The 113,474-nt window shown below is 63.8% G+C and carries 104 protein-coding genes and 2 pseudogenes (2 of these 106 running past the window's edge); 57 read left to right on the top strand and 49 right to left on the bottom strand.

All coding sequences use genetic code 11. The features are described 5' to 3' along the window. Positions 1-398, top strand: partial view of an AraC family transcriptional regulator gene (locus LOY54_RS14065; protein ID WP_195884151.1) — the 3' end only. The gene continues 619 nt to the left of window position 1, outside the view; the window shows 398 of its 1,017 coding nt (coding positions 620-1,017); the start codon falls outside the window, past its left edge; the stop codon is at positions 396-398. Between the two features lie 267 nt (positions 399-665). Here the strand turns inward: LOY54_RS14065 and LOY54_RS14060 are convergent, their stop codons facing one another. The 3 genes from LOY54_RS14060 to LOY54_RS14050 are packed head-to-tail and all read right to left on the bottom strand — an operon-like array spanning position 666 to position 3,392. Next, the gene (locus tag LOY54_RS14060; protein ID WP_195884150.1) at positions 666-1,112 is read right to left on the bottom strand and encodes a cyclophilin-like fold protein; all 447 of its coding nucleotides are present in this window, start codon (positions 1,110-1,112) and stop codon (positions 666-668) included. Between the two features lie 16 nt (positions 1,113-1,128). Then, a complete protein-coding gene (locus tag LOY54_RS14055; protein ID WP_195884149.1) occupies positions 1,129-2,346 on the bottom strand; it encodes an MFS transporter in 1,218 nt (405 codons plus the stop codon). Further along, positions 2,343-3,392: an alpha/beta hydrolase gene (locus LOY54_RS14050; RefSeq protein WP_195884148.1), complete on the bottom strand. Its 1,050-nt coding sequence runs from the start codon at positions 3,390-3,392 to the stop codon at positions 2,343-2,345. The genes LOY54_RS14055 and LOY54_RS14050 overlap by 4 nt, the downstream gene beginning before the upstream one ends. Positions 3,393-3,574: 182 nt before the next feature. Between LOY54_RS14050 and LOY54_RS14045 the strand changes: the two genes are divergently transcribed. After that, positions 3,575-4,468, top strand: coding sequence for a LysR family transcriptional regulator (locus tag LOY54_RS14045; protein WP_195884147.1), 894 nt, complete (start codon positions 3,575-3,577; stop codon positions 4,466-4,468). A gap of 154 nt (positions 4,469-4,622) precedes the next feature. Beyond that, positions 4,623-4,832: a hypothetical protein gene (locus LOY54_RS14040; RefSeq protein ID WP_195884146.1), complete on the top strand. Its 210-nt coding sequence runs from the start codon at positions 4,623-4,625 to the stop codon at positions 4,830-4,832. A gap of 548 nt (positions 4,833-5,380) precedes the next feature. Here the strand turns inward: LOY54_RS14040 and LOY54_RS14035 are convergent. The 4 genes and pseudogenes from LOY54_RS14035 to LOY54_RS14020 form a co-directional block, all read right to left on the bottom strand. Next, positions 5,381-5,683, bottom strand: coding sequence for a hypothetical protein (locus tag LOY54_RS14035; protein ID WP_195884145.1), 303 nt, complete (start codon positions 5,681-5,683; stop codon positions 5,381-5,383). A gap of 823 nt (positions 5,684-6,506) precedes the next feature. Further along, positions 6,507-6,815 (bottom strand): annotated as a pseudogene (locus LOY54_RS14030) (site-specific integrase); the annotation flags it as partial. Between the two features lie 12 nt (positions 6,816-6,827). Further along, positions 6,828-7,562, bottom strand: a complete 735-nt coding sequence (locus LOY54_RS14025) for a hypothetical protein (RefSeq protein ID WP_258610754.1) — start codon at positions 7,560-7,562, stop codon at positions 6,828-6,830. A 261-nt stretch (positions 7,563-7,823) separates the two neighbouring features. Next, positions 7,824-8,057 (bottom strand): hypothetical protein, encoded by a 234-nt coding sequence (locus LOY54_RS14020; protein WP_093382641.1) that lies wholly within the window; start codon positions 8,055-8,057, stop codon positions 7,824-7,826. Positions 8,058-8,202: 145 nt separating this feature from the next. On the opposite strand from LOY54_RS14020, the gene LOY54_RS14015 reads away from it, so the two are divergent. Then, positions 8,203-8,409, top strand: coding sequence for a DUF6434 domain-containing protein (locus LOY54_RS14015; protein WP_093382644.1), 207 nt, complete (start codon positions 8,203-8,205; stop codon positions 8,407-8,409). Here LOY54_RS14015 and LOY54_RS14010 read toward each other — a convergent pair. Beyond that, on the bottom strand, positions 8,345-8,776 hold the full coding sequence (locus tag LOY54_RS14010) for a hypothetical protein (RefSeq protein ID WP_258606770.1): 432 nt from the start codon (positions 8,774-8,776) through the stop codon (positions 8,345-8,347). The two genes, LOY54_RS14015 and LOY54_RS14010, sit on opposite strands and share 65 nt — an antisense overlap. 141 nt (positions 8,777-8,917) lie before the next feature. Next, complete coding sequence (gene lysA, locus LOY54_RS14005; protein ID WP_258606769.1) at positions 8,918-10,150, bottom strand: diaminopimelate decarboxylase; 1,233 nt, start codon at positions 10,148-10,150, stop codon at positions 8,918-8,920. 123 nt (positions 10,151-10,273) lie between these two features. Between lysA and LOY54_RS14000 the strand changes: the two genes are divergently transcribed. The 6 genes from LOY54_RS14000 (at position 10,274) to LOY54_RS13975 (ending at position 14,412) form a co-directional block, all read left to right on the top strand. Continuing rightward, positions 10,274-11,188, top strand: coding sequence for a LysR family transcriptional regulator (locus tag LOY54_RS14000; protein WP_258606767.1), 915 nt, complete (start codon positions 10,274-10,276; stop codon positions 11,186-11,188). 92 nt (positions 11,189-11,280) lie between these two features. Continuing rightward, positions 11,281-12,012, top strand: coding sequence for a molecular chaperone (locus tag LOY54_RS13995; protein WP_258606765.1), 732 nt, complete (start codon positions 11,281-11,283; stop codon positions 12,010-12,012). A gap of 20 nt (positions 12,013-12,032) precedes the next feature. Continuing rightward, on the top strand, positions 12,033-13,025 hold the full coding sequence (locus LOY54_RS13990; RefSeq protein ID WP_258606763.1) for a fimbrial protein: 993 nt from the start codon (positions 12,033-12,035) through the stop codon (positions 13,023-13,025). A 47-nt stretch (positions 13,026-13,072) separates the two neighbouring features. Beyond that, complete coding sequence (locus LOY54_RS13985; RefSeq protein ID WP_258606761.1) at positions 13,073-13,420, top strand: hypothetical protein; 348 nt, start codon at positions 13,073-13,075, stop codon at positions 13,418-13,420. 26 nt (positions 13,421-13,446) lie between these two features. Next, complete coding sequence (locus LOY54_RS13980) at positions 13,447-13,872, top strand: VOC family protein (protein ID WP_258606759.1); 426 nt, start codon at positions 13,447-13,449, stop codon at positions 13,870-13,872. Positions 13,873-13,884: 12 nt separating this feature from the next. After that, positions 13,885-14,412, top strand: a complete 528-nt coding sequence (locus LOY54_RS13975) for a DUF2867 domain-containing protein (protein WP_093382665.1) — start codon at positions 13,885-13,887, stop codon at positions 14,410-14,412. A gap of 10 nt (positions 14,413-14,422) precedes the next feature. Here the strand turns inward: LOY54_RS13975 and LOY54_RS13970 are convergent, their stop codons facing one another. The 4 genes from LOY54_RS13970 to LOY54_RS13955 all read right to left on the bottom strand — a co-directional run bounded on the left by LOY54_RS13970 (position 14,423) and on the right by LOY54_RS13955 (position 16,048). After that, positions 14,423-14,704, bottom strand: a complete 282-nt coding sequence (locus LOY54_RS13970) for a hypothetical protein (protein WP_045201920.1) — start codon at positions 14,702-14,704, stop codon at positions 14,423-14,425. Positions 14,705-14,782: 78 nt separating this feature from the next. Further along, complete coding sequence (locus tag LOY54_RS13965; protein ID WP_258606758.1) at positions 14,783-15,115, bottom strand: DUF2388 domain-containing protein; 333 nt, start codon at positions 15,113-15,115, stop codon at positions 14,783-14,785. A gap of 9 nt (positions 15,116-15,124) precedes the next feature. Continuing rightward, positions 15,125-15,463, bottom strand: coding sequence for a hypothetical protein (locus LOY54_RS13960; protein ID WP_258606757.1), 339 nt, complete (start codon positions 15,461-15,463; stop codon positions 15,125-15,127). A gap of 63 nt (positions 15,464-15,526) precedes the next feature. Beyond that, positions 15,527-16,048, bottom strand: a complete 522-nt coding sequence (locus LOY54_RS13955) for a DUF3016 domain-containing protein (protein WP_258606756.1) — start codon at positions 16,046-16,048, stop codon at positions 15,527-15,529. Positions 16,049-16,133: 85 nt separating this feature from the next. Here LOY54_RS13955 and LOY54_RS13950 point away from each other — a divergent pair, with 85 nt between their 5' ends. Continuing rightward, complete coding sequence (locus tag LOY54_RS13950; RefSeq protein WP_258606755.1) at positions 16,134-16,829, top strand: metallophosphoesterase; 696 nt, start codon at positions 16,134-16,136, stop codon at positions 16,827-16,829. On the opposite strand, the gene LOY54_RS13945 is transcribed toward LOY54_RS13950, so the two are convergent. Together LOY54_RS13945 and LOY54_RS13940 are read right to left on the bottom strand one after the other, a co-directional pair. Next, a complete protein-coding gene (locus LOY54_RS13945; protein ID WP_258606754.1) occupies positions 16,807-17,433 on the bottom strand; it encodes a LysE family translocator in 627 nt (208 codons plus the stop codon). The two genes, LOY54_RS13950 and LOY54_RS13945, sit on opposite strands and share 23 nt — an antisense overlap. 79 nt (positions 17,434-17,512) lie before the next feature. Continuing rightward, positions 17,513-18,322, bottom strand: a complete 810-nt coding sequence (locus LOY54_RS13940; RefSeq protein ID WP_258606753.1) for an AraC family transcriptional regulator — start codon at positions 18,320-18,322, stop codon at positions 17,513-17,515. 174 nt (positions 18,323-18,496) lie between these two features. On the opposite strand from LOY54_RS13940, the gene LOY54_RS13935 reads away from it, so the two are divergent. Beyond that, positions 18,497-19,123 (top strand): LysE family translocator, encoded by a 627-nt coding sequence (locus LOY54_RS13935; protein ID WP_045201937.1) that lies wholly within the window; start codon positions 18,497-18,499, stop codon positions 19,121-19,123. On the opposite strand, the gene LOY54_RS13930 is transcribed toward LOY54_RS13935, so the two are convergent. Further along, positions 19,120-21,348, bottom strand: coding sequence for an autotransporter outer membrane beta-barrel domain-containing protein (locus LOY54_RS13930; RefSeq protein WP_258606751.1), 2,229 nt, complete (start codon positions 21,346-21,348; stop codon positions 19,120-19,122). The two genes, LOY54_RS13935 and LOY54_RS13930, sit on opposite strands and share 4 nt — an antisense overlap. A gap of 79 nt (positions 21,349-21,427) precedes the next feature. After that, positions 21,428-23,773, bottom strand: coding sequence for an autotransporter outer membrane beta-barrel domain-containing protein (locus LOY54_RS13925; protein ID WP_258606750.1), 2,346 nt, complete (start codon positions 23,771-23,773; stop codon positions 21,428-21,430). Between the two features lie 276 nt (positions 23,774-24,049). Between LOY54_RS13925 and LOY54_RS13920 the strand changes: the two genes are divergently transcribed. Further along, entirely contained in the window at positions 24,050-24,310 is a 261-nt protein-coding gene (locus LOY54_RS13920; protein ID WP_045201943.1) for a DUF1652 domain-containing protein, read from the top strand. Here the strand turns inward: LOY54_RS13920 and LOY54_RS13915 are convergent. The 11 genes from LOY54_RS13915 to LOY54_RS13865 all read right to left on the bottom strand — a co-directional run bounded on the left by LOY54_RS13915 (position 24,307) and on the right by LOY54_RS13865 (position 35,801). Continuing rightward, a complete protein-coding gene (locus LOY54_RS13915) occupies positions 24,307-24,582 on the bottom strand; it encodes a peptidylprolyl isomerase (protein ID WP_007932676.1) in 276 nt (91 codons plus the stop codon). The genes LOY54_RS13920 and LOY54_RS13915 overlap by 4 nt on opposite strands. Positions 24,583-24,764: 182 nt before the next feature. Beyond that, the gene (eco, locus tag LOY54_RS13910) at positions 24,765-25,244 is read right to left on the bottom strand and encodes a serine protease inhibitor ecotin (RefSeq protein WP_093382690.1); all 480 of its coding nucleotides are present in this window, start codon (positions 25,242-25,244) and stop codon (positions 24,765-24,767) included. A 57-nt stretch (positions 25,245-25,301) separates the two neighbouring features. Beyond that, positions 25,302-26,072 (bottom strand): 3-hydroxybutyrate dehydrogenase, encoded by a 771-nt coding sequence (hbdH, locus tag LOY54_RS13905; protein WP_093382693.1) that lies wholly within the window; start codon positions 26,070-26,072, stop codon positions 25,302-25,304. 10 nt (positions 26,073-26,082) lie between these two features. Further along, positions 26,083-27,474 carry a GntP family permease gene (locus tag LOY54_RS13900; protein WP_258606749.1) on the bottom strand — a complete coding sequence of 464 codons (1,392 nt, stop codon included), beginning with the start codon at positions 27,472-27,474 and terminating at the stop codon, positions 26,083-26,085. Positions 27,475-27,707: 233 nt separating this feature from the next. Then, the gene (locus LOY54_RS13895) at positions 27,708-29,099 is read right to left on the bottom strand and encodes a sigma-54-dependent Fis family transcriptional regulator (protein WP_258606748.1); all 1,392 of its coding nucleotides are present in this window, start codon (positions 29,097-29,099) and stop codon (positions 27,708-27,710) included. Between the two features lie 29 nt (positions 29,100-29,128). Next, a complete protein-coding gene (locus LOY54_RS13890; RefSeq protein ID WP_045201955.1) occupies positions 29,129-30,151 on the bottom strand; it encodes an ABC transporter permease in 1,023 nt (340 codons plus the stop codon). Continuing rightward, complete coding sequence (locus tag LOY54_RS13885; protein WP_258606747.1) at positions 30,151-31,209, bottom strand: microcin C ABC transporter permease YejB; 1,059 nt, start codon at positions 31,207-31,209, stop codon at positions 30,151-30,153. The genes LOY54_RS13890 and LOY54_RS13885 overlap by 1 nt, the downstream gene beginning before the upstream one ends. After that, positions 31,206-32,990 carry an extracellular solute-binding protein gene (locus LOY54_RS13880; protein WP_258606746.1) on the bottom strand — a complete coding sequence of 595 codons (1,785 nt, stop codon included), beginning with the start codon at positions 32,988-32,990 and terminating at the stop codon, positions 31,206-31,208. The genes LOY54_RS13885 and LOY54_RS13880 overlap by 4 nt, the downstream gene beginning before the upstream one ends. Positions 32,991-33,152: 162 nt before the next feature. Continuing rightward, positions 33,153-33,434 (bottom strand): peptidylprolyl isomerase, encoded by a 282-nt coding sequence (locus LOY54_RS13875; RefSeq protein ID WP_093382710.1) that lies wholly within the window; start codon positions 33,432-33,434, stop codon positions 33,153-33,155. A gap of 93 nt (positions 33,435-33,527) precedes the next feature. Next, positions 33,528-34,589 (bottom strand): 3-deoxy-7-phosphoheptulonate synthase, encoded by a 1,062-nt coding sequence (locus tag LOY54_RS13870; RefSeq protein ID WP_258606745.1) that lies wholly within the window; start codon positions 34,587-34,589, stop codon positions 33,528-33,530. Between the two features lie 546 nt (positions 34,590-35,135). After that, a complete protein-coding gene (locus LOY54_RS13865; RefSeq protein ID WP_045201960.1) occupies positions 35,136-35,801 on the bottom strand; it encodes a response regulator transcription factor in 666 nt (221 codons plus the stop codon). A gap of 161 nt (positions 35,802-35,962) precedes the next feature. Between LOY54_RS13865 and LOY54_RS13860 the strand changes: the two genes are divergently transcribed. Further along, positions 35,963-36,589 (top strand): response regulator transcription factor, encoded by a 627-nt coding sequence (locus LOY54_RS13860; RefSeq protein WP_093382718.1) that lies wholly within the window; start codon positions 35,963-35,965, stop codon positions 36,587-36,589. Here LOY54_RS13860 and LOY54_RS13855 read toward each other — a convergent pair. Together LOY54_RS13855 and exaA are read right to left on the bottom strand one after the other, a co-directional pair. Continuing rightward, positions 36,586-37,224: a pentapeptide repeat-containing protein gene (locus tag LOY54_RS13855; protein WP_045201964.1), complete on the bottom strand. Its 639-nt coding sequence runs from the start codon at positions 37,222-37,224 to the stop codon at positions 36,586-36,588. The genes LOY54_RS13860 and LOY54_RS13855 overlap by 4 nt on opposite strands. A gap of 78 nt (positions 37,225-37,302) precedes the next feature. Then, the gene (gene exaA / locus LOY54_RS13850; RefSeq protein ID WP_093382724.1) at positions 37,303-39,174 is read right to left on the bottom strand and encodes a quinoprotein ethanol dehydrogenase; all 1,872 of its coding nucleotides are present in this window, start codon (positions 39,172-39,174) and stop codon (positions 37,303-37,305) included. Positions 39,175-39,434: 260 nt separating this feature from the next. On the opposite strand from exaA, the gene pedF reads away from it, so the two are divergent. Next, entirely contained in the window at positions 39,435-39,872 is a 438-nt protein-coding gene (gene pedF, locus LOY54_RS13845) for a cytochrome c-550 PedF (RefSeq protein ID WP_045201967.1), read from the top strand. 84 nt (positions 39,873-39,956) lie between these two features. Here pedF and LOY54_RS13840 read toward each other — a convergent pair whose 3' ends face one another. Together LOY54_RS13840 and LOY54_RS13835 are read right to left on the bottom strand one after the other, a co-directional pair. Beyond that, a complete protein-coding gene (locus LOY54_RS13840; protein WP_195884121.1) occupies positions 39,957-41,108 on the bottom strand; it encodes an acyl-CoA dehydrogenase family protein in 1,152 nt (383 codons plus the stop codon). A gap of 16 nt (positions 41,109-41,124) precedes the next feature. Further along, a complete protein-coding gene (locus tag LOY54_RS13835; protein ID WP_045201970.1) occupies positions 41,125-42,195 on the bottom strand; it encodes an enoyl-CoA hydratase/isomerase family protein in 1,071 nt (356 codons plus the stop codon). 339 nt (positions 42,196-42,534) lie between these two features. On the opposite strand from LOY54_RS13835, the gene LOY54_RS13830 reads away from it, so the two are divergent. From LOY54_RS13830 to LOY54_RS13820, 3 genes are all read left to right on the top strand, one after another. Continuing rightward, positions 42,535-43,722: a porin gene (locus LOY54_RS13830; protein ID WP_258606742.1), complete on the top strand. Its 1,188-nt coding sequence runs from the start codon at positions 42,535-42,537 to the stop codon at positions 43,720-43,722. A 152-nt stretch (positions 43,723-43,874) separates the two neighbouring features. After that, on the top strand, positions 43,875-45,038 hold the full coding sequence (gene nosP, locus LOY54_RS13825; RefSeq protein ID WP_258606741.1) for a nitric oxide-sensing protein NosP: 1,164 nt from the start codon (positions 43,875-43,877) through the stop codon (positions 45,036-45,038). Further along, a complete protein-coding gene (locus LOY54_RS13820; protein ID WP_249744351.1) occupies positions 44,968-47,547 on the top strand; it encodes a PAS domain-containing hybrid sensor histidine kinase/response regulator in 2,580 nt (859 codons plus the stop codon). Before nosP ends, LOY54_RS13820 begins: the two co-directional genes overlap by 71 nt. Here LOY54_RS13820 and LOY54_RS13815 read toward each other — a convergent pair. Both LOY54_RS13815 and LOY54_RS13810 read right to left on the bottom strand, forming a co-directional pair. Next, positions 47,525-48,532: an aldo/keto reductase gene (locus LOY54_RS13815; protein ID WP_258606740.1), complete on the bottom strand. Its 1,008-nt coding sequence runs from the start codon at positions 48,530-48,532 to the stop codon at positions 47,525-47,527. The genes LOY54_RS13820 and LOY54_RS13815 overlap by 23 nt on opposite strands. 111 nt (positions 48,533-48,643) lie before the next feature. Further along, complete coding sequence (locus LOY54_RS13810; RefSeq protein WP_093382740.1) at positions 48,644-49,978, bottom strand: MFS transporter; 1,335 nt, start codon at positions 49,976-49,978, stop codon at positions 48,644-48,646. A 161-nt stretch (positions 49,979-50,139) separates the two neighbouring features. Between LOY54_RS13810 and LOY54_RS13805 the strand changes: the two genes are divergently transcribed. Together LOY54_RS13805 and LOY54_RS13800 are read left to right on the top strand one after the other, a co-directional pair. Next, entirely contained in the window at positions 50,140-51,240 is a 1,101-nt protein-coding gene (locus LOY54_RS13805; RefSeq protein ID WP_258606739.1) for a sugar diacid recognition domain-containing protein, read from the top strand. A gap of 110 nt (positions 51,241-51,350) precedes the next feature. Next, complete coding sequence (locus LOY54_RS13800; RefSeq protein WP_258606738.1) at positions 51,351-52,499, top strand: glycerate kinase; 1,149 nt, start codon at positions 51,351-51,353, stop codon at positions 52,497-52,499. 19 nt (positions 52,500-52,518) lie between these two features. Here LOY54_RS13800 and moaA read toward each other — a convergent pair whose 3' ends face one another. Next, a complete protein-coding gene (gene moaA / locus LOY54_RS13795) occupies positions 52,519-53,523 on the bottom strand; it encodes a GTP 3',8-cyclase MoaA (protein ID WP_195884114.1) in 1,005 nt (334 codons plus the stop codon). 341 nt (positions 53,524-53,864) lie between these two features. Between moaA and LOY54_RS13790 the strand changes: the two genes are divergently transcribed. The 3 genes from LOY54_RS13790 (at position 53,865) to LOY54_RS13780 (ending at position 57,440) form a co-directional block, all read left to right on the top strand. Next, entirely contained in the window at positions 53,865-56,189 is a 2,325-nt protein-coding gene (locus LOY54_RS13790) for an FdhF/YdeP family oxidoreductase (RefSeq protein ID WP_258606737.1), read from the top strand. A 169-nt stretch (positions 56,190-56,358) separates the two neighbouring features. Further along, the gene (locus LOY54_RS13785; RefSeq protein ID WP_408980592.1) at positions 56,359-57,054 is read left to right on the top strand and encodes a hypothetical protein; all 696 of its coding nucleotides are present in this window, start codon (positions 56,359-56,361) and stop codon (positions 57,052-57,054) included. Positions 57,055-57,122: 68 nt separating this feature from the next. Beyond that, on the top strand, positions 57,123-57,440 hold the full coding sequence (locus LOY54_RS13780) for a DUF2388 domain-containing protein (RefSeq protein ID WP_258606735.1): 318 nt from the start codon (positions 57,123-57,125) through the stop codon (positions 57,438-57,440). On the opposite strand, the gene LOY54_RS13775 is transcribed toward LOY54_RS13780, so the two are convergent. Beyond that, positions 57,441-58,040: an FMN-dependent NADH-azoreductase gene (locus LOY54_RS13775; protein WP_258606734.1), complete on the bottom strand. Its 600-nt coding sequence runs from the start codon at positions 58,038-58,040 to the stop codon at positions 57,441-57,443. Further along, positions 58,033-58,494, bottom strand: a complete 462-nt coding sequence (locus tag LOY54_RS13770) for a GNAT family N-acetyltransferase (RefSeq protein WP_258606732.1) — start codon at positions 58,492-58,494, stop codon at positions 58,033-58,035. The genes LOY54_RS13775 and LOY54_RS13770 overlap by 8 nt, the downstream gene beginning before the upstream one ends. 87 nt (positions 58,495-58,581) lie before the next feature. Here LOY54_RS13770 and LOY54_RS13765 point away from each other — a divergent pair, with 87 nt between their 5' ends. Continuing rightward, a complete protein-coding gene (locus tag LOY54_RS13765; protein ID WP_258606730.1) occupies positions 58,582-59,973 on the top strand; it encodes a PLP-dependent aminotransferase family protein in 1,392 nt (463 codons plus the stop codon). A 12-nt stretch (positions 59,974-59,985) separates the two neighbouring features. Here LOY54_RS13765 and LOY54_RS13760 read toward each other — a convergent pair whose 3' ends face one another. After that, a complete protein-coding gene (locus tag LOY54_RS13760; protein ID WP_258606728.1) occupies positions 59,986-61,377 on the bottom strand; it encodes an aldehyde dehydrogenase family protein in 1,392 nt (463 codons plus the stop codon). Between the two features lie 103 nt (positions 61,378-61,480). On the opposite strand from LOY54_RS13760, the gene ptrR reads away from it, so the two are divergent. From ptrR to LOY54_RS13745, 3 genes are all read left to right on the top strand, one after another. Beyond that, positions 61,481-62,368 (top strand): putrescine utilization regulator PtrR, encoded by an 888-nt coding sequence (gene ptrR / locus LOY54_RS13755; RefSeq protein ID WP_093382780.1) that lies wholly within the window; start codon positions 61,481-61,483, stop codon positions 62,366-62,368. Between the two features lie 83 nt (positions 62,369-62,451). Beyond that, positions 62,452-62,901: a YMGG-like glycine zipper-containing protein gene (locus tag LOY54_RS13750; protein WP_093382783.1), complete on the top strand. Its 450-nt coding sequence runs from the start codon at positions 62,452-62,454 to the stop codon at positions 62,899-62,901. Between the two features lie 49 nt (positions 62,902-62,950). Beyond that, positions 62,951-63,904 (top strand): Dyp-type peroxidase, encoded by a 954-nt coding sequence (locus LOY54_RS13745; RefSeq protein ID WP_258606726.1) that lies wholly within the window; start codon positions 62,951-62,953, stop codon positions 63,902-63,904. A 3-nt stretch (positions 63,905-63,907) separates the two neighbouring features. Here LOY54_RS13745 and LOY54_RS13740 read toward each other — a convergent pair whose 3' ends face one another. Continuing rightward, the gene (locus LOY54_RS13740; protein WP_093382790.1) at positions 63,908-64,807 is read right to left on the bottom strand and encodes a LysR family transcriptional regulator; all 900 of its coding nucleotides are present in this window, start codon (positions 64,805-64,807) and stop codon (positions 63,908-63,910) included. 212 nt (positions 64,808-65,019) lie between these two features. Between LOY54_RS13740 and moaB the strand changes: the two genes are divergently transcribed. Next, the gene (gene moaB, locus LOY54_RS13735; protein ID WP_258606724.1) at positions 65,020-65,559 is read left to right on the top strand and encodes a molybdenum cofactor biosynthesis protein B; all 540 of its coding nucleotides are present in this window, start codon (positions 65,020-65,022) and stop codon (positions 65,557-65,559) included. A 38-nt stretch (positions 65,560-65,597) separates the two neighbouring features. After that, positions 65,598-66,071, top strand: coding sequence for a GNAT family N-acetyltransferase (locus tag LOY54_RS13730; RefSeq protein WP_258606722.1), 474 nt, complete (start codon positions 65,598-65,600; stop codon positions 66,069-66,071). Here LOY54_RS13730 and LOY54_RS13725 read toward each other — a convergent pair. Continuing rightward, positions 66,062-67,018: a site-specific integrase gene (locus tag LOY54_RS13725; RefSeq protein WP_258606720.1), complete on the bottom strand. Its 957-nt coding sequence runs from the start codon at positions 67,016-67,018 to the stop codon at positions 66,062-66,064. The two genes, LOY54_RS13730 and LOY54_RS13725, sit on opposite strands and share 10 nt — an antisense overlap. A 178-nt stretch (positions 67,019-67,196) precedes the next feature. Between LOY54_RS13725 and LOY54_RS13720 the strand changes: the two genes are divergently transcribed. Continuing rightward, entirely contained in the window at positions 67,197-68,168 is a 972-nt protein-coding gene (locus LOY54_RS13720; RefSeq protein ID WP_258606718.1) for a DNA-binding protein, read from the top strand. On the opposite strand, the gene LOY54_RS13715 is transcribed toward LOY54_RS13720, so the two are convergent. Further along, the gene (locus LOY54_RS13715) at positions 68,153-68,674 is read right to left on the bottom strand and encodes a GNAT family N-acetyltransferase (protein ID WP_258606717.1); all 522 of its coding nucleotides are present in this window, start codon (positions 68,672-68,674) and stop codon (positions 68,153-68,155) included. The genes LOY54_RS13720 and LOY54_RS13715 overlap by 16 nt on opposite strands. Positions 68,675-68,890: 216 nt before the next feature. Between LOY54_RS13715 and LOY54_RS13710 the strand changes: the two genes are divergently transcribed. The 13 genes from LOY54_RS13710 (at position 68,891) to LOY54_RS13650 (ending at position 91,647) form a co-directional block, all read left to right on the top strand. Next, complete coding sequence (locus LOY54_RS13710; protein ID WP_258606716.1) at positions 68,891-69,325, top strand: BapA prefix-like domain-containing protein; 435 nt, start codon at positions 68,891-68,893, stop codon at positions 69,323-69,325. Then, on the top strand, positions 69,301-77,796 hold the full coding sequence (locus LOY54_RS13705; protein WP_258606715.1) for an Ig-like domain-containing protein: 8,496 nt from the start codon (positions 69,301-69,303) through the stop codon (positions 77,794-77,796). Before LOY54_RS13710 ends, LOY54_RS13705 begins: the two co-directional genes overlap by 25 nt. Continuing rightward, entirely contained in the window at positions 77,796-79,070 is a 1,275-nt protein-coding gene (locus tag LOY54_RS13700; RefSeq protein WP_258606714.1) for a TolC family protein, read from the top strand. Before LOY54_RS13705 ends, LOY54_RS13700 begins: the two co-directional genes overlap by 1 nt. Then, positions 79,060-81,231: a type I secretion system permease/ATPase gene (locus LOY54_RS13695; RefSeq protein ID WP_258606713.1), complete on the top strand. Its 2,172-nt coding sequence runs from the start codon at positions 79,060-79,062 to the stop codon at positions 81,229-81,231. The genes LOY54_RS13700 and LOY54_RS13695 overlap by 11 nt, the downstream gene beginning before the upstream one ends. After that, positions 81,221-82,408, top strand: coding sequence for an HlyD family efflux transporter periplasmic adaptor subunit (locus LOY54_RS13690; protein WP_093382819.1), 1,188 nt, complete (start codon positions 81,221-81,223; stop codon positions 82,406-82,408). The genes LOY54_RS13695 and LOY54_RS13690 overlap by 11 nt, the downstream gene beginning before the upstream one ends. A 171-nt stretch (positions 82,409-82,579) precedes the next feature. After that, on the top strand, positions 82,580-83,896 hold the full coding sequence (locus LOY54_RS13685) for an NAD(P)/FAD-dependent oxidoreductase (RefSeq protein ID WP_258597760.1): 1,317 nt from the start codon (positions 82,580-82,582) through the stop codon (positions 83,894-83,896). Beyond that, the gene (locus LOY54_RS13680; RefSeq protein WP_003201555.1) at positions 83,896-84,306 is read left to right on the top strand and encodes a RidA family protein; all 411 of its coding nucleotides are present in this window, start codon (positions 83,896-83,898) and stop codon (positions 84,304-84,306) included. The genes LOY54_RS13685 and LOY54_RS13680 overlap by 1 nt, the downstream gene beginning before the upstream one ends. A gap of 10 nt (positions 84,307-84,316) precedes the next feature. After that, positions 84,317-84,991: a DUF1028 domain-containing protein gene (locus LOY54_RS13675; protein ID WP_258606712.1), complete on the top strand. Its 675-nt coding sequence runs from the start codon at positions 84,317-84,319 to the stop codon at positions 84,989-84,991. Further along, positions 84,984-86,147, top strand: coding sequence for an acetylornithine deacetylase (gene argE, locus LOY54_RS13670; RefSeq protein ID WP_258606711.1), 1,164 nt, complete (start codon positions 84,984-84,986; stop codon positions 86,145-86,147). The genes LOY54_RS13675 and argE overlap by 8 nt, the downstream gene beginning before the upstream one ends. 16 nt (positions 86,148-86,163) lie before the next feature. Next, positions 86,164-87,657, top strand: a complete 1,494-nt coding sequence (locus LOY54_RS13665) for an aldehyde dehydrogenase (protein ID WP_408980508.1) — start codon at positions 86,164-86,166, stop codon at positions 87,655-87,657. 76 nt (positions 87,658-87,733) lie between these two features. After that, on the top strand, positions 87,734-89,173 hold the full coding sequence (locus LOY54_RS13660) for an APC family permease (protein WP_258606710.1): 1,440 nt from the start codon (positions 87,734-87,736) through the stop codon (positions 89,171-89,173). Further along, on the top strand, positions 89,170-90,552 hold the full coding sequence (locus tag LOY54_RS13655; RefSeq protein WP_093382857.1) for an aspartate aminotransferase family protein: 1,383 nt from the start codon (positions 89,170-89,172) through the stop codon (positions 90,550-90,552). Before LOY54_RS13660 ends, LOY54_RS13655 begins: the two co-directional genes overlap by 4 nt. Before the next feature lie 54 nt (positions 90,553-90,606). Next, entirely contained in the window at positions 90,607-91,647 is a 1,041-nt protein-coding gene (locus tag LOY54_RS13650) for an ABC transporter substrate-binding protein (protein ID WP_045200927.1), read from the top strand. Between the two features lie 85 nt (positions 91,648-91,732). Here LOY54_RS13650 and LOY54_RS13645 read toward each other — a convergent pair whose 3' ends face one another. Then, positions 91,733-92,644: a LysR substrate-binding domain-containing protein gene (locus LOY54_RS13645; RefSeq protein WP_045200925.1), complete on the bottom strand. Its 912-nt coding sequence runs from the start codon at positions 92,642-92,644 to the stop codon at positions 91,733-91,735. A 191-nt stretch (positions 92,645-92,835) separates the two neighbouring features. Between LOY54_RS13645 and LOY54_RS13640 the strand changes: the two genes are divergently transcribed. Next, on the top strand, positions 92,836-93,048 hold the full coding sequence (locus LOY54_RS13640; RefSeq protein WP_258606708.1) for a hypothetical protein: 213 nt from the start codon (positions 92,836-92,838) through the stop codon (positions 93,046-93,048). On the opposite strand, the gene LOY54_RS13635 is transcribed toward LOY54_RS13640, so the two are convergent. After that, on the bottom strand, positions 93,045-93,752 hold the full coding sequence (locus LOY54_RS13635; RefSeq protein ID WP_045200921.1) for an MgtC/SapB family protein: 708 nt from the start codon (positions 93,750-93,752) through the stop codon (positions 93,045-93,047). The genes LOY54_RS13640 and LOY54_RS13635 overlap by 4 nt on opposite strands. Positions 93,753-94,211: 459 nt before the next feature. Between LOY54_RS13635 and LOY54_RS13630 the strand changes: the two genes are divergently transcribed. From LOY54_RS13630 to LOY54_RS13605, 6 genes are all read left to right on the top strand, one after another. Continuing rightward, positions 94,212-96,359, top strand: a complete 2,148-nt coding sequence (locus tag LOY54_RS13630; protein WP_258606707.1) for an FUSC family protein — start codon at positions 94,212-94,214, stop codon at positions 96,357-96,359. Further along, positions 96,349-96,549 carry a DUF1656 domain-containing protein gene (locus LOY54_RS13625; protein ID WP_010226052.1) on the top strand — a complete coding sequence of 67 codons (201 nt, stop codon included), beginning with the start codon at positions 96,349-96,351 and terminating at the stop codon, positions 96,547-96,549. Before LOY54_RS13630 ends, LOY54_RS13625 begins: the two co-directional genes overlap by 11 nt. Before the next feature lie 3 nt (positions 96,550-96,552). After that, a complete protein-coding gene (locus LOY54_RS13620; RefSeq protein WP_258606706.1) occupies positions 96,553-97,494 on the top strand; it encodes an HlyD family secretion protein in 942 nt (313 codons plus the stop codon). A gap of 54 nt (positions 97,495-97,548) precedes the next feature. Beyond that, positions 97,549-98,013 carry a sterol desaturase family protein gene (locus LOY54_RS13615; protein ID WP_258606705.1) on the top strand — a complete coding sequence of 155 codons (465 nt, stop codon included), beginning with the start codon at positions 97,549-97,551 and terminating at the stop codon, positions 98,011-98,013. Positions 98,014-98,092: 79 nt separating this feature from the next. Continuing rightward, a complete protein-coding gene (locus LOY54_RS13610; protein WP_213601227.1) occupies positions 98,093-99,010 on the top strand; it encodes a pyridoxal-phosphate dependent enzyme in 918 nt (305 codons plus the stop codon). Then, positions 99,011-99,811, top strand: a complete 801-nt coding sequence (locus LOY54_RS13605) for an AraC family transcriptional regulator (protein WP_258606704.1) — start codon at positions 99,011-99,013, stop codon at positions 99,809-99,811. Positions 99,812-99,824: 13 nt separating this feature from the next. On the opposite strand, the gene LOY54_RS13600 is transcribed toward LOY54_RS13605, so the two are convergent. From LOY54_RS13600 to LOY54_RS13590, 3 genes and pseudogenes are all read right to left on the bottom strand, one after another. Further along, positions 99,825-100,385 carry a TauD/TfdA family dioxygenase gene (locus LOY54_RS13600; RefSeq protein WP_258606703.1) on the bottom strand — a complete coding sequence of 187 codons (561 nt, stop codon included), beginning with the start codon at positions 100,383-100,385 and terminating at the stop codon, positions 99,825-99,827. A 10-nt stretch (positions 100,386-100,395) separates the two neighbouring features. Further along, a pseudogene (locus tag LOY54_RS13595) lies at positions 100,396-100,719 on the bottom strand (TauD/TfdA dioxygenase family protein); the annotation flags it as partial. 25 nt (positions 100,720-100,744) lie between these two features. Next, the gene (locus tag LOY54_RS13590) at positions 100,745-101,653 is read right to left on the bottom strand and encodes a bile acid:sodium symporter family protein (RefSeq protein WP_258597751.1); all 909 of its coding nucleotides are present in this window, start codon (positions 101,651-101,653) and stop codon (positions 100,745-100,747) included. A gap of 126 nt (positions 101,654-101,779) precedes the next feature. Between LOY54_RS13590 and LOY54_RS13585 the strand changes: the two genes are divergently transcribed. Together LOY54_RS13585 and LOY54_RS13580 are read left to right on the top strand one after the other, a co-directional pair. Next, positions 101,780-102,661 carry a Dyp-type peroxidase gene (locus LOY54_RS13585; RefSeq protein ID WP_258606702.1) on the top strand — a complete coding sequence of 294 codons (882 nt, stop codon included), beginning with the start codon at positions 101,780-101,782 and terminating at the stop codon, positions 102,659-102,661. Between the two features lie 152 nt (positions 102,662-102,813). Next, complete coding sequence (locus tag LOY54_RS13580) at positions 102,814-104,715, top strand: potassium transporter Kup (RefSeq protein WP_258606701.1); 1,902 nt, start codon at positions 102,814-102,816, stop codon at positions 104,713-104,715. 8 nt (positions 104,716-104,723) lie between these two features. Here LOY54_RS13580 and LOY54_RS13575 read toward each other — a convergent pair whose 3' ends face one another. The 3 genes from LOY54_RS13575 to LOY54_RS13565 all read right to left on the bottom strand — a co-directional run bounded on the left by LOY54_RS13575 (position 104,724) and on the right by LOY54_RS13565 (position 108,677). Then, positions 104,724-105,980: an MFS transporter gene (locus tag LOY54_RS13575; RefSeq protein ID WP_258606700.1), complete on the bottom strand. Its 1,257-nt coding sequence runs from the start codon at positions 105,978-105,980 to the stop codon at positions 104,724-104,726. 31 nt (positions 105,981-106,011) lie between these two features. After that, positions 106,012-107,076: a sugar phosphate isomerase/epimerase gene (locus LOY54_RS13570; RefSeq protein WP_258606699.1), complete on the bottom strand. Its 1,065-nt coding sequence runs from the start codon at positions 107,074-107,076 to the stop codon at positions 106,012-106,014. Positions 107,077-107,180: 104 nt separating this feature from the next. Continuing rightward, a complete protein-coding gene (locus LOY54_RS13565; protein ID WP_258606698.1) occupies positions 107,181-108,677 on the bottom strand; it encodes a PLP-dependent aminotransferase family protein in 1,497 nt (498 codons plus the stop codon). A gap of 188 nt (positions 108,678-108,865) precedes the next feature. Between LOY54_RS13565 and LOY54_RS13560 the strand changes: the two genes are divergently transcribed. From LOY54_RS13560 to LOY54_RS13540, 5 genes are all read left to right on the top strand, one after another. Then, complete coding sequence (locus tag LOY54_RS13560; protein ID WP_045200893.1) at positions 108,866-109,846, top strand: quinone oxidoreductase; 981 nt, start codon at positions 108,866-108,868, stop codon at positions 109,844-109,846. Positions 109,847-109,859: 13 nt separating this feature from the next. Next, positions 109,860-110,708 (top strand): TauD/TfdA family dioxygenase, encoded by an 849-nt coding sequence (locus LOY54_RS13555; protein ID WP_045200891.1) that lies wholly within the window; start codon positions 109,860-109,862, stop codon positions 110,706-110,708. A 45-nt stretch (positions 110,709-110,753) separates the two neighbouring features. Further along, a complete protein-coding gene (locus LOY54_RS13550) occupies positions 110,754-111,806 on the top strand; it encodes a 3-keto-5-aminohexanoate cleavage protein (RefSeq protein WP_045200889.1) in 1,053 nt (350 codons plus the stop codon). 124 nt (positions 111,807-111,930) lie between these two features. Further along, complete coding sequence (locus LOY54_RS13545) at positions 111,931-113,211, top strand: MFS transporter (RefSeq protein WP_258606697.1); 1,281 nt, start codon at positions 111,931-111,933, stop codon at positions 113,209-113,211. Beyond that, positions 113,208-113,474 carry the 5' end (the start) of a DsbA family oxidoreductase gene (locus LOY54_RS13540; protein WP_258597737.1) on the top strand. It continues 387 nt past the right edge of the window, so the window shows 267 of its 654 coding nt (coding positions 1-267); it begins with the start codon at positions 113,208-113,210; its stop codon lies beyond the right edge, outside the window. Before LOY54_RS13545 ends, LOY54_RS13540 begins: the two co-directional genes overlap by 4 nt.

Genomic DNA, 113,474 nt, shown 5'->3' with positions numbered 1-113,474 from the left:
ACTTCCTGCAGCATTCCATTCTCGGCGCCAGCGACTACCTGCGACAGATGCTGGAGTCTCGTGCAAGGGCGACACTCGCGCAGCTGCAAGACGCAGATACGCTTGCCGGCACGGTGCGTCGCTTGATTCTCGCAAGCCTGCCAGAAGGCGTGAGCATCAAGCCAACCTGCCAGGCGTTGCACGTCAGTCGCACCACGCTCTACCGACGCTTGAAGGAAGAGGGCACCAGTTTCAGCGCGCTGGTGGCGGAGGTACGTCGCGAGTTGTCTGCGGAGCTGATTCGCCAGGGGCTGCCCGTGGCGACGGTCAGCGAGCGGCTGGGGTTCAGGGATACCAGCACTTTCCACCGTGCCTTCAAGCGCTGGTTCGACCGCCCTCCGGGAGCCTTTCGAGACTAGCAGTGGGCTTGCCGCTTTCGGCGCCAATGGCGCGTTAAGCGAGGCGATTGAATTGCCCCTGAAAAGGTAGGTACCTGCGAACCTCAATGCAGGAGACTGGCCTGCTGCGAATCAGTCCGCTTCCGGCCGATTTCTGCACTTCGCGACCGGCAGCTATGGGTCGAAAGCAGCCGGTCATGACTGACCGCTTTTGGCCGATAGCTGCCGCTCGCGACCGGCTACAGTCGGCCAAAAGCATACACTCACGGGGCAGGCTTCGCGCCCCTCCTACTTCACCGAGAAGTGAATGTTCACATCATTCCGGCCTAACGCTTCGGCTAGCTCCTCGGGGCTATCGACACGACCAATTCGGGTGTAGGAGTAGGTCGACTCGAACGTCCGGTAGAAAATCACCAGCGTATCCGCGCCGTACAGCATCAGATCGCCAGTGCGGATCGTACCGGGCCTTACTGCGCGGGCTGGCAGCCGCTGCGGCAGGCTCGCGTATTTCTCGTCGGCATTGAGTTCGCTCATGTCGAGGGTAAGTGGTAATAGCTGTGTAAGTGCTCGTGAGGTCTCGCTATCGTCCAGGGTGATTGTGAAGCGCTGTTCGCCAACGGTCATCCACATACGATCCTCCTTCAGAGTTGTCTCCGCGAATGCGCAGTCACTCAGCATGAACAGCAGGCATAGCCGGATGCCCGAAAGGCAGAAATGTTGGCTGAGCTTATACATCTTGAAGACTCCCACCTCACCTTGGCTGACCCGGCTGCGCACGCATGGCCAGAACGGTAAGGGCCGCGCCAAGCAACAGAATGGCTGCACTTGCAGTAAAGGTGCTCTGGTAGCCGCTGTGGTCGAACAACCAGCCGCCCAGTGTTGAACCCGATGCAATGGCAAACTGCACCACTGCCACCATAAGCCCTCCACCTGCCTCGGCATTATTGGGCATCGCTTGTGCAATCCAGCTCCACCAGCCAACAGGCGCTGCCGTGGCCATCAGCCCCCACAGGCCCAGTAGTATCACCACCGGAACGACCCAGCTACCGGCAGGGATCAGCGCGAGGGCAATCACAGCCATCAGCACTGGAATGGCAATCAACGTGCGATACAGGTACTTTTTCAGCAGTGAGCCGATCAACAGCGTTCCACCCAAACCGGCTACACCGATAACCAGCAGGATCAATGACAGCGTAGTGGCATCGACCAAGGTCACCGTTTCGAGGAAGGGCCGCAGGTAGGTGAACAGCGCAAACTGCCCCATGAAGAAGGCTCCGCAAGCCGCCATGCCGAACGCTATCGAGCGAGTGCCGAGCAGCCTGAAAACACTGGGGGCGGGACTCTTTCGCTGCTGGGCCTTCATGCTCGGCAGGCTGAGCCACTGCCAGACCAGTGCGACGAGCGCCACCGGCACCAGGCAGAGGAATGCCCCACGCCAACCGATTACCGCGCCCAGGTAGCTGCCCAGCGGCGCCGCGATCACCGTAGCCAGGGCGTTGCCACCGTTGAAGATGGCTAGCGCCTTGGGCACCTGATCATCGGGCACCAGGCGCATGGCCGTGGCCGCCGACATTGACCAGAAACCGCCGATGACCACGCCTAGCAACGCTCGTCCCAGCATGTAGAGGGTGAAGCTCGGCGCGAGCGCTACCACCGCGCCGGAGACCGCCATCAGGCCCGTCAGGATGAGCAGAAGCGTCTTGCGATCCATGCTCCCGGCCAGCCAGGTGATCGACAGGCTGGTCAGCACGGCGAACGCACCGGAGATGGCGATTCCTTGCCCCGCAACGCCTTCGCTGACCTGGAGATCCGTTGCCAGTGGCGTCAGCAGACTGACGGGCATGAACTCCGAGGCGATCAGGGCAAAGACGCAGAGCGTCATCGCCAAGACCCCACCCCAGTGACTGGGGCAGGACAGCGGCTGGTCAGTGGCGAAGGCGCCTGGCTGGGCGGCAAGTTTGCTAGTCATGGTGCCTGCCTCGCGGATCGCTTCAGGCCGTTCTGGAAGAACTGGGTGAGCTTGTCGAAAGGAATCAGATTCACCCGGTCATACAGGTCGACGTGCCCGGCGTTGGGGACGATGTAAAGCTCCTTGGGTTCGCCCGCCAAGCGGAAGGCTTCTTCACTGAACTCGCGCGAGTGAGCGTTTTCGCCAGCGATAAAGAGCATCGGGCGCGGGGAGATCGTCTCGATATCCGCGAACGGATAGAAGTTCATGAACTTAATATTGCTGGTCAGCGTCGGGTGGGTGGTCAGCTCTGGGCTGGAGCCCGCCGGGGTGAACTCGCCTCGCGCAGTGCGATAGAAATCGAAGAACTCACGCTGGATCGGGTGGGTATCGTCTGTCAGCTCATGCACGGTGCCGCTGGTGTACTGCGTCTTGCCGCCAGTGAACTCCACGTAGCGCTGCTCGGCTGCGGCGGCGATTGCCTGCTTACGCTGCTCCAGGGTTTGCGAATGCTTGAGGCCGTTGCGATTGGCGGCACCCATGTCATACATGCTGACCGTTGCAATCGCCTTCATGCGCGGGTCGATCTTGGCCGCGCTGATCACGAAGCTGCCGCTGCCACAGATGCCCAGCACACCGATGCGCTGCCGATCCACGAACGCCTGGGTGCCGAGATAATCGACAGCCGCACCGAAGTCCTCCGCGTACATGTCGGGGAGAACGGCGTTGCGCGGGCGGCCCTCGCTCTCGCCCCAGAATGACAAGTCCAGCGCCAGGGTAACGAAGCCTTGCTCCGCCAGTTTCTGGGCATACAGGTTGGAACTCTGCTCCTTCACCGCGCCCATGGGATGGCCCACGATGATAGCCGGGCTGGGTGCGGACTTACCTAAGCTCTTAGGGGTGAACAGGTTGCCCACCACCCTCATCTGGTACTGGTTGTTGAAGCTGACCTTCTCCATGGTCACCTTGTCGCTCTGGAAGAAATTGTCTGCACCGTTGGACATGTCGGCTCCTAAAGCTGTGAATGAGCTGAGCAGAAGGCCCAGGGCTGCAAGAAGTCTGTTCATGGGGGCGTCCTCTTCACGGGTTGAAGATCAATCGCCGAGCGGGCTCTGGCGATTGCATGGGCCCGCTCGCGGGAAAAGGCGCAAGGGGACAGGAGGCATTGTCGTAAAATAAATAGGCCTTGATTAGCTAATTAATGCTTAAAGCCGCTATAACTTCTGCTACTTAATCAGAGGATGGGCACATGCCTCGGCATAACTTCAACGACCTCCAGGCTTTCGTGACCGTGGCTCGCGAAGGTAGCTTCACGCGTGCAGCAGCGCACCTGGGCGTTACCCAGTCGGCCGTCAGTCAGGTGGTGTCAGGGCTGGAGGCACGGTTACAGATTCGCCTGCTCACACGCACCACCCGCAGTGTTTCGCTGACGGCTGCTGGTGAACGGTTAATGGAAGCTATCGGCTACCGCTTCGATGAAATCGAAGCCGAGCTGGATGCCTTGACCGAGCTGCGCGACAAACCGGCGGGCACGGTACGTATCACCTGTGGTGACAACATCATCAAGACGACCTTGCTGCCCAAGCTGATACCCGTACTGGAGGCCTATCCGGATATCAAGCTCGAATTCGATATCAACTACGGCTTCCGTGACATCGTGGCTGAGCGCTTCGATGCTGGTGTGCGCTTCAGCGGGACGGTTGCTCAGGACATGATCGCTGTACGCATCGGCGGCGATCTGCGCATGGCAGTAGTGGCGGCCCCCAGCTATTTCGCCCAGCACCCCATCCCCACGCACCCCAATGATCTGGCTGCGCATCGCTGCATCGATATCCGTTTTCCAACCTATGGTGGAGTGGATGCCTGGGAGTTCGAGCGCAAAGGCAAAAAGCTGAGGGTGAGGGTCGAAGGGCAACTGGTGTTCAACACCACGACCCATATTGCGGACGCAGCCGTCGGCGGCCTGGGAATCGCCTATCTACCCGAAGACGAGTTCGCCCCCCACCTTGAAGAGGGCCGGTTGATTAGTGTGCTAGAGGACTGGTGCGAGCCGTTTTCCGGCTATCACCTCTACTATCCCAGCCGTAGACAACCATCGCCTGCCTTCGCCCTGGTGCTCGAAGCGTTGCGAGTAACGAGGTAGAGCCAAAATGACGGATTGGCTCCATATCTTTTCCTCGATGTCCGCTTTTGGCCGGAAGGTGACACTGGTGGTCATCGCTGATCTGGTTGATCCGTAGCGAAGCCCGAATGGCCGTTGACCTATACTGCTCTGATCAAATAGCCGGAGCAGCAGCGTGAAGAAGACCCTGGCAGGAATTATCGAGGCTGGTGAGCCACTGATACAACAGGCCATTGATGCGCAGCGTCGCTACCAAGCAGCTGTGGACGCTGGCCAGCCAGGAGAGGAAATCGAGCGCCTGCGGCTGGAGGCTGAGTCGCTGTACCAGGCGGTCACCGAATACCAGCTGCGGTCGCTTGGCGGACCTGCGCGCACGCTGCACTAAGCGCTAACCCTGCGGCGGCATTGCACCCCAGTTGGCAGGGCAGCGTGGGTGATGCAGGAACCATCGAACTCAGTCGAGAAACTGGACAAGCTGTTCTCAATTTACGCAGAGACCTCATCGTCGACAAAGCAGCCTTGAGGGCGGCGCAGACGTATATCAGGGAGTCTGCCAGCGACCCTAGGAGGCTCGGGTTTCGCTTTGTCTTTTTGCGGCCAGCTCTTTTTGACGGTTCCTCTTATCCAATCGGTAACCCCACCAGAGTGTGGCAATACCGAAAACGACCAGCAGTGCTATTTGATATATAGGCACTATTTTCTCCTTAAAAAATTAGACACGCAGAAGGATTTGGCAGCGTCGTACAGAATTTTTCCGAAGCGCTCAAGTGCGTGACGAGTGGGCGGCGATTTGACGGGGGCTATCGAAAAGAACTGCGAGCAGGCCTGTGGTGGCCTGCTGCAATATCGCTCAGGAGTGGCGAGAGTAGTAGTGGTTTTCCTGGTTGTTCTTATAGGTTTTTAGGTTACTACTCTCTTTAGGTCGCTGTGTTATTATTCAGATGCGCCTCGGCAGCTCCCGCAGCGCCATCCTTTATAAAGCTCTGACTTCTCAAGGGCTGTAACCAATTCACGACCGCCTATAGTATTTTGGCAGTTGTTATGTTTTTCATTTGGTTTTTTCGTTCCCTCGCATTTTTTTTGCAGGAAGGGGCTTACCACTGCCTGTTGCTTTGACGAAAGCGCTCTAAACCCCTTGTCGACGGCTAGCTGGGCGTAGCTTTGTACGCTTGGCTTTTCACCTTGTAATGCGTTCTGCGCGATAAGGGCCGAGAAAATCTCTCGCTCGATAGTCATTCGTTAATCCTTTATTCAACCAACAAGTTTGCTCGTGCTACTTCTTGTTCTGAGCAATGCGAAAGCATACGTTACCATTGGGTGGGGTTTTAATGAACTGGGTTTCCATCCAGCTATAGAAGGCAAGGCTTCTCATTCTTCGTCAATAAATGTTGTTTTCTTGGTGTTTAGAGTATTTCAAGAGGCCTTTGTTACAATTTATTTCTTGTTCGTTGAAAGGGGGAATTTTAATTTCTGCTTTAATGGGGATAGTGTGGTGAGCGAAATCGCCTGTGTTTCTCGATAGATTTAAGGGTGACGATATTTTTTATGAGCTTCTATTTTTTATAAGAGATGCACTGTGCTAATAGTAAGGGCCGCTATTTTTCTCTTGCGGGCTGTCAACCAAATTCGCACGAAGGAGCTTGGTCTACAGCCCGCTGGTCTACGACACTTCTTGTGGGGGCGGGAATGGCCTTGTCCGAACCGCAGCCCCGTATTTACTGGCGCTTTTCGTAGGAGCGGGCTGCTGATCTTGCTGGATCTGGGCGGCTGTGTTGCGCAGGCTCAACCGGAGGCCCGCTTCGTGCGCGTCGAAGTGCCGGTTCAGGTGCCTTGCCACGCGCCAGATGACGGGGTGCCGACGTGGGCAGTTGCAGGGCTGCGCAAGAACGCCAGAGGAGGGGTGATGCTGATACCAATTTTGATACCAATGGGTGCGCTTGGGTGGGTGCTGATGGGGGATTTCGCCCAATGAAATCAACGCATTGGCACCCGCTAACACCCATGCAGGACTGCATGGTGATGTTAGCGGTGGAGATCAAAGGGCTTACCTATCAATAGCTTATGTGACGTCTTCGCAGCTGCGGACCCATTTCGGACCAATCTGGAGCTTTTCCAGCGCCTGCCAGTCATTGGACGAGTTTATCCAGCGTGCATACGTCGATAAGAGCATCTGCACGCTATGCCCGAGCTGTTGGGCGATAAATGCGGGGTTGAGGCCAGACATTAAGCATATTGTCGCATAGGTGTGACGGCAGTTGTATGGCCGCCGGTAGCCGATCCCCAATTCCTTGAGGATTGGCCGCCATTGGTGATGCAGATCGGAGGTTTGCTGCACACATTCTGCGTTTTTTGACGGCGCAAAGATGTACAGCGGCTCCTGTCAGATTTTCGGTTTTACGTTCTTCGCTTGCTCATCAGACAGTTTCTTGCTTCGATCGGCTTCGGCGTTAGCATCACGCGCAGCCAGCTCGTCAAACATTGATTTGACGTCGATGATGGACACTGTGTAGTGAGGCACCATTTCGTCTGGTTGTTCCGAAGCGCCAACCTGGATGATTTTCCCGCAGGTCGGGCTAAACGATTGCGGCGCCGGAAACGACACACCGGGAATGTTGCTGCTGGCGCTGCGCACGCCCTTGCATGGACCCTCTGAGCTGGGGCCAAAGTACTGTTTCCCGTCGCGGTCGTACTGCCACACAAGGCCGAGCGACATCATCTGGGTAATGTTCGACGGTTTACCGAACTTTTCAGTCAAGGCAGTTTTAAGCGCCTCTGTCTTGATGCGCGACCCGTCTTCGAAGCGTTGAACACGCGCAATGAACCACACTTTCCCAGCATCATTCTGAAGCGCTGCAAACTCGTCAGAAGGCCCCCCCGCATTGCTGAGGCCGGTTCCTTTGAGTCGGTCTGCTGTAACTGCTGTAACGCCGGCTTCCTTGCCGTCACGCAGCATCAATGGCGAAAGCTTGAAGTTTGGGTTTGCCTCTGCAATAGCTTCTTTGGCGACAGCCAACGAGGATCCAAGGGCGACGCCGGAAATGTCATCTGCGGCCAGAACAGCCGTGCAGGTTAACGTGGCGAGAAGGGCGGCGATGCCCGAACGTTGAAAACGCATGAGAAATAGTCCTTATCAAAAATCAGCATACCTGCAAGGTATGCATGCTGCTCCTGTTGCGCAGTGCGGCGTGGCCGCGCCGAATATTAACATCAACCTGCCGTAACAGTGTCAATGCTGGCGCGCATGCAGGGGGCAAGACATCGGCTTCGATGCCAATCTGGTGAAGGCGATTCGGGCGAATCGATCTGGCGGGATAAATCCGAAATTCAAAGCACGCCAGGGCGGGGCCAGGAACAGGAATAAAGGCAAAGGGTGAGGCTAGCGTTGGTCACCGCGCACAGTTACCCTGATGCCCGTGGCCACAATCTCGTACTCCGTCTCGGAAATCTTCTTCACCTCACCGCCGAATTGCATCTCGAAATGCTTGCGGCCCTCATGGCGAACCATGCCGTGAGATGAGCGTTCAACGGTCTCGTCCTGATAAATGTTGATCACGTACTGCACGTTGTCCGTGCCGACACCCATGAGCTTGCCAACATATTTATCTGCCATGTCCGAACTCCTTGCGTGAAGCCTCAAGGTAGCGGGTACTAGCAGATCTATCCACTGCCTTGAACGGTGCGGGTCACCCTGCTGGTGTTTTGTGGCCTGGGCAGTGCTAGGCTTTGGGCGAACCACACCATCCAGGGAACAGGAAATGAGCTTCGACTGGCACGCAGGGCCGATTACCCGCAGCACGCCGCTGGACAAGAATTATCGCAATACCCAGGAGGTCCGGCGGTTTCTGATTGGCCAGTGCGGGGCATCATTCAAGTTCGACCGACCCTTCATGGCCTGGGTTAAAACGGCGGAACCTCTGACGATGGGCGACGTGGCGGATGAGTGGATGCGGACTCACCGTTGATCTGATGCTGGCGTTTGCCGATACGGGCCACGGTATGGACAATGGCGCGGCGCATCAACTCGCACTCGTCGTCCGAGTCGATATCCGAGCCTTCAGTCCAGTCGTCGGGGTTCTTTCCGTAGAGGTCTTTGGGCATCGCGCAGAGAAATGCGCAATCGATGTGAATACCCAGCTGCACCGCCAGGCGCAGGGCGTCGCCATCATCCAGTAGCGGGTTCCACAGCACGTGCCGTGCGTCGACGCGCAGCAGAAAACCCGCTTCACCGTCCCTCGGGTGCCCCGTATGGCCTTGCCATGCATCCGTCCATTCGATGAGTTCATAGCCGGCAGCCTTGGCTGCCAGTTCCAGTAATTCCCGGTCAGTCATGCCGTATACCCATCTTCAAGTGCCCGGCTTAGCCGTGCTATCCGTATTTTCGCGTCCCTGCGTTTACGCATGACGAAGCGCCTCATCATAACGGCCTTCACAGGTCATTTCCAAAAGGGCGGGACGCTGGCGAAGGGGAAACTACACCTCCATTTCCAGTGCCATGAGCTCCTGTATGGTCTGTCGGCGCCTGATCATCCGCAAAGCACCGTCTTCGATCAGCAACTCAGGTAGCAACGGCCGGCTGTTGTAATTCGAAGACATGGATGCACCGTAGGCGCCTGTGTCGTGGATCACCAGAAGATCACCGACTTGAGCCTGTGGCAGGTGCTGAGGGGCCAGCGCCAGTTCGTCCTGGGTAAACACATCACCTGACTCGCACAGCGGCCCGGCCACCAGGCTGGGCTGCAGCGGGCGATCTACCGGCATCCCCTGGGCGTCGAGCAGGGTCATGCGGTGATAGGCGCCGTACAGCGCCGGGCGCATCAAGTCGTTGAAGCCGGCATCGACCAGGATGAAGAGATTACGGCCCACCTGTTTCACTGCACGGACTTCGGTCACCAGGCAGCCTGCTTGCGCCACCAGAAACCGCCCCGGCTCGATCTCCATGCGCACCCCATGACCGAGTATTGCCTCGATCTCCAGCCGGGCCGCTGCCCAGGTGCGGGCGTAGCATTCAAGGTCGACCGGCTTGTCGCCGCGTTGGTAGGGCGTGGACAGCCCTCCACCGATCGAAAAGGCTTCGATGTCCATACCCAACCGGCCAACCAGATCGACCATCGAGCGGGCAACCCGCTGCAGATGCTGGTAGTCCACGCCCGAGCCGATATGCATGTGCACGCCTACCAGGTGCAGGCCATGGGACCTCACGCAGTCGAGCGCTTCGAGCAATTGCGCGTGCCAGATGCCGTGCTTGCTGTGCTCACCGCCAGTGTTGGTCTTGCGACTGTGACCGTGGCCGAACCCCGGGTTGATCCGGATCCACACGCGGTGCCCGGGGGAGTGCTGGCCCAGCTGGCGAAGCATATCGATCGAGCCAGCATTCACTTCGATCTTCGTTTCGATGACCCGCGCCAGGGTGGGCTGATCCAGCACGTCGCAGGTCAGTACCACCCCGGCAGGATCTCCCGCCACCGACGCACCCGCCGCGAAGGCCCGTTCCATTTCACCCAGCGATACGGCGTCGAGCACCAGGCCGCGCTCGCGCATCAGGCGCAGAATATGCAGGTTCGGATTGGCTTTCTGCGCGTAGCGGACCGTGTCGAAGCCTTGCAGTTGCTCGATCCGCTCACCGATGGTGTTGACATCGTAGATCCACAGCGGCGAACCGTGGCGGCGCACGGCGTCGGCCAGTAATGTTAAGGGAGCGGTCATGATGGCGTTACTCATAGGCAGGGAAGCCCCGAGGATGAGTCATTCAGGTGATCCAGAAAAATAGCTAGTTTTCTCAAGGCTATTCATATCTGATATGTCAATCACCTCCCGTTGAGTGTTGTCGTGAAGCTGACCGTTCGCCATATCGAAGTATTTCGCGCCATCATGAACGCGGGCAGCGTTACCGGTGCGGCTCGCCTGCTGTTCACCTCGCAGCCGACCGTCAGCCGGGAACTGGCGCGCCTGGAGCACCTTAGCGGTTTGCGCCTGTTCGAGCGTGAAGGTGGGCGCCTGGTGGCGACGGCCCAGGCGCTGCTGCTGATAGAGGAGGTCGAGCGTGCCTATGTCGGGCTTGAGCGTATTGATCGCTTTGCTCAGGCCATACGCAACTTCGAGCAGGGCCGATTGGCCATCACCTGCCTGCCGCTGTTCTCCCAGACCTTGCTGCCCAAGGCCTGCCAGCGATTCCACCAGCAGCACCGCGGCGTCAGCGTGAGCATCACGGCGCAAGAATCGCCGTTACTGGAAGAGTCGCTGGTCGCCCAGCAACACGATCTCGGCCTGACCGAAGTCGAGCAGATTCCGCGAGGTGCCTACGGGGAGTTGATTTTCAGTGCCAGCATGGTCTGCGTATTGCCCGACCAGCATCCGTTACTGGCGAAGTCCGAACTCGCGCTGAGCGATTTTCATGAGGTGGACTTTATCAACCTGGCAAGTCTGGATACCTACCGGCAGCAGTTGGACCAGCATTTCAGAGCGATGGCAGTCAATCGGCGCACGGTCATCGAGACCACCAGTGCAGCATCGGTGTGCGCCATGGTCAGGCAAGGCCTGGGGGTGGCGATCATCAACCCGTTGAGTGGGCTGGAGGCGGCGCAAAGTGGGCTGCCGATTCGCCGCCTGAGTGTTTCTGTGCCGTATAAGGTGATGTTGATACGCCCGGATTATCGGCCGGCCTCAACCGTGGTGGAGCGATTTTGCGAGGTACTGAGGTTGCAGGCGCAGGACATGGCTGCAGTATTGGCAAGGGGCTACTGACACGACGCCAGGGCGCGGCCACTCTGCCGTGAGTATCAGCCTTTCAGAATCGTCTGATACAGGCCGGGCCTGGGCCACGCCATCATCGGCGGATGAAATTCGAACGCAGCGTCTCGCCAGTACCCCGCAGGTTTATCGCCTCAATTGGTTTCCTCCTGGCCTTGGCCTGCGCCTGCGCACGGGCCGAGATTACCTTCGACGGCTTTACCCGGTTCGTTTTCGAGGGCACGCAGAAGCAGTTGCCGCTGATTATCGTCAATCAGGGCAATGAGCCGGCGCTGGTGCAGGTCAAGCTCGGCTGGGGCGACAAGCAGGACAGCCGCGAGTTGCCCATGGCCGTGTCGAAACCCTTGTTGCTGATACCCGCCAACAGCAAGGCATCGACCGACATTCTCTATCAAGGGCAGGGCCTGCCTGATGACCGCGAGTCGTTGCTGATGCTGAAAGTGCTGCAGATTCCGAAAAAGACTGCCGACAGCAACGCCATGGCGATTGCCCTGCAGCACAACCTCAAGCTGTTCTACCGGCCGCGATTGCCTGGCTCGGTCAAGGAGGCTGTGGAGCAGCTGCGCTGGTCTGCAAGCGCAGCCGGCAGCTATGAAGCGCGCAACGATTCGCCCTATTACCTGACCCTGACCGAAGTCGGTTTGCTTGATCATTCAGGCGCCGCCTGCGGCAAGGTCATTGATCATCTGATGATTGCGCCGTTTTCGACCTATTCATTGCCCGTAGGCGACTGCGACCGGCCCGTCGACCAGGTGGCCTACGCCTATATCAGCGACGCCGGGCTGGCCCATGCGCGTCGCAGCGAGCTGCAGTTGTGATTATTCCGGAAGGCGTTGCCATGTTGAGCAGACAGTTACTTTTTATTGGTGTTTTGTTTTTTCTGAGCATTCCTGACAGCTATGCGTTGAAATGCCAGAAGAGCGCTTCGGCGCTAATCAATGATACGACCACCATTACCGATACCACCGCCATTCCCAACTCGTTGCCTGCCGGCACCATTCTCTGGCGACAACCCACGCAAACCATCAGCGTCGAGTGTTGGGTGGACTTTCAGGGCAACCCTAGTGAAAATATTTACTTTTACATGAACCCGAACAGGGTCGATCTTGGCAAGGACATAGAAATCGGCGTCACTTACCAAGGCAAAGACTATTTGTATTCATCCTTAACCGGTGGAAAGCTGGACATCGGTTGGACTGTGGCCGGCTGTCCAAAAGGCGATACGTGCGGCTGGCAAAAAGAAAGCAAAGCCATGACCTACTCGTTGTTCTTCGTCAAGAAGTCGCCAGCAGGCGATAACAAGGAAGGGCCGATCACTTCACTTGCCAACTACCGGGCGTTCCAGTTTGACGGGGTTGGCGGTGTACGGCCCGGCGAGAGCTACAACGTCACCGTCAACGGCTTGAACAAATTTCGCTACCTGCCTTGCGAGTCGTCGATCAACATCCAGCCGAGTGTTATCAATTTCGGTGCGATCCGCACCTCAGGGGCCAAGGTCGGAGCAACGATCAAGGAGGTGCCGTTCACCATCACCGAACAGCGCACCTGCAATGCCGCCTATGGCCTGGGCGGATATCTGGAGCCGTTGACCGCGACGTTGAACACGGCCCAGGACACGCTGGTCCCGACCGACAACAAGTCGGTGGGCATCAGCCTGATCAACGAAGACGATCAACGCGCGTTGTTTTTCAAGAAAGAGTTCTTGCTCACCCCCAAGACCACTTCGACCACCAACACCCATAACTTCCTGGCACGCCTTAAATGGATGAGCGCAACGCCGACTTTTGGTGAGTTCAATGCCGGCGCGACCCTGGATATTTTCTACAAGTAAGCCGCAGCGCTGTTGTAGACTCGGCGCTTTGCCAGGGAGGCGCAGCGGTGTTTCGCTATCTTAGCTGGAGTGCACTTGCACTACTGACCGGCTGCAGCACGCAGCAGGCGCCGGTCATCGACGCGTCGTTGCTACCGGTGTATAGCCCGCAATTGCACACCAATACCTACGCACGCTGGGGTGAAGAGGGCGTGCAACGCATCAGCCGCGCCCAGCGCCAGGCGCTATACGCTATCGCCCGCCAGCCGGCCTGTGACCAGGTCACGTTTCTGGCCCTCACCGAGACCATGAGCCAGCCACCGGCAACCATCGTGACCTTCGTTGAATGCCGCAACCGCTGGCGCTTTTATATCGACCAGGATGCCCGTGTGCTCAGCAGCGAGCACCGTGGTTAGCGCTTCTTCCCTTTATGGATATGCCGATGTTCAAGATGAACGCACTGGTGCCGGAACTGATTGTCAACGACCTGCAGCGCAGCCTTGGGTTTTACTGCGAGGTTGGCGGCTTTGCGCTGGAGTACCAACGCCCCGAGGACAAGTTCGCCTTCCTGTCGCTGGGCAACAGCCAGATCATGCTCGAGCAGGACTGGCATAGCGAATCGCCCTGGCGCGTCGGCCCGCTTGAGGCGCCTTTTGGCCGAGGCCTGAACCTGCAGATCCGCTGTGAAGATGCCACTGCACTGGCCGGCGCATTCGAGGCCGGCGGTTACCCGCTGCGGCGGGCGGTGGAAGATCATTGGTACCGCAGTGATGAGCGTGAGGCCGGGCAGCGCAATTTCCTTATTCAGGACCCGGATGGCTATTTGCTGCGCTTCTTCCAGGACCTCGGCTTTCGCCCCTGCCCATAAGGAAACACGCCGATGAACAAGCCCATCAAAGCCTGTGCGGTTCCGGGTAACGCACGCATCCACCTGCAACTGGCCGGCGCCGATTTCGTCGATGCGCAGCGGGCGCAGGTGGCAAACGCCGAGCGCACGGCGCTGGGCCATTTCTTGCGGTTGATGAGCAGCATGCCGGGCTGGATCGACAACCTGATGGTGCTGCGCAATCGCCTGGTTCGCTTGTGTGGCCTGAAAGACCTGGGGCGCTTGTCGAGGATCGACCTTGATCGCGAAGAAGGGTCATACCGGGTCGATGAGCGCATCGGTATCTTCACCCTGGTCAGCAATAGCCCGGATGAAGTGCTGCTGGTCGATCGCGACAAGCACCTGGACGTTTACATCTCGTTGCTACGCCTGCCCCTGGGCGCCGACAAGCGCCGCGAGATCGTGGTGTCCACCGTGGTGCACACGCACAATCGTCTCGGCCGCTTGTACATGTTGCCGGTCGCGCCGTTTCACCGCTTTATCGCACCCATTGCCCTCAGGCGCCTGGTCAACGCCAGCTAAGCGCTTGCGCTCAGACAAAACCCTGATCGGCAAAGCCGCGGGGCAAGCGCTGGCGACCGGGCAGGGCGCTCAGGCGCTCGACCCAGGCACTGCGCCAGTCGCTGGCGGCGTGCTGGGTGCTGGCCCTGCGTGCGCGTCGGGCGGCATTGCGCTGGTCTTTGCGTGCGGTCTTGAACGCATCGGTGTTGCGGCAGCTACGGCATTTGACCCGATTGAGTTCGCTGGTGGCGACCAGGTTTTTACCGTGGTGTCCGCAGGCCAGGTGGCCGGCGGTCTTGAAGTGAGTGACCATGGGGATCCTCCTCGGCACTGTTGCTCAACAACAGGCTCTAAGGGTTGGACCGCTTGGGCAGGGTCAGGTTCGGCGCCGCTAGAGGGTGACGATGGCCAGGGCCAGCTGCATGTCGCTCATCGGCCGTGAGCCGCTGCCGGCCCGGTATTCCTGCACCGCCCGTTCGAAGGCGACACCACGTATGGCGCCGTCGGAGCCGACGAACGCGGTGGCGTCATCCTTGGCCGACTTGAACAGCGCCGGCGCACCGGTGGTGGTAATAAACGGGCTGGCCACGACGACGCTGACGCCAATTGCCACCACCATGGTGCTGCGTTCGATCGGGTTCTCGATCGGTTCACCGGCCCAGGCTGGCGTTGCCAGCCCCAGCACCACCAGCAGTGCTGCAATCTTGCCCACGTCCATGTTCATGCCGCTCCGTTACTTGAGAGGGGTGTTGCGTGAAACTGTGTGACGGTTGTATGACGGATAGCGGCGCATTTTCGTCACCGCCCAGCCCAGCAGCAGGCCGGCGATCAGCAAGGCGCCGGCAAACCACAGGTTGAACAACAGCGCCCGGTGGAATTCTTCTGGCTGCAGGTCGGCGTAGTAGGTGATGTAGCCGGAGCCCGTGCGACCACCCCGGGGCATGCGGACCCAGCCGCGTTCCTGGTCTATCCAGTACGACAGGGTCAGCCATAAGGCGCCGGTCAGCGCGGCGACGGCCAGGGCCAGTACTCCCAGGTCGTTGCTATCCCACGGGCGAGAGCGTTTGCGCATAAGCGTCCTTGCTTGCGGGCCGTCCTCTGACGGCTGGAAAACCGCCAGCATAACAGCTGATGGCTAAAAGCCCGAAGTCTGGTGCTGCACGCTGAACTGCTTGCGAAACCACGCCTGGAGCATGGCCTTTTCGGCATACAGGCGGTCGCTGTCAACGCGCCGGCCCGGGCGCTGCAGGTAGAACTTGTCGCTCACATGGGCATCGGCCTGGCTGACAACCTGGCCGGGTTGCGACAGGGCATAGTGCAGGTCGATACTGGGCCAGGTGACGTCACGCATGATCCGCACTGAATAGGCATTGGCCCGCCACGGTTCGTACTGGCCCGCCAGGTCGATATCGCGGATGTCGATGCGCAGGCTCTGGCCGGGCGCCAGGTAACGCTGGCCGAGCTTGACCAGGTAGGCGCTCAGCTCCTTCATCACATAGGCATCGGCGCCGCGTGGGTAGCCGTTGCTGTCGAGGCTGGCGTCGCGAAAGTGTTCGGGTTTGTCGAAGGTGACTTCGACGTTGGGCGTGGCCGCCGGTTGCGCCAGGCTGTTGCAGGCCAAAAGGCTCAAGGTGGCCAGGGTCAGGGCAGGGCGCATGATTCACCTCCAGATGCAGCCTTGCGCAGTGTGCTGCACAGGCTTCATTGTACGCCTGTACGGATTGAAAACAGAGGAGTCGGCAGTGCGCAGGATCGAGCGGTTTACAGCCAACAGGCGCGGGCGGGACGTGGCCGTGGGCGATATCCATGGGCATTTTTCACGCCTGCAGGAGCGGCTGGCAGCTATTGGCTTCGATCCGACGGTAGACCGCCTGTTCGCCGTTGGCGACCTGGTCGACCGCGGCCCGGAGTGCCCGCAGGCCCTGGAGTGGCTGGCCAAGCCGTGGTTCCACGCGGTGCAGGGCAACCATGAAGCCTTGGCGATCACCCACGTTGATGGCGGCACCCTCGACTACAGCCAGTACCGCGCCGCCGGCGGCGGCTGGTTCCTGGCCCTGGACAGCGATGAACAGGCGCGCTTTGCCGAGCGCTTTCGGCGCCTGCCGCTGGCCCTTGAGGTGGAAACCGCAGACGGGCTGATCGCCCTGCTGCATGCCGATTGCCCGTTCGGCCACTGGTCGCAGTTGCGTGAGCTGCTGGTGAGCACGCCACCGAGCGAGGTCCAGGAAGTTTGCCAATGGTCGCGCAAGCGCCTGGCTGCTGGCGATGAGACGCCGGTCGAGGGGCTGCGGGCGCTGGTGGTCGGACATACCCCGCAGCGTGAGGTGCGGGTGCTGGGTAATATCTGGCATATCGACACCGGCGGCTGGGCCAGTGGCCAGTTCAGCCTGCTCGACCTCGCCAGCCTCACCGTGCTCAACGCCAGGCCAAGTGAATGATCACCCCCAGCGCCAGCAACATCAGCACCACCCCCGACACCCGCTCAAGCCAGGGCAGCAGCCGGGCAAAGCGCCGGCGTACCCGCAGGTTGCCAATGGCCGCGGCCACCAGCACATCCCACAGCAGCACTGCGCTGAACATCCACAGGCCATACAGCCACTTCCAGCCAGCACTGGCCTGGCTGGCCGCGACCATGCTGGCCAGGCTGACATAGAACAGCGCGTTCTTCGGGTTGAGAATCCCCGACACAAAGCCCATCACCAGGCCCTGAAACCACGGGTTCTTTAGCAGTACAGGGTCATCGCCCACCGGAGTCAGGGCGCTGGCACCGGCATGGCGCAGGAACAGCACGCCCAGGTACAGCAAATAGGCGCAACCGGCCAACTGGATGAGGACAAACAGCGTGCTGTCCGGGCGCAGCGCCGACACTCCGGCAAAGGCTGCGACAATAAACACACCATTGGCCAGGGCAATGCCCAGGCAGGCGCCGGTTGCCTTCAACCAGCCGGCGCTCATGGAGGTGCGCGCGACCAGGAAAAAATCCGGGCCGGGTGACAGCAAGGCAAGAAAGTGCGCGGCGGCAATGAGTAAAAACTGCTCCATCGGTTTCGGACTTCTTCAGCAAGAGGGCTGCTGATTGTCCGTAGCGGCTGCAGCGCCTGTATTGAAGAAAATTGCGCGCTCAGCTGCGGTACAGGCCGGGCGTCACCCCGGTATGGGCCTTGAACACCCGCTGGAAGTGGCTCTGGTCGGCAAAACCCAGGCGGTAGGCAATGTCGGCCATGTCCTGGCCCTTGCGCAGCCACTGGCGGGCACGGTTGATGCGCAGGTTCAACTGCCAGGCATGGGGAGTGAGGCCGGTGGCGGCGCGAAACGCCCGGATCAGCTGGTAACGGCCCATGCCGGCGCTGCTGGCCAGTTCGCCCAGCGACAGGTTGCTGGCGTCTTCCTGGGCAAGGCGCTCGAGCAAGGGTTCGAGGCTGCGATCAAGCGCCTGAGCTGTGGTGGCTGGCGCCTGATCATCATGATCACCGATGAACTCGATCAGCGCGGCCTCTTTCACACCGGCGCAGGCCTCGGAGAACAGCAAGTCGTTGAGCCGGGTAAAGCGCTCATAGGTAGAAGGATTGCGGGTGATCTGCGCAGGCCTTGCCTGAACCTGCGTTGCCAGGGCCGACTCCAGGCGCAAGGCTTGCAGCCAGCCGGCGTCCAGGTGGAGCATCTGGTAGCTCCAGCTCAGCCCGGGTTCGGGGTTGCAGGCATGCACGCAGTGCGCCGGGACGAACACCAGGGTGCCGGGCAACAGGCGCGTTTGCCCTTTGCCTGCGCCGGTGAACACACTGCAGCCCTGATCGACCGCGCCAATCGAGAACGTTGGATGGCTGTGCGCTTTGTAGCAGGCACGGCTGTCGCAGGCGCGGCGGCTCTCGACAAAGGGCAGGGCCGGGTCACGCCAGAACAGGGTAGGGTTTTTGCCGGTTGCCCGCAGCATCACGACAGCCTCAAGGGGGCGAAGTTTCGAGCTTATCAAGCTGGCGGGAGTAATTCACTGGTCAACCGCTGCGCAAGGCTCGTTGCCAAGAACACAGTTTTTTCGCCCAGCTGTACCTTGACCCCGATACGCTGTGCGCCGGAACCTTATGGCTCCAGTTACCGGAGAGCCCCCATGGACCTGTCCACCCTCGCGCTGTTCATCCCGGCCTGTTTTGCCCTGAACATGGCCCCTGGCCCGAACAACCTGCTGTCACTGAACAACGCCAGCCGTTACGGCCTGCGCATTGCCTGTGTGGCAGGCATCGGCCGGTTGCTGGCCTTTGCCGGGATGATCGTGCTGGCAGCCATGGGCCTGGCAGTGGTGCTGCACACCAGCGAGTACCTGTTTTTGCTGGTCAAGGTGCTGGGTGCAGCCTACCTGTTCTACATCGCCTGGCAGCTGTGGCGCGCGCCAGTGGGCGAGGCGCTGGCGGCTGACGGCCAGCGCCGCGGTACCTTGCGCCTGGCGCGCCAGGAGTTCTGGGTGGCGGCGGGCAACCCGAAGGCGATCCTGATTTTCACCGCCTTCCTGCCGCAGTTTGTCAGCGTCGCCAGCCCGGTGCCGGTGGCCGAGCAGTTTGCCTGGCTGGGCGGGCTGTTCCTGCTGCTGGAGTGGCTGGCCATTGCGATTTATGCCTGGCTGGGTGCCTACCTGCAGCGCTGGTTCAGCCAGCCCGGGCCACGCCGGCTGTTCAACCGGGTCAGCGCCACGCTGCTGGGTTGCGCCGGCATCGGCTTGCTGGCAGCGCGGCGTGCCTAGTAGCTGATGCGTATTCCCAGGTTGGCACCGACGCGCTCCTGCTGGCGGCTGTCGAGGTTGCTGGCGTAGTCGATGCCCAGATGCACACTGAACTGCTTATGCAACTGCGCCACCAGTCCGGTGCCGACTTCAAGGGACGTTGAGCGATAATCGGTCCGGACCTGGTCGACACCGGCGAAGACCAGCGAGTCGTGCCCGCCATCGGCGTGCCAGATGTTGGTTTGCAGGTAAGCCTGCAGGGGCGTCGTGCCTGCTCGCAAGTTACCCTCAAGACGCAGCCCCAGGCGGCTGCTCACTTCGGTCCGGGTATCGAAACTGACCGTCGATACACCATCTTGCACCTTGTCCAGGCTGACCTTCTGCACCAGCACTTGTGCCTGGGGCTCCAGGCTCCATTGGCTGGACAAGGCAAACGGCCGGCCCACCTCCAGCGAGCTACCCCAGGCATGGCCGTCGAGGTCGATTTTTTCGCCGTCCTCCGAGCGCGCGCGGCCGTCCAGGTCGGTGTACTGCACGACCATATCGAGGTAACCGTGTTGTGGTCCGATCAGCGTCCAGTACACCCCGGCGCTGTCGCCATCGAGCCTGAGGTCACCGACCGGGCGATCCGCAAATCCCTGCGCATAGCCTTTGACATCACCGTTCAAACGGCTGTGGCCGACATAAACACCAATGTGCTGGCGGTAGTCTGCGGCGCTGGGCGAGGCAAACAGGTCCTGGCCTGCCTTGTAGCCATAAAGATTGCCATCCAGGCTGGGGCTCACCGAGCCGGACCAGCTTTGATGAAAGCTGTAGCCATGGGCTTGCGCCCAACTGGCGGCCAAGGCGCCCTGTTCAGTGAGCAGACGCTGGTCGCCCTGGCGTTGATGGAAAGTACCGAGGTTGAATTGTCCGATCAACGCTGCGGCGCGAGGCGCAGCGGCATACAGTGAGGCCTGCGATCGGTACAGCGGGATGACCTGGCCGGGGATCGCCCGGGGCAGTTCGGCGAGTCCCGGGGCCGGTGCGGCCAAGGGCGGCGGGCGGCCGTCAGCAGGCGCGACCAACGCCGAACTCAGGTACCAATTGTTCTCGCTGCCGGGCGTTACCCCTCCTTTGAACAGGCGATAGTCGAAAGCCCCGGCCGACAGGCGCTGGGTCTGGGTAAAGGCGGTATCGGTACTGGTTGCACCATTGGCGGCCTCGACCACCAGGATGCCGTCCTGGCGGGTCAGCCCGCCCGGGCCGTGAAGATTGGTGACCAGCAGGGCGGTATCGCCAGAAATCGCCCCCTGGCTGATAACCAGGCGGTCGGAAGGCGAGTCGTCAGTGCCTAGTACGGTGTTCACCGCCAGCCTGCCTTCGTTGCCGAAATAATTGCCAATGACGGTCAGGCGCCCCTGGCCATCGCCGCTGTTGCGCAGGTCAACCAGGCCGGTGTTGCCCAGGCGCGCGTTCAGGCCGGCAGCAAAGGGCCGGATCACACCGGTGCTTGAGAACAGCGTGCTTTCTCTGCCGATGAATAGATCGCCCGTGCCGGTGGCAACATCGATCGGGCCTCCGCCGTCGCCGAGAACCAAGGTGTCGTTGAGTGTGTAGTGGCTAACGAAGCCAAGGCTGATGCTCTCCCAGTTGGTGTACAACGCTCCGTTTGTGGGAAAGCTGTTCTGGAAATGCAACTCATCGCGTGCAGCGCCGCCATTGAAGGGTACGAACAACTGCTCGGCCCGCAGGTTGACCATCAGCACCTGGTCGGTGGTGTCGCCCATGTCGACGCTGCCGTACAGTTGGCCGCCTTTCCAGTTGAAGTGATCGTTCTCGGGGCCGGTGGAAACGTTGCCGTGAATCTCGCCACCTTCGAAGGAAATCAGGTCGATACCCTTGCCGGTGATCAGGTTGCCGCCGAGCACAGTGCCGCGAAACACCAAAAAATCATGGCCATCACCGGTGATCAGATCGCCGTCGATGGACCCGCTGGTGAGCGCTACATCACCGTTGCCGGGCTGCAATTCTATGCGGCCGATACGCCCGCCCCGCAGGGCAACGCTATTACCGTTGGCAAAAGTGCCGACGATGTGGCCGCCGGTCATGATCAAAAGGTCCCGCCCGTCGCCCTGATCCAGCGACTGTACCGTACCGCCGCTCATGGTCAGGGTATCGGCCTGCGGGGTCTGCACGATGTCGCCGAAAACGTCGCCGTCGACCACGACGCGATCTTCGGCCTCGGCATCCAGGGCAAACGCCATCCAGGGAAGGACTCCCAAGGTCAAGAACAGTGGCACTCGCATCAGACCCGCTCCCTTGGTGACTGGCAACAAAGCGCGTTCAGTAACTCAGACGCAACCCCAGGTTGGCGCCGACGTGCTCCTGCTGACGACTGTCCAGGTTGGTGGTGTAGTCGATACCCGCATGCACGCTGAGGTTCTTGTTCAGTTGCGCAACCAGGCCGGTGCCGACATTCAGGGAAGTGTAGTTGTAATCGGTCTTGACCTTGTCGACATGATCGTACGTCTGCGTGTCGCGGCCTCCGTTGCCACTCCAGAAATCCGTGGTTACATAAGGCTGCAAATGCACTCCGGCGGATTTGAACTTGCCTTCCAGACGCATGCCCAGGCGCGCACTCACCTCGGTCTGGGTGTCGAAGCTAACGTAGCTGACACTGTCGTTGGCGCTGTCCAACGAGACTTTCTGGGCGATGAGTTGTGCCTGCGGCTCCAGGGTCCAGTACGACGACAGGGCAAATGGGTAGCCGGCCTCCAATGACGCTGTCCAGGCGTGACCGTTGAGGTCGAGCTTGTCGCCGCGATCGGATTTGGCCCGGCCGTCGAGGTCGGAGTACTGCACCACGGCATCGACATACCATTGCTGTGCGCCGATCAGGGTCCAGTAGGCGCCGATGCTGTCGCTGTCGAGTTTCAGGTCGCCGACCTTGTTGTCTTCAAAGCCCAGAGCGAAGCCTTTGACATCGCCGTGCAGGCGGCTGTGCCCGACATACACGCCGACATGCTGGCGCAGGCCGTCATCGTTGAGCCAGGCCCACAGGTCCTGGCCGACCTTGAAACCGTACAGGCTGCCGTCCAGGCTTGGGCTGACAGTACCCGACCAGCTCTGGTGGAAACTGTCGCCATAGGCCTGGCCCCAACTGGCCGATAACGCGCCCTCCTGGTTCAGCAGGCTCTGGTCGCCCTGACGTTGGTGAAAGGTGCCCAGCGCCGCGCGGGCAATCAATGCCGCAGCCCGGGGCGCGGCGGCATAGACGGCAACTTCCGGGCGGTACAGCGGGATGCTCACGCCGGGCGCCGGCGGTGGCGGCAAGTCAGGCTGGCCGGGAGCAGGGCCAGGGATTGGCGGCGGCACCACCACAACCGGTGTGCCGGGTTCGACTGGCGTACCAGGATCAACCGGTGTTCCGGGGTCAACCGGCGTACCGGGTTCAACAGGTGTAACTGGCTCCGGCAACGGGGTGGGCACGACGACGGTGGAACGCAGGTACCAGCTGTTCACGCTATCAGCAGTCACCCCGCCTTTGAACAGGCGATAGTCAAACGCCCCGGCCGACAACACCTGTGTCTGGACGAAGGCGGTGTTGCTGCTGGTGGCGCCGTTGATGGCTTCGACCACCTGGATACCGTTCTGGCTGGTTACCGCACCGGCACCGCGCAAGTTGCTGATCTGCAGGTTGGTGCTACCGGAGATCCTCCCGCCGCTGACCACCAGCCGATCAGATGGCGCGCCATCGCCGGCCAGTACGCTGTTGAGCTTGAGGGTGCCGCCGTTGCCGGTGTAGTTGCCATTGATGGTCAACCGCCCTTGGGCATCGCCGCCGCTGCTCAGGTCGATAAGCCCGCTGTTGTTGACCGTCAGTTGCTGGCCGGCGGTGAAGGGGCTGACCCTTCCTGTACGCGAGACCAGCGAACTGCTGGCGTCGATGTTCAGGCGGGTGGGCGCGGCAACGGCACTGGCATCGCCCAGGGTCAGGGCGTTGTCGAGCTTGAACCGGCTGGCGTTGATGAGGCTGACCGACTCCCAATTGATATAACGGTTGCCCCCCACCGGCTGGCTGTTGTTGAAGGTCAGGCTGTCGATGCCGGCCCCACCGTTGACGGTGATGTTCAGCAGCGTGCTGCCTAGGCCTTCGAGGGCTGCCACATCATCGTTGCCGCCCATGTCGACGCTGCCGCGAATGATGCCCCCTTGCCATTTGAGCGAGTCATTGCCAAAGCTCGCCAGCAGGTTGCCCTGCAGCGTGCCGCCGGTAATCACGAAGACATCGGTGCCGCCACTGGTGCTTATGTTGCCGCCGATGAACCCGGCGTTGAGGAAGATCTGGTCATTGCCAAAGCCGGTCACCAGGTTGCCAACGATGGTGCCGCCGGACATGCTGAAAATGTTGTTGTCCAGCTTCATGTCGACCCGGCCGATTTTGCCGCCAGAGAAGAACGCGATGTCGCCGTCTTCGAAGGCACCGATAATCTCCCCCAACGACATCCTGAACGTATCGCGGCCATCACCCTGGGCCAGGGATCGCAGCGTGCCGCCAGTAACAAGGGCGTCATCGACTCCCTGTGTCTGCGTTACTGCGCCGAGGGTATCGCCGGGCCCGACCACCAGGTTCTGGGCCAGGGCCGCAAGAGGTAGGGCGCTGAGTACCGCGATAAGCGTAATTCGCATCAGCCAGGCTCCGTGTCTTCCAGGCATTGCCCCACTAGCTGTCCAGCCACCCTGTTAGTACTGGACGGGTCTTGCTTTGCAGGTATAGAGCAATCGGTAATATCGGCAACTGACAAAAATGCTAGGTGGCGAATGGCCGCTACTGTCCGCCGGTCGGTAAAAGCGCCAGGTGCTTATAGTGAAAGGGTCTGATTCGCCTGGGAAACATGGCCTAGTCTTGGGGCTGGACCGGGCAACACGGAACCGCTGTCCGCCACCTGCCAAGGAGATGTACCGATGCTCTCGACCCTGGAGTTGCGCAACATCATAGAAAGCAGTTTTTTACCCACCCGCTGCCAATGCACCCTGGCTGCCGACCGCTCGTTGACCGTGCGGGTGTTCGACCGCAGCTGTGAGCGGGTCGACTTGCTGGTGACCGGCATCAGTGCCGAGCAACTGACCAGCAGCCGGGCGATTTCCAACCTGATCGTCGGCCTGCGCAATGACCTTGAAGACCAGCGCAGTCAACGCTTGCAACGGCGTCGCGACAGCCTTTAATCGCGGTAGAACACCTGCACCAGGTGATAGCCGAACTTGCTCTTGATCGGGCCGTGCACGGTGCGCAGTGGCTTTTTGAAAATCACCTGGTCGATGGCGCCGACCATCTGCCCGGGGCGCACTTCGCCCAGGTCGCCACCGCGCTTGCCGGACGGGCAGGTGGAGTACTTCTTGGCCAGCACATCGAACGCCTCGCCCTTGGCGATTCGTTGCTTGAGCTGTTCGGCCTCTTCAGCGGTCTTGACCAGAATGTGCCGGGCCTGTGCTTTCATCTGAACCTACCTTCGCAACGGGTAAAAACCGCGCATTATGCCTGATCGCGCAGCCCTTGGCGGTCGCGAAATTGCTCAAGGGCTTCGGGGTTGGCCAGGGCGTCGGTGCCGGCGAAAGGCATACAGTACCTGTTTGCACCGCACCGCCGCTCCCACAGGGCTGTTATTCAAGCAGCAGCGCTTTATTCCACTGTAGCTTTTTTCACTTTGTTCGAAGCCGACCACACGCGGTAGCGCACTTCAACACCTTCCGGCACATACACCACCACCGGCAGCTTGCTGTTGTAGCGCAGCAGGAAACCGTCGCCAACCACCGGCACGAACGCCTGTTTCTTCTTGCCGTCCGGGCAGGCCATCAGGGTCGAGGCCGGGCCCGAGACTTTTTCCAGGCGGTAGTAGTTGTAGCCCCAGCCTTGCAGGGTTTGTTCTTCGAGGTTGCCGCCCAGGTGCTGGCGGTTGCAGTCGACTTCCAGCTGTTTGCCAGCCAGCACTTCGAGTTTGTAGGCCGACTCGTCAGCCTGTTTTGGCAGGTGGATCACCTGGCGGCTAAAGCCTTTTTCGGCCTCGGGGTAGGGCGCTACATCCTTGAGGCTGGCAGCTTGTACCGAAGTAGCGGCCGCCAGGGTCAGGGTGAACAACGCGGTAAGGGAGCGTGGGCGCATAAGGCCTCCTTGCAGGTAAAAAAACACGATGCCGCAGCCAGGGTGCAAGGCTGCCCGTCATTGGGCCAGCCAGCCGCCATCGATGTTCCAGGCAGCGCCACGAACCTGACTGCCAGCCTCGCTACAGAGGAACAATACCAGCTCACCCAGGTGTTCGGGAGTGACAAAGGCCAACGACGGCTGCTTCTCGGCCAGCAAGTCGTGCTGGGCCTGCTGCGGATCGACTCCGCTGGCGGTGCGATCATCGATCTGTTTCTGCACCAGCGGCGTCAGTACCCAGCCGGGGCAAATGGCGTTGCAGGTGATGTTGCTGGTGGCGGTTTCCAGCCCGACCACCTTGGTCAGGCCGACCACCCCGTGCTTGGCGGCGACATAAGCGGCCTTGCCGGTGGAGCCGACCTGGCCGTGCACCGAGGCGATGTTGACGATCCGTCCCCAGTTGCGCGCACGCATGCCCGGCAGCACCAAGCGGGTGCCATGGAACACTGCCGAGAGGTTGACGGCGATGATCGAATCCCAGCGCTCCACCGGGAAGTCTTCGACCGCTGCCACATGCTGGATGCCGGCATTGTTGACGAGGATATCGACGCCGCCGAACTCGCGTTCCGCATAGGCGAACAGGTCTTCGATCTGCGCCACATCGCTAAGGTCGGCCGGGTGATGGCCGACCCGGGTGCCGTGGCGGGCGACTTCGGCAATCGCCGCGCGGGCATCGCCAAAGCCATTGAGGATCAAATTGGCCCCGGCCTTGGCCAGTACCTGGGCAATGCCCAGGCCGATGCCGCTGGTGGAGCCGGTGACGACTGCTGTCTTGCCATTGAGACTCATGAGGTGCTCCTTAGACGATACCGGTGGCATAGAACGTAGCAATCACCACGAACACTGCCAGGGTCTTGATCAGGGTAATGCCGAAAATATCCTTGTAAGCCTCGCGGTGGGTCAGGCCGGTGACCGCCAGCAGGGTAATTACCGCGCCGTTGTGCGGCAGGGTGTCCATGCCGCCGCTGGCCATGGCCGCGACCCGGTGCAGCACTTCAAGGGGGATGTTGGCCGCATTGGCGGCGGCGATGAAGCTGTCGGACATCGCTGCCAGGGCGATGCTCATACCACCGGACGCGGAGCCGGTGATACCGGCCAGCAAGGTCACGGTAATCGCTTCATTGACCAGCGGATTGGGGATCGCCTTGAGCGCGTCGGCCAGCACCAGAAAGCCCGGCAGCGAGGCAATCACCGCACCAAAGCCATATTCGGACGCGGTGTTCATCGCCGCCAGCAAGGCGCCGCTGACCGCGCTTTTGCTGCCCTCGGCCAGGCGGCTCTTGATCGCGCCAAAGCCTGCCACCAGCACCAGCAGGATGCCCAGCAGCAAGGCCGCTTCCACCGCCCAGATCGCCGTGAGTTTGGCGATGTCGGTCTGTACCGGCGCGCTCATGCCTGGCAAATTGAGGCTATGGGTCTTGCCGTACCAGGCCGGAATCCAGTGGGTGAACAGCAGGTTCATCACCCCTACCAGCAGCAGTGGCGACAGTGCCAGCAGCGGGTTGGGCAGCTTGAGGTCGGCGGCGGTTTCCGGCTCGTTGCGCAGCTCGCTGCCGTAGCCTTCACCGGCGCGCTGGGCCTTGTTGCGCTGGCGCTGCAGGTAGAGCATGCCGGTGCAGAACACGAACAGCGTACCGATCAGGCCCAGCCAGGGCGCGGCCCAGGCGGTGGTGTTGAAGAAGGTACTGGGGATGATGTTCTGGATCTGCGGGGTGCCGGGCAGCGCATCCATGGTGAACGAGAACGCGCCCAGGGCGATGGTTGCCGGGATCAGGCGCTTGGGGATGTTGCTCTGGCGGAACATCTCGGCGGCAAACGGGTACACCGCAAACACCACCACAAACAGCGACACGCCGCCGTAGGTGAGCAGGGCGCAGACCAGCACGATCACCAGCATGGCCTGGCGGGTGCCGAGCAGGCGGATGGCGGCGGCGACGATCGAGCGCGAAAAGCCCGACAGCTCGATCAATTTGCCGAACACCGCGCCGAGTAAAAACACCGGAAAGTACAGTTTGATAAAGCCGACCATTTTTTCCATGAACACCCCGGTAAAAGCCGGGGCGACTGCGGCAGGGTCGGTCAGCAGTACCGCGCCGAGGGCGGCAATGGGGGCGAAGAGGATAACGCTATAACCACGGTAGGCAGCCAGCATCAGCAGCGCCAGGGCTGCCAGGGCGATGATCACACTCATCGAGTGTCTCCTTGGGTGCATCTTGTTTTTGTTGGTCAGGAGGCGATAGCGGGAATCGTGCCAACTCTTTAAGTTGTTGATTTATATAGATATAGTATGTTTTTTTGAGATGAAAGTCTCTGAATTGAGATTGAACGGTTCGCGGGGCAAGCCCGCTCCTGCCGTCGGACATCTTCCCGGTGGGAGCGGGCTTGCCCCGCGATAACAATCTCAAAAAAGAGACACATATCTCTTTATTGAGACTTGATCCCCAGCGCCACCAGTTTCTTGTACAGCGTCGAGCGTCCCAACCCCAGCTGCCGCGCCGCTTGCGGTACATTCCCGGCACAGCGCGCCAGGGTGCTTTCGAGTAACTGCCGCTCAAAATCGGCACACGCCTGTTTATAGTTCAACGTGGCGGCTTCAACCGGCAGCGGCGCCAGGTCGCCCAGCGCCGCCTGAACATCGCCCAGCCCCAGGCGCGCTTGATCGGCCAGCAAGGTCGCCCGTTCCAGTACATTGCGCAGCTCGCGGATATTGCCCGGCCAGGCATGCCGGGCCAGCAGCGCCTGGGCCTCATCGTCCAGCTCGTGCTGGCTGCCCAGCTCTTCAAGAATCGCCTCGCTCAACGCTGGCAAATCCTCCAGGCGTTCACGCAGCGGCGGCACCTGGATCGGCAGCACGTTCAAGCGGTAATACAGGTCGGCACGAAACTCGCCACGGGCCATGGCCGCCTGCAGGTCGGTGGAGGTGGCGGCAATGATCCGCACATCGCTGTGGATCATCTGGTTGGAGCCGACCGGCTCGTATTCCTTCTCTTGCAAGACGCGCAGCAGCTTGCTTTGCAGCGGCAAGGGCATGTCACCGATTTCATCGAGAAACAGCGTGCCACCCTCGGCAATCTGCAGTTTGCCCGGGCGACCCTTGCGCTCGGCGCCGGTAAAGGCGCCCGGGGCGGTGCCGAAGAACTCGGCTTCGAGCAGCGTCTCCGGGATTGCGGCGCTGTTGATGCTGACAAAGGCCTTGTGCGCCCGCGGCGAAGCGGCATGAATGGCATGGGCCAGTAGCTCTTTGCCGGTGCCGGTTTCGCCCAGCAGCAACACCGGTGAGTCACTGCTGGCGCCACGCCGGGCGCGGCGCTTGACTTCAAGGCTGGCGGCGCTGGTGCCGATGAACTGAGCGAAGCTGTACTTGGCCTGGCGGGCGCGCAGCAACGAACGGGTCGAGGCCAGTTCCTGCTGCATGCTGGCGTAGCGCTTGAGCAGCGGCGAGAGGCTGCGCAGCTCGTCGAACAGGGCAAAACCGATAGCGCCGATCAGCGTGCCGGCGGCGTCGTGCACCGGCAGGCGCATGACCACCAGCGGCTCCTTGGGGGTGTCGAGCATGTCCAGCAGGATCGGCCGGCCATTGCTCAGCACCTCGCGCATCAGGCTGCCGGGGATGACACTTTCGCACGGCTGGCCGATGGCGCTGCTGGCGTCTTCAAGGCCAAAGCGCCGGGCATAGCGCTGGTTCATCCAGACAATGCGCGCATCGCGGTCGACGATGATCGTGCCTTCGCTGGACTGCTCGATGATCTCGAACAGCGAACGAATCGCCAGCAGGCGCACCTGCTGATAGTCCTTGAGGCTGTCACTGTCCTGCATGGGCCGCTCCGCCGGGGTAAAGGCTGCGATTATGCCCGTGGATCGAAGGCTTCGCGCAAGGCATCGCCAATGAACACCAACAGCGACAATATCAATGCCAGGGCAAAGAACGCGGTAAAGCCCAGCCACGGTGCCTGCAAATGTTGCTTGCCCTGGGTCACCAGCTCGCCCAGCGACGCACTGCCGGCGGGCATGCCGAAACCGAGAAAATCCAGGGCGGTGAGGGTGGTGATGGCGCCGGTGAGAATAAACGGCAGGTAGGTCAGGGTGGCGTTCATGGCGTTGGGCAAAATGTGCCGCAGGATCACCCAGCGGTCAGGCAGGCCCAGGGCACGGGCGGCCAGCACGTACTCGAGGTTGCGCCCACGCAGGAACTCGGCGCGCACCACGTCCACCAGCGCCAGCCAGGAAAACAGCGCCATGATCCCCAGCAACCACCAGAAGTTCGGCTCGACAAAGCCGCTGAGGATGATCAGCAGGTACAACACTGGCAGCCCCGACCAGACCTCCAGCAGACGCTGGCCGATCAGGTCGACCCAACCACCGTGGTAGCCCTGCAAGGCGCCGGCGGCGATGCCGATCAGGGTGCTGATCAGGGTCAGCGCCAGGGCAAACAGAATCGACACCCGAGTGCCATACAGCACCCGCGCCAATACATCACGGGCCTGGTCGTCGGTACCCAGCCAGTTGACCGCCGACGGCGGGCTGGGGGCGGGCACCAGCAAATCGTAGTTCGGTGTATCGGCGCTGAACGGCACCGGTGCAAACAGCATCCAGCCGCCCTGGCCCTCGATCAGCTGGCGTACGTACTGGCTGCGGTAGTCCGGCTGGAATGGCAGCTGGCCGCCAAACTGCTGCTCGCTGTAACGTTTGAATGCCGGGTAATACAACTGGCCCTGGTAGCTCAACAGCAATGGCTTGTCGTTGGCCACCAGCTCCGCGCCCAGGCTCACCAGTAGCAACAAGGCAAACAGCCACAGCGAAATCCAGCCACGACGGTTGCGCCGAAAGCGCTGCAGGCGCCTGCGCGATACCGGCGACAGGCTGAACATCAGTGGGCCCTCGTGGCAAAGTCGATGCGCGGGTCGACCAGGGTGTAGCACAGGTCACCGATCAGGCGCACCAGTAGCCCGAACAGGGTAAAGATGAACAGCGAGCCGAACACCACCGGATAATCCCGCGCCACCGCCGCCTCGTAGCTCATGCGCCCCAGGCCGTCGAGGGAGAAGATCACCTCGATCAGCAGGGAACCTGCAAAGAACACGCTGATCAACGCCTGGGGAATGCCGGCCACCACCAGCAGGATGGCGTTGCGAAACACATGCCCGTACAGCACCCGCTGCTCGCTCAGGCCCTTGGCCCGGGCGGTGATCACGTACTGGCGGGTGATCTCGTTGAGAAAGGCATTCTTGGTCAGCAGGGTCAGGGTGGCAAAGCCGCCAATTACCAGCGCGCCCACCGGCAGCACCAGGTGCCAGAAGTAATCAGCGATCTTGCCCAACAGGCTGAGCTGGTCGAAGTCTTCCGAGACCAGCCCGCGCACCGGAAACCAGTTCAGCGAAGTACCGCCGGCAAACAGCACGATCAGCAGCAGGGCGAACAGGAACGAGGGCAGGGCGTAGCCAATGACGATCAGGCTGCTGCTCCAGGCATCGAACGCGGTGCCGTGGCGCACCGCCTTGCGGATCCCCAACGGAATCGACACCAGGTAGGTGATCAGTGTGGCCCAGAAACCCAGCGACAGGGTCACCGGCATCTTCTCAAGGATCAGGTCGGTGACCTTGGCGCCGCGAAAAAAGCTTGAGCCGAAGTCCAGCCGGGCGTACTGGCTGAGCATCAGCCACAGGCGCTCGGGCGCCGACTTGTCGAAACCGTACTGGCGCTTGATGTCTTCCAGCAACTTGGGGTCCAGGCCACGGCTGGCCCTGGAGCTTGCGTGCAGGGTTTCGCTGCTGGCCCCCGGCGCACCGCCGCCGATGCCCTGCAGGCGCGCTACCGCCTGCTCGACCGGGCCGCCGGGGGCAGCCTGGACGATGATGAAATTGACCAGCAGGATAATCAGCAAGGTCGGGATGATCAGCAGCAGGCGGCGCAGGATGTAGCCGATCATGGCCGGCTTCCCAGGCGCTCGGCCATCTGCGCGTTGGTCAGCGGCGTCGGGCTGACTTGCCACCAGCTGTCCAGGCCTTCGTCGTTGCTTGGCTGCACCTTGGGCAGGCCGAAGCGGTTCCACCACACGGTAGACGAGCCGGGTGGGTAATAGTTGGGAATCCAGTAATAGTTCCAGCTCAGCACACGGTCCAGGGCGTGGGCATGGCGCAGCATGTCGGCCTTGGTTTCGGCCTTGACCAGGCCGTCGAGCAAGCGGTCCACGGCCGGGTCCTGGAGCACCATGTAGTTGTTCGAGCCGGGGTCGCTGGCCGCCGCCGAACCAAAATAGTTGTACAGCTCAAGCCCGGGCGACGGCGACACCGGGTAGCCGGTGACGATCAGGTCATAATCTCGAGCCATCAGCCGGTTGACGTATTGCGAGGCGTCGATGCGGCGGATCTGCAGGGTGATGCCGATCTGCGCCAGGTTGCGCTTCCAGGGCAGCAGCAGGCGTTCGAAACCGGCCTGGCCGTTGAGGAAGGTAAAGATCAGCGGTTCACCCTGGGCATTGACCAGTTGATCACCGCGCGGCTGCCAGCCTGCCGCTTCGAGCAGTTCGAGGGCTTGTAGCTGCTGGTCACGGATCAGCCCCGAGCCGTCGCTACGCGGCGCTTCGAACACCTGGCTGAAGACCTCGTCGGGTACCTGCCCGCGCAACGGTTCCAGCAGTTTGAGCTCCTGGGCATCGGGCAGGTTGCGCGCGGCCAGTTCGGTATTGGCGAAAAAACTCTGTTGGCGAATGTACAGGTTGCGCATCATCTGCCGGTTGCTCCACTCGAAGTCCCACAGCAGGCCCAGCGCCTGGCGCACCCGGCGGTCCTTGAACACCGGCCGCTGCAGGTTGAAGACAAAGCCCTGGGCGGTTTGTGGGGCGTCCTTGGCCAGGTGCGCCCGCTGCAGGCGGCCATCGTCCAGCGCCGGGCTGGCGTAGCCGAGGGTATAGGCGGTGGCCGAGAACTCGCGGTTGTAGTCGAAGCCGCCGCCGCGCAGCACCTGGCGCGCCACTTCGGTGTCGCCGAAGTACTCGATGCGCACTTGGTCGAAGTTGTAACGGCCACGGTTGACCGGCAGGTCGCGCCCCCACCAGCGCTTATTACGCTCGAAGGTGATGCTGCGGCCGTTGTCGACCCGCCCGACGCTGTACGGGCCGCTGCCCAGCGGCGCCTCGAAGCCTGCGCCATTGGCGAAATCGCGGTCTTTCCACCAGTGTTCGGGCAGCACCGGCAGGGTCGCCAGGTCCAGAGGCAAGGTGCGGTTCTGGTTGTTCTTGAAGTAAAAGATGATCTGGCGCGGGTTCTCGACCTTTACCTCAGAGACATCGGCGAACTGGGTGCGGTACTTGAGACTACCGGCGCGCATCAACAGCGCGAAGGTGTAGCGCACATCCTCGGCGCGGATCGGCTGGCCATCGGCAAAGCGTGCACGCGGGTCAAGATAGAAGCGCAGCCACAGCCCCTGCGGATCGCGCTCAAGCTTTTGCGCCACCAGCCCGTACACGGTGTAGGGTTCATCTTGGGAGCGCACCGCCAGCGGTGAATACAGCCAGCCATCGACCTCGGCAACGCCGATGCCCTTGTCGATGTAGGGAATGATGTGGTCGAACTGGCCGATTTCGATGGCCGAGCGGCGCAGGCTGCCGCCTTTGGGCGCATCGGGGTTGGCGTAGCGCAAGTGCTGGAAGCTGGACGGATAGCGCGGTGCTTCGCCGTATACCGTCAGGGCGTGGACCGGCGCTGGCATGGCAGCGCATGACCAGGCAAGGGCCAGGCCGAAGACGAACAACAAGAAGGGGAAGGGAGCAATTCGCAAGCGCCTGACCACCTGAACCACGACTGTGGCTGAAGCTTAGCAGGTCACTTGCGCGAGCAAACCGGCCCTGAGGGCCGGCTTGCAGAGTAGCGATCAGTCCTGACGGCTGGTCACTTCCAGCAGGTGATAACCGAACTGGGTCTTCACCGGGCCTTGCACGGTGTTGACCGGCGCGCTGAACACCACGGTGTCGAACTCCTTGACCATCTGGCCCGGGCCGAACGAGCCCAGGTCGCCGCCCTGGCGGCTCGAAGGGCAGGTGGAGTTGGCTTTGGCGACTTCGGCGAAATCGGCGCCGCCTTCGATCTGGGCTTTGAGTTCGTTGCACTTGTCTTCGGTGGCAACCAGGATGTGACGGGCAGTGGCTTTGGCCATGGGAATGGCTCCTTGGGGTAAAACCTGAAGCCTAACGTAAATAAGGGTTGGCTGAAAGTTGGCGGGGCAACTCGGATCGCCCCGCGACAAGCCTTACAAGCGCTCGGCCGCCTCACGCAGCAAGCGTTCGGTCGAATCCCAGCCCAGGCAACCATCGGTAATCGACACGCCGTATTTGAGCGGCTGCGTGCCCAGTGTCTGGCAACCGTCGAACAGGTGGCCCTCGATCATCATGCCGATCAGCGAGGTATCGCCCTGCAGGCGCTGCTCGAGCACCTCGTTGAACACCGCCGGCTGGCGCAGCGGGTCCTTGGCGCTGTTGGCGTGGCTGCAGTCGACCATGATCCGTGCCGCGACGCCGGCTTTGGCCAGGCCCTGGCGGGCCAGGGCGATGCTCTGGCGGTCGTAGTTCGGGCCCTTGCTGCCTCCGCGCAGCACCAGGTGGGTATCGGCGTTGCCCAGGGTCTCGACAATCGCCGGGTAGCCTTGCACGTCCATGCCGAAGTGCCGGTGGCCGTGGGCGGCGCTGCGGATCGCGTCGCAGGCAATGCCAACACCGCCGTCGGTGCCGTTCTTGAAGCCTACCGGCAAACCCAGGCCGCTGACCATTTCGCGGTGAATCTGCGACTCGGTGGTGCGCGCGCCAATCGCCGCCCAGCTCAGCAGGTCATCGAAGTAGCCGGCCGCCATCGGTTGCAGCAGCTCGGTGGCCACCGGCAGGCCGCATTCGAGCATGGCCAGCATCAGCCCGCGCGACAGCGCGATGCCGCCGTGCATGTCGTCGCTGCCATCCAGGTGCGGATCGTAGGCCAGGCCTTTCCAGCCGACGGTGGTGCGCGGCTTTTCGACGTAGGCGCGCATCACCAGGAGCATCTTGTCGCTGACCTCTGAGGCCAGGCGGGCCAGGCGTTGGGCGTATTCGCGGGCCGAGCGCGGGTCGTGCAGCGAGCACGGGCCGACGATCAGCAGCAGGCGCTGGTCGTGGCCATCGAGGATGGCGCGTACGGCCTGGCGATGGGCTTCGACCTGGGCGGCGAGGGCGGGGGAAAGCGGCATTTGCTGCTTGAGCAACATCGGGCTCGGCAGGCGTTGGCTGACGGCGCTGTTGGCAGCGCTGGGTTCGGACAGTGGCAGAGCGAGGGTGGACGATTGCATGGTGTGAATTCCCTGGGCGGCTGGCGGGGTCTGGCCCGCGCGCTCGGCCCTATCGAGGTGTTCGACAGTTGGCCGGATTGGCGTCATGTGTATGTGTGCCACCAACAAGTGACCGATCGGAGGCGGCAGGCTGGCCCGAACGGGATTGGCTAAATCGCCAGAAGTTGAAGCTTTGGTAACGGTAAGTGGCGTAGTTCATGTTCTGTTCCTCAATGTAATTCGTTGATTGCCGGGGCCTTGAAACGCAAAACCCCCGGTCGGGGGGCCGACCGGGGGTTGAGTATTCTCGTGTTCGGCGGCCCCTTGAAAGTGGGCGCCGGTGAGGGTATCAGCGGCGCCTGTGGCTAAACCAATACCCAAAATAAAACGCTGCCGGGGAGACAGTCGCGCACTCGGCAGCGGCCACGGGGCGCGACAGGCGACCAGTGCTGCAAGCGTGAGTGAGGGTGGTGTGCGACATGTGACTCTCCAGTTGATGTGCCCGAGCTTACTTCAGGCCTTGCCCAGGTTTCAATGGCTAATTTGCATGATTGTCATGGAGCGTGACTATCGCCGCAGGTAAGCGGTGAAGTCGATGTCGCCGGCACTGAGAATCGCCTGCACGCGGTTGTGCACGTTGAGCTTGCGCAAAATCGCCGAGACGTGAGCCTTGACCGTGGTTTCGGCGATGTCGAGGTTGTAGGCGATCTGCTTGTTCGATTCGCCCTTGGTCATGCGTTCGAGCACCAGCAACTGCTTGCGGGTCAGGGCTTGCAGCAGCTCGGGGGCAAAGCCCTGATGGTCACCCTGGTTGCGCCGGCTGCTGCTCTTCTGCGTGCGGATGATGTCCGGCGGCAAGTAGACATTGCCGTTGAGAATCTGCTCGATGGCCTCGGTCATCTGTGAGCGTGGCGAGGATTTGGTGATAAAGCCGACGGCGCCGTAGGTAATGGCCTGCAGCACCACCTGCTTGTCCTGTTCGGCCGAGACGATCACCACCGGGATGGTCGGCGCCTCGTTGCGCAGGTTGATCAAACCGCCCAGGCCGTGCATACCGGGCATGTTCAGGTCGAGCAGGATCAGGTCGAGGTCGTCATGATCGCCAGTGATCGCCAGGGCGCTGTCGAGGTCGGCGGTTTCCATCACCTCGCTGCCGGGAAAGCCGTCGCTGATGACATTGTGGATGGCCTCGCGAAACAACGGATGGTCGTCGGCGATCAGAATCTTGTACATGGCTTTGCACCTTATTGTTGTGGTTGTGCTGCACCCCTTCATTACAGGCCAGGTGCAACGCTTTGGGAATGCGACCATCGACAAGCAAAACAGTACCAAAGTAGTAGGCGGGCGCCCAGGCGTGCGTTCTAGCATGGGGCAAACCTGCGGGAGCTGCGAAGATGGCGATATTGCTGGTGGATGATCACCCGATGCTGCGCCTGGGCCTGGTCGCGGCGCTGCAACAGGGCCTGGAGGGCATGACGGTGATCGAGGCGGCCAGTGGCGAAGAGGCGCTGGCCAAGGTCGGCGAGCAGTTGCCGGGGCTGGTGATCATGGACGTTGACTTGCCGGGTATCAGCGGCGTGGAAACCACCCGACGCCTGCGCCAGCGCCTGCCGCAACTGCGCGTGCTGTTTTTCAGCGAGCACACCGACCTTGGCCTGGTGCGCCAGGCCATGGCGGCCGGCGCCTGTGGTTACCTGTCCAAGGCGGCGGAGCCTGCCGTGCTGCTTGAAGCGGTGCGCCGGGTGCTTTGCGGGCATGCCTACATCGAACAGGCACTGGCCACCGAGCTTGTCTGTCAGCCAGGCGATACTGGCATTCACGGCCTGACCCAACGTGAAACGGAAATCTTTCTGATGCTGGCCAAGGGCACGCCGACCCGGCTGATCGCCGAGCAGTTGTGCATCAGCAGCAAGACCGTGAGCAACTACCTGACCCTGCTCAAAAGCAAATTGCAGGTGGCCTCCCAGGCGCAGATGGTGCGCCTGGCGATCGAGGCCGGCTTGCTGCGGGTGGTTGCCTAGTCCCAGGTGGTCGGGCAGCCCTGGCAGCCTTGCATGTTGCTGTCCTGGAAGTTGGCGTAATGCTGGCGGCTGCCGCGCAGGTCGGCCTGCTCCAGGTTGCTTTCGCCGAACTTGGCTTCTTGCAGATTGGCATCGGCAAGGTTGGCGCCCTTGAGGTCGGCCTTGCTCAACCAGGTCATTTCCAGGTCGGCGGCCTGCAGTTTGCTGTTGTGCAGTTTGGCCCCGGACAGGCGGGCGAACTCCAGGTAGGCGGCGCTCAAGTCGGCGTTCTCGAAGTTGGCGCCCTGGGCGAACATGCCCCAGGCCTGTACCGCAATCAGCCTGGCATCGCGCAGGTCGGCCAGGCGCAGGTTGCTTTGCTGCAGGCTGGCGCGGGTGAGGTTGGCGCCTTGCAGTCGGGCTTTTTCCAGGTTGGCCAGGTCCAGGCGCGCGTGGCGCAAATTCGCCCCGCGCAGGTCGGCACCGGCCAGGTTCATTTTGCGCAGGTCCTGGTTGCTGAGGTCGGCGTTGCGCAGGTTGGCGTTGGGGCACTGGCTCTCCTGGGCGATGGTGCAGCCGTTGATGGTCAATGGCGCGTCGTCGTCGGCGAGGGCGGCGGTGCAGGCGAGGGTGAGCAAGAGCGGGAGGTATTTCATGGGGATCTCCTGGGCTGTGAGATGGCTATCGCGGGGCAAGCCCGCTCCAACACGGAGCGGGCTTGGCCGGCGATGGGCTTAGCGCTGGGCCGTCTTGGTATCCCAGGCCGGGATCTTGAACACCCAGAACGAGCCACCCTGGGCCACCGGCTTGGTCAGCTCGGCCATGTCGCCACCCCACAGCGGCACCGCGCCGCCGTAGCCGACGGTCACACCGATGTACTGCTCACCGTCCTGTTCCCAAGTGATCGGCGGCGAGACGATGCCGCTGCCAGTCTGGAATTTCCACAGTTCCTCGCCGGTCTTGGCGTTGAAGGCCTTGAAGTAGCCATCACCGGTACCGGTGAACACCAGGTTGCCCTTGGTCGCCAGCACCCCGGCCCACAGCGGCAGGCGCTCCTTGTGCTCCCAGACCATCTTGCCGGTGGTCGGGTCCATGGCCCGCAGCGAGCCGACGTGGTCCTCGTACATGCGCTTGATCCTGAAACCCATGCCCAGGTAGGCCGAGCCTTTCTTGTAGTTGACTTCCTCGGTCCAGTACTCCTCTTTCCACTGGTTCGACGGCACATAGAACAGGCCGGTGTCCTGGCTGTAGGCCATCGGGTTCCAGTTCTTGCCGCCCAAAAACGGTGGCGAGACTTCCACCGGCTTGCCCTTGGTTTGCCCAGGTTCGGGCTTGGCCGGACGCTGGCCGGGGTTTTCCACCGGGCGGCCGGTCTTGAGGTCGATGTGGCTGGCCCAGGTGATGTTGTCGGCGAACGGGAAGGCGTTCTTGAGTTTGCCGTTGGTGCGGTCGACCACGTAGAAGAAGCCGTTACGGTCGGCATGGGCGGTGGCCTTGTACTGCTTGCCGTCCTTGTCCTTGTAATCGAACAGCACCAGTTCGTTGTTGCCGGAAAAGTCCCAGGCGTCGTTAGGCGTGTGCTGGTAGAACCACTTCACTTCGCCGGTCGAGGGGTCGACACCGACCTGGCCCGAGGTGTAGAGGCTGTCGAAGTCGTGCGGGTTGCCATCCTTGGAGGTACGCGCCCAGGTGTTCCACGGCCCCGGGTTGCCGGCGCCGACAATGATGGTATTGGTCTCGGCATCGAAGCTTGCGCTCTGCCACGGCGCGCCGCCGCCATGGCTCCAGGCTTCGACCTTGCCGGTCTCGGTGTTCGGATCATCCGGCCAGGACGGCGCCTTGACGTCACCGGTGGGGGTGCTGTCCTTGCCGTTCAGGCGGCCCATGTGGCCCTCGACGAAGGGCCGCATCCATACCTCGTCGCCGGTTTCCGGGTCGCGGGCATACAGCTGGCCGACCACGCCGAATTCATCGCCGGAGCTGCCGTGAATCAGCAACACTTTGCCGCTCTTCTGGTCCTTGATCAGGGTCGGGGCGCCGGTCATGGTGTAGCCGGCGCTGTGGTCGCCGAACTTTTTCTTCCACACCACCTTGCCGGTGTCCTTGTTCAGGGCGATGACCTGAGCGTCGAGGGTGCCGAAATAGATCTTGTCGCCATAGATGGCGGCGCCGCGGTTGACCACGTCGCAGCACGGGCGAATGTTGTCCGGCAGGCGATGGTTGTAGGTCCACAGGCGTTTGCCGGTCTTGGCATCGAGGGCAAACACCCGCGAGTACGAGCCGGTGACGTAGATCACGCCGTCGTTGACGATGGCCTGGGACTCCTGGCCGCGCTGCTTCTCGTCACCAAAAGAGTACGACCAGGCCGGGGTCAGCTTGAACACGTTGTGGTCGTTGACCTGGGCCAGCGGGCTCCAGCGCTGGGCATTGGTGCCCATGCCGTACTGCAGCACGTTGCCGGTGCTTTTGTGGTCGTCGGCGATGTCTTCCCAGCTCACAGGTTTCGCCAGGGCATGCGGGGCCAGGGCCAGGCTGCCCAGCAGGAGGACGGTATGCACGGCAGCAGTCAGCGGGGAAAGTGCGGCGGGTAACGATCTTATTGTCATGGTTGGAGTTCCCAATGAAGGTTTTGGCCTGCATAGCCTGGAACGCCAAGGGCGCGATCGATACGGAAAATCTCCCGGTCTTTACGGGAAAATTTCCCAGGCCGGGCATGATTTGGCACTGCCCCACAAGCGCTACTACCAAGGGAGGAGGCTGCGGCCACCAAAGCAGCATGGGGCCCTCGCCAGCACGTTTCTAAGATGCCGGCACAACCTTTCAGCCGAGAGGTTTTTGCGTGCAAACAGCAGTCGAGGGCAGAACAATGAAAACAGCAAAAAACGCCTGGTTGAGCCTGATCGTCAGCGCCAGCCTGATGAGCAGCGCCGGGGCTTTTGCCCATGGCAACGTGACGCCGACCGCGGTCAACACCGGCAACCTGGAAAAGCTCGGTGAGCAGTGGCGCGCAGAAAACCCCTACCGCAACAGCAAGGACCACGACGAGGCGGTGTCCATCGGTGCTTCGGCCTACAACCAGAACTGCGCCGCCTGCCACGGCCTTGAAGCCAAGTCCGGTGGCATCGCCCCGGACCTGCGCTTGCTCGACGAAGGCGCTGCCGGTGATGAATGGTTTGTCGAGCGGGTGCGCAATGGCGCGGTACGCGATGGCCGGGTGTACATGCCGAAGATGGCTGACTACCTCAGCCAGGAAGCCTTATGGGCGGTGCGCAGTTACCTCGACAGCGTGCATGTCGAGGAGTGACTGTAGGAGCGGGCTTGCCCCGCGATAGCGATTCAACAGTGAAATCGCATCGCGGGGCAAGCCCGCTCATACAGTAGGCCGTGTTTACAAGGTGTAGTGCTTCAACTCCCGGGCAATCAGCATGCGCTGGATTTCGCTGGAGCCTTCGTAGATCTGGGTAATGCGCGCATCGCGGTAGTAACGCTCGACCGGGTAATCTTCCAGATAGCCATACCCGCCATGCACCTGGATCGCCTTGGAGCACACCCGCTCGGCCATTTCCGAGGCGAACAGCTTGGCCTGTGAGGCTTCGCTCAGGCACGGCTTGCCGGCGCTGCGCAGGCGTGCGGCGTGGAGAATCAACAGCCGTGCGGCGTTGATCTGCACCTGCATGTCGGCCAGCAGGTTGGCGATGCTCTGGTGCTCGTTGATCGGCTTGCCGAACTGAATACGGTCACGCGAATACACCAGCGCCGCCTCGAACGCCGCGCGGGCAATGCCCAGGGCCTGGGCGGCGATGCCGATACGCCCGCCTTCGAGGTTGGACAGGGCAATGGCCAGGCCCTTGCCGCGCTCGCCGAGCATGTTGGCTGCCGGGATACGGCAGTTGTTGAGGGTTACCGCGCAGGTGTCGGAGGCGCGGATGCCCATCTTGTGCTCGCTGCGATCGACCACGAAGCCTTCGTTGTCGGTGGGCACCAGGAACGCCGAAATACCTTTCTTGCCCAGCTCCGGGTCGGTGACCGCGAAGACGATCGCCAGCCCTGCACGGCGGGCATTGCTGACGAACTGCTTGGCGCCATTGATCACCCAGTGATCGCCCTCAAGCTCGGCGCGGGTGCGCAGGTTGTGGGCCTCGGAGCCCGCTTGCGGCTCGGTCAGGCAGAAGCAGCCGATCACCTGGCCGCTGGCCAGGCGCTCAAGCCAGGTCTGTTGCTGTTCGGCGCTGCCGTAGGCGAGCAGCGGGCCGCAGCCCACCGAATTGTGAATGCTCATCAGTGCACCGGTGGCACCATCGCCGGCGGCGATCTCTTCGACCGCCAGGGCGTAGGCGACATAGTCGGTGTAACTGCCGCCCCATTGCTCGGGCACGACCATGCCCAGCAGGCCCAGCTCGCCCATCTTCTGCACCACGCCATCGTCGATCCAGCCGGCCTTTTCCCAGGCCTGGGCATGGGGGGCGATCTCGCCACGGGCGAAGTCCCGGGCCATGTCGCGGATCATGATCTGTTCTTCAGTCAGTTCCAGGTCTTGCATCTGCGTACTCCAGGCCTCAGAGGCCTTCGAAGAATTGATCCACGCGCTGGCGGTCGAGGCCGGCGAGGGTGGCGGGGTTCCAGCGTGGCTGCTTGTCCTTGTCGATGATCAGTGCGCGTACGCCTTCGATCAGGTCGCCATGCTCGAACCACTGGCGGTCCAGGTGCAGCTCCATCTTGAAGCAGTCTTCAAGACTCAGGTGACGGCCGCGACGAAGCATCTCCAGGGTCACGGCCATGGCCAGCGGCGAGCGGCTGTCGAGCAGATCGGCGGTTTTCAGTGCCCATTCATGGCTGTCGGCCACGGTCACGGCGCGCAGTTGCTCGACGATACTGGCAACGTCGGGCAGGGCGAAGAAGTGATCGATGGCCGGGCGCAACCTGGCCAGCGGTGCGTCTTCAAGCACCTGGGTGCCGAGTTTGGCCAGCACCCCTTGCAGGTCCTTGAGCGGGTGTTCGCCAAAGCTCAGGGTGTCGAGGCGCTCATCGAGGCTGGCCAGCTTGCTGCTGTCCAGGTACCAGTCGGCCAGGCCGCAGTACAGCGCATCGGCCGCCTGCACCTGGACGCCGCTGACCCCCAGGTAGATGCCCAGCTCGCCGGGAATGCGCGAGAGGAAGTAGCTGCCGCCAACATCCGGGAAATAACCGATGGCGGTTTCCGGCATGGCCAGGCGGCTGCGCTCGGTGACTACCCGCAGGTCGGCGCCCTGGGCCAGGCCCATGCCGCCGCCGAGGGTGAAGCCGTCCATCAGTGCCAGCACCGGCTTGGGGTAATGGTGGATGCACAGGTCGAGGGCGTATTCCTCGACGAAAAAATCCCGGTGCAGGCTGTCACCGGCCTTGTAGCTGTCGTACAGCGAGCGGATGTCGCCGCCGGCGCAGAAACCTTTCGGGCCTTCGCCGCGCAGGGTCACGGCATGCACCTGTGAGTCCGTGGCCCAGGCGTCAAGTTGGCGCTGCAGGCGGCGGACCATGTCCAGGGTCAGGGCGTTGAGGCCGGTGGGGCGGTTGAGGGTCAAGTGACCGATATGGTTGCGAACCTCGGCCAGTACATGGACGTCGGTTGGCGCTTGAGCGTGCGCGGTCATCGCTTTCTCCCTGCTTTGTTATTGATTTTCCACGTGTTTTAACACGGTCTGGATAGGCGCTAGAGGATCGAAGGATCGTATCAGTGCAAATTTGCCCAATACAATCCGTAAATCTGCAGGCTCAGTCTGCATTTTTGCATGGGTGGGCGCGCCTAACGCACCGGGTCTTGCCACTTTAGCCTTGTGACACTGACGGGCAAGGGATTAGTTCCGCCTGCGGGCAGCCGGGCCGGTTGCGCCAAAGCAGCACGGGAGCGCCGCCAAGGCAGGGTATGGCCGCTTGCCGGGCCTTTCGATAATCGCCTCCGACATCTGTCCCCCCGTTTTGCGGAGAGCGCCATGCACAACAATAACAATGCCAATCGCCGTTTCCTGCCGTTGCTGACCAGCCTTGCCGCCCTGGGCCTGGGCCTGAGCCCGCTGGCCGGCGCCGAGATCATGCTCTACGACAAGGAGCAGACGACCTTTTCCACCGACGGCTACATCAACGCCTTCTACGTCAACAGCGACGTCGACCGCGCCGGGGAGCAATACGACCGTCGCCAGTCGCGGGTGAAGATGGGCTTTCTGCCCAATTACCTGGGCTTCAACATGACCCGCCAGGTTGATGATCTCAAGCTTGGCGGCCGGGCCTCGTTCTGGGTGACCATCAACGACAGCGAAACCAACGGTACCGACACCGCCATCGACGTGCGCCAGTTCTACGGCACCGTGGCCAACCCCGAATGGGGCGAGGTGTTGATCGGCAAGGACTTTGGCCTGTTCGCCCGCTCCAACATCCTCCTCGACGAGTTGCTCGCCGGCTACGGCCAGGTCAGCGACACCCTGGGCCTGGTCGATGGCGGCGGGGTGTCGTTCGGCAACATCGGCAGCGGCTACCCGTACCCGTTCCCGACCTCGCAGATCACCTACCGCACGCCGGTGTTGGACGGCTTGCGCATTGCCGTGGGGATCCTCGACCCGGTGGACACCAACGACGACAGCGCGGTGGGCAAGGCCTACCAGGAAAACCCGCGCACCGAGAGCGAGATCACCTACCAGTTCGACCTCGGCGGCGCGCAGATCTACAGCTGGCTCAACGGCACCTACCAGACCTCGGACAACACCGACAGCAGCGTCGATTCGGTGACTTCCAAGGGCCTCGGCTATGGCGTGCAGGCGAAGATCGGCGGGTTGTCGCTGACCGGCTCAGGTTTTACCGCCAAGGGCATCAACCCGTTCTTCACCAACAACGCCGGCGAGGCGACCTTGCGTGAGGTCGACAGCAAGGGTTATCTGCTTCAGGGCTCGTACAAGCTCGGCAAAAACCGTCTGGCGCTGTCGTATGGCAAGACCAGGGATGACGGCAATGGCGCAGTGAACACCGGCGCCGACTATGAAACCCGTGGCATAGCGCTGTTTCATGACATCAACGACAACCTCAAGCTGGTCGCCGAGTACAACCAGTTCGAGATCGACGGCCATGAAGGCGATGCGCAGAACGAAGACACCGATACCTTCGCCGTGGGCGCGGTGCTGACCTGGTAAACGCATTGACCGGTAGGAGCGGGCTCGCCCCGCGATGAGGCTACCCGCTCTACAACCAATGCCACCCATACCCAGTACCCAAGTAGCATTCGGCGCGCTACCGCGCCTGCCTAAACTGCCTGCATCGATCAATGCCCACCCAGGAGGCACCCATGCAGCAGTTCCCGGCCGAGGGCGTGATCAGTGCCGTGTCGCGGGCCAGCGCCGCTGAGCTTGCCGCCCAGGAACTGGCCAGCCAGCTGCTGCACCCGCACCTGGGTTTCGTGTTGTTCTTCTGCTCCGCCGAGTACGACCTGCCGGCCCTGGCCCAGGCCCTGCAACAGAGCTTCGGCGGCATTCGCCTGGCCGGTTGCACCAGTGCCGGCGAACTTACCCCCGACGGTTACGGCCGTGGCTGCATCACCGCCCTGGGTTTTGATCACCGGCAGTTTTCCATCGCCGCCGAACTGATCGACGCCATGCCGGCGTTCAGCCTGATCCAGGCCCAGGCCACGGTCGAGCGCCTGGTGGGCGAGTGTCGTAGCAATACCCTGGCGCCGATAAAGGGCCACAGCTTTGCCCTGACCCTGCTCGACGGCCTGTCCAGCCGTGAAGAAACCGTGCTGGCGGCACTCAGTGCGGCGTTGGGCGATATCCCGCATTTCGGAGGCTCGGCCGGTGACGACAATCATCTGCACCACACCCATGTGTACTTCGACGGCGCCTTTCGCAGTGGCGCTGCGGTGGTGCTGCTGGTCAACACCGGGCTTGAGTTCGAGGTGTTCACCACCCATCACATCGAGCCGCGCAGTGAAAAACTGGTAATCACCCGCGCCGATCGCCAGTTGCGCCGGGTCTACGAGCTCAACGCCGAACCGGCAGCGCTTGAATACGCGCAGTTGATCGGCGTGCCGGTCAGCCAGATCAATCACCGCACCTTCGCCGCCCACCCGCTGGCGGTGCGCATCAACGAGCGTTATTACGTGCGCGCCATCCAGCAGGTGCACGAGGACCTGAGCCTGAGTTTCTACTGCGCGGTGGAGAACGGCATCGTCCTCACCGGCATGCGTCCGGGGCCGCTGTTGCCGAATCTGCAGCACCTGTTTAGCGGCCTGCAACAACGCCTCGGGCCCTTGCTGCTGACCATCGGTTGCGATTGCTTCCTGCGCCGCCTGGAGCTCGAAGGCAGCGACAGCCTGGCCGAGGTCGGCCGTTTTCTGCGCAGCCAGCGGGTGCTGGGTTTCAACTCCTACGGGGAACAGTTCAATGGCATGCACATCAACCAGACCTTCACCGGCGTTGCCATCGGCCGGCCCCGAGGCCAGCGTGAACAGTGACCCGCGCCTGGCCGAGCTGCAACGGGCCAACCACAAGCTGCTGCGCATCAACGCCGCGCTGATCGAGCGCCTGGAGTCGGGGGCGGCGCGCCCGGACGATTCCTATGCGGCGTTCCAGCATTCGGTGGTGCTGGCCGAACAGGTACGCGAGCGCACCGATGCCCTGAACCAGACCCTGGTCGAGCTCAAGGCCAGCAACCACCTGCTCAGCGAGGCCCGGCTGCGCGCGGAAACCGCCCACCAGCACCTGGTCGATGCCATCGAAAGCATCTCCGACGCCTTTGTGCTGTTCGACCCGGACTTGCGCATCGTCCTCTTCAACAGCCGTTTCAAAGCTTTCTGGGCCGGCAGCCGCTTGCGCATCATCAGCGGCATGCGCCTGGCCGAGGTCAAGCGCCTGATGCACAGCAGCGGCCTGTTGCGCGAAGAACTGCGCGGTGTCAGCGACGAACACCTGCTGTACCGTCTGCACAACGGGCGCTGGCTGCAGGTCAGCGAGCGGCCAACCCAGGACGGCGGGCGGGTGATGCTGTTCACCGACATCACCGAGGTCAAGCACAGCGAAACCCGGCGCCGCGAGCAGGCGGTGGCGCAAAAGTCCTACTTGCTGCAACGGGCGGTCGACAACCTGTCCCAGGGCGTGGCCATGGTCAATGCCGACGGCGTGCTGGAACTGTGGAACCGGCGTTTTCTCGAACTCAGCGGCCTGGCGCCGATCGCCGCCCACCGATCCTTTACCGAAGTGATCGCCGACAGCGAACTGGCCTTGCTGACCCCGGCCAGCCGCGACGGCAATGGCCGCTGTGTGCATGAACTGGAACAGCGCCTGTTCGACGGACGCATGCTGGAAATCCGCACCCATCCGTTGCCCACCGGCGGTTTCGTCAACACTTTCACCGACATCACCGAACGCTACCAGCACGCGCAAGCCCTGAGCGAAAGCGAGCGCTGGATTCGGCTGATCACCGACCATGTGCCGGCGCTGATTGCCTACCTCAATGCCGAGCTGGTCTACGAGTTCACCAACAAGGTCTACGAGCAGTGGTACTGCTGGCCGCCGGGGGTGATGCTCGGGCAGAACCTGCGCGAGGTGCACAGCCCCGGGCACTACCAGCGCCTGGAGGGTTACATCGAGCGGGCGCTGGCCGGCGAGAGCGTGACGTTCGAATGCGCCGAGACCCACGTCAACGGCCAGGAACGCTACATGCTGCGCTCCTACGTGCCCAACCGCCTGGCCAGTGGCGAGGTGGTTGGGATTTTCGTGCTGATTCGCGACATCACCGAACGCCGGCGCAGTGCCGAGGCCCTGCACCAGGCCTATCAGAACCTCGAAGTGCGGGTACGCGAACGCACCGCCGAACTGAGCAAGGCCAAGCAGCAAGCCGAGCAGGCCAACCTGTCGAAGACCAAGTTCCTCGCCGCCGTCAGCCATGACTTGCTGCAACCCTTGAACGCGGCGCGGCTGTTCACCAGTGCCTTGCTCGAACAGAGCAGCGCTAACCCTGCGCTGGTGCGCAATGTCAGCAACTCGCTGGATGACGTCGAGAACCTGCTCGGCACCCTGGTGGATATCTCCAAGCTCGACGCCGGGGTGATCAAGGCCGACCTTGCCAGCTTCGCCGTCAGCGACCTGCTCGACAACCTCGCCGCCGAATTTGCTCATGCCGCCGCCAGCGCGGGCCTGCGCATGGCCTATGTGCCCTGTGGGCTGAGCGTGCACAGCGATATCCAGTTGCTGGCGCGGATACTGCGCAACCTGCTCAGCAATGCCATCCGCTACACCCCGCGCGGCCGCGTGCTGCTCGGCTGCCGGCGGCGCGCCAAGGCGTTGTCGATCGAGGTCTGGGACACCGGTATCGGCATTGCCCAAGAGCGCCGCGAAGAGGTGTTTGAGGAGTTTCGTCGTGGTGATGCGCAGCGCCCGGACCAGGATCGCGGCCTGGGCCTGGGCTTGGCCATCGTCGACAAGATCGCCGGGATTCTCGGCCACCGCCTGCAATTGCGTTCAGTGCCGGGCAAGGGCTCGGTGTTTACCGTCGAAGTACCCTGCAGCCTCCAGGCACCCAGGCGGCTGGCCGAACCCGACCTCAGCGAGCCGCTGCGCGAACGCCTGGAAGGCGCGCGTATCTGGGTGCTGGATAACGACGCGGCGATCTGCGCTGGCATGCGCACCTTGCTCGAGCAGTGGGGCTGCGAGGTGGTGACGGCCTTGAGTGAGCAGGACCTGGCGCGCCAGGTGGCCTGCAACAGCGCCGAAGCCGACCTGCTGATCGCCGATTACCACCTGGACAACGGCCGCAACGGCGTCGATGCGGTGGCGGCGATCAATGCCCAGCGGCCTGTACCGCTGGCGGCCTTGATGATCACCGCCAACTACAGCAACGAGCTAAAACAACAGGTGCGCGAGCGCGGCCATACGTTGATGCACAAGCCGGTGCGGCCGATGAAGCTCAAGGCCGCCATCAGCCACCTGCTCGGCGCCGAACTCAGCGCGCCACGCGACCACTGACGTAGTGCGCGCTGTCGTTGTAGCCGTGAGTCGAGGCGTGGCCCGGGGTTACCAGTGAATCGATGAAGGCTTCGTCTTCAGCGCTGATCTGCACCGCCAGCGCGCCGCTGTAGGTGTCCCACTGGGCTTCGGTGCGCGGGCCGACGATCGCCGAGCTGACCGCGCGGTTGTTGAGCACCCAGGCGATGGCGAACTCGACCATGCCGATGCCCCTGGGCTGCAAGTAGGCGTGGATCTGCTGGGCGATCTGCAGCGATTCTGGGCGCCATTCGGTTTCCAGGATGCGCTTGTCCTGGCGTCCGGCGCGGCTGTTGGCATCGGGGCTGGCATTGGGCGCGTACTTGCCGCTGAGCACGCCGCGCGCCAGCGGGCTGTAGGGCACGATGCCCAGGCCGTGATGGGCGGCGGCGCTGAACTGCTCGGGTTCGGCCTGGCGGTTGACGATGTTGTACAGCGGCTGGCTGACCACCGGCTTGGGCACGCCCAGGCGCTCGGCCAGGTTGCACAGCTCGGCGATGCGCCAGCCGCGGAAGTTGGACACACCCCAGTGGCGGATCTTGCCCTGGCGCAGCAGGTCGCCGATGGCGCTGACGGTGACCTCAAGCGGGGTGTTGTGGTCTTCGCGGTGCAGGTAGTAGATGTCCAGGTAATCGGTGCCCAGGCGGGTCAGGCTGGCTTCGATGGCATTGAAGATGTGCTTGCGGCTTAAGCCGCTACGGTTGGGCAGGCCCTCGGCAGGGCCGAAGCCGACCTTGGAGGCGAGGATCCAGTCGTGGCGGTGGCGGGCAATGGCCTCGCCGACGATTTCCTCGCTGCGCCCGGCGTTGTAGACGTCGGCGGTGTCGATGAAATTGATGCCCTGGTCCCAGGCCTTGGCGATGATGCGCAGCGAGTCTTCGGTGCTGGTCGGCTCGCCGAACATCATGCTGCCCAGGGTCAGTGCCGACACCTGCAGGCCGCTTTGGCCCAGTGGACGGTAAATCATGATCGAAAGGCCTTTGGCGATTGGAATTCGATCTGTTTTACACAGTTCCACCTCTGATTTAAAGCATCGCGGGGCAAGCCCGCTCCTACATTATGTAGGAGCGGGCTTGCCTCAGTTCGCCGGTTCGGCCGCCGCCCCGGCAGCCCGCACCCGCGAAACCCGCAGCGCCACCAAACTACCAAACACAATCAAGCCCGCCAGCGAATACAGCGCGGCATCGGTCGAGCCGGTCTGGTCCTTGATGAAACCGACCAGGTAGGGGCTGAGAAAGCCGGCCATCTGCCCGACCGAGTTGATGATCGCCAGGCCCGCCACTGCGGTACCGGCGCTGAGCAGTGCGGTGGGCATCGGCCAGAACATCGGCAGGCCGGTGAGGGCGCCCATGGTGGCAATGCTCAAACCGATAATCGCAATCACCGGGCTGTGGCCGAAGTTCACCGCGATCAGCAGGCCCAGGGCACCCATCAGCATCGGCACGACAAGATGCCAGCGGCGCTCGTTGCGCAGGTCTGCCGAGCGCCCGACCAGCAGCATGAACACCCCGGCCAGCAGGTAGGGGATGGCGCTCAGCCAACCGATCAGCAGGGCGTCGCTGAAACCCAGGTTCTTGATGATCGACGGCAGCCAGAAGTTGATCGCATAGACCCCGCTCTGGATGCAGAAGTAGACGAAACCGAAGGTCCAGATCAGCGGGTTGGCAAACACCGACAGCAGGCTGTCGCTGCTGGTCACCGGCTTGCTGGCGGCATCGGCCTTGAGGTCGGTTTCGATGATCTGGCGTTCGGCCGGGCTTAGCCATTTGGCCTTGGCGTAGCCATCACTGAGCAGGAAGATCGCCAGAAAGCCCAGCAGCACGGTCGGCAGGCCCTGGATCAGGAACATCCACTGCCAGCCGGCCAGGCCATGCTGGCCGGCGGCGAAATGATTGAGAATCCAGCCCGAGAACGGCCCGCCGAGCAAGCCCGACACCGGGATCGCCGACATGAACAGGGCCATGATCCGCCCGCGACGGGTGGCCGGGAACCAGCGCGAAAGGTACAGCACGATGCCGGGGAAGAAGCCCGCTTCGGCGGCGCCGGTGAACAGGCGCAGGACGTAGAACTCCATGGGCGTAGTGACGAACAGCAGGCAGGTCGACAGCGTGCCCCAGGCGATCATCATCAGCGCGATCCAGCGCCGCGGGCCGAAGCGGTTGAGCGCCAGGTTGCTGGGCAGCCCGCACAGCACATAGCCGATGAAGAAAATCCCGGCACCCAGGCCGTAGATGGTTTCGCTGAACTTGAGCGCATCGAGCATCTGCAACTTGGCAAAGCCGACGTTGACCCGGTCCAGGTAGTTGAACAGGTAGCAGATGAAGATGAACGGAATCAGCCGCAAGGTGATGCGCCGATACAGCGCATTGCGGGTGACGTCTTGGCCTTGGTCAGGGGCAGGGCTGTATGACATGATTCTCTCTCTGTTGTTATGTTTATCGCCGCAGCCTGCATCGAGGCGGCTGCTGCGACGAGTCTCGGTGAGCGGACCGTGGCTGTCTTTGTGCTTTTGCACAGCAATTCGTGCGGCCTGCTGTGCCCCGGACCAATCATTGCGACAACAAGGATCCTCCCATGTTCGAACTGGACCATGACCTGGCGCAAGACATCGTCGAGCGGGCGATGGCGATTCTGCCGTGCAACGTCAACGTCATGGACAGCCAGGGCCTGATCCTCGGCAGTGGCGAGCCCGAGCGCATCAACACCCGTCACGAAGGTGCGCAGCTGGTGCTGGCCAACGGTCGAATCGTCGAGCTCGACGTCGAAGCGGCCAAGTGCCTCAAGGGTGTGCAGCCCGGGGTCAACCTGCCGCTGCTGCTCGACGGGCGCTTGATCGGTGTGCTGGGCCTTACCGGCGATCCGCAGCAGTTGCGCACCTATGGCGAGCTGGTACGGATGACCGCCGAAATGCTTTTGGCCCAGCGTCACCTGCAGGTCGAGCAGCAGTGGCGGCGCCAGCGCTGCGACGACCTGCTGGCATTGCTGCTGGGCGGCTCTGGCGATTCGCCGCGGCTGGTCGATGAGGCTCGCCAGCTGGGCCTCAAGCCGCAACTGCCGCGCATTCCCTGCCTGTTTGAGCTGGACGCCGGGCCTGCGGCCGAGGCGTTGGCCAGCTGGTTGATGAGCCGCTACCCGGACAGCTGGTGCGTAAGCCCCGCGCGCCAGTCGCTGCTCTGGTGCCGGCCCGCCACCGTGGTGCTGGATGAGCCGAAACTGCTGGAGCGTTTGCAACGCCATGGCTGGCAGGTGCAGCGCCTGGCCGCAGGTTCGCCGGCGCAAAGCCTGGAGCAGCTGCGCCGGGGTTATCGGCGGGTGCGCGACTTGCTGGCCTATGGCCGCGAAGTGCTGCCGGCCGAGCGCCTGCTGACCTTGAGCCGCTACCGGCTGCCAGCGTTGCTGTGGCGCCATCGCAATGATGACGCCCTCGACGAGCTGCTCGAACCGCTGCAGCGCATTCGTGCCAAGGACAACAGCGGCCAGCTGCTGGCAACCCTGCGTGCCTGGTGTGCCCACGATGGCCAGAGCCAGGCCTGCGCCGATGCCCTGGGCATTCACCGCAACAGCCTGCGCTATCGCCTGGAGCGCATCGCCGAACTGAGCGAAGTCGACCCGTTGCGCCTGGAAGGGATGCTCAGCCTGTACCTGGGCTTGCAGTTGCTGCCAGCCGCCAACTGAGGCGGTTTTGGCCAAGTGCCAAACAAGCGCGGGCGGTTTTTGTGCATCCGACCGACGCACTCTTGCAGCCCAACTGTCAGCATGCAGGCATCTGGATCAGGAGAATCCCCATGAAAATCGTCATCGCCCCCGACTCGTTCAAGGACAGCCTCAGCGCCGAAGGCGTCGCCGACGCCATTGCTGCCGGTATTGCCCTGGTGTTGCCGCAGGCGCAACGGGTCAAGTGCCCGATGGCCGACGGCGGCGAAGGTACCATGGCGGCCATCGTCGCTGCCTGTGCCGGCGAGCTGCGCAGCCTGCGCGTGCGCGGACCGCTGGGTGAGCCGGTCGACGCCGGTTGGGGCTGGCTGGCCGACAGCCACACGGCGATCATCGAAATGGCCACCGCCAGTGGCCTGCAACTGCTCACCCTGGCCCAGCGCGATGCCTGTCGCAGCAGCACCTTTGGCACCGGCCAACTGATTGCTGCGGCGCTGGATGCCGGCGCCCGGCGGATTATCCTGGCCATCGGCGGCAGCGCCACCAATGATGCCGGCAGCGGCATGTTGCGGGCGCTGGGCCTGCAATTGTTCGACGCCGACAATCAGCCGCTGGCTGAAGGCGGCCTGGCCCTGGCCCAGCTTGCCCGCATCGATGCCAGCGCGCTGGACCGGCGTTTGCGCGAGGTGCAGCTGGAAGTTGCCGCGGATGTCGACAACCCGCTGTGCGGCAGCAATGGCGCTTCAGCGATCTTTGGTCCGCAAAAGGGCGCAAGCCCCGAGCAGGTCCGGGCCCTGGACCAGGCCTTGGGACACTTTGCCGACCACTGCGGGCAACTGCTGGGCACTGATGTGCGTGACTTTCCTGGCAGCGGCGCCGCTGGCGGCATGGGCTTTGCCGCCAAGGCCTTCATGCAGGCGGCCTTTCGCCCGGGGATCGAAGTGGTGGCCGAGCTTGCCGGGCTTGATGCGGCGGTGCAGGGGGCAGACCTGGTGATTACCGGCGAGGGCCGTTTTGATGCGCAGACCCTGCGCGGCAAGACGCCGTTCGGCGTGGCCCGGGTAGCACAGCGCCATGGGGTGCCGGTGGTGGTGATTGCTGGCACCTTGGGCGAGGGTTACCAACAGCTGTATGCCCATGGCATCGACGCCGCGTTTGCCCTGACCAGCGGGCCGATGACCCTGGAGGCGGCCTGTGCCAATGCGCCAGCCTTGCTCCAGGCCCGCGCCGGCGACATCGCCCGCCTGTGGTGCCGCGCCCGGGCGTTGCCCGCCGGCTGACGGGCCGGCGTCATCGCCGCTAGCCCCCCGTCATGTTCATGAAACGCAAAATCTGCACCTCGCCATTGATATCGAAGTTATGGCTGTAGGGCTTGAGGGTCATGGCCTGGCGGATGGCCTTGTCCAGGCGTTCGCTGTCACCCGGGTGGGCACGCAGCACCTGCTTGAGGTCGGCGGCGTGCTCATTGCCCAGGCACAGCAGCAGACGGCCTTCGACGGTCAGCCGCACGCGGTTGCAGCTGGCGCAAAAGTTGTGGCTGTGCGGCGAGATGAAGCCGATGCGGATATCCGGCGCCTCAGCCAGACGCCAGTAACGCGAGGGGCCCTGGGTTGACTCGGCCGACTCGATCAGGCTGAAGTGCTCGGCGATACGCGCGCGCACTTCGTCACTTGAACAATAGGACTCGCTGCGCTGGTGCTCGCTGATCACCCCCAGGGGCATTTCTTCAATAAAGGAAATATCCAGCTGGCGATCGATGGCAAAGCGCACCAGATCGACCACTTCATCATCGTTGCGGCCCTTGAGCACCACGCAGTTGAGCTTGGTGCGGCGAAAGCCGGCGGCATGGGCGGCGTCGATGCCGGCAACCACCTGGGCCAGGTCGCCGGTGCGGGTCAAAGCCTTGAAACGCTCGGCATCGAGGCTGTCGAGGCTGATGTTCAGGCGCGAAAGGCCGGCATCGAACAGCGGCTGGGCCAGGCGGGTGAGTTGCGAGCCGTTGCTGGTCATGCACAGTTCGCGCAGGCCGGGCAGGGCGGCGATGCGTGCGCACAGCTCGACGATGCCGGCGCGCACCAGCGGCTCGCCACCGGTCAGGCGGATCTTGCGGGTGCCCATGGCGACGAAACGCTCGGCCAGCTGGTACAGCTCCTCGAGGGTGAGGATGCGCTGGCGCGGCAGGAACTGCATGTCTTCGGCCATGCAATAGACGCAGCGAAAGTCGCAGCGATCGGTGACCGACATGCGCAGGTAATCGATTTTACGACTGTAGCCGTCGACCAGTTGTTTGCCGTTTGCACTCATGCTGGGCTGGGCCTCTTATCGCGCGTCTGGGATGCGTTTGCGCACTAGTTCTTTGATGATGGTCGAGGCTATTTAAATCGTCCATGTCGGTCAAATCACTAATAATGACCAACTGATAAGGCTCATCTATCGGTAGCTTGCAGCCCCCGTATTACGAGGGTTTCAGCGTCGTGATAGAGGGTCTTGATCGGTTCGTCATTTGTTTTGATTAGACGCCTGAGTCCACGCTCAATAGCCTGAAAGGGTAGAAAACGAAGTTCGCCATTAATCAACCTGTCAATAACAAGTTGTTAGTCGGTGAAACGTTAAAGATGCCCTGCGAGCCAAGCGAGGAAGCCGCGATGAGCCAAGATGAACATATAAAAAACTATGACGCCCCCGCCGCCGGTTGGGGCGCGCTGAAAAGCGTGACCAAGAGCTGGCTGGGCAGTGAAAACGCCTTCAAGAACCTGCGCGTTATGCTCAAGACCAACCAGAACGGCGGTTTCGACTGCCCCGGTTGCGCCTGGGGCGAGTCGCCGGAAAGCGGCATGGTCAAGTTCTGCGAGAACGGCGCCAAGGCGGTCAACTGGGAGTCCACCGGGCGCCTGGTCGATGCGGATTTCTTCGCCCGCTACAGCGTCACCGAGCTGGCCCGCCAGAGCGACTACTGGCTTGAATATCAGGGCCGCCTGACCCATCCGATGCGCTATGACGCCGCCACCGACCACTACGTCGAAACCAGCTGGGAGGACGCCTTTGCGCTGATCGCCCAGCACCTCAACAGCCTCGAATCTCCTGACCAGGCCGAGTTCTACACCTCCGGCCGGGCCAGCAACGAGGCGGCGTTCCTTTATCAGCTGTTCGTGCGCGCCTACGGCACCAACAACTTCCCTGATTGCTCGAACATGTGCCATGAGGCCAGCGGTGTCGGCATGTCGGAAACCCTCGGGGTCGGCAAGGGCACGGTGGTGTTCGACGACCTGGAGCACGCCGACGCAATCTTCGTTATCGGCCAGAACCCCGGCACCAACCACCCGCGCATGCTCGAACCGCTGCGCGAGGCAGTCAAGCGCGGGGCTCAGGTGATCTGCCTGAACCCGCTCAAGGAGCGTGGCCTGGAGCGTTTCCAGCACCCGCAGCACCCGTTCGAGATGCTCAGCAACGGCTCCGAGCCGACCAACACCGCGTACTTTCGTCCGGCCCTGGGCGGCGACATGGCGGTGATGCGCGGCATCGCCAAGTTTTTGCTGCAATGGGAGCGCGAGGCCCAGGCCAAGGGCGAGCCGGCTGTGTTCGACCACGTCTTTATCGCCGAGCACACCTCAGGGCTCGACGCTTACCTGGCGGAAGTCGATGCCACCCGTTGGGCGCATATTGTCGAGCAGTCGGGCCTGAGCCTGGCCGAGCTTGAGCTGGCTGCCCGCATGTACCGGCGCGCCGAGCGGGTGATCATGTGCTGGGCCATGGGCGTGACCCAGCACCGCTACTCGGTGCCGACCGTGCAGGAAATCATCAACCTGCAGCTGCTGCGCGGCAACGTCGGCAAGCCTGGCGCCGGGCTGTCGCCGGTACGCGGTCACAGTAACGTGCAAGGCGACCGCACCATGGGCATCGACGAGCAGCCACCGGCGCGCCTGCTCGATGCCCTGGAAGCGCGCTTCGCCTTCAAGGCCCCGCGCCTGCACGGGCACAATGCAGTGCTGGCGATCCAGGCCATGGAAGAGCAGCGCGCCAAGGTGTTCATCGCCCTGGGCGGCAACTTCGCCCAGGCCACCCCCGATACCCCGCGCACCCACGACGCCTTGCGCAACTGCGCGCTGACCGCGCACATCGCCACCAAGCTCAACCGCTCGCACCTGGTCACCGGCCGTGACGCCCTGATCCTGCCGTGCCTGGGCCGTACCGAAATCGACCTGCAGGCCGAAGGGCCGCAAGGCATCACCGTCGAAGACACCTTCAGCATGGTGCATATCTCCCACGGCCAGCTCAAACCCTGCTCGCCGCTGCTGCGCTCGGAGCCTGCGATCGTCGCCGGCATCGCCAGGGCCACCCTCGGTGACCGGCCGATCGACTGGCAGTGGACGGTTGCCGACTACAGCCGCATTCGCGACCTGATTGCCGACGTTATCCCGGGTTTCGAGGACTTCAATGCGCGCCTGCAGCACCCAGGTGGCTTCCACCTGGGCAACACCGCGGCGCAGCGCGATTGGCACACCGAAAGCGGCAAGGCGCAGTTCACTGCCAGCGTGCTGCCGGCGCAGCTGGTCAACGAAGAAGTTCTGGCCCGTGGCGACACCCCGGACCTGATCCTGCAGACCCTGCGCTCCCACGATCAGTACAACACCACCCTGTACGGCCTCGACGATCGCTACCGCGGGGTGTTCGGCCTGCGTGAGGTGGTCTTCGCCAACGAGCAGGACATCCGCCGCCTGGGCTTCAAGCCCAACGACAAGGTCGATATGGTCTCGCTGTGGGAAGACGGCCGCGAGCGACGGGTCAGCGGCTTTACCCTGGTCGCCTACGACATTCCACAAGGCCAGGCCGCAGCCTACTACCCGGAGACCAACCCGCTGGTGCCGCTGGAAAGCTACGGCGAGCGCACCTTCACACCGACCTCGAAATTCATCGCCATCAAGCTCGAGAAAGCCAGCGCCGACAACCTGATTCCATCAGCGCACCTCTGACGCTGCACTCGAGTCGCTGAGGCAATCGCGCCCACCATCGCACTTTTTCCGATTTGTCGGCTCTATTCATGGCCAGGCGACGCTGACTCCCAGCGTTGCCGCTGATTACCGACCGGTGCCGATGGTTGATCCGTTTCTCGTTTTCCTGCGACACCTGCGCCTGCCGGTGATGGTGGGCGCCTTGCTTGCCAGCCTCAGCGCCTGCAGCCAGCAACAAGGCCGCGACATCGTCAGCCAGTTCAGCCAAGGCCGCCCCCAGGAGCTGTTGCAGACCAGCGTCGACCGCATGGCCACGCTGTCGATGCGCGACAACCTGCGCAGCCTTTACCTGCTGATGAACAAGCTGTACCAGCGCAACCCCAACCAGTGGCGCCAGTCCGGCTATGTCGATGCCAGCACCGCCGAGCGGCAGATCCGCCAGGCCATCGAGCAACGCCAGCCGTTGGCGCAACTGGGCGAGCGCCGCGACCTGGCTGCGCTCAGCTATGCGCTTAGCCCGGAGTTTCGCGGCGATCGGGTCGGCGCCTTCGTCTATGCCATTGGCAGCATGCTGGTCACCGCCCATGGCGGGCGCACCGAATTTTTCATGACTGACACCATCGACCCGCAGTTCGTCAGCAATGCCGCGCGCAACATTGAAAAGGCCACCTGGCTGCTCAGCCAGCGCCAGGACGCCAATGGCGTGCTGCTGCTGTTTTCCAATGAAATATCGGAGGAGGGCAGCAACCTGAGCTTTGCCGTGGAATTCGGCAAGATCGTCGCGCGCCTGGACCTGCTGGCGCAGATGCTCGACGAGCGCTATCGGCGTATTGGCCTTAACTACGCGCAAAGCCTGCTGCTGATGAACTTTCTGCCGGTGCAATAGGCCGGGGAACTCAAGGTACTTACGGCAATCCTAGTTGATGTAGGTACTCTTTATCCGGAGGCATCACCATGCGCCGTTTACTGCTCGTTTCCTCGCTTGTGCTCTGTCTGCCCTTCGGCTCGGCCCTGGCCAAAGTCGACGCCGGTGATGTTGCCACCTCGGCCGGGGTATCCGCTTCGCTGTACTCGACCTTCAAGGACGACAAACGCATCATCCCCGCCCGTGACGACGCCTCGTCGTTCATCGCCAGTAACGGTGCGATCCGCGGCGTGTACCTGGAGTCGATGCTGCAGAGCATCCGCGCGCAGAACCCCGACCTCAAAGCCAGTGATGAAGAACTGGCGCGGGCGATCCTGCTGAAAGATCAATTCGGCGCCGGGCAATAATCACCAGCGCTGCCGGGCGAGTTCGAGCCTGGCTTGAGTGACGCTGGCAAGCCGCGCCTGATCACTGACGGCCATGCCTTCGAGGTAGACGAAGTGCACATTCTGCAGACCCAACGTGCCGAGCACGTGGCGCAGGTAGGCGCTGAGAAAATCCGGCTGGCGGGCCCGTGCCCCGCGGTGGTAGCCGCCTGAACTGACGATCAGGTACACCGGCCGGTCTTTGAGCAGGCCGACCTTGCCTTCAGGGCCGGCAATGAAGGTGCGGTGGATGCGCAGCACATGGTCGATCCACAGCTTGAGCGCTGCCGGCACGGTGAAGTTGTGCATGGGCGTCGCAATCAGCAGCAGGTCACAGCCTTCGAGCTCGCTGATCAGTGCCTCGGAGCTTGCAAATACCGGGTCGTGAGGCGGTACAAAGCCGGTCAGCGCTGTCGCGTAGCCGGCACTCAACGGCGCCAGTGGCGTGGCCGCCAGGTCCCGCAGGGTCACCTTGAGGTGTGGGTACTGGTGGCGGATGCAAGCGACCATTTCGTCGGCCAGGCGCAAGCCGATCGAGGCGCTGCCGCGCATGCTGGCATTGACCAGGAGCAGGTTATCCATGGCGCTGTGCCTCGGCGGCGGGCAGTGCCTGAACAAAATGCATGCCTTTGGCCAAAAGTCCTTCGCGGTAATAGAAGCGCTGGGCCAATGGCATATGCAGCCCGGTATCGAGCACCAGGTAGGCATGGCCGTTGCGCAGGCCATCGGCGCGCGCGGCATCGAGCAATGCGGCGCCGACCCGCAGGCCGCGCATGGCCGGAGACACCACCAGGTCGTCGACGTAGGTAAAGCGTCCATAGAGCAGGTTTTCGCTGCTCCTTACCCCTGCCAGCCCCAGCAGTTGCTTGCCGTAGAAAGCCCCGAGCAAGCGGTAGCCCTGCAGCACCTGGCGCCTGACTTGCTGCGCGAACGCGTCGGCATCCACCAGGTGCGGCCGAAGTTCGCGCATTAGCTCGAAGGCGTCGCGTTGCTCGGTGCCTTCTTGCAGGTAGCGGATGGTTGCCTGTTCGCCCACGGGTTTCTCCCAGATCAATTTGAGCCGTTACTTTACGGCGGCAACGGACTACCTTATAGGTCCAAAAAATGCACAAATGACTAGGACATGCCAGCCTCCAGCCCACCGACGATGACGCCCCTCTATCGACAGATCTACCTGCGTTTTCGCGACGCCATCAGTACCGGGCGCTTGCAGCCGGGTGAGCGCCTGCCTTCGGTGCGGGCCCTGGCGGCGGAGCTCAACCTGGCGCGCGGCACGGTCGAGGCGGCTTACCAGATGCTCGGCGGCGAAGGCTATGTGCAATCCAGAGGCCCGGCAGGCACGGTGGTCGCCCCGTCGCTCAGTGCCAGGGCGGTTGATGTCGATGTGCCGGGGCCAGCGCTGGCCCCGGGGCCGCAGACGTATTTGCCAATGCCCTTGCAGATCGGCTTGCCGGCGCTGGACGCCTTTCCGCGCAAGCTGTGGACGCGCCTGGTGGGGCGTACCTTGCGCCAAAGCGGGGTGGAAGGCCTGGCGTACCCGGACCCTCAAGGGCAGCTTGCCCTGCGTCATGCATTGGCGGGTTACCTGGCGGTGTCGCGGGGCATCAGCTGTACTGCGCAACAGGTTTTCATCTGCGCAGGCTACCGTGCCTGTCTCGACCTGATCTGCTCCAGCCTGCTGGAGGACGGTGACCGCTGCTGGTTCGAAGACCCGGGTTACTTCCAGGCCAGGCGTTTTCTTGAGCAAGCCCGGGTGCAGTTGGTGCCGGTGCCGGTGGATGGCGACGGCCTTGATGTCGACGCCGCTATCGCCCGGGCTGCTGATGCGCGCTTTGCCCTGGTCACGCCCCATCACCAGAGCCCTCTTGGCGTCACGCTGTCGCTGCCGCGGCGCCAGCGCCTGCTGGACTGGGCCAGTAGCCAGGGCAGCTGGATCATCGAGGACGACTACGACAGCGAGTACCGTTACCGCGGCCGGCCGGTGCCGGCACTCAAGAGCCTCGACAGCGAGGGGCGGGTGCTGTACTGCGCGACCTTCAGCAAAGTACTGGCGCCGGGCATACGCCTGGCCTATCTGGTGGTTCCCCAGGCCCAGGTAGAGCGCTTCGCCAGCGTGGCCCGGGACATGCACAACCACTGCCCGCAGTTGTTGCAGGCGACGGTGAGCGCATTTATCGAAGAAGGCCATTTTGCCCGGCACTTGCGCAAGATGCGCAGCCTCTATGCCCAGCGGCGCCAGCAACTGGTCGAGGCCTTGCAGGCCGAACTCGGTGAGTATCTGCAACTGGACAATCAGGCAGGCGGCATGCACCTGGTGGCAGATGTGCGCGGCGGCCTCGACGATTGTGCGATTGCCCGCCGCGCGCGGGTGCTTGGCCTGGCGATCGAGCCGCTTTCAGGCTGGTACCGACAACCCGGGCAACGGCGCGGGTTGTTGATCGGCTTTACCAATGTCACCAGCCGCGAACAAGCCGTTGCGCTGGCCAGGCAGTTACGCCTGGCGATCGGCCTTTAGCCGTGGCGGCTGTCAGTTGCGGTCCACCCACACAGTCTGCGCATTGCAGAACTCGCGTACGCCGAAGTGCGACAACTCACGGCCAAAGCCGCTCTTCTTCACGCCGCCGAAGGTCACCCGCGGGTCGCTGGCGCAGTAGCCGTTGATGAACACGCCGCCGGTGTCCAGCTCATCGGCCAGTTGCTCGGCCAACGCAGCATTGGCAGTGTAGATAGTCGAGGCCAGGCCGAATTCGCTGTCGTTGGCCAGTTGCAGGGCATGGCGGGCATCGCGGGCGGTGATGATCGAGGCCACCGGGCCGAACAACTCCTGCTTGAACGAAGTCATCTGGTCGGTGACGTCGGCCAGCACGGTGGGCTGGTAGTAGTTGCCGTTGCCTTGCACCTTGCCACCGCCAAGCAGCAGGGTCGCGCCTTCGGCCAGGGTTGCCTGGACTTGCTGGTCGAGCTCATCGCGCAGGTCGAAGCGGGCCATCGGGCCGATGTAGGTCTCGCTGGCATGCGGATCGCCCATGACCAGCGCCTGGGTGGCCTCGACGAATTTGCGGGTGAAGGCCTCGACCACGCCTTGCTCGACGATCAGGCGCTTGGCTGCGGCGCAGACCTGGCCGGTGTTCTGGTAGCGGCCAATGACGGCGGCTTTGACCGCTTCATCGAGGTCGGCGTCGTTGAGGACAATGAACGGGTCGGAGCCGCCCAGCTCCAGCACGCACTTTTTCAGCGCGGCGCCGGCCTGGGCGCCGATGGCGGTACCGGCGCGTACGCTGCCAGTCAGGGTCACGGCGGCAATGCGCGGGTCGGCGATGGCCTTGGACACGCCCTCTGGGGTGACGTTGATCACCTCGAACACGCCCTCGGGGAAACCTGCGCGCTGGAACGCCTCGAGCAGCAGGTAGGCGCTGCCCATCACGTTCGGCGCGTGCTTGAGTACATAGGTATTGCCGGCCAGCAACGCCGGCACCGCGCCGCGCAGCACCTGCCAGATCGGGAAGTTCCACGGCATCACTGCCAGCAGCGGGCCGAGTGGACGGTATTCGATGCGCGCCTTGCCGACGGGCACCGGGGCCGCTTCAGCCTCGAGCATGGCCGGGCCGTTGGCCGCGTACCATTCGCAGAGCTGCGCGCACTTCTCGATCTCGCCCCTGGCCTGGGCCACCGGCTTGCCCATTTCGTCGGTGATCATCCGCGCCATGGCCTCGGCGTTGTCGCGCAGGGCGCCGGCCAGGGCAAGCAGCAATGCGATGCGTGCCGCTACCGGCGTGCGGCGCCAGGCAGCATAGCCCTGGGCGGCGCGGCTCAGGGCAGCATTGAGGACAGCGTCGCTTTCGTAGGCATAGTGGCCGATCTGCTCGCCATTGGCGGGGTTGATCGACAAGGCGTGGGTGTGCAAGTTGATCGCGGTCATCACGGCGGTCCTGAGGGGAGGGGAACGGTTTCAGACTACTGCGTTGTGCCTTTGCCTTAAACTGAATAATACTGAGCAAAACATTCACGCAGAGAGAATGACTATGGATCTGGTGCAACTGGAGATGTTCAAGGCGGTGGCCGAGCAGGGCAGCATCAGTGCCGCGGCCCAGCACATCCATCGGGTGCCGTCGAACCTGACCACGCGGATCAAGCAGCTGGAGCAGGAGCTGGGTGCCGAGCTGTTCATCCGCGAAAAAAGCCGTTTACGCCTGTCGCCGGCAGGCTGGAATTTTCTCGACTATGCCCGGCGTATTCTCGACCTGGTGGCCGAGGCGCGGCTGACCGTAGCCGGTGACGAGCCGCAAGGCGCCTTCGCCCTCGGCTCGCTGGAAAGCACCGCCGCGGTGCGCATCCCGACGCTGCTGGCGGCTTACAACCAGGCCTATGCCAAGGTCGAACTGGACCTCACCACCGGGCCGTCCGGGGCGATGATCGACGGCGTGCTGGCCGGGCGCCTGAGCGCCGCCTTCGTCGACGGCCCGGTGTTGCACCCGGCGCTCGAGGGGGTGCCGGTGTTCGTCGAAGAGATGGTGTTGATCGCACCGCTCAACCACACGCCGATCACCCGCGCTGGCGAGGTCAACGGCATGACCATCTACGCCTTTCGCGCCAACTGCTCATACCGTCATCACTTCGAGAACTGGTTTGCCCAGGACCAGGCGGTGCCGGGCAAGATCATTGAGATGGAGTCGTACCACGGCATGCTTGCCTGCGTCAGCGCCGGCGCCGGCCTGGCGCTGATGCCGCGCAGCATGCTCGAAAGCATGCCCGGCTGCAGCACGGTCAGTGTCTGGCCGCTGTCCCAGCGCTTTCGCTACCTGCGCACCTGGCTGGTGTGGCGGCGCGGCACGGTATCGCGCAGCTTGAGGACCTTCGTGCAACTGCTGGAAGAGCGCGGCGAGGTACTCAAGGTCGAGGAACCGGTGTGACCTGATGTGCTGGCCTCATCGCTGGCGAGCCAGCGTCTACAGGCCAGCTACACTGTTGCTACTGTCCGATCCCGGAGTCCATCATGAACAGGTTGTCCTCCATTGGCCTGTGCCTGGCGTTATCGACTGTATGTGCGCAGGGCTGGGCCGAAACCGTGGTGCCGCTCAAGGGCCAGAGCGCCCAGCAGGTGCAGGTCGATATCAACGATTGCCATAACGTCGCCGCCAGTTCCGCCAGCAGCGATGCCCACGTCGGTGGCCGGGTACGCGGAGCTGCCGTGGGTGCGGCCGCCGGCGCCGCGGGCGCCGAGGTACGGGGACGCCAGCATGATGAGGTCTACGACCGTGTCGATGATGACGTCAAACAGCAATACCGGCAGAACCGTGCCGGTGAAACCGCCGCTGCCGGCGCGGTTGTCGGTGGTGCCCGCCAGCGCCAGGAGCGTCGGCAGGACCGACGCAGCAATGAGGCTACCAGCGCTTCGGCCTATACCAGTTGCCTGCAGAACAAGGGTTACCAGGTCACGCCATAGCCGCTGCCGATCTGCTAGGCTGCAGGCTTTGACCCGTGTGCAGGCAGCCATGAACAACGATATTCCCGAACCCCAGGCGGTGGGCAGTCCGATCACCAGCAGCGCGATTTTCATGGTCGCCACCCTGGCCCCAGGCAGTGAGGCACTGCAAACCGTGCGTGAGTGGTGCGCCGATATCGCCGGCCTGACGCGTTCGGTCGGCAAGCGCGTGCCGGCCGGCAACCTGTCGTGCGTCTGCGGCTTTGCCTCCAGTGCCTGGGACCAGCTGTTCGGCGGGCCACGGCCACAGGCCTTGCACCCGTTCCGCGAGTTTGGCGTCGAAGGGCGCCGCGCGCCGGCAACCCCCGGCGATATCCTCTTGCACATCCGCGCCGAGCAGATGGACCTGTGCTTTGAACTGGCCACCCAACTGATCACGGCCCTGGGCGATGCAGTCAAGGTAGTGGACGAAGTGCAGGGTTTTCGTTACTTCGACATGCGCAGCATCATCGGCTTCGTCGATGGCACCGAGAACCCGGTCGGCCGCCAGGTGCCCAAGTTCACCCTGGTCGGCGACGAAGACCCGGCCTTCAGCGGCGGCAGCTACGTGCTGGTGCAAAAGTACCTGCACAACATGAGCGCCTGGAACGCGCTGCCGGTCGAGGCGCAGGAGCGGGTGATCGGCCGCACCAAGCTGTCGGACATCGAGCTGGGTGACGAAGCCAAACCCAGTAACTCCCACAGCGCACTGACCACCATCACCGACGCGAACGGCGAAGAGCTGAAGATCCTGCGCGACAACATGCCGTTCGGCCGCCCCGGCGCCGGTGAGTTCGGCACTTACTTCATCGGTTATGCGCGCTCGCCGGCGCCGATCGAGCAGATGCTCGAGAACATGTTCGTCGGTCGCCCGGCAGGCAATTACGACCGCTTGCTGGACTTCAGCAACGCGGTCACCGGCGGCCTGTTCTTCGTGCCGTCGGCCGAGCTGCTCGAAGACCTGGCCGAGCGCACCCCAGGCTAGTGCTCATGCCGGTTTCAATTCACTGTCGAGCAGTGATCGAACTTCGGCAAAACACTTCTCGGCGATGGCCGAACGCGGCTCGGTACGCCGCAGCAGCAAGCCGATCGGTGCATGCACGCTGGCAGCACTGATCGGCACGATACGCAGGTGCTCGCTAAGACCTTCGAGGCCGTAATCGAGCGGCATGATCGCGCAGCACATCCCGGCGCACACGGCCTGGATCAACTGGTAGCTGGAGTCGCTTTCGAGCACCGCATGGGGCTGCAGGCCGCGGCTGCGAAAGCTCAGGTCGACCGACTGGCGATAGTGCATGCCCTTGCTCAACAGCCCCAGCGGCACGGCGCTGACCGCTTCCCAGGGCAGTTCAGCCTGCTCGAACTGAAAATGGCGCACGTCATACAGCAGGCCCATGCGCGTGGTGCCCAGTTCGATCACTTCGAAATAGGCGCTGTTGATCTGGTCCAGGTAGCAGATACCCAGGTCCAGCTGGTTACGGCTCAGGCCATCGGTGATCTGTTCGGAGCTCAAGGACGACAGCTGGAACTGCAGCTCCGGATAGCGCTGGGCCAGGGGCTGGAGAAACTGCATGGGGTTGAAGCTCGACAGCGGCACCATGCCCAGGCGCAGGCTGCCGACGATCTGCCCGCGGCAACTGGCGGCTTCAGCCTGCAGGCCGTCATAGGCGGCCAGCAGGGTGCGAGCCCAGGCCAGGATGCGCTCGCCGGCCTCGGTAAAGCCTTCGAAACGCTGGCCACGGGTAACCAGCACCAGGTTCAGTTCGTCCTCAAGGTTACGCAGGCGCATCGACAGGGTCGGCTGGGTGATATGGCACAGCGCGGCGGCCTGGCCGAAGTGGCGGGTCTGGTCCAGGGCGAGCAGAAACTTCAGTTGTTTGATATCCATGGCGCAGCCTGGCAAGTCAGTAGGGCGGGTGGCAAAACGGTAAAGCAATGCCCCCGGGCCGTCCAATGGGCATTAGTGACCGGCTGATAGAGGCGCTTGATCAATAGACGATAGACCACCTCGATAAGCCGGTCGGATCTATCGATTGGACGCTAATGGTGTTTGCCTCTAGCGTTGGCCGCAACTTCCTGACTGCTGCCAAGGGGCTGTGCATGAGTATCAAACTGGACGCGGTGTTCGTGCCGCTGAACATCGCCGTGCTGACTGTCAGCGACACCCGCAGCTTCGACACCGACACCTCCGGTGAGCTGCTGGCCAGCCGCGCGGTGGAGATGGGCCACCGCCTGGTCGAGCGGGTGCTGCTCAAGGATGACCTGTACAAGATTCGCGCCCAGGTCGCCGGCTGGATTGCCGAGGACGACGTGCAGGTGGTGCTGATCACCGGCGGCACCGGCTTTACCGGGCGCGACAGCACCCCGGAAGCTGTGGCCTGCCTGTTCGACAAGCACATCGATGGCTTTGGCGAGTTGTTCCGCGCCTTGTCGATCCTCGATATCGGCACTTCCACCGTGCAGACCCGTGCCCTGGCCGGCCTTGCCAATGGCACCCTGGTTTGCTGCCTGCCGGGCTCTACCGGCGCCTGCCGCACTGCCTGGGAGGGTATCCTCGCCGAGCAACTGGATGCTCGCCATCGCCCGTGCAACTTCGTTGCCCACCTCAAGCCTGGCACACTGTGCGAGACGCGTAACTGATACGCCAGGCAGTCCACATAAAAGCAGGGAGCGGGTAGATGAGCGCGATTGTACTTCGCCAGGCCAGGGCCGCCGATGCACAGGCCATTTTCAACGTGCACAAGGACTCGGTCGAGTCCCAGTGTGGTGAGCATTACAGCGTCGAGCAGATCCACATGTGGCTCGATGGCCGCTCACCGGCGACTTATCTGCCGGCCATCGAGCAGGGCAACCTGTGGGTCGCGCAAGCCGGGAGCATTCTCGGCTTCGTCGAGATCGACGGCTTTGAACTCAGCAAGCTGTTTGTCTGCGGTGCGGGTGCCGGGCAGGGCATTGGTGGGCGGCTGCTGAACCTGGCGATCGAGCGTATCCGCGCGACGAAGGCCAGCAGCGTTTACCTGGAAGCCACGCGCAACGCTCAGGGCTTTTATCAAGCCAACGGCTTTGTGCCGATCGGCAACGGCGCCTTCAGCCGCGGCAACAGCCGCGTGGTGATCGAGATCGTCAAGATGCAGCGCCCGCTTCAGGACTGATCCGTCAGTTGCCCCGGGGCGCTGCCGTCGAGCAGCGCCAGCTCGCCAAACGACACCGACGCATCGATATAGCGCAGCGCCGACTTGGCGTCTTTCCAGCCGACATGGCTCATCAACGCCTTGAGCTCCCAGCCATTGCTGGTGGCCCAGGTGGCAAAGCCGCGGCGCAGCGAGTGCCCGGTATATAACGCGGCCGGTACGCCTGCGCGTTCGAGGATGCGCCGCAACAGGCCGATCAGGCTGTTGCTGTTGAGCGGCTGTTCGCCGAGGTTGCCCCAGCGGTCGAGTTTGCGAAACACCGGGCCGCGGGCAATGCCTGCCACTTCAAGCCATTGCAGGTAGGCCTGGACCGGGCACAACACTTTAAGGGCCGGTGCCCGATGGCGCACGCCCAGTGCCTGGCGGTCGCCCTTGCTGCGCGGCAAGTAGATCGACAGGCCGATACCCGCCTGAGCCTGGATATGTTCGACCTGCAGGCGCGCCAGTTCATCGCCGCGAAACCCGCGCCAGAACCCGATCAACAGCAAGGCCTTGTCGCGGCTGGCGCGCAACAGTGCCGGCAAATCGTGCCCGGTGCGGGCCTGGGCGGCTTCTTGCTCAAGTACGCCAACGGCAATTTGCAGGTGCTGGATCAACAGCGGCGCCGCCTGTTTCGGTTCGGCCGGGTGCAGGGTGCGGATGCCCTTGAGCAACTGGCGCACCATCGGTGCCTTGGTCGGGTCGGGAAAGCCCTGGCTGACATGCCATTGCCCTAGCGCTGCCAGGCGCTGCTTGAGGGTGCTGATCGAGTGGCTGTGCGCATGCTCGGCCAGGTAGCGGGCGATGCTGTCGGCGGTGGCCGGCAGAAAGCCTCCCCAGCTCACTTCGAAGTGCTCGACCGCAGCCTGGTAACTGCGCCGGGTGTTATCGCGCACTGCGGCCTGCAGGTAGCGCTCGATCGTGTTCATTGCCTCGTTCCCGCCAGGCGTACCGCTCTGGGCACATTTACCCGCCATTCTAGCGCCTCACATGCGATAAGCCGTGATTATTTTATCTCAGGACTTGATTGGTTGAGCGTGAGGAAGATCAATAGGATAGTATGTAAATACATGGTACGTATCACAGTACGAAATAGTAGGAGCTGACATGGCCCGTGGCGGTATCAACAAGGCATTAGTGCACAAGGCGCGGCAGGCGCTGCTGGCCCGGGGCGAGCATCCGAGTATCGATGCCGTACGTATCGAGCTGGGTAATACCGGCTCGAAAACCACCATTCATCGTTACCTCAAAGAGCTGGAAAGCCTGCAACCGGCGGCACCCGCCAGCACGGCAAACCTCAGCGATGCGCTGGCGGCAGTGGTTGAGCAACTGGCCGCGCAGCTGCAGGAGGAGGCTGAGGCGCGTATCGACCTTGCCCGTAGTGCCTTTGAACAAGAGCGCCAGACCCTGCTGGCGCAGGTGCAGATCAGCCAGCAGGCGCTGGCCGCATTGCAACAGCAACATGAAATCCAGACGGCGGCGCTGGCCAGCGAGTCAGAGGCCCTGGCCACCGCCCGCACCAGCTTGCAAAGCGAGCAGACCCGCAACGCCACCCTCAACCAGGCGGTGGGCGAACTGAACCTGCGCCTGGCCGATAAGGACGAGCAGGTCCGCTCGCTGGAAGACAAGCACCAGCACGCCCGCGATGCCCTTGAGCATTACCGCAACGCCAGCCGCGAACAGCGCGACCAGGATCAACGCCGGCACGAGGCGCAGGTACAGTTGCTGCAGGTGGAAGTGCGCCAGTTGCAGCAGAGCCTGATCGTCAAGCAAGACGAACTGACCCGCCTTAACCGCGACAACGAAGGCCTGCTGGTGCAGGTTCGCACCCTCAAGGAAGCCCAGCGCGGCCTCAAGACCCAGGGCGATCGCCAGCAAGCGAAAATTCACGGCCTGGAGGTCAAGCTTGCGCAGCTCAGCGGTTCACGCGATGAGCTGGAGAAGCAGAACCAGGACTTGGCCTTGAGCCTGGCCGAACGGGTGTCGGAATTGCGCCGCCAGCTGCAACTGATCGGCAAGCAGGAAGCGCAGTTGCGCCTTGCCGAGCGTGCCCGCGAACAGCCTCAGGACAACGGCTGAAGTTGCATGCGCATGGCGCAGCGGCCGATCAGTCCCTGCAGTTGTTCGCGGTTCAACTGTTGGCGCAAAGCCTGGCTCAGTTGCTGTTCAGCGAGTGTCTCGAAGCCCAGGCGGGCATAGAAGGGCGCGTTCCAGGGAACGCAGGCAAAGGTGGTCAGGCTCAGGGCTTCGAAGCCGTGTTCGCGGGCCCAGTCAGCGGCGGCGCCGATCAACCGGCGGCCATGGCCCTGACCTTGCGCAGATTGCGCAACCGAGAGTTCATGAATGAACAGGTCGCGGCCTGCGGGTTGCGCGCAGAGGAACCCCTGCGGCACGTCGTCGGCGTCGGCCAGCACCCACTCATGGCCCTGGTCGATGAACTGGCGGTGTTCGTCGCTGCTCATCACCGGCCCCGTGGCAATCCACTCAAGACCTGGCTGATCGGCAAAAACCCGGGCGGCAGAACGTTCGACGGCGGGTAGCAGTTGCGCGTCTTCGACGCGGGCAAGGCGCAGGGTAACTGACATGGCGAAGGCTATTGAAGGTGGCTTTGCAGTGTCGTCAATCGCCGTTTTTTTCGCAACAACCCAGGCGCTGCAAGCCTTTTGGACTAACGCCAAAAACGTTTAAGTGCGCTTAGGTATTAAGCCTAAAGCCAGAATCGTTTTTTTTCCCAGAACTGCTATTTCTTCAGGCAGCAGTGTGACCCCTTCGGTCATCTATGGGCAAAAGGACTGTCTAGCATGTCGATCCAGGCGCAGGTTTCCCCCCTCAATCAAAATGTCTCGTCCGCCGCTGTCACTGAAATCCCTACCAACGGCATCCTGAAACTTACCGAAAGCAGCGAAATCGCCCTCGACATCGATCCCGAGGCGGTTGCCAGCTATTCGAAAAGCGATGCCGACCTGGTGGTGCAGCTCAAGAACGGCGAGAGCGTCCGTATTGCCAATTTCTACGCCGAAGGCCAGCCACCCAGTGAGCTGTTCCTGGTCCATGAAGGCAAGCTGGTGGCGGTTAGCCTGCCGCCGGTTGCCGCAGAGGGCATCCTGGCGGCCACCTATGTCGCCCAGGAAAGCGCTGCAGGCTTTGACTCGCTGACCGCTGCCGGGGGCGCCGGTGCCGGTGCGACCGCAGGCGGCCTGGGGGTAGGGGGATGCTGCTGGCGGGCGCGGCGGTGATTGGTGCGGGCGTTGCGGTGTCGAACAGTGGCGGTGGTGGCGGTGGTGGCGGCGGCAGTGAAACCCCACCGGTGGATACCACCGCGCCGGGTGCAGCGACGGGGTTGCAGGTGGCCACCGACGGCAGTTCGGTGAGCGGCAAGGCCGAGCCGGGCGCTACCGTCGGCATCGACACTAACGGCGACGGCAAGCCTGATGCAACCGTGGTGGTCGGCGCCGATGGCAGCTTCCAGGTACCGTTGAACCCGCCACTGACCAACGGTGAAACGGTGACCGTGGTGGTCACCGACCCGTCCGGCAACAGCAGCCCGCCGACCCAGATCACCGCACCGGACACCACCGCACCGGCGCCGGCAAGCGATCTGCAAGTCTCCCCCGATGGCACCCTGGTCAGTGGCAAGGGTGAGCCGGGAGCCACGGCGGGCATCGACACCGATGGCGACGGCCATCCCGATATCACGGTGATCATCGGCCCTGACGGCAGCTTCCAGGTGCCGCTAAATCCACCGCTGACCAATGGCCAGACGGTGACCGTGGTGATTACCGACCCGTCCGGCAACAGCAGCCCGCCAGCCCAGGCCAGCGCGCCGGACACCACCGCCCCGGCGGCGCCCACGGATGTCGAAGTGGCGCCCGACGGCAGCAGCGTCAGTGGCAATGGCGAGCCCGGTGCCAGCGTTGGTGTCGACACCAATGGCGATGGCCAGCCGGATGTCACGGCGGTGATCGGCAGCGATGGCAGCTTCCAGGTGCCGCTTGATCCACCGCTGACCGATGGCCAGACCGTCACCGTGGTGGTCACTGACCCTGCCGGCAACAGCAGCCCGGGCGTCAGCGTCCAGGCCCCCGATTACCCGGATGCACCCCAGGTCAATGCCAGCAATGGCAGCGAGCTGTCGGGTACTGCCGAGCCCGGCGTAACCCTGGTGATCACCGACGGTAATGGCAACCCGATCGGCCAGACGGTCGCCGACGGCAATGGCAACTGGAGCTTTACGCCAGGCACGGCGCTGGCCGATGGCACCGTGGTCACTGTGGTGGCCCAGGATGCCAGCGGCCACAGCAGCCCGCCGGCGTCGATCACCGTCGACGCGGTGGCGCCGGCAGCACCGCAGATCAACCCGAGCAACGGTAGCGAGATCAGCGGTAGCGCCGAAGCCGGGGCGACCATCACCCTGACTGACGGCAGCGGCAACCTGATCGGCCAGGCCACTGCCGATGCCAACGGCAACTGGAGTTTTACCCCGGCCACGCCGTTGCCCGATGGCACCGTGGTCAATGCCGTGGCCCAGGATGCCGCCGGCAACATCAGTGGCCCGGCCAGCGTCACCGTCGATGGCGTAGCGCCTGGCGCACCGACGGTCAACCCGAGCAATGGCAGCGAGCTTAGCGGCAGCGCCGAGCCAGGCAGCACGGTGATCATCCGCGACGGTAACGGCAATCCCATCGGCCAGACCAGCGCCGATGGCAGTGGCAACTGGAGCTACACCCCCAGCACGCCAATTGCCGATGGCACCGTGGTCAGTGTGGTCAGCCAGGATGCGGCGGGCAACACTAGTGCGCCGGCAACGGTCAGCGTCGACGCTGTAGCGCCCGCGGCGCCAGTGGTCAACCCGAGCAATGGCGGTTTCATCAGCGGTACTGCCGAACCCGGTTCGAACGTCACCCTGACCGACGGCAGTGGCAACCCGATTGGTCAAACCAGCGCCGATGGCAGCGGCAACTGGAGTTTCACCCCGGGTAGCCCGTTACCCGACGGCACCGTGGTCAACGTCACCGCCACCGACGCCAGCGGCAACACCAGCGCCCCCGGCGGTACTGTCGTCGATGCCCAGGCGCCGGCCGCACCGCAGGTCAATCCGAGCAATGGCGCGGTCATCAGCGGTACTGCCGAAGCCGGTGCCAAGGTCATTCTCAGCGACGGCAGTGGTAACCCCATTGGTGAAACCACTGCCGACGGCAGCGGCAACTGGAGCTTTACTCCGGGCGCCGCGTTGCCCGATGGCAGCGTGATCAATGCCGTGGCCCAGGACGCCGCCGGCAACAGCAGCGGCCCGGCCAGCGTCACTGTCGATGCCGTCGCGCCACTGGCGCCGACCATCAATCCGAGCAATGGCAGCAGCCTCAGTGGCACCGCCGAAGCCAACAGCAAGGTGATCATCAGCGATGGCAACGGCAACCCGATTGCCGAGGTGACCGCCGATGGCAGCGGTAACTGGAGTTACACCCCGGGCACGCCAATCGCCGATGGCACGGTAATCAATGTGCTCGCCCAGGACGCGGCAGGTAACAGTAGCCCGCCGGCGAGCGTAAGCGTCGACAGCTCGGCACCTGCGGCTCCGGTACTCAACCCGAGCAATGGTAGCGTCATCAGCGGCACCGCCGAAGCCGGCGCCACGGTGCTGCTCAAGGATGGCAGCGGCAACCCGATCGGCCAGGTCACGGCCGACGGCAGCGGCAACTGGAGCTTCACCCCGGGCAGCCCGTTGCCCAACGGCACGGTGGTGGTGGCCACGGCCACCGACCCGACCGGCAACACCGGTGCTCCAGCGGCGACCACGGTAGACAGCGTCGCTCCGGGCGCGCCGCTACTTAACCCGAGCAATGGCAGCGTCATCAGTGGTACCGCCGAAGCCGGCGCCACCGTCACCCTGAGCGATGGCAGCGGCAACCCGATTGGCCAGGTAACCGCCGACGGCAGTGGCAACTGGAGCTTTACCCCGGGCAGCCCGCTGCCCAACGGCACCGTGGTCAATGCGGTGGCCACCGACCCGGCCGGTAACACCGGCGCACCGGCTTCTGCCGTAGTGGATGCCGTCGCGCCGCCGGCCCCGACGGTCAACCTGAGCAACGGCAACAGCCTGAGCGGCACCGCCGAAGCCAATAGCAAAGTCATTCTCACCGACGGCAGCGGCAACCCGATCGCCGAAGTCTTTGCCGACGGCAGCGGCAACTGGACCTACACCCCGGGTTCGGCGCTGGCCGATGGCACCGTGGTCAACGTTGTCGCCCAGGATGCTGCCGGCAACCTCAGCGCACCGGCCAGCGTCACCGTCGACAGCTCGGCGCCTGCGGCCCCGGTCATCAACCCGAGCAATGGCGCCACCATCAGCGGCACCGCCGAAGCCGGTGCCACGGTTGTCCTCAAGGATGGCAGCGGCAACCCGATTGGCCAGGTGACCGCCGATGGCAGCGGCAACTGGAGCTTCACCCCGGGCAGCCCGCTGGCCAACGGCACCGTGGTGATTGCCACCGCCACCGATACGACTGGCAACACGGGCCTGCAGGCCGCCACCACCGTGGACAGCGTTGCCCCGGGCGCACCGGTCATCAATCCGAGCAATGGCAGCACCATCAGCGGCACTGCCGAAGCGGGGGCCAGGATCATCATCACCGATGGTGGTGGCAATCCGATCGGCCAGACCACCGCCGACGGTAGCGGCAACTGGACGTTCACGCCTGCTGCGCCATTGGTCAACGGCGTGGTGATCAATGCCGTGGCCCAGGACCCGGCCGGCAATACCAGCGGCCCGGGCACCACCACGGTGGATGCCGTGCCGCCGCCAGCGCCGGTGGTCAACCCAAGCAACGGTAATACCCTCAACGGCACCGCCGAGGCCAACAGCACCGTTACCCTGACCGACGCCAGCGGCAACCCGATCGGCCAGACCACTGCCGATGGCAGCGGCAACTGGACGTTCACCCCCGGTGCGCAACTGCCCAACGGCACCGTGGTCAATGTCACCGCCACCGACGCGGCCGGCAACACCGGCGCGCCCGCTAGCACTATCGTGGATACCTCGTTGCCGTCGATCCCGCAGATCGACCCCAGCAACGGTTCGGTCATCAGCGGCAGCGCCGATGCCGGCAACACCCTCATCATCACCGACGGCAACGGCAACCCGATCGGCCAGGTGACGGCCGACGGCAGCGGCAACTGGAGCTTCACCCCCGGTGTGCCGCTGCCGGACGGCACCGTGATCAATGTCGTGGCGCGCAACCCCAGCGGGGTCGACAGTGCGGCGGCGGTTGCCACGATTGATGGCGTTGCGCCCGCGGCGCCGGTGGTCGAGCCGAGCAACGGCGCCGAGATCAGCGGTACTGCCGAAGCCGGCGCGACCATCCTGCTCACCGATGGCGGCGGCAACCCGATTGGCCAGACCAGCGCCGATGGCAGTGGCAACTGGAGCTTCACCCCGGCCAGCCCGTTGCCCAACGGCACGGTGATCAACGCCGTGGCCCAGGATGCTGCCGGCAACAGCAGTGGCCCGGGCAGCACCACGGTGGATGCCGTGGCGCCTGCCGCGCCGGTGATCAACCCGAGCAATGGCGCGGTCATCAGCGGTACCGCCGAGATGGGTGCCAAGGTCATCCTTACCGATGGCAGCGGCAACCCGATTGGCCAGGTCACGGCCGACGGCAGCGGCAACTGGACGTTCACCCCAGGCAGCCCCTTGCCCAATGGCACGGTAATCAATGCCGTGGCCCAGGACGCGGCCGGCAACACCAGCAGCCCGGTCAGCACTACCATTGACGCGGTGGCCCCGGCTGCGCCGGTGATCGACCCGAGTAACGGCGCGGTCATCGTCGGCACTGCTGAAGCCGGTGCCAAGGTTATCCTCACCGACGGCAGCGGCAACCCGATTGGTCAGGTGACGGCCGATGGCAGCGGCAACTGGAGCTACACCCCGGGCTCGCCACTTGCCAACGGCACGGTGGTCAATGCCGTAGCCCAGGACGCTGCCGGCAACACCAGCCTGCAAGGCAGCACCACGGTCGACGCCGTGGCCCCCGGCGCACCGGTCGTCAACCCGAGCAATGGTGCAGTCATCAGCGGGACCGCCGAGGCGGGTGCCACGGTCATCCTTACTGACGGCGGCGGCAACCCGATTGGCCAGGTTACAGCCGATGGCAGTGGTAACTGGAGCTTCACCCCGGCCAGCCCGTTGCCCAACGGCACGGTGATCAACGCCGTGGCCCAGGATGCTGCCGGCAACAGCAGTGGCCCGGGCAGTACCACGGTGGATGCCGTGGCGCCTGCGGTGCCGGTGGTCAACGTCAGTAACGGCGTGGTCATCAGCGGCAGCGCCGAAATCGGCGCCAAGGTCGTTCTGACCGATGGCAGTGGCAACCCGATTGGTGAAACCACCGCCGATGGCAGCGGTAACTGGAGCTTCGTGCCAGGCACGCCGCTGCCCGATGGCACCGTGGTCAACGCCGTGGCCGAGGACGCCGCAGGCAACAGCAGCGGCCCGGCCAGTACCACGGTGGATGCCGTGGCACCGGCAACACCGGTGATCAATGCCAGCAACGGGGCAGTTGTTGTCGGTACTGCCGAAGCCAATGCCACGGTGATCCTCACCGATGGCAGCGGCAACCCGATCGGTCAGACCAGCGCCGATGGCAGCGGCAACTGGAGCTACACACCGCTGCCGCCGTTGGCCAATGGCACGGTGGTCAACGCCGTCGCCCAGGACGCCGCCGGCAACAACAGCGGCCCGGCCAGTACGGTGGTTGATGCCGTGGCGCCCGGCGCGCCGGTGGTCAATCCGAGCAATGGCACAGCGATCAGCGGCACCGCCGAAGCGGGTGCCAAGGTCATCCTTACCGACGGCAGCGGCAGCCCGATTGGTCAAACCACTGCCGATGGCAGTGGTAACTGGAGCTTCACCCCGGCCAGCCCGTTGCCCAATGGCACCGTCGTCAATGCCGTGGCCCAGGACGCTGCCGGCAACAGCAGCGGCCCGGCCAGCACCACGGTGGATGCCGTGGCGCCTGCCGCGCCGGTGATCAACCCGAGCAATGGTGCGGTGATCACCGGCACCGCGGAAATCGGCGCCAAGGTCATTCTTACCGATGGCAGCGGCAATCCGATTGGTCAAACCACCGCTGATGGCAGCGGCAACTGGAGCTTTGTTCCGGGCTCGCCATTGGCCAATGGGACGGTAATCAATGCCGTGGCCCAGGATGCTGCCGGCAACAATAGCGGCCCGGTCAGTACCACGGTTGACGCCGTGGCGCCGGCCGCACCGGTAATCGAGCCGAGCAACGGCGCGATCATTGTCGGTACCGCCGAAGCCGGCGCCAAGGTCATTCTCACCGACGGCAGCGGCAACCCGATCGGTCAAACCACTGCTGATGGCAGCGGCAACTGGAGCTTCACCCCAGGCGTGCCACTTGCCAACGGCACCGTGATCAATGCGCTGGCCCAGGATGCCGCTGGCAACAGCAGCGGGCCGGTCAGCACTACCATTGACGCGGTGGCGCCTGGCGCACCGGTGATCAACCCGAGCAATGGCGCGATCATCAGCGGTACCGCCGAGATCGGTGCCAAGGTCATCCTTACTGACGGCAGCGGCAACCCGATCGGTCAAACCACTGCTGATGGCAGCGGCAACTGGAGCTTCACCCCCGGCGCGCCACTTGCCAACGGCACGGTGGTCAATGCCGTGGCCCAGGACGCCGCCGGCAACAACAGCGGCCCGGCCAGCACCACAGTGGATTCCGTGGCGCCTGCCGCACCGGTGATCAACCCGAGCAACGGTGCAGTCATCAGCGGTACTGCCGAAATCGGCGCCAAGGTCATCCTTACCGATGGCGGCGGCAACCCGATTGGTGAGACCGCCGCCGATGGCAGCGGCAACTGGAGCTTCACCCCGGCCAGCCCGCTGGCCAACGGCACCGTGGTCAATGCCGTGGCCGAGGACGCCGCCGGCAATGACAGCGGGCCGGCAACCACTACGGTCGACAGCGTGGCACCGGGCGCGCCGGTGCTGAGCATCAGTGCCGACGGCGCGTTGCTCACCGGTACCGCCGAGGCCAACAGCCAGGTGCGCATCGTGGTCAACGGCGACAGCGCCAACCCGATCACGGTCAACGTCGATGGCAGCGGCACCTTCAGCCTGCCGTTCGCACCACCACTGATTACCGGCGAGCTGCTGTCGGCGGTGGCGGTGGATGCGGCCGGCAACGTCAGCGGCCCGGGCAGCGTCATTGCCCCGGACCTGGCGCCGCCAACCATCAGCGTGCCGGAAGCCGCCGATACCTGGATCAACGCCGCCGAAATCAGCGATGGCATCCAGGTCAACGTGAGCGTGCGGCCGACCATGCAGGCCGGCCAGGTGGTCACCGTCAAGTTCGCCGGCCAGAACGGCTATGAAGCCGTGGTCAGCCATACCCTGACGGCCGGTGATATCAGCGCTGGCAGCGTGACCCTGACCCTGACCCCGCCAGGCGGGCAGGGGCCGTTCCCGCAGGGCGCCTCGACCGTCACGGCCGACATCAACGGCGGCGCCGCCTCGACGCCGGCACCGTTCACCATCGACACCGTGCCGCCGGCCACCCCGGTGCTGTCGCTGGTCGGCAACCTGCTGACCATCTCAGCCGAACCTGGCACCGAGCTGACCGTCAACCTGACCGTTGGCGGGGTAGTCGCTACGGTAACGGTAACCGCCGACAACAGCGGGCTGGCGTCGCTGAACCTGCTCACTGACCTTGACATCGACTTCAGCTGGGACCAACTGCTCAGTGCCCAGGTCTCGGTGGTCGGCCGCGACCCGGCCGGCAACCCGAGCAACGTCGCCAGCATCGGCATTGGCGCCAGCATCGAGCAGCCGGTGACCATCGGCGGCTTCGGGGTTGATGTCAGCCTCAACCCGCTGAACCCCAGGTTTGGCTTCAGCGGTACCACCGAGGCCGGTTCCAGCCTGGTGATTCGCGTCATCACCCCGGTGCTGAACGTCGAACTGCTGCCAATCAACGCCGATGGCACTGGGCACTTTGCCCTGAACCTGCTGAGCCCGAGCGTCCTCACCCAGTTGGGGCTGAACATTACCGACATCCTCAACCTTGGCTCGCAGATCTCCTTCAACGTTGTCTCAACCGATGGTCAGGGCAACGACAGCGCCGCCTATGGCATCACCCTGGTGCCCAACGGCCTGTCGCTGAACATTGGCCAGATCGACGTCAACGGCACCGCCGGCGACGACGTGATGGCGGGGGCCAACGGCAGCTCCGAGCATATCAATGGCGGGGCCGGCAGCGACCTGATCTTCAACGTCGGCACCGGCGATCATGTGGTGGCGGGTGACGGCAACGACACCATCCAGATCACCGCCACCAACTTTGTCAGCATCGACGGCGGGGCGGGCTTCGATACCCTGTTGTTCGCCAACGGCATCGACCTGGACTACAACTCGGTGGGGGTCGGCACGCTGAGCAATATCGAGCGTATCGACCTGGGCAAGGGCGATTCGGGCAGTGTGCTGACCCTGAGCGCAGCGGAGGTCAACGCCATTACCGATGCCAACAACACCCTGCAGATCACCGGTGAAAGCAACGACACCCTGAACGTGGTCGGGGCGGTGAACACCGGGACCAGCCAGGCGATCAACGGCGTCAACTACGACGTCTACACCTTTGGCGCCAACATCTTGCTGGTCGAGGACAATACGGTTCAGGTTGTCGTGTGATGGCAGCGCGCATGCAGTACGCGCGCAAGGGACGGCGGCAAGCGCAAGTGGCCCTGTGGCTGCTGGCGCTGGGCCTGCCGATGGTTGCGCCAGCCATGCCACTGGACCAGGCGGTCCGGGCAGGGCTGGCGATTCACCCTGAGGTGCGCTCGGCGATGGCCGAAGCCGATCGCGCCGGAACAGAAGTGGAGATTGCCAAAGGCGGCTACTACCCGTCGGTGTCGGTGTCTGGCGGGCCGCAGGAGTTCGATTTTGGCGATGTGGTCTACGACCTGACCGCCTCGCAGATGCTCTATGACTGGGGCCGGGTCAACAGCAAGGTCGACAGCGCCAGCGCCACCCAGCGCAAACTGTCGCAGGCACTGCTGGTGGCCCGCGACGATGCCGCGCTGGATATCGTCGAGACCTACCTGGATGTACTGGCGGCCGAGCGCCGGGTCGAGGCGGTGCGCGAGCACCTGCAGCGCCTCGGTGGCATCCGCCAGATGACCGAAGACCGTGGCGGCGACGGCTATGCCGACCGCAGCGAGCTGGACCGCGCCAACCTTGAACTGGCACGGGCCCAGGAGCAACTGGCGCTGGAGAAGGGCAACCTGCAGGATGCCCGCAACCAGTACGCCCTGCTGGTTGGCCAGGAACCCGATGCCCTCAGCGACCCCGAGCCGCTGTCGCTCAAGCGCTACCTGGCCTCAAGCGACCTGACCCGGGTGATCCACGACGCGCCCTTGCAACGCAAGGCGCTGGAAGACGCCAACGTTGCCCAAGCCCAGGTTCGCGAGGCCAAGGCGTCGTTGCTGCCGCAACTGAATATCGAAGCCACAGCCTTGCGCCGGGAAGTCGGCGGGCATCCGGAAAGCGACTCGGTGGTGGCCCTGCGCTTGCGCATGGACACCTTCCAGGGCCTGTCCAACTTCCGCCGCCCGACCGCCGCGCAGCAACGCCTGGAGTCCGCGCGCTTTACCGCCGATGCCATGCAGCGCGACATCCGCCGCCAATTGCAGACCTTGTTCGACAACAGCGAAACCCTGGGTTGGCGGGAGAAGTCGCTGCAGCAGCAGGTCACCGAGTCGGCGCAGGTCAGCGAGCTGTACCGCGAGCAGTTCGAGGTGGGCCGGCGCGATGTGATCGACCTGCTCAACGTCCAGCGTGAACGCTTCGAGGCCGAGCGGCAACTGATCAACCTGCACATCGAACGCAAACGCATCGAGTACCGGGCGGCCGCACAGGTCGGCTTGTTGGGCCCACTGGTGGAGAATCGCTTGAATGGAAGCTGACAACAGGATTGCCGACAACGTCGTGGTGCTCAACCATGACCCTCACAACGATCCGCTGCGCGAGGGCTTGCTGTTGCTGTGCCGGCAATTGGGGCGGCCGCTGGGCGATGCCGAGCTGGTCGACGGCTTGCCGTTGGAGCACGGCCGCCTGCCGCTGCGCATGGTCGCCCGGGCGTTGCGCCGCGCCGATATCACCGCGCGGGTCGATCAACTGCCGCTGGCGCAGATGGACAACTACCTGCTGCCCGCGCTGTTGCTGCTCAACGACGGGCGCAGCCTGGTGCTGGTCAAGCTCGACGCTGAGCACGCTCAGGTGCTGGTACCGCAGAGCGATGGCGGCGGCGAGCGTTTGCCCCTGGCTGAACTGGCGGCGCTGTACAGCGGCACGGCGGTGTTCGCCAAGTGCCGGTTTCGCGCCGACGAGCGGGTAGGGGATTACGCCAGGGCGGTGCCCGAGCACTGGTTTTTCGGCCCGCTGAAAAAGCTCTGGCGTTCTTACGCCGAAGTGGCCGCCGCCGCCCTGGTGGCCAACGTCCTGGCGATTGCCTCGGCGCTGTTCGCCATGCAGGTATATGACCGCGTGGTGCCCAACGCCGCCTTCGACACCCTGTGGATTCTGGCCAGCGGCGTGGCCCTGGCGATTGTCCTCGACGGCGTGCTGCGGATCATGCGCGGGCATTTGCTCAACGTGCTGGGCAAGCGCCTCGACCTGCAGCTCTCCAGCCTGTTGTTCTCGCGGGTGCTGAGCACGCGGATCGCCGCCAAGCCGGCGTCCATGGGCGCCTTCAGCACCCAGGTGCGCGAGTTCGAGTCGGTGCGCGAGTTCTTCACCTCATCCAGCGCCGCGCTGATCAGCGATTTGCCGTTCGTGCTGATCTTTTTGTTGATCATTGCCCTGATCGGTGGCCAGGTGGTCTGGGTTCCGATCGTCGCCTGTGTGCTGATGGTACTGCCGGGGCTGCTGACCCAGCGCCTGCTGGGTAATCTGTCGCGGCAGAACCTGCGCGAAGGGGCGATGAAAAACGGCGTGCTGCTGGAAGCCTTCGAGCACCTGGAAACGGTCAAGGCCACCCGCGCCGAAGGCCGTTGCCTGCAGCAGTGGGAAACCCTGACCGGCGAGCTTTCAAGCACGGCAATGAAAACCCACGCCCTGGCCTCGAGCCTGAGCTACGCCTCGAGCATCGTCCAGCAATTGTGCTATGTCGGCGTAGTGGTGTTCGGTGTCTACCGCATCAGCGAAGGGGCGATGACCGTCGGGGCCCTGGTGGCCTGTTCGATCCTCGCCTCGCGAGCCATTGCGCCGCTGTCCCAGGCGGCTGGCATTCTCGGGCGCTGGCAGCACACCAAGGTGGCCATGGAAGGCCTCGACCAGTTGATAGCCGCCGAGCAGGAGCGGCCCCAGGGCAAGCGCTTCGTGCACAAGCCGCACTTGCACGGGCACTTTCGCCTTGAAGGCGTGCGCCTGAGCCACGGTGACAGCCCGCCGGTGGTGGACATCCAGGCACTGACCATCCAGGCCGGCGAGCGGGTAGCGCTGCTGGGCGGCAACGGCGCCGGCAAGTCGACCCTGCTGCGCCTGCTCAGCGGCTTGCTCGATGCCCAGGCCGGGCGCCTGCTGCTCGATGACGTCGCCCTCAGCCAGATCGACCCGGCCGACCGCCAGCGCGGTATTGGCTACCTGCCCCAGGAGGTGGCGTTGTTCCAGGGCAGCCTGCGCGACAACCTCAACCTCGAAAGCGCCGCCCTGAGCGATGACGAACTGCTGGAAACCCTCGACGGCGTCGGCCTCGGCGCTTTCGTGCGCAGCCATTCGCTGGGCCTGGACATGCCGCTGCAGGGCAACGCCAGTTTGTCTGGCGGCCAGCGCCAAGCCGTGGGCCTGGCCCGGGTACTGCTGCAGGACCCGCCAATACTGCTGCTCGACGAACCCACTGCAGCCTTCGACCAGACCAGCGAAAAACAGGTGATCGACTACCTGCAGCAATGGCTGGGCAAACGTACCCTGATCATCACCACGCACAAAAAAAGCATGCTTGCCCTGGTCGAGCGCGCGGTGGTGCTGCGCCAGGGCCGGGTGATCATGGATGGCCCGCTGGACCAGGTGGTGCAGGGCAGTCAGGTACAGGCCCCACAGGCCGCAGGAGGTGCACATGGACTCTGAGCGCAAGGCGGCGAAACTGCGCCGCGAGCTGGCCGACCCGCTGCTGGCGGTGACCCACCCGGTGTACCGGCCGCTGTTGTGGCTGTTGCTGGCCTGCATCCTCATCGCTATCGCCTGGGCGGCCTGGGCCGAGCTCGACGAGGTCACCCGTGGCGATGGCCGGGTAGTGCCGTACAGCCGCATCCAGAAGATCCAGAGCCTGGAAGGCGGCATCCTCGACCGCCTGCTGGTCAAGGAGGGCGACCTGGTGGAGGTTGGCCAGCCGCTGGTGCGTCTGGATGAAACGCGCTTTCTGACCAACGTCCAGGAGTCGACCAACCAGGCCGACGGCCTGCGCGCGGCGATCGCCCGCCTGGATGCCGAGGTGCTGGGCAAGGAACGCATCGAGTTCGGCCCCGGGGTCGACCCCGACAGCCCGTTGGCGCGCTCCGAGCGCGAGCTGTTCAAGTCGCGGCGCGGCAAGTTGCTGGAAAACACCCGCTCGATCCAGGCGCAGATCCGCCTGGCCCAGAGCCAGCTCGACCTGGTGCGCCCGCTGGTGGCCAAGCGCGCGGTCAGCCAGATGGAGGCATTGAAACTCAGCCAGGACATCGCCACCCTCAACGGCAAGCTCACCGAGCTGAAGAACACCTATTTCCAGGACGCCTACACCGAGCGCTCGCAGCGCAAGGCCGACCTCAGCGCCCTGGAGCCGATCATCCAGCAGCGCCAGGACCAGTTGCGCCGCACCGAGATCCTGTCGCCGGTGCGCGGGCGGGTCAACACTGTGCTGATCAACACCCGCGGCGGGGTGATCCAGCCGGGCGAAGCGATCATGGAGGTGATCCCGGTAGAAGAGCGCCTGCTGGTCGAGGCGCGAATCAAGCCGCGGGACGTGGCCTTCCTGGTGCCGGGCATGCCGGCCAAGGTCAAGATCACCGCCTACGACTTCTCCATCTATGGCGACCTCAAGGGCACCCTGGAGCAGATCAGCGCCGACACCATCGAGGAAGACACCCCGCGCGGCAAGGAGTCGTACTACCAGGTGCTGATCAAAACCGACGGCAGCCAGCTGAAGAAGGGCGATGAGGTGCTGCCGATCATCCCCGGCATGGTTGCCGAGGTGGATATCCTCAGCGGCAAGCGCACGGTGCTCAATTATCTGATCAGGCCGCTGGTCAAGGCGCGCCTGTACTAGCGAGTCCCTGTGGGAACCGGCCTTGCCGGTGAAGGGCTGCGCAGCAGCCCTTAGTTTTTTACTCTCCAACAACCACAAAAATCATAATTTCGCCTTTCTTCGCGCTCTCCCAGAATGCGACCTACACCCTCCCACGGCCACCCGCGTGGGACAACTCAGTAGGGCGCAGACATGACAACCAATAAAACCAAGATCGATACGCTCGTAGTGGGCGCCGGGCAAGCCGGCGTGGCCATGAGTGAACACCTGAGCCGCCTGGGCGTGCCGCACCTGGTGCTGGAGCGCAACCGTATCGCCGAAGCCTGGCGCACCGGTCGCTGGGATTCGCTGGTGGCCAATGGGCCGGCCTGGCACGACCGCTTCCCGGGCCTGGAGTTCGACGGCCTCGACCCGGACGCCTTCGCTGGTAAAGACCAGGTGGCCGATTACTTCGAAGCCTACGCGCGCAAATTCAACGCACCGATCCGCACTGGCGTCGAAGTTACCCAGGTACTGCGCAACAGCGATCGTCCGGGGTTCACCGTGCACACCAGCGATGGCGTGATCGAGGCCCAGCAGGTGGTGGTTGCCACCGGCCCGTTCCAGCGCCCGGTGATCCCGCCGATTGCGCCGAAGCAGTCGAACGTATTGCAGATGCACTCGGCCGCCTACCGCAACCCGCAGCAGTTGCCTGAAGGCGCGGTGCTGGTGGTTGGCGCCGGCTCATCGGGGGTGCAGATCGCCGATGAACTGCAGCGTGCCGGCAAGCAGGTGTACCTCTCGGTCGGCGCCCACGACCGGCCGCCGCGGGCCTACCGCAACCGTGACTTCTGCTGGTGGCTGGGGGTGCTCGGCGAGTGGGATGCCGAGACCATGCAGCCGGGCAAGGAGCACGTGACCATCGCCGTCAGCGGTGCCCGTGGCGGCCACACCGTGGATTTTCGCCGCCTGGCCCAACAAGGCATGACCCTGGTCGGCCTGACCAAGGGCTTTGATAACGGCGTGGTCAGCTTTGAAGCCAACCTGGCCGAGAACATCGCCCGCGGCGACGAGAACTACCTGGCGCTGCTCGATGCCGCTGACGCCTACATTGCCCGCAATGGCCTGGACCTGCCGCAAGAGCCGCAAGCGCGGGAAATTCTGCCTGATCCGCAGTGCCTGACCCAGCCCATCCTCGAACTCGACCTGGCCAAGGCCGGGGTCGGCACCATCATCTGGGCCACCGGCTATTCGGTGGACTACAGCTGGCTGCAGGTCGACGCCTTCAAGGACAACGGCAAGCCCCGGCACCAGCGCGGCGTGTCCAGCGAGCCGGGGGTGTACTTCGTCGGCCTGCCTTGGCTGTCGCGGCGCGGCTCGGCGTTTATCTGGGGGGTGTGGCACGACGCCAAGCACATCGCCGATCACATCGCCAAACAGCGCACCTACCTCAATTACCGCGACGCTTCTCAGCGCCAGGCCGAACAGCAAGCGTCCAGCCAACCAGCCAGCCTCATGGGAGCCCGTTGATGCCTACTCATACCCGTATTCGCATGTTCAACACCAAAGACACCTACCCCAACCAGACCCTGGACAACGACCTGTGCCAGGCCGTGCGTGCCGGCAACACCGTGTATGTGCGCGGCCAGGTGGGTACCGACTTCAATGGCCAGCTGGTCGGCCTGGGTGACCCGCGGGCGCAAGCCGAGCAGGCCATGCGCAACGTCAAGCAACTGCTGGAGGAGGCCGGCAGCGACCTCAGCCATATCGTCAAGACCACCACCTACCTGATCGACCCGCGCTATCGCGAGCCGGTGTATCAGGAAGTCGGTAAATGGCTCAAGGGCGTGTTCCCGATCTCCACCGGCCTGGTGGTCAGCGCCCTCGGTCAGCCGCAGTGGCTGATGGAAATCGACGTGATCGCGGTCATCCCCGAATAAGGAGCGTGCCATGACCTTCTCCATCGTTGGCCGCTGCGCCGAAACCGGCCAGCTGGGCATTGCCATCAGCTCGTCAAGCATCGCCGTTGGTGCTCGCTGCCCGTGGCTGCGCACAGGCGTCGGTGCGGTGTCGAGCCAGAACATCACCTTGCCGGCCCTCGGCCCGCAGATCCTCGATGGCCTGGACGAAGGCCTGGCGCCGCACCAGGCCCTGGACCGCGCCTTGACCCGCAACGGCTATAGCCAGTATCGCCAGGTGGCGGTGGTTGATGCCCAGGGCCGCACCGCGGTGTTCAGCGGCAATCATGCGCTGGGCATCAACCATGCCGTGGCCGGCGAACAATGCGTGGCCGCCGGCAACCTGCTGGCCAACAGCGCGGTGATCGAGCGCATGGTCGAGGCCTTCGAGCGCAGCGAAGGCTGCCTGGCCGCGCGTTTGCTGACCGCTCTGCAGGCCGGCCAGGACGCCGGCGGCGAAGCCGGGGCGGTGCATTCGGCGGCGCTGTCGGTGGTCGGCGAGCTGGTCTGGCCGATCGTTGACCTGCGCGTCGACTGGGCCGACGACAACCCCATCGGCGAACTGGGCAAACTCTGGAACGCCTATGAACCGCAGTTGCAGGACTACCTGACCCGCGCCCTCAACCCGACCCTGGCGCCGAGCTACGGAGTGCCGGGCGATGAGTGAGCTGCGCAGCCGTGCATTGCTGGCGAGGCTGATTGGCTTTGCCACGGTCAGCCGCGATTCGAACCTGGCCCTGATCGAGTTCGTCCGCGACTACCTGCACGGCCTGGGCGTGAGCTGCGAGCTGATCTACAACACGCAGCGGACCAAGGCCAACCTGCTGGCCAGCATTGGCCCGGCAGTGGCGGGCGGTGTGGTGCTGTCGGGCCATACCGATGTGGTGCCGGTGGACGGCCAGGCGTGGACGGTCGAGCCGTTCAGCCTCACCGAACGCGACGGCAAGCTGTACGGCCGTGGCGCCGCCGACATGAAAGGCTACCTCGCCTCGGTACTGGCAGCAGTGCCGCTGTTTCTCGAAAGCCCCCTGCGCCGGCCGGTGCACCTGGCGTTCTCGTATGACGAGGAAGTCGGCTGCCTGGGCGTGCGCAGCCTGCTCGAGGTGCTGCCCCAGCGCATCGCGCAACCGGCCTTGTGCCTGATTGGCGAGCCGACCCAGCTCAAACCGGTGCTTGGCCACAAGGGCAAGCTGGCCATGCGTTGCCATGTACACGGCGCGCCGTGCCATTCGGCCTATGCGCCGTATGGCGTCAACGCCATCGAGCAGGCGGCGCGGCTGATCGCTCGCCTGGGCGAGATCGGCCAGCGCCTGGCCGCGCCGCAGCATCACGATCAACGCTTTGACCCGGCGTTTTCCACCGTGCAGGTCGGGGTGATCCAGGGCGGTACGGCGCTGAACATCGTCCCGGCCGATTGCCGCTTCGACTTTGAAGTGCGTGCCTTGCCGGCGTTCGAACCGCAGGCGGTGGTGGACGAGCTGCACACCTACGCGCAGCACACCCTGCTGCCGGCCATGCAGGCGGTCAAGGCTGACACGGCGATCCGCTTCGAAGCGATCTCGGCCTACCCGGGCCTGGCCACCGCACCTGAGAGCGGCGCAGCGCAACTGGTCGCGCAGCTGTGTGGCAGCGATGCCTTCAGCACCGTGGCCTTTGGCACCGAAGGCGGCCTGTTCGATGAGGCCGGAATCCCGGCGGTGGTATGCGGGCCGGGCAGCATGGAGCAGGGTCACAAGCCGGATGAATTTGTCAGCGTCGAGCAGATGGCGGCCTGTGACCGCCTGATGGATCGCCTGGCCGAATACCTCTCCAACAACGGATAACAACAAGGAGTCTGCAGTGAACGATTTCAACCAGTGGACCAGCCTGGCGCAACAGCAGCGCCTGATCGACAGCGCATTTATTCAAGGCGAGGCCTGTCAGGCCGAAAGCGGCGCACGATTCGAGGTGATCAACCCGGCCACCGGCACATTGCTGGCCCAGGTCGCCGCTTGCGGCCAGGCCGAGGTTGACCGGGCCGTGCGCAGCGCCCGCCAGGCCTTCGAACAAGGCCCCTGGGCAAAGATGGCGCCCGGCGAGCGCAAGGCCGTGCTGTTGCGCCTGGCGCAGTTGATGCTCGAGCACCGCGCCGAACTGGCCTTGCTCGACTCGCTGAGCATGGGCAAGCCGGTGATGGATGCCTGGAACATCGACGTGCCGGGCGCGGCCCAGGTGTTCACCTGGTACGGCGAAAGCCTCGACAAGCTCTACGACCAGGTGGCGCCGACCGCCAGCAATGCCCTGGCGACCATCACCCGCGTGCCGCTGGGGGTGATCGGGGCGGTGGTGCCGTGGAATTTCCCGCTGGACATGGCCGCCTGGAAACTCGCCCCAGCGTTGGCCGCCGGTAACAGCGTGGTGCTCAAGCCCGCCGAGCAGTCGCCGTTCTCGGCGCTGCGCCTGGCAGAGCTTGCGATTGAAGCGGGCCTGCCCAAGGGCGTGCTCAACGTGGTGCCGGGGCTGGGCGAGGAGGCCGGTCGCGCCCTGGGCCTGCACATGGACGTCGATGCCCTGGTGTTTACCGGCTCCACCGAAGTCGGCAAGTACTTCATGCAATACGCCGCGCAGTCGAACCTCAAGCAGGTGTGGCTGGAATGCGGCGGCAAGAGCCCGAACCTGGTGTTCGCCGATTGCCAGGACCTGGACCTGGCGGCCGAGAAAGCCGCGTTCGGCATCTTCTTCAACCAGGGCGAAGTCTGCTCGGCCAACTCGCGCCTGCTGGTACAGCGCTCGATCGCCGACGCGTTCATCGAGCGGCTGATCGTCAAGGCGCGCCAGTGGCTGCCGGGCAACCCGCTGAACCCGGCAAGCCGCGCCGGGGCCATTGTCGACAGCCGCCAGGCGCAGCGGATCATGCACTACATCGAGCAGGCCCAGGCTGAAGGCGCGCAACTGGTGTGTGGTGGTCGACAGCTGAGTTTCGACGGTTCGAGCAACTTCATCGCGCCGACGATTTTTACCGGCGTCACCGCCGACATGACCCTGGCCCGCGAAGAAGTGTTCGGCCCGGTGCTGGCGGTCAGCGTGTTCGATGACGAAGACCAGGCGGTGGCCATGGCCAACGATCACATCTATGGCCTGGCGGCGTCGCTGTGGACCGACGACCTCAACCGCGCCCACCGCGTCGCCCGGCGGCTGAATGCCGGCACGGTGTCGGTCAATACCGTCGATGCCCTGGACGTTTGCGTGCCCTTTGGCGGCGGCAAGCAGTCGGGCTTTGGCCGCGACCTGTCGCTGCATTCGTTCGACAAGTACACGCAGTTGAAAACGACCTGGATTCAGCTGCGCGGCTGATGGCCTGTGGGAGCGGGCTTGACCCGCGATGAGGCCAGCACAGGCAACACCTAATAACAACAATTCGGAGCACCCGATGAACAGCAATGCAAGCGTGCAAACCGGCGCCCTGGCGCCGCCTGCAAGTCGCAAGAAACTCGGCCTTACCGCGCTGCTGGCGGTGGCCATCGGCCTGGTGGTGTCCCAGGGCGTCATGGTGCTGATGCTGCAAGGCGTCGGCATCGCCGGCCTGGGCTTTATCGTGCCGCTGGGCCTGGCTTACCTGCTGGCCCTGAGTTACGCCTGTTCGTTCTCGGAACTGGCGCTGATGATCCCCCGCGCCGGCAGCCTGAGCAGCTACACCGAAGTCGCCATCGGCCAGTTCCCGGCGATCCTCGCGACCTTTTCCGGCTATATCGTGGTGGCGATGTTCGCGCTGTCGGCCGAGCTGTTGCTGATGGAGTTCATCATCGACAAGGTCTACCCACACTCGATGCCACCGCTTACCGTGGCCCTGGGTGTACTGGCGCTGTTCACTGTGCTCAACCTGTTCAACATCGACATCTTCGCCCGCCTGCAAACCGTGCTGGCGGTGGTGATGACCGTGGTGCTGCTGGTGATGGGCCTGAGCGCGATGAACAGCGACATCGTCGCGCCCAACCCGGCGCTGTTCGACAGCGCCCACTGGAACCCGTTGGGCCTGGGGGTGATCGCCCTGACCGCGATGGCGGTGTGGGGCTTTGTCGGCGCCGAGTTCGTCTGCCCGCTGGTAGAAGAAACCCGCCGCCCGGAGCGCAACATCCCGGGCTCGATGATGCTCGGCCTGACCATCATCTTCGTGATCATCTGCCTGTACGGCCTGGGCGCCTTGCTCACCGTGCCGCAGGCGGAGCTGGCCAGCAACGGCCTGCCGCATTACCTGTTCGCCACCACGGTGTTCGGGGAGGCCGGCAAAGTGTTTTTGGTTACCGCCGCGATCACCGCCACCTGCAGCACCCTCAACAGTTCGCTGGCGGCGATCCCGCGCATGCTCTATGGCATGGCCCGCAACGGCCAGGCCTTCGGCGTGTTCAAGCGCCAGGGCAAGCGCACCGGCGCGCCCTGGGTGGCGGTGCTGTTCATTGCCGCGGTCACCGGCCTGCCATTGCTGCTGATGCACGACCATGCCGACGCCATCAACCAGCTGCTGTTGTCGGCCGCCCTGGCCTGGCTGCTGGCCTACATCATCACCCACGTCAACGTCATTGCCCTGCGCCGGCGCTACCCTCACGTGGCGCGGCCGTTCCGCACGCCGTTCTACCCGCTGCCGCAGCTGTTTGGCATCGCCGGCATGCTGTTTGCGATCTGGAACGTCTCGCCCAGCCCGGACATGACCTTTTCGATTTTTGCCTACGCAGGCCTGGTGCTGCTGATCGTCTCGATCATCGCCGTGCTGTGGATCAAGGGCGTGATGGGCAAGCCACTGTTCAAGCCCGAGCCGCTGGCAAGCGTGCTGGGCACTCAAACCGATAAAGACCCGCAAGGAGATTCGCAATGACCGCTCACGTCAAACCTGCCCGTAGCACCGGCGACTACCAGGCAGCGGATGCCGCGCACCACATTCATGCCTTTCTCGACCAGAAAGCACTGAACGCCGAAGGCCCGCGGGTGATCGTCCGTGGCGAAGGCCTGGCATTGTGGGACAACGACGGCAAGCGCTACCTGGACGGCATGTCGGGGCTGTGGTGTACCAACCTCGGCTATGGCCGCAAGGACCTGGCCGCAGCCGCCAGCCAGCAGCTGGAGCAACTGCCGTACTACAACATGTTCTTCCACACCACCCACCCGGCGGTGGTCGAGCTCTCGGAGCTGTTGTTCAGCCTGCTGCCGGCGCACTACAGCCACGCGATCTACACCAACTCCGGCTCCGAAGCCAACGAGGTGCTGATCCGTACCGTGCGCCGCTACTGGCAGATCCTCGGCAAGGCGCAGAAGAAGATCATGATCGGCCGCTGGAACGGCTACCACGGCTCGACCCTGGGCGCCACAGCGCTGGGCGGGATGAAGTTCATGCATGACATGGGCGGGGTGATCCCCGATGTTGCGCACATTGACGAGCCGTACTGGTTTGCCCACGAGGGCGACCTGACCCCGGCCGAATTCGGCCTGCGCGCGGCGCGCCAACTGGAAGAGAAGATCCTCGAACTTGGCGCCGACAACGTCGCCGCGTTTGTTGCCGAACCCTTCCAGGGCGCCGGCGGCATGATCTTCCCGCCAGAAAGCTACTGGCCAGAAATCCAGCGCATCTGCCGGCAGTACGACGTGCTGCTGTGCGCCGATGAAGTCATCGGCGGCTTTGGCCGCACCGGCGAGTGGTTCGCCCACCAGCATTTTGGTTTCGAGCCCGACACCCTGTCGATCGCCAAGGGCCTGACCAGCGGCTACATCCCCATGGGCGGCCTGATTCTGTCCAAACGCATGGCCGAGGTGCTGGTGGAGCAGGGCGGGGTATTCGCCCACGGCCTGACCTATTCCGGTCACCCGGTGGCGGCAGCGGTAGCAATTGCCAACCTCAAGGCCCTGCGCGACGAAGGCATCGTCAGCCGCGTCAAGCACGAGACCGGCCCCTACCTGCAGCGTTGCCTGCGCGAAGTGTTCGGCAACCACCCGCTGATTGGCGAGGTGCAGGGCGCAGGCCTGGTTGCGGCCTTGCAGTTCGCCGAAGACAAGGCCAGCCGCAAGCGCTTTGCCAACGAAAACGACATGGCCTGGCGTTGCCGCACCCTCGGCTTTGAAGAGGGCCTGATCATTCGCTCGACCCTCGGCCGGATGATCATGGCCCCGGCCCTGGTGGCCAGCCACGCCGACATCGATGAACTGGTCGACAAGACCCGTACCGCTGTAGACCGTACCGCCCGCGAATTCGGTCGCCTGTAAACCCAAAAGTGGCCGGCGCGCGCGGGCGTGCCGGCCTATTAGAGGAACCGCTTCATGTCCAGATCCTTGCGTTGCTGTGTTCCCTTTGCCCTGGTTGTGCTGTGCAGCGCGGTGTCGGCTGCGCCGCAGAACCTCACCGTCATCTCCTTTGGCGGTGCCACCAAGCAGGCCCAGGACAAGGCCTACTTCCAACCTTTCAACGCCAGCGGCGCAGGACGCGTGGTTGCCGGCGAGTACAACGGTGAGCTGTCGAAAATCAAGGCCATGGTCGATGTCGGCCATACCAGCTGGGACGTGGTCGAGGTCGAGAGCCCGGAGCTGTTGCGCGGCTGTGACGAAGGCCTGTTCGAGCGTCTCGATCCGGCGCGCTTCGGCGACCCGGCGCAGTTCGTCCCGGGCACCCTGAGCGAATGCGGGGTGGCCACTTACGTGTGGTCGATGGTCATGGCCTATGACAACGGCAAGCTGGCCAAGGCGCCGAGTTCCTGGGCCGACTTCTGGAACGTTGCCGACTTCCCCGGCAAGCGCGGCTTGCGCAAGGGTGCCAAGTACACCCTGGAGATCGCCTTGCTCGCCGACGGGGTCAAGCCCGAGCAGCTGTATGAAGTGCTCGGTACGCCGCAAGGGGTGAGCCGCGCCTTTGCCAAGCTGGACCAGATCAAGGGCAATATCCAGTGGTGGGAAGCCGGCGCGCAACCGGCGCAGTGGCTGATTGCCGGTGATGTGGTCATGAGCGCGGCCTACAACGGCCGGATCGCCTCGGCGCAGAAGGAGGGCATGAAGCTCAGTATCGTCTGGCCGCAAAGCCTGTACGACCCGGAATACTGGGCGGTGGTCAAGGGCACGCCGAACAAGGCCCTGGCCGAGGACTTCATTGCCTTTGCCAGCCAGCCACAAACCCAGAAGGTGTTTTCCGAGGAGATTCCCTACGGGCCGGTGCACCGCGAGGCGCTGAAGCTGCTGCCGGCGAATGTCCAGCAACAGTTGCCGACCGCCGAGGCCAACCTGGCCGGGGCGCGGGCGGTAGATGCCGGGTTCTGGGTGGACCATGGCGAGGAGCTGGAGCAGCGCTTCAACGCCTGGGCTGCGCGCTGAATTCATCGCGGGTCAAGCCCGCTCCCACAGATAATGTGGGAGCGGCGGTGCGACGACTCGACTTGACCCGCGATGCTGTAGAACCCTAAGCCAGCCAGGCAGCAAACTGCTCCTTGCAGTAATCGACAAACAACTGCGCAGGCTTGGTCAGCTGCGCACGCTTGAGCCAGCCGGCCACCAGCGCGGAGCCTGTGACATCTTCGGCAATCTCCACACAGACCACTTCCTGGCCATCATAGGTGCTGTGGCCATGGGGCTTGGTCACCAGCAGGGCAAAGCCAAAGCCCTGGCCGACCATGCCGCGGACCATCTCGATCGACGGCGAGCTGAAGACGATGTTCGGGCTCAGCTGCAGTTCTTCGAAAATACTCACGAAGTAAGTGCGGCTGGGCTGCACGTCGAGGAGGATCATCGGCTCCAGGGCCAGGTCCCTGATCGAGACCTGCTTCTGCCCGGCAAAGCGATGGCCCGCCGGCACTAGCGCATAGGGGCGCTGGGGCGCGGTCAGGGCTTCGGTTTCAATGGTGCTGTCCAGGTCATGTTCGTAGAAGATCGCCAGGTCGAAGCGCCCGCCGGTCAGGCCTTGCACCAGTTCCTGCTGCTCGCCGTCCTGCAGGCGGATCTCCACCCCCGGAAAACGCTGGCGAAAGCCTGCGATCAAGCGCGGCAGGTAGAGCGGGGCGACGGTCTCGAAGCAGCCGATGTCGATCTGGCCACAGACCACGTCGTTGTCGGCCAGGGCGTTCTGCTCGAACTCGCGGGCCATACGCAGCAGTTCCTGGGCCTTGCGGTAGAAGCGTGCGCCACCGGGGGTCAGCGATACGCCCTGGGCGTGATGGCGGATGAACAGCTGCACGCCGAAGCTGTCTTCCAGGCCCTTGACCGCCGTGGAAATCGACGGCTGGGCGATGTACAGCTTGCGCGACGCCTCGGCGACGCTGCCGCATTCAACGGTGGTGACGAAATACTTCAGTTGACGCAAGGTATAGGACGCCACAGTGCACCTCTGGCTGATTATTTTGCTACACGATACCCCCTGGACGGCCCGGTGCTGCAGCGGATTTTGCTGGCCATTGAGCATATTTACCCGGGCCTGCCGTTGATCGCCTGGGTGGCACTGCGGACCCGCGCACAGCCTCGAACCTGTACGGCGCGCATTTCTTGCGCCGCTCTTGCGAGGTAACTGCCATGAGCCAGCCACGTCCCGACGATGAACCCCTGTGGAAAGATCCGCTGAACAACCCGCAACGCGAGCACGATCCGCTCAGCGACCCGAATGTCTCTGACCCGCAGCGGCGCAACCTGCCCGAGGACGTCGAGCGGGTGCCCGACGACCAGCCCCTGGACGATCGCCTGCCCGAACCCGACCAGCCGACCCCGCTGTCGGACGAACGCCGCTAATCGGCGCTCAGCTCGTGCACTTGCCAGCGCACCGAGCTGACGCCTTTCTCCAGGCTCACCCGGCTGACCAGGCGTTCCAGCTGGGTGGGCGCATCGGGGCTGCCCATCAGCTCGGCGCGTACTTCCAGCTTGGCCGGGTTGGCCAGGTCTTCACTGTGCAGCGACTGCAGGCGCAGGCCGCCGTTGCCGAAGCTGTGCAGCATCAGGCTGCGCACCTGGATTTCATCCTCGGCGCGGCAGGTGATGCGCACCTCGAAGCGCTGCTCGGCCTCGTTGGCCGGCAGCACGTCCTGATGATTCAGACGCTGGGCGATGTCGCGCAGCAGGATATTGGCGCAGAGCACCACGCAGCTGCCCAGCGCCGCCTCCAGCAACAGCCCCAGGCTGCACAACACGCCAATGGCGGCGGTGCACCAGAGCGTCGCAGCGGTGTTCAGCCCGCGTACGTTGAGGCCGTCGCGCATGATCACACCACCGCCCAGAAAGCCGATGCCCGAGACCACATAGGCGGCAACCCGTGAAGCGTCGGTGGCGGCCATGCCCGGCACTGCCTGGGTCATCAGCACGAACAGGCAAGCGCCGGTGCTGACCAGGGCATTGGTGCGCAGGCCGGTCAGGCGCTGACGCAGTTGACGTTCGGCGCCAATCAGCGCCCCGAGTACCAGCGCGACGGTGACGCGCAGCAGAAATACTTTCCAATCCATAGCAAACCTCGAATCCACGGCAATACGCCGCGTTGTCATCGCCAGTGGGCGATGTACGTGAACAAAGAGAATGCGCAGGACCACGGGCCTTCAACACCGGTGAAGGTGCAAGGTGTGCGGGAAGGAGAATGAGGATTTGTCATCCACAAGGGATGCGAATCGCCACTGACCGCCATGTTCGGCGTGCCAGTGACAGGGGGAACCTGCTGAACTAGCGCGCCGTGTGGACCTGTCGCAATCGACTAGGGCTACTGTCCAATGCAGGACTCCTGTGTAGGCATGCAAAAATGCGGGCGAGAAACTAACCCTCGGGCAGCGCAGGGTCAAGGGTAAAAACATGACAATTGTTGCATTGGCAGCGGATCGTTGCAGATATGCAACGCTGTGGGTCATCGTGTTGTCTTTCCCAGGTGCGCTTCAAAAGCTACTGTTCCCTGAAAGGACTTTCGAGAGACCTGTGTGCAACCTTTGATCAATTACTGGCGGCTGGTGCTGCATCCCGGTGCGGATACCCTGCGCTTCGCCTTGCGGACCATCGTTGCCTGCCTGTTGACCCTGTACCTGGCGTTCATCTTCGACCTCGACCAACCGAAGTGGTCGGTGATGGCGGTGTTCATCGTCAGCCAGCCGCTGGGCGGTATGACCCTGCAACGCAGCTTCGCCCAGGTGCTCGGCACCACCCTCGGCGCGGCGGTGGCGGTGTTGATCATGGCGGTATTCGCGCAGGCGCCATTGCCGTTCATTATCACCCTGGCCCTGTGGCTGGCCCTGTGTACCGCCGGCGGCACCTTGCTGCGCTACACCAGCTCGCATGCCTTTGTGCTCAGCGGCTTTACCGCCGTGGTGGTGGCGATGCTGGCGATCCCTGAGCAGGACAACACCCTGATGCTGGCCATTACCCGGGTCACCGAAACCCTGCTGGCGGTGGCCTGCGTGTGTGCGGTGAGCCTGCTCAGTGCACGGCCGCAGGCAGTAGCCACGGGCTATTTTGCCAAGGTCGACAACCTCATCAAGCTGATGGCCAGCCACGCTGCGGCGGCGATTCGCGGTGAAGAGAGCGCGGCCGAGTTCAGCAAGCGGCAGATGCAGATCCTTGGCGAGATCAGCGCCCTGGAAGGCCTGCGCCGCCACCTGTACTTCGACGCCCCGCATTTGCGCGGGGCCAACGGCCTGGTGCAACTGCTCGGCAACCAGTTGGTGCTGCTCAGCTCGCGGCTGACGGTGCTGCGTAACCAGAAGCTGATGATCGCCGAGCGCTGGCAGGGCAGTTACCCGGAGTTCATCAGCCGCTTGCTGGCCGACGAGCTGGCCTTTCTCGACCAACTGGCGCAGCAGGGCCGGGCCTTGCCAGCCGAGGCACGCGAGCATTTCAGCGCCTTGCAGCGGCGTTTCGACCAGGCCGCGCTACAGGCCGAGCAGCTGCAAAACGACCTGCCAACGCCGCTTCGCTCATTGGCCTGGGCCTTGCGCTGGGAGCAGGCGCGCCTGCTCGAACAGCTCGGCGAAATGCTCGAACTCAGCGATGCCATCCAGGAAGGCCGTGCCGGCGATTGCCTGTACCGCCAGGGCCGCAGCAATCCCTTGCACCTGGACTGGCGCCTGGCGGCGATGAACGCCAGCCGCGCCTTTATTGCCCTGGTCGCGGCCGGGCTGATCTGGATCGAAACCGCCTGGGACGGCGCCCGCGCCGGCATGATTCTGATGGGCATCCTCTGCTCGTTGATGGCGACCTTTCCGCGCCCGCTGATGGCGGCGCAGAACTACGCCCGCGGCCTGGGCCTGGCGCTGCTGGTGTCGGCGCTGTACCAGTTCTGGCTGATCCCGCAGGTGGTCGATTTCGAAATGCTCGCGCTGCTGCTGTTGCCCTTGCTCTATGTAGTGGCGGTGGGGCTGTCGGGGCCGATGACCGCCGGCATCGGCATGGGCCTGGGCTTGTCGAGCTTCTTGCTGTTCGGCCCGCAGAACATCGGCGCCTGGCAGAACACCGCGATGCAATGGTTCGAATTCGCTGGTGCCTATGTGTGTGGCGCGGCGTTGTCGCTGATGGTGTATGCGTGGATTTTCCCGTTCAACCCGCAATTGCGCATCGAACGGCTGTTTCGTGAAACCCGCGAACAGGTGTATGCCTTGCTCAAGGGCCCGGCCTCGGACGCGCGCCAGTTCGCTTTTGAGAGCCGCATGCTCGACCGCCTGACCCTGATTATCGGCCTGCTGCCAGCGACCCGTGATGAGCGCTCGCGGGGGCTGTTCGAGGTCAACCTGGCGTGCATGGCCCTGGGCGTGGCCTTGCGCCAGTTGCAGGAGCAGGGCAGGGCCAACCCATTGCTGCCCGAGGCCCTGCGCGCGCAGCTTGAGCAGGTATTGCGCAACACCGGCCGCTATATCGCCGGGCGCACCGCGCTGGTGCTGCCAAACTTGCTGCAGACCCTGCAGGCGTTGGGCGAGCACCTGGACAACCTGCACGGCGAACAACTGCAGGCGCCGGCCGAGCAGTTGCGCTCGTTGTTTCGCATTCGTGTGGCGTTGCTGGTGATCGCAGGCTTTTTGCGTCACTACAGCCCCTACCTTGAACCCGCTGCCGAAGGAGCCCCGGCCCTTGCCCATTGATTTCGAGATTGGCGGCGTCTACCTGCCGCCGATCGCCCAGGCCCTGTTGCTGGCCATACCGCTGTTGATCGCCGTGCTCTGGCTGCTGCAAAAGCTTGGGGTGATGCAGCGGGTCTGGCACCCGGCATTGTTTGAAGGCGCGCTGTACGCCTGCCTGTGCGCCTTGATCATCCTGTACATGGGGAGCTGAACCTTGAACAAACTTGTGGCCCAGGTTTCGACCCTGGTTGTGGTGGTACTGGCGCTGCTGCTCGGCTGGTTTGCCTGGGAGCATTACACCCGCGCGCCCTGGACCCGCGATGCGCGGGTGCGCGCCGACGTGGTGACGCTGTCGGCGGATGTCGCCGGGCGCATCGTCAGCCTCAAGGTGGCGGATAACCAGCACGTCGACCAAGGCCAGTTGCTGCTGCAAATCGACCCCGAGCGCTATGCCCTGGCGGTCGAACATGCGCGCCGCGCCATCGAAGTGGCGCAGGCCAGCGAAGGCCTGGCCCAGGCGGCGATCATCTCAAGCCAGGCCTTGCTCAAGCAGCGCCAGAGCGAAGAACAACGGCGCCGCACCCTCAAGCAAGGCTTTGCCATCTCCGGTGAAGAATGGGAGAAATCCAGCACCGACGTGGCCGTGGCCCAGGCCGAACTGATGCGCGGCCAGGCCAACCTGAGCCTGGCCACCGCCAACGTGCAACTGGCCACTGCCGCCTTGACCCAGGCCGAGCTTGACCTGCAACGCACACAGATTGTTGCCCCGGTCAGCGGTTATGTGACCAACCTGCTGACCCGCCAGGGCGACTACGCCACGGCCGGCGGGCCATTGCTGGCGCTGGTCGACAGCGGCTCGTTCCATATCAGCGGCTATTTCGAGGAAACCAAGCTGCCGCGCATCCATCCGGGCAGCAAGGTCGACATCGCCCTGATGAGCGGCGAACGCTTCCAGGGCACGGTGCAGAGCATCGCCTACGCCATCACTGACCGCGAGAACGCCCCTGGCAACCGCCTGCTGGCCAACATCAACCCCAGCTACACCTGGGTGAAGCTGGCCCAGCGGGTGCCGGTGCGCATCGACATCGACCCAGGCTTTGCCGGCAAAGCCGACCTGCGGGCTGGTACCACGGCGACGGTGACGGTGCGCGAATAGGGTCGAGGTGGTAGGCTTTGCGGCGTTTCTGCCCAGCCACGCGAAGCTCGACGCATGATCCTCAACCTCGCTGTATTTCTCTGCACCCTGACGGCCATGGAGGGCATCGGCTACCTGGCGCATCGCTACATCATGCACGGCTGGGGCTGGTTCCTGCATCGCTCGCACCATGAGCCGCACCTGGGGGCGCTGGAAACCAACGACGTCTATCTGCTGGCCCTGGCCCTGATCGCCTTGGCCCTGGTGGCCATCGGCCGCGCCGGGCATGCGCCGTTGCAGTGGGTGGGGGCGGGCGTGGCGGCGTTCGGGGTGATATACGTGATCGTCCATGACGGCATCGTCCACCGCCACTGGCCGTTTGCGCCACGGCCGCGCAACCGTTACCTCAAGCGCTTGTACCGCGCGCATATGCTCCACCATGCGCTGAAGGGGCGGGATAACAATGTCTCGTTCGGGTTCCTGTATGCACCGCCCATGCACAAGATCAAGCAGCAATTGCGCGCGCGGCGCCGGGGTTGACCCGCAGGCGCGCAATTTCATACAAGATTGTCCGGTGCCGCATGCGTAAGGTAGTAGTGTTCTGTACATGGAGAAGCGTATGAGCCTGCACATCGAAACCCCGTTGATCGCCTCGCGTCCGTTGAGCCTGGCCAGTGGCCTGGAGGTCTGGCTAAAGCTCGACGCGCTGCAGCCCTCCGGCTCGTTCAAGCTGCGCGGCATTGGCGCTGCCTGTGAAGCCTATGCCCAGCAGGGCAAGCGCCGCTTCGTGTCGTCCTCGGGCGGTAATGCCGGCATCGCCGTGGCCGTGGCTGGGCGCATTCTCGGCCTGGCGGTGACCGTGGTGGTGCCGGAGACCACCACCGAGCGGGCCAAGCAGCTGATTCGCCAGGAACAGGCCGAGGTGATCGTGCATGGCAAGGCCTGGCACGAGGCCAATGCCCTGGCGCTGTCGCTGATGGGCGAGGATGACGCCTATATCCACCCCTTCGACGACCCGCTGCTGTGGCAAGGCCACGCGAGCATGATCGACGAGGTCGCCGCTACCCGCTTCAAGCCCGATGCGGTAGTGGTCGCGGTCGGCGGCGGTGGTTTGTTGTCGGGGGTCTGTGAAGGCCTGGCGCGCAACGGCTGGGGCCAGGTGCCGGTGTTTGCCGTAGAAACCAGCGGCGCCGCATCGCTGGCCGCGGCCATGGCGCAAAAGCAGCGGGTGGCGCTGGACGGGGTCAACACCGTGGCCACTTCGCTGGCGGCCAAGCAAGTGTGCCAGCGCGCCTTCGAGTGGAGCCAGGAGCGGCCGGTGGTCAGCCATGTGGTCAGTGACCAGGCGGCGCTGGAGGCCTGCGAGCAGTTCCTGCTCGACCAGCGCATCCTGGTCGAGCCCGCCTGCGGTGCAGCCCTGGCCCTGGCGTACGCGCCCACGGCCGAGCTCAAGCAGCACCAGAAGGTGTTGGTGATCGTGTGTGGTGGCGTCACCGCAACCCTCGACCAGATCCGCCAATGGCGCGCGGCCTGCTAGTTGGATAGCGTCGTCCATCAGGCTCCCGGGCATCCAGGCGTACGCCTGATCGATGCCCGTTACCAGCAATTTGCCTTTCCCCGGCATTTTCACCTGGAGTACCACATCGGCCTGATCGTCACCGGCCAGCAGCGCTACGCCGCTGGCGGCACGCGCCAGCTGGCCGGGGCCGGGGACATCCTGCTGATGGCCCCGGAGCACGTGCACGACGGCGCCAGTGCCGATGACCAGGGCTACGGCATCCGTATCCTGACCCTTGATCCTGCCTGGCTGGCCGAGGTCAGCCGTGACCTGAGCGACGGCCGCCAGGGCCTGCCCAACCTCAATGCCTTGCAACTGCGCCACCCGCAGTTGCAGCAGCTGCTTAATGGTTTGCACCAGCAGCACGACCCGCTGGCGTTTGCAAGTCACCTGTGGGAAACCCTGGCGCTGCTGCTCGGGCTGGGTTCCACCCTCAAAGTGAACGAGCACAGCAACGGTTTTGATCCACAGCGTTGGCGGCAGTTGCGTGAATGGCTGGAGTCGCGCCTGGATCAGCCGCCGAGCCTGGAAGAAATGGCTGCATTCGTTGATTTGAGCCCGTGGCAGCTATTGCGCCGCTTTCGCAATCACTGCGGCTTGCCGCCCCAGCAATGGTTGACCCACCTGCGTCTGGAGCGGGCCTTGCCGCGGGTGCTGGCCGGGCAGCCCTTGAGTGAAATTGCCCTGGACCTGGGCTTCTACGACCAGGCCCATTTCAGCCGCCTGTTTCGCCGCACCTACGGCGCGCCACCGCGGGGCCTGAAGGTGCTGAAACGCTAACCCGGGCGTATTCTCAGCGCCTGGGCACATCACCGGCAACCGTGGTCCGGAACATCTCGCGGCGCATGCCATGGTAGTCAGCGATCGGCAGGTGCCAGGTGCTGCGGTTGTCCCAGATCGCCAGGGTTCCCTGACGCCAGCGCATGCGGCAGGTAAAAGCGGGTGCGGTGGCCAGGTTGAACAGGTAGTCGAGCAGCGGCCTGGCTTCTTCGCTGCGCAAACCCTGGATGCCAACGGTGTAGGCAGGGTTGATGAACAGCACCTTCTCGCCGGTTTGCGGATGACGGGTCACCAGCGGGTGGCTGCGCATGTCCTGCGAGGTGTCGCTGCCATAGTGGATGGCCATGTTTTCCAGCAGGGCGTTGTGGTTGGCGCCGACCCCGTAGGCCCGCTCGGGGCTGTGCAGTGCATCGAGAGTGTCCAGCAGCGCCTGCATGCCCGCTGACAGCCATTGATAGGCCAGTGCCAGGTTGGCGTAGCAGGTATCGCCACCGTAAGGCGGTGTCGTGGCCGTAGAGCAGGGTGAAGGCCGGCGGGCGCTGCTGAAAGGTCCAGTCGCTGTGCCAGGCGCCACCGAACACGAAGGGTGCCTTCTCGGCGGCTTCCTTGACCACGTGCACCACGTGCGGATGGTCGGCCATGGTGGTCACGTAGGGCTCGTGGCCGAATTCGCCGAACTGTCGGGTGACCCGTTCAAGGTCGGCAATGCGCAGGTTCTGCTCGCGAATGAACAGCACCTTGTGCGCCAGCAGCGCCTGGCGCAGTTCGACCCAGCCGGCGTCCTCCAGGCGGTTCAGGTCGAGGCCCTCGACGTCGGCACCGAGGGCGCCGGTGCTGGGCAAGACGCGCAAGTGGCGGTAATCGGCTGCGCGGTTGTGGTCGGGATGGCAGTAGATGAATTCGCTCATGACGGACACTCGTGTGGGCCTGCTGTCATCGGGATTGCAGTTCATCGCGCACCGCGGCTGCAACCGGGTCGGGGTCATGTCCACGGCTCACCCACCAGCCAAAGCCTGCCGCCGTAAAGAACATGATCAAGCTGTAGATTGCCGCCGGTATGGCCATGGTCGAGTTGTTCAGCAGGGTCGGGCTCAGCGCCAGGGCAATGGCCAGGGTGCCGTTGTGGATGCCGATCTCCATGCCGATGGCAATCGCCTGGCGCTTGGGGATTTTCAGCAGCCGTGGCAGCCAGTAGCCGACGCCCAGGCTCAGCAGGTTGAACAGCAGCGCCGCGCCGCCTACCACCGGGGCATAGTCGACGACGGTCTGCCAGTCCTTGACCATTGCCAGGACAATCGTGAATACCAGAAACAGCGCGGCGATGATCTTCATCGGCCGCTCCATGCGCATGGCAAAGCCCGGCGCCAGGCGGCGGATCAGCATGCCGATGGCCACCGGCACCAGGACAATGGCAAACACCTGCAGCACCTTGGCAAACTGCAGCGGGATGGCCTGGTCGGCGGCCATGAAGTAGGCCAGCGACAGGTTGACCAGCAGCGGCATGGTCAGGATCGCAATCAGCGAGTTGACCGCCGTCAGGGTCACGTTCAAGGCTACGTCACCATGGGCCAGGTGGCTGAACAGGTTGGCGGTGGTGCCGCCAGGGGATGCGGCCAGCAGCATCAGACCGACCGCCAAAGCAGGGGCCAGGCCAAAGCCCTTGGCGATCAGAAAGCAAATGAACGGCAGCAGCAGGATCTGGCAGGCCAGGCCGATCAGCACCGGCCGGGGGAACTTCACCACCCGGGCAAAATCGGCCAGGGTCAGGGTCAGCCCCAGGCCGAGCATGATGAAACCCAGGGCGATGGGCAGGAAGGCACTGAGCAAGGGCGATGCAGTCATGGCGCGGACTCACAAGAAGGCGGTGTCCGCCAGTGTAGGCAAGGATTTCGATATCCATTACAGATCTTGCGGTTTATGCCCGGCAAACAGTAGCATCGGCGCTTTTGCCCCAGGACCCGATACCCGATGCAGTTTCAGCCAGGCATTCTCGCCGCCCCCGTTCCCGCCCAGGCCCGCCACCTGTTCTTCACCTTGCACTCGCCCGCAGCATTGCCGGGCGTGCTCGATGGGCTGCTGCAGCAGGTTGATGGCAGCCGTGTGGTAGCCGGTTTCGGCGCGCCGCTGGTGCAGGCCCTGGGTGGCAGCATCGACGGCCTGCGTGGGTTTCCGCAGCTGACCGCGGCAGTCGACAACCCCTGCACCCAGCACGACCTGTGGCTGTGGCTGCGCGGTGAAGACCGTGGCGAGCTGTGGCTGCACAGCCAGGCGCTCGAGCAACTGCTGGCCCCGGCCTTGAAACGGGTCGAGGCCACCGATGCTTTCCGCCACAAGAGCGGCCACGACCTGACCGGCTATGAAGACGGCACCGAGAACCCGGTGGAAGAGGCCGCCGTCGAAGCGGCGATCCTTGCCAGCGAGGTACCAGGCTTGAATGGTTCGAGCTTTGCCGCGTTCCAGCTGTGGCGCCATGACCTCAATTGTTTCAAAGCTTTGCCGCAAGCCGAACAGGACGACATCATCGGCCGGCGCAAGGCCGACAACGAAGAGCTCGACGACGCGCCGGAGTCGGCCCACGTCAAGCGCACCGCCCAGGAAAGCTTCGCCCCTGAAGCCTTTATCGTCCGCCGCTCAATGCCCTGGGCGGATGAGCGTGGTGCCGGCCTGGCGTTCCTGGCTTTCGGTCACTCGTTTGATGCGTTCGAAGTGCAGCTGCGGCGCATGAGCGGCCTGGAAGATGGCGTGGTCGATGCCCTGTACCGCTTCAGCCGGCCGCTGACTGGCGGCTATTACTGGTGCCCGCCGCTGGGCGAGCATGGGTTGGATTTGAGCGCTGTGCTCGGGCGGTAGATCGATCGCGGGTCAAGTCGATGCAGACCTGTAGGAGCGGGCTTGACCCGCGATGAGGCCCGTACAAGTGTAAGAAAATTTTACGGACTTTTTACGAAGGTGCGTCAAGCACAAAGCCATACTGCCGGCGCATTTCTTCGAGACGTCTGACCGTGAGCCAAGCCGCAACTTCCGCAAGCGCCCATTCCCCCGTAAAAACTTCGTCACTGAGCCTGTTGATCGCCGCCGCCGGCGTGGTCTATGGCGATATCGGCACCAGCCCGCTGTACACCTTGAAGGAGGTCTTCGCCGGTCATTACGGCGTGCAGGCCAACCATGACGGTGTGCTCGGCATCCTCTCGCTGGTGTTCTGGTCGCTGATCTGGGTGGTGACCATCAAGTACGTGCTGTTCGTGCTGCGCGCCGACAACCAGGGCGAAGGCGGGATCATGGCCCTGACCGCCCTGGCGCGGCGGGCGGCGGCGCCGTACCCGCGCTTGAGCCGGGTGCTGGTGCTGCTCGGGCTGTTTGGCGCGGCCTTGTTTTACGGCGACAGCATGATCACCCCGGCGATTTCCGTGCTGTCGGCGGTGGAGGGGCTGCAACTGGCCTTTGACGGCATCGACCATTGGGTCGTGCCCTTGGCGGTGGTGGTGCTGGTGGCGCTGTTTCTGATCCAGAAGCATGGCACCGCACGCATCGGGATCATTTTCGGCCCGGTCATGGTGCTGTGGTTCAGCGTGCTTGGCGCGCTGGGCATCTATGGCATCGTCCAGCGCCCGCAAGTGCTGCTGGCGATGAACCCGGCCTGGGCGGTGAACTTCTTTATCGTCCACCCGGGCATGGGCGTGGCGATTCTTGGCGCGGTGGTGCTGGCCCTGACCGGCGCCGAGGCGCTGTATGCCGACATGGGCCATTTCGGCCGCAAGCCGATTGCCCGCGCCTGGATCCTGCTGGTGCTGCCGGGGCTGGTACTCAACTATTTCGGTCAGGGCGCGCTGATCCTCGGCAACCCCGAGGCGGTCCGCAACCCGTTCTACCTGCTGGCTCCGGACTGGGCGCTGCTGCCGATGATTGCCCTGGCCACCCTGGCGACCATCATTGCCTCCCAGGCGGTGATTTCCGGCGCCTTCTCGCTGACGCGCCAGGCGATTCAGCTGGGCTACGTGCCGCGCATGTTCATCCAGCACACCTCAAGCCAGGAGCAGGGTCAGATCTACATCGGCACGGTGAACTGGGCACTGATGGTCGGCGTGGTGCTGCTGGTGATCGGCTTCGAGTCGTCCGGCGCCCTGGCGGCAGCCTATGGCGTGGCGGTCACTGGCACCATGCTGATCACCACCTTGCTGTCTTCGGCGGTGGTACTGCTGCTGTGGAAGGCTCCGCGCTGGCTGGCGCTGCCGTTGCTGCTGGGCTTTTTGCTGGTCGACAGCCTGTACTTTGCCGCCAACGCGCCGAAGATCTTCCAGGGCGGCGCCTTCCCGGTAATCGCCGGTATCGCCTTGTTCATTCTGATGACCACCTGGAAACGCGGACGCAAGATCATCGTCGAGCGCCTCGACGAATCGGCCTTGCCGCTGCCGCTGTTCATCAGCAGCCTGGCTGCGCAACCGCCGCACCGGGTGCAGGGCACTGCGGTGTTCCTCACCGCCCGCGCCGACGCCGTGCCCCACGCGCTGCTGCATAATCTGCTGCACAACCAGGTGTTGCACGAGCGGGTGGTGCTGCTCACCGTGGTGTCCCAGGACCGGCCGCGGGTGCCGGTGGCCCAGCGTTTTGAAGTACAGGCCTTTGGCGAGGGCTTCTATCGGGTCAACCTCAACTTCGGTTTTATCGAAGAACCCGACGTACCGGCGGCGCTGCAACTGTGCCACCTCAAGGAGCTGGACTTCAGCCCGATGGTGACCACCTACTTCCTCAGCCGCGAGACGGTGATCCCGACCAGGCGCATCGGCATGGCGCGTTGGCGCGAGGCGCTGTTCGCGTTCCTGCTGAAGAACGCCAACAGCAACCTCAAGTACTTCAACCTGCCGCTGAACCGGGTGATCGAGCTGGGCACCCAGGTCGAGATGTAGCCCGGGGCCTAGGCGGTGGCCGCTGCGGCCAGCGGCGCCGCCTTGCGCACCAGGCGCTGCAGGCGGCTGGCGATGGCAAAGCCGATCAGCGCCAGCAGCATCATGGCGATGAACACATAGTTGTAGCCTTGCTGGCCGGGGAAGTGGTCAAGGAGCGCGCCGTAGCCGACGTAGGCGAACATCCCCGGCGCATAGCCGATCAGGCAGCCGATGCCAAAGGCGGAGCCGGTGATGTGCGGGGCGATCCCGACTTCACCCATCGGCGCCCAGAACACCCCGCGCATGGAAAACACGATGAAAGCGAACGACAGCGTCGCGGCCATGCCGGCATAGATGAAGCCCGGGCTCTTGGGCACCAGAAGGATGATCGCCATCATCGGCAGCAGCGCCAGGAACGCCCACTTCAGGTAGCGGCTGGGGCTCTTGAAGTGCTTGTCGGCGATAAACCCGCCGGCCGGCCCGCCGAGGATCTTCAGCATGTACTGGTTGATGATGCCGTAGGCGCCGACCAGTGCCACCGGCAGGCCGTAGACTTCCTTCAGGTAGGGGATGAAGTAAGTCAGGCCGCAGTAGACGATGTAGACCATGAACACGTTGAAGCTGACCAGCCAGATCGCCGGCACCTTGATTGCCTCCATAAGGTTGGCCAGTGGGTTCTTGGCGCTGGTCTGGGCCTGGGCCTGATTGCCTTTGAGCAAGAACCAGGTCAGCACCCCGGCGGCGATGTCGATCAGCGCGTAGAACAGGATCGCCGCTTTCAGGCCGTGTTCGCCGCTGCCCAGGGCAACGAACACACCCAGCGCACTAAACGCCACCAGGGTGTCGACCACCCCGCGGCCGCCTTCGAGCAGGCCGAACATGCGCCCTTGCTCCTGATCGTTGCCCAGGCCGCGAATGGCCTTGAGCAGCGCCGGCCAGTAGATGCAGTCGGCGCACACCGCCAGCAGGCAGAACACCAGCATCAGGCTGCTGAACGGCGGGAAGGTGGCCAGGTACAGGCCCAGGGCGCCGGTACCGATCAGGCCCAGGGGGATCAGCTTGCGGGTATCAAAACGGTCAGCGAGCATGCCGCCGACCACGAACAGGCCAGTGGCGATGATGGCGTTGGCGCTGAGCAGCAAGCCGATCTGGGTGTGCGAGAGGCCCATGAACTCCTGCATGGGTACGTAGAACGCATCCTTGAGGTTGGCCAGTTTGTAGACGGTGCCGCCACCGAGGATCAGTATCAGGAACTTGAACCATTTGGCCTTGTTTTGCGCAGTCATTGTTATTCTCCAGGCGTAGCGGGGTAGGGGCTCAAAGGCTGGCAGGGCTGGCCAGGGTCAACTCGGCGAGGGTGCGCAACTCGGCCAGCAGGGTCTTTACGTAGCTGACCTGGTTGTTGGCCCAGCGCTGTTCGCCGGCCAGCATCTGCTCGAGGGTCAGGCCGGCGGGCAGCGGCGTGTCGCTCATTTCCCGGTAGGCAATGAACGGGTCGGCCGGCTCGTTGCGCTGGCGGAAGGCCGGGGCGAGGTAGTGGTTTTCCTGTTCGAGGATGAAGGCGATCACTTGCGGCTGCTGTTCACCGAGCATCAGTAGCTCGAACAGCATGCGCGCGCCGGGCAGCTCGTCCTCGGAGCTGCCCTGCAGTACCCCGCAGTGGCCAAAACCCTGGTCTTCGGCCACCACCCGCACGCCCTTGAGGTGGCTCTGGCGGATATGCGGGGCGAGGTTGTGCAGGGCCTGCAGCGGTTGCTCGCAGGCATTGATCATGTTGCCGAAATCGAACAGGGCATTGAGCCGCGGATGATTGACCTGGCGCAGCAACTGGGCGATCTCGTCGCTCTTGAGCTCTTCATGCTGCTCGAAATCAAAATGCAGGTCGTGGGCATCGGCCAGCCGGGCCAGGTACAGCAGGTCGCCACCGATCTGGTCCATGACCTGCGAGAGCAGGCCTTCATAACGCGAGTACACGCGAATATTGCGGCTGCCGATGACCTTGGCCACGGCCACCACCGCATCGACGTCGGCCTTGCGCGTGCTGCTGATTTCCAGGTGCACGTCCAGTTGCAATGCGCGGGCTTTTTCGGCGAAGGCACACAACTGCCCGGCGTTCATCTGCGACAGGCTGTTGTGCTCGCCATCGAGCATGTGCAGGCTCAGCCCGGCCAGTTCATGGCGATAGGCGAAGTCGAGCAGGTCAAACGGCGTGACGCGGCCGTGGGTGAGGTTGGTCAGCAGCGGATAGGCGTGGGCAAACAGCCGCGCCTGGTCGAGGCGCTCAAGCAGGCGGCTGGCCAGCTCGCGGGTCAGCAGCGGCGCCTGGGCACCTTGCGCATTGTGGTTCAGTAACGTAGCGAAGCGTTCTTGTAGTGTGTTCATTCGAGTCGTTCCTGGTGCGGGCACCGGTTCTACCGGCGCCGTCTTTATCGCGCCGGCAAGGAACACTCGATAGATCCATTACGGATCATTTGATAAGGCCACTTTCAGACCCGGTGGCCAATCGCCCGCAGCGCCTGGACCAGCGCCTCGACCTTGGCCTCGGCCTGGTCCTGTGGCGTGCCGGCAAAGCCGAGCAACAGTGCCGGCGGCAAGTAGCGGTTCAGGCAGTAGTCGCTCAGGGCGTAGGTGTGCACGCCATGCTCGGCCAGTTGCCGGGCCAGGGCCTGGTCATCGAGCTGCGGCGCAAGCCAGGCGATCAGGTGCATGCCGGCTTCGACCGGGGCCACCTGGAAAAAGCCGCCCAGGCGCCGCTGCAGCACCTCGAGCAGGCACTGCTGGCGGGCCTGGTACAGCGCCCGCATGCGGCGGATATGGCCAATGAAGTGGCCTTCGCTCATGAAATCGGCGGTCACCGCCTGCAGCAGGGTCGGCGGGCTGCGGTCGAGCACTGCGCGCAAGGTGCAGAACGGCTCGACCAGGGCCTGGGGCAGAATCACATAGCCCAGGCGCAAGGAGGGGAACAGCACCTTGCTGAAGGTGCCGACATAGATCACCCGTTCGCTCTGGTCCATGGCATACAGCGCCGGCAACTGCCGACCGGCGTAGCGCAGCTCGCTGTCGCAATCGTCTTCAATGATCCAGCTGCCGCTGGCAGCCGCCCAGGCAATCAGCGCCAGGCGCCGGTTGTGGCTGAGGGTCATGCCCAGCGGGTGCTGGCGCGACGGGGTGGTGAAGGCCAGGCGCGCTTCGGGGCAATCACGAATACCCTGTTGCACGTCGATACCCTGGTCATCGACGCGCACCGGCACCACCCGGCAGCCGTGGGCCTGAAAGGCGATGCGCGCGGCGATATGCCCCGGATCCTCCATCCACAGTGGCTCGTCGGGGTTGAGCAGCAGCATCGCCAGCAGGTTGAAGGCCTGCTGGGCGCCGGAGACGATCACCACCTGACCGGCGCTGCAATCGATACCGCGGGCGTCGAAGACGTACTCGGCAATGGCCTGGCGCAGCGTCTGCAGGCCTTGCAACTCGCCATAACCGAGCAGGGCCTTGCTCGGCCTTTGTGCATGGCGATTGAGCAGGCGCTTCCACAATGCCTGGGGAAAGGCCTCGAAAGCGCCATGGCTGGGCAGGAACGAGGTCGGCGCCTGATCGCCGCAATGGGCGTAGGACACCCCGCGAAAATGATCGCTGCGCAGCGACAGCATCGTCTGGGTCAGGTCCGACAGTTTGGGCGGCGCAGGTGCTGACGGCTCGGCATCGGTACTGCGCTGCCACTCATCACCGACATAGGTGCCAGCGCCGGTGCGCGAGACCAGGAAACCCTCGGCAATCAGCTGGTCGAAGGCATTGAGCAGGGTGATGCGCGAAACCTGCAATTCCTGGCTCAAGGTGCGCGTCGACGGTAGGCGAATGCCCCCTTGCAGACGGCCGGTGAGGATCTGCTTGCGGATCTGCAGGTACAGCTGGCGATAAAGCGGGGTGGCGCTGTCGCGATCGAGGTCGATACCTGCAAACAGCAAACCGGCGGGGGACTTCATCGAGCTCTCGCAGACACTAGGAAGGGCCTGGACATGCTACGAGAAAGCCCGCCAGGCGGCCAGCCCAGGGCGCTTGTCATCAAATGAAAACAGCTTGTCGTCCGATGCGAAGCACCTGCCTGGCGTAGGGCATAGAGTCCAGTCAACAAGAATTGACGCACGGCGTCAGGATGACTGGAGTGACATGCATGGCCAAAGTCGTACGCTTCTATGAAACCGGTGGCCCCGAGGTCCTGCGCTACGAGGACGCCGAGGTCGGCGAGCCGGGCCCGGGCCAGGTGCGCCTGCGCCAGGTGGCGGTGGGGCTGAACTACGCCGACACCTACTTTCGCAACGGCACCTACCCGATCCCGCTGCCCAGCGGCATGGGCGTCGAGGCCTCGGGGGTGGTGCAGGCGGTGGGCGAGGGCGTGACCCAGGTGGCGGTGGGCGACCGGGTAACCTACACCGGCTTTCTCAACACCCTGGGCGCCTATTGCACCGAGCGGCTGATTCCGGCGGCAGCCTTGATCAAGCTACCGGAAACCATCGCCTTCGAAACCGCCGCGGCAATGACCATGCGCGGCCTGACCTCGGCCTACCTGATGCGCCGCCTGTATGACTTCAAGCCGGGTGACAGCGTGCTGCTGCACGCCGCCGCCGGCGGTGTCGGCCTGATTGTCTCGCAGTGGGCACGCCTGCTCGGGCTGACGGTGATCGGCACGGTGTCCACCGACGCCAAAGCCGAAGTGGCCCGCGCCCATGGCTGCAGCCACACCATCAACTACAGCCATGAAGACGTCGCCAAGCGCGTGCGCGAGCTGACTGACGGGGTTGGCGTCAACGTGGTGTTCGACAGCGTCGGCAAGAGCACCTTCATGGCCTCGCTCGATTCGCTCAAGCGCCGCGGGCTGATGGTCTGCGTCGGCACAGCCTCCGGGACCATCCCGCCGTTCGACCCGCAGATCCTGGCGATCAAGGGCTCGCTGCACCTGACCCGCCCGGCCCTGGCCGACTACATCGCCGACCCGGCGGAGAAGGCGGACCTGGCCGGCGAGCTGTTCGAGCATGTCAGCAGCGGGCGGATCAAGATCGAGATCAACCAGCACTACGCCTTGCAGGATGCGGTTCAGGCCCACCGTGACCTGGAAGCGCGCAAAACCACCGGCTCGTCAATCTTCGTCATCTGAAGAGGGCAACAGCATGCACATCGAACAACTGACCTGCGCCATCGGTGCCGAAATCACCGGGGTCAATCTGGCAGATGCAATTGATGACGACGACCTGTTCGAGCAGCTGCGTGCGCAGTTGCTCAAGCACCGGGTGCTGTTCTTGCGCGATCAGACCTTCAGCCGCGCCGAGCATGTGGCCTTTGCCCAGCGCTTCGGCGAGCTGGAAGACCACCCGGTGGCCGGCAGCGACCCCGAGCACCCGGGCCTGGTGCAGATCTACAAGCGCCCGGACCAGCCGGCCGATCGCTACGAGAACGCCTGGCACACCGACGCCACCTGGCGCGAGGCGCCGCCCATGGGTTGCGTGCTGCGCTGTGTGGAGTGCCCGCCGGTGGGCGGCGACACCATGTGGGCGAACATGGCGCTGGCCTACCAGAACCTGCCGGATGACGTGAAGGCGCGGATCGAGGGCCTGCGCGCCCGGCACAGCATCGAAGCCAGTTTTGGCGCGGCGATGGCGCTGGAAAAACGCCTGGCGCTCAAGGCGCAGTTCCCCGACGCCGAACACCCAGTGGTGCGCACCCACCCGGACACCGGCGAGCCAGTGTTGTTCGTCAATGCCTTCACCACCCACTTCAGCAACTACCACACCCCGCAGCGAGTGCGTTTCGGCCAGGACGCCAACCCCGGTGCCAGTGACCTGCTGCGCTACCTGATCAGCCAGGCCTACCTGCCCGAGTATCAGGTGCGCTGGCGCTGGAAACCCAACAGCGTGGCGATCTGGGACAACCGCAGCACCCAGCATTACGCGGTGATGGACTACCCAGCGTGCCACCGCAAGATGGAGCGCGCCGGCATCAAGGGCGAGCGCACCTTCTGAAGGCCAGCAACACCCCAGGACAATAACAAGACCGAGGACTACAGCATGCAATTCTTCGACGATTCGTTGCACCCGGAAAACATGGAAAAGGTGGTGATCACCGTGGCCCCCTATGGCCCAGAGTGGATGCCCGAGGACTTTCCCGAAGACATCCCGCTGACCATGGACGAGCAGGTGCAAAAGGCAGTCGACTGCTATGAAGCCGGCGCCACGGTGCTGCACCTGCACGTGCGCGAGCTGGACGGCAAGGGCTCCAAGCGCCTGTCGAAGTTCAACGAACTGATTGCCGGCGTGCGCGAAGCGGTGCCGGAGATGATCATCCAGGTCGGTGGCTCGATCTCGTTCGCCCCGGAAAGCGACGGCGAGGCGGCCAAGTGGTTGTCCGATGACACCCGGCACATGCTCGCCGAGCTTACGCCCAAGCCCGACCAGGTCACCGTGGCGATCAACACCACGCAGATGAACATCATGGAGCTGCTGTACCCGGAGTACCTGGAGGGCACCTCCCTGGCCCATCCGGCGATCCACGCCGCTTACAGCGAAATGACCGTGCCGGCCGGCCCGGCCTGGGTGCGCGAACACCTGCGCCGCCTGCAGGCCAGCAACATCCAGCCGCACTTCCAGTTGACCGGCATGCACGCCCTGGAAACCCTCGAACGCATCGTGCGCAAGGGCGACTACATGGGCCCGCTGAACCTGACCTGGATCGGCATTGGTGGCGGCTTCGACGGCCCCAACCCGTTCAACTTCTTCAACTTCATTCACCGTGCGCCCAATGGCTGCACGCTGACTGCCGAATCGCTGCTGAAAAACGTGCTGCCGTTCAACACCATGGCCCTGGCCATGGGGCTGCACCCGCGTTGCGGCAACGAAGACACCATCATCGACCAGCACGGCAAGCGCTTCGGTTCGGTGCAGCAGATCCAGCAGACCGTACGCGTGGCCCATGAACTGGGCCGTGAGATCGCCAACGGCAAGGAAGCGCGGGCCATCTACCGCATCGGTGAGCAGTACAGCAGCATCGAGCAGACCCTCAAGGCCAACGGCATGGCGCCTAACCGCCAGCCGGGCCAGAAGGGTGTGCCGCAGCGCGCCTGATTGGCCTGGTCCGGCACGTGGTTACGTGCCGGGCCGGCGATCCACAGCGCTGACCGTCGGGCTTTTCAGCTTTTCAATAAAAACAATAAGTAAGTCTCATGCCAGACAACCCCAAGGAGGCAGCATGGCCGCCTATCTCGCCAGCGCCACAGACGATGGCGCCGACACTTCACGAGGCATTTCCCGGCGATATGCCTGGATTGTCTTTGCCCTGACCTTTGGCCTGCTGATTTCCGACTACATGTCGCGGCAGGTACTCAACGCAGTCTTCCCGTTGCTCAAGGCCGAATGGGCCCTGAGCGACAGCCAGCTGGGCCTGCTCAGCGGCATTGTCGCGCTGATGGTCGGGCTGCTGACCTTCCCCTTGTCACTGTTGGCCGACCGCTTCGGGCGCATCCGCAGCCTGGTGCTGATGGCCGTACTCTGGAGCCTGGCCACCCTCGGCTGCGCCCTGGCCGACAACTACCCGCAGATGTTTGCCGCGCGTTTTCTGGTCGGTGTCGGCGAGGCCGCCTATGGCAGCGTCGGCATTGCCGTGGTGGTCGCGGTGTTCCCCCGTGACATGCGCGCGACCCTGGCCGGGGCCTTCATGGCCGGCGGCATGTTCGGCTCGGTGCTGGGCATGGCCCTGGGCGGCTTGATGGCCCAGCACTTTGGCTGGCGCTGGGCGTTCGCCGCGATGGCCCTGTTCGGCCTGTTGCTGGCATTGCTGTACCCGCTGATCGTCAAGGAGGCGAAGATCGCTCCGCAGCGGGTCAATGCCGCCGCCTGCAAGATCGCCCGGCCACTGCACACCTTGTACGGCAGCCGCTCGGTGATCGCCGCTTACGTGGGCAGTGGCCTGCAGCTGTTCGTCGGCGGCACGGTGATTGTCTGGATGCCCAGCTATCTCAATCGCTACTACGCCATGGGCACCGACCAGGCCGGCGTGGTCGCCGCCATCATCGTGCTGTGCAGCGGCATCGGCATGATCCTCTGCGCCATGCTTTGCGATCGCCTCGGCCGGCAGCGCCCGGACCGCAAGATCAGCCTGGCCATCGGCTACTGCCTGGGCAGTTGCCTGTTGCTGTCGCTGGCCTTCGCGGTGCCCTCGGGCACCGCGCAACTGGTGCTGATCTGCCTGGGGATGATGGTTGCCGCCGGCACCAACGGCCCATCCAGCGCCATGGTCGCCAACCTGACCCATTACTCGGTGCACGGCACCGCGTTTGCCACCCTGACCCTGGCCAACAACCTGCTCGGGCTTGCGACCGGGCCGTTGATTACCGGCCGCGTCTCCGACCTGATCGGCCTGCAGGCCGCCTTCCAGCTGGTGCCGCTGATCAGCATCGCGGCGGCGGCGGTGTTCTTTATTGCCAAGCGTCATTACCACCGTGACATGGCCCGCCTGGAGTTGAATCCGTGAAGCACGTTTTGTCGATCGAAGTGTTCTTCGACTTTATCTGCCCCTGGTGCCTGATTGGCCAGGCGCATCTGCAGCGGGCGCTGGAACAACTGCGCCGCGAGCGGCCGGAGGTCGAGGTCAAGCTGCTCTTGCGCGGCGTGCAATTACTGCCGCAGATGGCCAGGACCGGCCAGCCGTTCGAGGCCTTTTACCGCAAGCGCCTGGGCAGCGATGAGGCGGTACGCCTGCGCCAGGCGCAGGTGCGCAGCGCCGCCAAGGCCGCA

Origin of the sequence: Pseudomonas sp. B21-032, from assembly GCF_024748965.1 — a bacterium.
Taxonomy (GTDB): Bacteria; Pseudomonadota; Gammaproteobacteria; order Pseudomonadales; family Pseudomonadaceae; genus Aquipseudomonas.
Note: the sequence above shows the minus strand (reverse complement) of the source record. Positions and strands in the feature narration are given on the sequence as shown.

Coding starts and splice junctions, on each gene's coding strand:
- LOY54_RS14060 (WP_195884150.1), bottom strand. CDS start 1,112: ATGTATAAGCTCAGCCAACATTTCTGCCTTTCGGGCATCCGGCTATGC.
- LOY54_RS14055 (WP_195884149.1), bottom strand. CDS start 2,346: ATGACTAGCAAACTTGCCGCCCAGCCAGGCGCCTTCGCCACTGACCAG.
- LOY54_RS14050 (WP_195884148.1), bottom strand. CDS start 3,392: ATGAACAGACTTCTTGCAGCCCTGGGCCTTCTGCTCAGCTCATTCACA.
- LOY54_RS14045 (WP_195884147.1), top strand. CDS start 3,575: ATGCCTCGGCATAACTTCAACGACCTCCAGGCTTTCGTGACCGTGGCT.
- LOY54_RS14035 (WP_195884145.1), bottom strand. CDS start 5,683: ATGACTATCGAGCGAGAGATTTTCTCGGCCCTTATCGCGCAGAACGCA.
- LOY54_RS14025 (WP_258610754.1), bottom strand. CDS start 7,562: ATGCGTTTTCAACGTTCGGGCATCGCCGCCCTTCTCGCCACGTTAACC.
- LOY54_RS14020 (WP_093382641.1), bottom strand. CDS start 8,057: ATGGCAGATAAATATGTTGGCAAGCTCATGGGTGTCGGCACGGACAAC.
- LOY54_RS14015 (WP_093382644.1), top strand. CDS start 8,203: ATGAGCTTCGACTGGCACGCAGGGCCGATTACCCGCAGCACGCCGCTG.
- LOY54_RS14010 (WP_258606770.1), bottom strand. CDS start 8,776: ATGACTGACCGGGAATTACTGGAACTGGCAGCCAAGGCTGCCGGCTAT.
- lysA (WP_258606769.1), bottom strand. CDS start 10,150: ATGACCGCTCCCTTAACATTACTGGCCGACGCCGTGCGCCGCCACGGT.
- LOY54_RS13995 (WP_258606765.1), top strand. CDS start 11,281: ATGAAATTCGAACGCAGCGTCTCGCCAGTACCCCGCAGGTTTATCGCC.
- LOY54_RS13990 (WP_258606763.1), top strand. CDS start 12,033: ATGTTGAGCAGACAGTTACTTTTTATTGGTGTTTTGTTTTTTCTGAGC.
- LOY54_RS13980 (WP_258606759.1), top strand. CDS start 13,447: ATGTTCAAGATGAACGCACTGGTGCCGGAACTGATTGTCAACGACCTG.
- LOY54_RS13975 (WP_093382665.1), top strand. CDS start 13,885: ATGAACAAGCCCATCAAAGCCTGTGCGGTTCCGGGTAACGCACGCATC.
- LOY54_RS13970 (WP_045201920.1), bottom strand. CDS start 14,704: ATGGTCACTCACTTCAAGACCGCCGGCCACCTGGCCTGCGGACACCAC.
- LOY54_RS13965 (WP_258606758.1), bottom strand. CDS start 15,115: ATGAACATGGACGTGGGCAAGATTGCAGCACTGCTGGTGGTGCTGGGG.
- LOY54_RS13960 (WP_258606757.1), bottom strand. CDS start 15,463: ATGCGCAAACGCTCTCGCCCGTGGGATAGCAACGACCTGGGAGTACTG.
- LOY54_RS13955 (WP_258606756.1), bottom strand. CDS start 16,048: ATGCGCCCTGCCCTGACCCTGGCCACCTTGAGCCTTTTGGCCTGCAAC.
- LOY54_RS13945 (WP_258606754.1), bottom strand. CDS start 17,433: ATGGAGCAGTTTTTACTCATTGCCGCCGCGCACTTTCTTGCCTTGCTG.
- LOY54_RS13940 (WP_258606753.1), bottom strand. CDS start 18,322: ATGCTGCGGGCAACCGGCAAAAACCCTACCCTGTTCTGGCGTGACCCG.
- LOY54_RS13935 (WP_045201937.1), top strand. CDS start 18,497: ATGGACCTGTCCACCCTCGCGCTGTTCATCCCGGCCTGTTTTGCCCTG.
- LOY54_RS13930 (WP_258606751.1), bottom strand. CDS start 21,348: ATGGCGTTTGCCCTGGATGCCGAGGCCGAAGATCGCGTCGTGGTCGAC.
- LOY54_RS13925 (WP_258606750.1), bottom strand. CDS start 23,773: ATGCGAATTACGCTTATCGCGGTACTCAGCGCCCTACCTCTTGCGGCC.
- LOY54_RS13920 (WP_045201943.1), top strand. CDS start 24,050: ATGCTCTCGACCCTGGAGTTGCGCAACATCATAGAAAGCAGTTTTTTA.
- LOY54_RS13915 (WP_007932676.1), bottom strand. CDS start 24,582: ATGAAAGCACAGGCCCGGCACATTCTGGTCAAGACCGCTGAAGAGGCC.
- eco (WP_093382690.1), bottom strand. CDS start 25,244: ATGCGCCCACGCTCCCTTACCGCGTTGTTCACCCTGACCCTGGCGGCC.
- hbdH (WP_093382693.1), bottom strand. CDS start 26,072: ATGAGTCTCAATGGCAAGACAGCAGTCGTCACCGGCTCCACCAGCGGC.
- LOY54_RS13900 (WP_258606749.1), bottom strand. CDS start 27,474: ATGAGTGTGATCATCGCCCTGGCAGCCCTGGCGCTGCTGATGCTGGCT.
- LOY54_RS13895 (WP_258606748.1), bottom strand. CDS start 29,099: ATGCAGGACAGTGACAGCCTCAAGGACTATCAGCAGGTGCGCCTGCTG.
- LOY54_RS13890 (WP_045201955.1), bottom strand. CDS start 30,151: ATGTTCAGCCTGTCGCCGGTATCGCGCAGGCGCCTGCAGCGCTTTCGG.
- LOY54_RS13885 (WP_258606747.1), bottom strand. CDS start 31,209: ATGATCGGCTACATCCTGCGCCGCCTGCTGCTGATCATCCCGACCTTG.
- LOY54_RS13880 (WP_258606746.1), bottom strand. CDS start 32,990: ATGCCAGCGCCGGTCCACGCCCTGACGGTATACGGCGAAGCACCGCGC.
- LOY54_RS13875 (WP_093382710.1), bottom strand. CDS start 33,434: ATGGCCAAAGCCACTGCCCGTCACATCCTGGTTGCCACCGAAGACAAG.
- LOY54_RS13870 (WP_258606745.1), bottom strand. CDS start 34,589: ATGCAATCGTCCACCCTCGCTCTGCCACTGTCCGAACCCAGCGCTGCC.
- LOY54_RS13865 (WP_045201960.1), bottom strand. CDS start 35,801: ATGTACAAGATTCTGATCGCCGACGACCATCCGTTGTTTCGCGAGGCC.
- LOY54_RS13860 (WP_093382718.1), top strand. CDS start 35,963: ATGGCGATATTGCTGGTGGATGATCACCCGATGCTGCGCCTGGGCCTG.
- LOY54_RS13855 (WP_045201964.1), bottom strand. CDS start 37,224: ATGAAATACCTCCCGCTCTTGCTCACCCTCGCCTGCACCGCCGCCCTC.
- exaA (WP_093382724.1), bottom strand. CDS start 39,174: ATGACAATAAGATCGTTACCCGCCGCACTTTCCCCGCTGACTGCTGCC.
- pedF (WP_045201967.1), top strand. CDS start 39,435: ATGAAAACAGCAAAAAACGCCTGGTTGAGCCTGATCGTCAGCGCCAGC.
- LOY54_RS13840 (WP_195884121.1), bottom strand. CDS start 41,108: ATGCAAGACCTGGAACTGACTGAAGAACAGATCATGATCCGCGACATG.
- LOY54_RS13835 (WP_045201970.1), bottom strand. CDS start 42,195: ATGACCGCGCACGCTCAAGCGCCAACCGACGTCCATGTACTGGCCGAG.
- LOY54_RS13830 (WP_258606742.1), top strand. CDS start 42,535: ATGCACAACAATAACAATGCCAATCGCCGTTTCCTGCCGTTGCTGACC.
- nosP (WP_258606741.1), top strand. CDS start 43,875: ATGCAGCAGTTCCCGGCCGAGGGCGTGATCAGTGCCGTGTCGCGGGCC.
- LOY54_RS13820 (WP_249744351.1), top strand. CDS start 44,968: ATGGCATGCACATCAACCAGACCTTCACCGGCGTTGCCATCGGCCGGC.
- LOY54_RS13815 (WP_258606740.1), bottom strand. CDS start 48,532: ATGATTTACCGTCCACTGGGCCAAAGCGGCCTGCAGGTGTCGGCACTG.
- LOY54_RS13810 (WP_093382740.1), bottom strand. CDS start 49,978: ATGTCATACAGCCCTGCCCCTGACCAAGGCCAAGACGTCACCCGCAAT.
- LOY54_RS13805 (WP_258606739.1), top strand. CDS start 50,140: ATGTTCGAACTGGACCATGACCTGGCGCAAGACATCGTCGAGCGGGCG.
- LOY54_RS13800 (WP_258606738.1), top strand. CDS start 51,351: ATGAAAATCGTCATCGCCCCCGACTCGTTCAAGGACAGCCTCAGCGCC.
- moaA (WP_195884114.1), bottom strand. CDS start 53,523: ATGAGTGCAAACGGCAAACAACTGGTCGACGGCTACAGTCGTAAAATC.
- LOY54_RS13790 (WP_258606737.1), top strand. CDS start 53,865: ATGAGCCAAGATGAACATATAAAAAACTATGACGCCCCCGCCGCCGGT.
- LOY54_RS13785 (WP_408980592.1), top strand. CDS start 56,359: ATGGTGGGCGCCTTGCTTGCCAGCCTCAGCGCCTGCAGCCAGCAACAA.
- LOY54_RS13780 (WP_258606735.1), top strand. CDS start 57,123: ATGCGCCGTTTACTGCTCGTTTCCTCGCTTGTGCTCTGTCTGCCCTTC.
- LOY54_RS13775 (WP_258606734.1), bottom strand. CDS start 58,040: ATGGATAACCTGCTCCTGGTCAATGCCAGCATGCGCGGCAGCGCCTCG.
- LOY54_RS13765 (WP_258606730.1), top strand. CDS start 58,582: ATGCCAGCCTCCAGCCCACCGACGATGACGCCCCTCTATCGACAGATC.
- LOY54_RS13760 (WP_258606728.1), bottom strand. CDS start 61,377: ATGACCGCGATCAACTTGCACACCCACGCCTTGTCGATCAACCCCGCC.
- ptrR (WP_093382780.1), top strand. CDS start 61,481: ATGGATCTGGTGCAACTGGAGATGTTCAAGGCGGTGGCCGAGCAGGGC.
- LOY54_RS13750 (WP_093382783.1), top strand. CDS start 62,452: ATGAACAGGTTGTCCTCCATTGGCCTGTGCCTGGCGTTATCGACTGTA.
- LOY54_RS13745 (WP_258606726.1), top strand. CDS start 62,951: ATGAACAACGATATTCCCGAACCCCAGGCGGTGGGCAGTCCGATCACC.
- LOY54_RS13740 (WP_093382790.1), bottom strand. CDS start 64,807: ATGGATATCAAACAACTGAAGTTTCTGCTCGCCCTGGACCAGACCCGC.
- moaB (WP_258606724.1), top strand. CDS start 65,020: ATGAGTATCAAACTGGACGCGGTGTTCGTGCCGCTGAACATCGCCGTG.
- LOY54_RS13730 (WP_258606722.1), top strand. CDS start 65,598: ATGAGCGCGATTGTACTTCGCCAGGCCAGGGCCGCCGATGCACAGGCC.
- LOY54_RS13725 (WP_258606720.1), bottom strand. CDS start 67,018: ATGAACACGATCGAGCGCTACCTGCAGGCCGCAGTGCGCGATAACACC.
- LOY54_RS13720 (WP_258606718.1), top strand. CDS start 67,197: ATGGCCCGTGGCGGTATCAACAAGGCATTAGTGCACAAGGCGCGGCAG.
- LOY54_RS13715 (WP_258606717.1), bottom strand. CDS start 68,674: ATGTCAGTTACCCTGCGCCTTGCCCGCGTCGAAGACGCGCAACTGCTA.
- LOY54_RS13710 (WP_258606716.1), top strand. CDS start 68,891: ATGTCGATCCAGGCGCAGGTTTCCCCCCTCAATCAAAATGTCTCGTCC.
- LOY54_RS13705 (WP_258606715.1), top strand. CDS start 69,301: ATGCTGCTGGCGGGCGCGGCGGTGATTGGTGCGGGCGTTGCGGTGTCG.
- LOY54_RS13700 (WP_258606714.1), top strand. CDS start 77,796: ATGGCAGCGCGCATGCAGTACGCGCGCAAGGGACGGCGGCAAGCGCAA.
- LOY54_RS13695 (WP_258606713.1), top strand. CDS start 79,060: ATGGAAGCTGACAACAGGATTGCCGACAACGTCGTGGTGCTCAACCAT.
- LOY54_RS13690 (WP_093382819.1), top strand. CDS start 81,221: ATGGACTCTGAGCGCAAGGCGGCGAAACTGCGCCGCGAGCTGGCCGAC.
- LOY54_RS13685 (WP_258597760.1), top strand. CDS start 82,580: ATGACAACCAATAAAACCAAGATCGATACGCTCGTAGTGGGCGCCGGG.
- LOY54_RS13680 (WP_003201555.1), top strand. CDS start 83,896: ATGCCTACTCATACCCGTATTCGCATGTTCAACACCAAAGACACCTAC.
- LOY54_RS13675 (WP_258606712.1), top strand. CDS start 84,317: ATGACCTTCTCCATCGTTGGCCGCTGCGCCGAAACCGGCCAGCTGGGC.
- argE (WP_258606711.1), top strand. CDS start 84,984: ATGAGTGAGCTGCGCAGCCGTGCATTGCTGGCGAGGCTGATTGGCTTT.
- LOY54_RS13660 (WP_258606710.1), top strand. CDS start 87,734: ATGAACAGCAATGCAAGCGTGCAAACCGGCGCCCTGGCGCCGCCTGCA.
- LOY54_RS13655 (WP_093382857.1), top strand. CDS start 89,170: ATGACCGCTCACGTCAAACCTGCCCGTAGCACCGGCGACTACCAGGCA.
- LOY54_RS13650 (WP_045200927.1), top strand. CDS start 90,607: ATGTCCAGATCCTTGCGTTGCTGTGTTCCCTTTGCCCTGGTTGTGCTG.
- LOY54_RS13640 (WP_258606708.1), top strand. CDS start 92,836: ATGAGCCAGCCACGTCCCGACGATGAACCCCTGTGGAAAGATCCGCTG.
- LOY54_RS13635 (WP_045200921.1), bottom strand. CDS start 93,752: ATGGATTGGAAAGTATTTCTGCTGCGCGTCACCGTCGCGCTGGTACTC.
- LOY54_RS13615 (WP_258606705.1), top strand. CDS start 97,549: ATGATCCTCAACCTCGCTGTATTTCTCTGCACCCTGACGGCCATGGAG.
- LOY54_RS13610 (WP_213601227.1), top strand. CDS start 98,093: ATGAGCCTGCACATCGAAACCCCGTTGATCGCCTCGCGTCCGTTGAGC.
- LOY54_RS13590 (WP_258597751.1), bottom strand. CDS start 101,653: ATGACTGCATCGCCCTTGCTCAGTGCCTTCCTGCCCATCGCCCTGGGT.
- LOY54_RS13585 (WP_258606702.1), top strand. CDS start 101,780: ATGCAGTTTCAGCCAGGCATTCTCGCCGCCCCCGTTCCCGCCCAGGCC.
- LOY54_RS13575 (WP_258606700.1), bottom strand. CDS start 105,980: ATGACTGCGCAAAACAAGGCCAAATGGTTCAAGTTCCTGATACTGATC.
- LOY54_RS13570 (WP_258606699.1), bottom strand. CDS start 107,076: ATGAACACACTACAAGAACGCTTCGCTACGTTACTGAACCACAATGCG.
- LOY54_RS13565 (WP_258606698.1), bottom strand. CDS start 108,677: ATGAAGTCCCCCGCCGGTTTGCTGTTTGCAGGTATCGACCTCGATCGC.
- LOY54_RS13560 (WP_045200893.1), top strand. CDS start 108,866: ATGGCCAAAGTCGTACGCTTCTATGAAACCGGTGGCCCCGAGGTCCTG.
- LOY54_RS13555 (WP_045200891.1), top strand. CDS start 109,860: ATGCACATCGAACAACTGACCTGCGCCATCGGTGCCGAAATCACCGGG.
- LOY54_RS13550 (WP_045200889.1), top strand. CDS start 110,754: ATGCAATTCTTCGACGATTCGTTGCACCCGGAAAACATGGAAAAGGTG.
- LOY54_RS13545 (WP_258606697.1), top strand. CDS start 111,931: ATGGCCGCCTATCTCGCCAGCGCCACAGACGATGGCGCCGACACTTCA.